This is a genomic window from Paraburkholderia acidisoli (assembly GCF_009789675.1).
Taxonomy (GTDB): domain Bacteria; phylum Pseudomonadota; class Gammaproteobacteria; order Burkholderiales; family Burkholderiaceae; genus Paraburkholderia; species Paraburkholderia acidisoli.
This window is the reverse complement of sequence record NZ_CP046914.1, coordinates 1207469-1320229: the sequence shown is the minus strand read 5'-3', so window position 1 is coordinate 1320229 and position 112761 is coordinate 1207469. Positions and strand designations below refer to the sequence as shown.

At 65.9% G+C, this 112761-nt stretch carries 106 protein-coding genes (1 of these 106 running past the window's edge); 53 read left to right on the top strand and 53 right to left on the bottom strand.

The features are described 5' to 3' along the window. From FAZ98_RS20025 to FAZ98_RS20015, 3 genes are all read left to right on the top strand, one after another. Nucleotides 1-17, top strand: partial view of a family 1 encapsulin nanocompartment shell protein gene (locus FAZ98_RS20025; protein ID WP_158953130.1) — the 3' end only. 784 nt of this gene lie to the left of the window's left edge; 17 of the gene's 801 nt are visible here — the last part of the coding sequence; its start codon lies off the left edge, out of view; it ends in the stop codon at nt 15-17. Nucleotides 18-153: 136 nt separating this feature from the next. Continuing rightward, nucleotides 154-474 carry a pyrimidine/purine nucleoside phosphorylase gene (ppnP, locus tag FAZ98_RS20020; RefSeq protein ID WP_158954087.1) on the top strand — a complete coding sequence of 107 codons (321 nt, stop codon included), beginning with the start codon at nt 154-156 and terminating at the stop codon, nt 472-474. 215 nt (nt 475-689) lie between these two features. Continuing rightward, nucleotides 690-2078: a chloride channel protein gene (locus FAZ98_RS20015; RefSeq protein ID WP_407672086.1), complete on the top strand. Its 1389-nt coding sequence runs from the start codon at nt 690-692 to the stop codon at nt 2076-2078. Between the two features lie 57 nt (nt 2079-2135). Here FAZ98_RS20015 and FAZ98_RS20010 read toward each other — a convergent pair whose 3' ends face one another. The 3 genes from FAZ98_RS20010 to FAZ98_RS20000 all read right to left on the bottom strand — a co-directional run bounded on the left by FAZ98_RS20010 (nt 2136) and on the right by FAZ98_RS20000 (nt 6271). Beyond that, nucleotides 2136-3317: an enoyl-CoA hydratase/isomerase family protein gene (locus tag FAZ98_RS20010; protein WP_158953129.1), complete on the bottom strand. Its 1182-nt coding sequence runs from the start codon at nt 3315-3317 to the stop codon at nt 2136-2138. A 33-nt stretch (nt 3318-3350) separates the two neighbouring features. Further along, complete coding sequence (locus FAZ98_RS20005) at nt 3351-5054, bottom strand: AMP-binding protein (protein ID WP_158953128.1); 1704 nt, start codon at nt 5052-5054, stop codon at nt 3351-3353. Between the two features lie 83 nt (nt 5055-5137). Continuing rightward, nucleotides 5138-6271 (bottom strand): acyl-CoA dehydrogenase family protein, encoded by a 1134-nt coding sequence (locus FAZ98_RS20000; RefSeq protein WP_158953127.1) that lies wholly within the window; start codon nt 6269-6271, stop codon nt 5138-5140. 194 nt (nt 6272-6465) lie between these two features. Between FAZ98_RS20000 and FAZ98_RS19995 the strand changes: the two genes are divergently transcribed. From FAZ98_RS19995 to FAZ98_RS19980, 4 genes are all read left to right on the top strand, one after another. Further along, the gene (locus tag FAZ98_RS19995; RefSeq protein WP_158953126.1) at nt 6466-7500 is read left to right on the top strand and encodes an AraC family transcriptional regulator; all 1035 of its coding nucleotides are present in this window, start codon (nt 6466-6468) and stop codon (nt 7498-7500) included. A 76-nt stretch (nt 7501-7576) separates the two neighbouring features. Continuing rightward, nucleotides 7577-7849 carry a DUF4148 domain-containing protein gene (locus tag FAZ98_RS19990; RefSeq protein WP_158953125.1) on the top strand — a complete coding sequence of 91 codons (273 nt, stop codon included), beginning with the start codon at nt 7577-7579 and terminating at the stop codon, nt 7847-7849. A 375-nt stretch (nt 7850-8224) separates the two neighbouring features. After that, the gene (locus FAZ98_RS19985; RefSeq protein ID WP_158953124.1) at nt 8225-9526 is read left to right on the top strand and encodes an NCS2 family permease; all 1302 of its coding nucleotides are present in this window, start codon (nt 8225-8227) and stop codon (nt 9524-9526) included. 173 nt (nt 9527-9699) lie between these two features. Further along, the gene (locus tag FAZ98_RS19980) at nt 9700-10233 is read left to right on the top strand and encodes a cytochrome b (protein ID WP_158953123.1); all 534 of its coding nucleotides are present in this window, start codon (nt 9700-9702) and stop codon (nt 10231-10233) included. 126 nt (nt 10234-10359) lie between these two features. Here the strand turns inward: FAZ98_RS19980 and FAZ98_RS19975 are convergent, their stop codons facing one another. After that, entirely contained in the window at nt 10360-10647 is a 288-nt protein-coding gene (locus FAZ98_RS19975) for a DUF1488 family protein (RefSeq protein WP_158953122.1), read from the bottom strand. Nucleotides 10648-11121: 474 nt separating this feature from the next. Here FAZ98_RS19975 and FAZ98_RS19970 point away from each other — a divergent pair, with 474 nt between their 5' ends. Together FAZ98_RS19970 and FAZ98_RS19965 are read left to right on the top strand one after the other, a co-directional pair. Next, nucleotides 11122-13080, top strand: a complete 1959-nt coding sequence (locus FAZ98_RS19970) for a sigma-54-dependent Fis family transcriptional regulator (RefSeq protein WP_158953121.1) — start codon at nt 11122-11124, stop codon at nt 13078-13080. Nucleotides 13081-13177: 97 nt separating this feature from the next. Continuing rightward, entirely contained in the window at nt 13178-13498 is a 321-nt protein-coding gene (locus tag FAZ98_RS19965; protein WP_158953120.1) for a 2Fe-2S iron-sulfur cluster-binding protein, read from the top strand. Nucleotides 13499-13597: 99 nt separating this feature from the next. Here FAZ98_RS19965 and FAZ98_RS19960 read toward each other — a convergent pair whose 3' ends face one another. Further along, nucleotides 13598-13885 carry a DUF4148 domain-containing protein gene (locus tag FAZ98_RS19960; RefSeq protein WP_158953119.1) on the bottom strand — a complete coding sequence of 96 codons (288 nt, stop codon included), beginning with the start codon at nt 13883-13885 and terminating at the stop codon, nt 13598-13600. Nucleotides 13886-14286: 401 nt separating this feature from the next. On the opposite strand from FAZ98_RS19960, the gene FAZ98_RS19955 reads away from it, so the two are divergent. Next, the gene (locus tag FAZ98_RS19955; protein WP_158953118.1) at nt 14287-14550 is read left to right on the top strand and encodes a DUF4148 domain-containing protein; all 264 of its coding nucleotides are present in this window, start codon (nt 14287-14289) and stop codon (nt 14548-14550) included. Between the two features lie 177 nt (nt 14551-14727). Here FAZ98_RS19955 and FAZ98_RS19950 read toward each other — a convergent pair whose 3' ends face one another. The 4 genes from FAZ98_RS19950 to FAZ98_RS19935 all read right to left on the bottom strand — a co-directional run bounded on the left by FAZ98_RS19950 (nt 14728) and on the right by FAZ98_RS19935 (nt 16415). Further along, nucleotides 14728-15078: a hypothetical protein gene (locus FAZ98_RS19950; RefSeq protein ID WP_158953117.1), complete on the bottom strand. Its 351-nt coding sequence runs from the start codon at nt 15076-15078 to the stop codon at nt 14728-14730. A 185-nt stretch (nt 15079-15263) separates the two neighbouring features. After that, on the bottom strand, nt 15264-15458 hold the full coding sequence (locus FAZ98_RS19945; RefSeq protein WP_158953116.1) for a YqaE/Pmp3 family membrane protein: 195 nt from the start codon (nt 15456-15458) through the stop codon (nt 15264-15266). 31 nt (nt 15459-15489) lie between these two features. After that, nucleotides 15490-15684: a DUF1653 domain-containing protein gene (locus FAZ98_RS19940; protein WP_158953115.1), complete on the bottom strand. Its 195-nt coding sequence runs from the start codon at nt 15682-15684 to the stop codon at nt 15490-15492. A 77-nt stretch (nt 15685-15761) separates the two neighbouring features. Further along, nucleotides 15762-16415, bottom strand: coding sequence for a TetR/AcrR family transcriptional regulator (locus FAZ98_RS19935; RefSeq protein WP_158953114.1), 654 nt, complete (start codon nt 16413-16415; stop codon nt 15762-15764). 88 nt (nt 16416-16503) lie between these two features. Here FAZ98_RS19935 and FAZ98_RS19930 point away from each other — a divergent pair, with 88 nt between their 5' ends. Continuing rightward, nucleotides 16504-17154, top strand: coding sequence for a glutathione binding-like protein (locus tag FAZ98_RS19930; RefSeq protein ID WP_158953113.1), 651 nt, complete (start codon nt 16504-16506; stop codon nt 17152-17154). 137 nt (nt 17155-17291) lie between these two features. After that, nucleotides 17292-17510: a hypothetical protein gene (locus FAZ98_RS19925; protein WP_158953112.1), complete on the top strand. Its 219-nt coding sequence runs from the start codon at nt 17292-17294 to the stop codon at nt 17508-17510. A gap of 48 nt (nt 17511-17558) precedes the next feature. On the opposite strand, the gene FAZ98_RS19920 is transcribed toward FAZ98_RS19925, so the two are convergent. Continuing rightward, the gene (locus FAZ98_RS19920; protein WP_158953111.1) at nt 17559-18284 is read right to left on the bottom strand and encodes a GntR family transcriptional regulator; all 726 of its coding nucleotides are present in this window, start codon (nt 18282-18284) and stop codon (nt 17559-17561) included. 168 nt (nt 18285-18452) lie between these two features. On the opposite strand from FAZ98_RS19920, the gene FAZ98_RS19915 reads away from it, so the two are divergent. The 10 genes from FAZ98_RS19915 (at nt 18453) to FAZ98_RS19870 (ending at nt 28092) form a co-directional block, all read left to right on the top strand. Next, entirely contained in the window at nt 18453-19721 is a 1269-nt protein-coding gene (locus FAZ98_RS19915; RefSeq protein ID WP_407672119.1) for a cyanate transporter, read from the top strand. A gap of 197 nt (nt 19722-19918) precedes the next feature. Then, nucleotides 19919-20266 carry a hypothetical protein gene (locus FAZ98_RS19910; protein WP_158953109.1) on the top strand — a complete coding sequence of 116 codons (348 nt, stop codon included), beginning with the start codon at nt 19919-19921 and terminating at the stop codon, nt 20264-20266. A gap of 462 nt (nt 20267-20728) precedes the next feature. After that, on the top strand, nt 20729-21412 hold the full coding sequence (locus tag FAZ98_RS19905) for an NADPH-dependent FMN reductase (RefSeq protein WP_233272749.1): 684 nt from the start codon (nt 20729-20731) through the stop codon (nt 21410-21412). Between the two features lie 379 nt (nt 21413-21791). Continuing rightward, nucleotides 21792-22055, top strand: coding sequence for a transcriptional regulator (locus FAZ98_RS19900; protein ID WP_158953108.1), 264 nt, complete (start codon nt 21792-21794; stop codon nt 22053-22055). A 64-nt stretch (nt 22056-22119) separates the two neighbouring features. Beyond that, complete coding sequence (locus FAZ98_RS19895) at nt 22120-23040, top strand: ferritin-like domain-containing protein (RefSeq protein WP_158953106.1); 921 nt, start codon at nt 22120-22122, stop codon at nt 23038-23040. Between the two features lie 95 nt (nt 23041-23135). Beyond that, nucleotides 23136-24593: an indoleacetamide hydrolase gene (iaaH, locus tag FAZ98_RS19890; protein WP_158953104.1), complete on the top strand. Its 1458-nt coding sequence runs from the start codon at nt 23136-23138 to the stop codon at nt 24591-24593. Between the two features lie 172 nt (nt 24594-24765). Further along, nucleotides 24766-25017 (top strand): FeoA family protein, encoded by a 252-nt coding sequence (locus tag FAZ98_RS19885; protein ID WP_158953102.1) that lies wholly within the window; start codon nt 24766-24768, stop codon nt 25015-25017. Continuing rightward, entirely contained in the window at nt 25014-26921 is a 1908-nt protein-coding gene (feoB, locus tag FAZ98_RS19880; RefSeq protein WP_233272748.1) for a ferrous iron transporter B, read from the top strand. Before FAZ98_RS19885 ends, feoB begins: the two co-directional genes overlap by 4 nt. Then, entirely contained in the window at nt 26918-27223 is a 306-nt protein-coding gene (locus tag FAZ98_RS19875; RefSeq protein WP_158953101.1) for a DUF6587 family protein, read from the top strand. Before feoB ends, FAZ98_RS19875 begins: the two co-directional genes overlap by 4 nt. Nucleotides 27224-27318: 95 nt before the next feature. Next, nucleotides 27319-28092 carry a CDP-diacylglycerol diphosphatase gene (locus FAZ98_RS19870; protein WP_158953099.1) on the top strand — a complete coding sequence of 258 codons (774 nt, stop codon included), beginning with the start codon at nt 27319-27321 and terminating at the stop codon, nt 28090-28092. Nucleotides 28093-28171: 79 nt separating this feature from the next. On the opposite strand, the gene FAZ98_RS19865 is transcribed toward FAZ98_RS19870, so the two are convergent. Genes FAZ98_RS19865 through FAZ98_RS19850 form a run of 4 tightly spaced genes read right to left on the bottom strand, consistent with a single transcriptional unit; the run spans nt 28172 to nt 33852 of the window. Continuing rightward, nucleotides 28172-30166, bottom strand: a complete 1995-nt coding sequence (locus FAZ98_RS19865; RefSeq protein ID WP_158953097.1) for an acetyl/propionyl/methylcrotonyl-CoA carboxylase subunit alpha — start codon at nt 30164-30166, stop codon at nt 28172-28174. A 47-nt stretch (nt 30167-30213) separates the two neighbouring features. Further along, entirely contained in the window at nt 30214-31002 is a 789-nt protein-coding gene (locus FAZ98_RS19860; RefSeq protein WP_158953096.1) for an enoyl-CoA hydratase/isomerase family protein, read from the bottom strand. Between the two features lie 27 nt (nt 31003-31029). Beyond that, on the bottom strand, nt 31030-32637 hold the full coding sequence (locus tag FAZ98_RS19855) for a carboxyl transferase domain-containing protein (protein ID WP_158953095.1): 1608 nt from the start codon (nt 32635-32637) through the stop codon (nt 31030-31032). A 33-nt stretch (nt 32638-32670) separates the two neighbouring features. Next, entirely contained in the window at nt 32671-33852 is a 1182-nt protein-coding gene (locus FAZ98_RS19850) for an isovaleryl-CoA dehydrogenase (RefSeq protein WP_158953093.1), read from the bottom strand. Between the two features lie 193 nt (nt 33853-34045). On the opposite strand from FAZ98_RS19850, the gene FAZ98_RS19845 reads away from it, so the two are divergent. Continuing rightward, on the top strand, nt 34046-34783 hold the full coding sequence (locus tag FAZ98_RS19845) for a TetR/AcrR family transcriptional regulator (RefSeq protein WP_158953091.1): 738 nt from the start codon (nt 34046-34048) through the stop codon (nt 34781-34783). On the opposite strand, the gene FAZ98_RS19840 is transcribed toward FAZ98_RS19845, so the two are convergent. The 6 genes from FAZ98_RS19840 to FAZ98_RS19815 form a co-directional block, all read right to left on the bottom strand. After that, on the bottom strand, nt 34780-36303 hold the full coding sequence (locus tag FAZ98_RS19840; RefSeq protein ID WP_158953089.1) for a chemotaxis protein CheW: 1524 nt from the start codon (nt 36301-36303) through the stop codon (nt 34780-34782). The genes FAZ98_RS19845 and FAZ98_RS19840 overlap by 4 nt on opposite strands. 12 nt (nt 36304-36315) lie before the next feature. Further along, on the bottom strand, nt 36316-36864 hold the full coding sequence (locus tag FAZ98_RS19835) for a chemotaxis protein CheD (RefSeq protein WP_158953087.1): 549 nt from the start codon (nt 36862-36864) through the stop codon (nt 36316-36318). Further along, complete coding sequence (locus FAZ98_RS19830; protein ID WP_158953086.1) at nt 36848-37690, bottom strand: CheR family methyltransferase; 843 nt, start codon at nt 37688-37690, stop codon at nt 36848-36850. Before FAZ98_RS19830 ends, FAZ98_RS19835 begins: the two co-directional genes overlap by 17 nt. Before the next feature lie 16 nt (nt 37691-37706). Continuing rightward, nucleotides 37707-39404 carry a methyl-accepting chemotaxis protein gene (locus tag FAZ98_RS19825; RefSeq protein WP_158953084.1) on the bottom strand — a complete coding sequence of 566 codons (1698 nt, stop codon included), beginning with the start codon at nt 39402-39404 and terminating at the stop codon, nt 37707-37709. A 461-nt stretch (nt 39405-39865) separates the two neighbouring features. Next, entirely contained in the window at nt 39866-41386 is a 1521-nt protein-coding gene (locus FAZ98_RS19820; protein ID WP_158953083.1) for a DUF3443 family protein, read from the bottom strand. Between the two features lie 16 nt (nt 41387-41402). Beyond that, entirely contained in the window at nt 41403-41867 is a 465-nt protein-coding gene (locus FAZ98_RS19815; protein WP_158953082.1) for a DUF2844 domain-containing protein, read from the bottom strand. 426 nt (nt 41868-42293) lie between these two features. Between FAZ98_RS19815 and FAZ98_RS19810 the strand changes: the two genes are divergently transcribed. Together FAZ98_RS19810 and FAZ98_RS19805 are read left to right on the top strand one after the other, a co-directional pair. After that, on the top strand, nt 42294-42713 hold the full coding sequence (locus FAZ98_RS19810; protein WP_158953081.1) for a hypothetical protein: 420 nt from the start codon (nt 42294-42296) through the stop codon (nt 42711-42713). 25 nt (nt 42714-42738) lie between these two features. Further along, nucleotides 42739-43272, top strand: a complete 534-nt coding sequence (locus FAZ98_RS19805) for a YMGG-like glycine zipper-containing protein (protein WP_158953080.1) — start codon at nt 42739-42741, stop codon at nt 43270-43272. Between the two features lie 103 nt (nt 43273-43375). Here FAZ98_RS19805 and FAZ98_RS19800 read toward each other — a convergent pair whose 3' ends face one another. Continuing rightward, nucleotides 43376-46507, bottom strand: coding sequence for a transglycosylase domain-containing protein (locus FAZ98_RS19800; protein ID WP_158953078.1), 3132 nt, complete (start codon nt 46505-46507; stop codon nt 43376-43378). A gap of 330 nt (nt 46508-46837) precedes the next feature. Between FAZ98_RS19800 and FAZ98_RS19795 the strand changes: the two genes are divergently transcribed. After that, nucleotides 46838-47170 carry a hypothetical protein gene (locus tag FAZ98_RS19795; RefSeq protein ID WP_158953076.1) on the top strand — a complete coding sequence of 111 codons (333 nt, stop codon included), beginning with the start codon at nt 46838-46840 and terminating at the stop codon, nt 47168-47170. Between the two features lie 284 nt (nt 47171-47454). Then, nucleotides 47455-47721: a hypothetical protein gene (locus tag FAZ98_RS19790; protein WP_158954081.1), complete on the top strand. Its 267-nt coding sequence runs from the start codon at nt 47455-47457 to the stop codon at nt 47719-47721. 146 nt (nt 47722-47867) lie between these two features. On the opposite strand, the gene FAZ98_RS19785 is transcribed toward FAZ98_RS19790, so the two are convergent. After that, a complete protein-coding gene (locus tag FAZ98_RS19785; protein WP_158953074.1) occupies nt 47868-48635 on the bottom strand; it encodes a response regulator transcription factor in 768 nt (255 codons plus the stop codon). 336 nt (nt 48636-48971) lie between these two features. Between FAZ98_RS19785 and FAZ98_RS19780 the strand changes: the two genes are divergently transcribed. Continuing rightward, nucleotides 48972-50273, top strand: coding sequence for an MFS transporter (locus FAZ98_RS19780; RefSeq protein ID WP_158953072.1), 1302 nt, complete (start codon nt 48972-48974; stop codon nt 50271-50273). A gap of 93 nt (nt 50274-50366) precedes the next feature. Next, nucleotides 50367-51848 carry an MFS transporter gene (locus FAZ98_RS19775; RefSeq protein ID WP_158953070.1) on the top strand — a complete coding sequence of 494 codons (1482 nt, stop codon included), beginning with the start codon at nt 50367-50369 and terminating at the stop codon, nt 51846-51848. 261 nt (nt 51849-52109) lie between these two features. Here the strand turns inward: FAZ98_RS19775 and FAZ98_RS19770 are convergent, their stop codons facing one another. From FAZ98_RS19770 to FAZ98_RS19760, 3 genes are all read right to left on the bottom strand, one after another. Then, nucleotides 52110-52379 (bottom strand): hypothetical protein, encoded by a 270-nt coding sequence (locus FAZ98_RS19770; RefSeq protein WP_158953069.1) that lies wholly within the window; start codon nt 52377-52379, stop codon nt 52110-52112. Between the two features lie 87 nt (nt 52380-52466). Then, a complete protein-coding gene (locus FAZ98_RS19765; protein ID WP_158953067.1) occupies nt 52467-52901 on the bottom strand; it encodes a DoxX family protein in 435 nt (144 codons plus the stop codon). 269 nt (nt 52902-53170) lie between these two features. Further along, entirely contained in the window at nt 53171-53332 is a 162-nt protein-coding gene (locus FAZ98_RS19760; RefSeq protein ID WP_158953065.1) for a hypothetical protein, read from the bottom strand. Between the two features lie 181 nt (nt 53333-53513). On the opposite strand from FAZ98_RS19760, the gene FAZ98_RS19755 reads away from it, so the two are divergent. Then, the gene (locus FAZ98_RS19755; protein ID WP_158953063.1) at nt 53514-54362 is read left to right on the top strand and encodes a helix-turn-helix domain-containing protein; all 849 of its coding nucleotides are present in this window, start codon (nt 53514-53516) and stop codon (nt 54360-54362) included. Between the two features lie 28 nt (nt 54363-54390). Here FAZ98_RS19755 and otnI read toward each other — a convergent pair whose 3' ends face one another. Beyond that, complete coding sequence (gene otnI, locus FAZ98_RS19750) at nt 54391-55179, bottom strand: 2-oxo-tetronate isomerase (RefSeq protein WP_158953062.1); 789 nt, start codon at nt 55177-55179, stop codon at nt 54391-54393. Nucleotides 55180-55281: 102 nt separating this feature from the next. Further along, the gene (locus FAZ98_RS19745) at nt 55282-55737 is read right to left on the bottom strand and encodes a universal stress protein (protein ID WP_158953061.1); all 456 of its coding nucleotides are present in this window, start codon (nt 55735-55737) and stop codon (nt 55282-55284) included. 820 nt (nt 55738-56557) lie between these two features. Between FAZ98_RS19745 and flhD the strand changes: the two genes are divergently transcribed. Together flhD and flhC are read left to right on the top strand one after the other, a co-directional pair. Continuing rightward, nucleotides 56558-56878, top strand: a complete 321-nt coding sequence (gene flhD, locus FAZ98_RS19740) for a flagellar transcriptional regulator FlhD (protein ID WP_158953059.1) — start codon at nt 56558-56560, stop codon at nt 56876-56878. A gap of 11 nt (nt 56879-56889) precedes the next feature. Further along, the gene (gene flhC / locus FAZ98_RS19735) at nt 56890-57495 is read left to right on the top strand and encodes a flagellar transcriptional regulator FlhC (protein ID WP_158953057.1); all 606 of its coding nucleotides are present in this window, start codon (nt 56890-56892) and stop codon (nt 57493-57495) included. Nucleotides 57496-57708: 213 nt separating this feature from the next. Here the strand turns inward: flhC and FAZ98_RS19730 are convergent, their stop codons facing one another. The 9 genes from FAZ98_RS19730 to FAZ98_RS19690 form a co-directional block, all read right to left on the bottom strand. Beyond that, nucleotides 57709-59034: an Nramp family divalent metal transporter gene (locus FAZ98_RS19730; protein WP_158953056.1), complete on the bottom strand. Its 1326-nt coding sequence runs from the start codon at nt 59032-59034 to the stop codon at nt 57709-57711. A 49-nt stretch (nt 59035-59083) separates the two neighbouring features. Beyond that, the gene (locus FAZ98_RS19725) at nt 59084-60265 is read right to left on the bottom strand and encodes an acyl-CoA dehydrogenase family protein (RefSeq protein WP_233272747.1); all 1182 of its coding nucleotides are present in this window, start codon (nt 60263-60265) and stop codon (nt 59084-59086) included. 78 nt (nt 60266-60343) lie between these two features. Next, nucleotides 60344-61000: a methionine ABC transporter permease gene (locus FAZ98_RS19720; RefSeq protein WP_158953052.1), complete on the bottom strand. Its 657-nt coding sequence runs from the start codon at nt 60998-61000 to the stop codon at nt 60344-60346. Further along, entirely contained in the window at nt 60993-62108 is a 1116-nt protein-coding gene (locus tag FAZ98_RS19715) for a methionine ABC transporter ATP-binding protein (RefSeq protein ID WP_158953051.1), read from the bottom strand. The genes FAZ98_RS19720 and FAZ98_RS19715 overlap by 8 nt, the downstream gene beginning before the upstream one ends. A gap of 50 nt (nt 62109-62158) precedes the next feature. Further along, on the bottom strand, nt 62159-62995 hold the full coding sequence (locus tag FAZ98_RS19710) for a MetQ/NlpA family ABC transporter substrate-binding protein (RefSeq protein WP_158953050.1): 837 nt from the start codon (nt 62993-62995) through the stop codon (nt 62159-62161). A gap of 243 nt (nt 62996-63238) precedes the next feature. Then, on the bottom strand, nt 63239-64780 hold the full coding sequence (locus FAZ98_RS19705; RefSeq protein ID WP_407672083.1) for an efflux transporter outer membrane subunit: 1542 nt from the start codon (nt 64778-64780) through the stop codon (nt 63239-63241). A gap of 12 nt (nt 64781-64792) precedes the next feature. Next, entirely contained in the window at nt 64793-67978 is a 3186-nt protein-coding gene (locus tag FAZ98_RS19700) for an efflux RND transporter permease subunit (RefSeq protein WP_158953048.1), read from the bottom strand. Nucleotides 67979-68058: 80 nt separating this feature from the next. Continuing rightward, nucleotides 68059-69270, bottom strand: a complete 1212-nt coding sequence (locus tag FAZ98_RS19695) for an efflux RND transporter periplasmic adaptor subunit (RefSeq protein WP_158953046.1) — start codon at nt 69268-69270, stop codon at nt 68059-68061. Between the two features lie 58 nt (nt 69271-69328). Next, entirely contained in the window at nt 69329-70222 is an 894-nt protein-coding gene (locus FAZ98_RS19690) for an alpha/beta hydrolase (protein WP_158953044.1), read from the bottom strand. 186 nt (nt 70223-70408) lie between these two features. On the opposite strand from FAZ98_RS19690, the gene FAZ98_RS19685 reads away from it, so the two are divergent. After that, on the top strand, nt 70409-71413 hold the full coding sequence (locus FAZ98_RS19685) for a LysR family transcriptional regulator (protein ID WP_158953042.1): 1005 nt from the start codon (nt 70409-70411) through the stop codon (nt 71411-71413). 275 nt (nt 71414-71688) lie between these two features. Further along, nucleotides 71689-71964 (top strand): DUF4148 domain-containing protein, encoded by a 276-nt coding sequence (locus tag FAZ98_RS19680; protein ID WP_158953040.1) that lies wholly within the window; start codon nt 71689-71691, stop codon nt 71962-71964. Nucleotides 71965-72185: 221 nt separating this feature from the next. Here the strand turns inward: FAZ98_RS19680 and FAZ98_RS19675 are convergent, their stop codons facing one another. The 4 genes from FAZ98_RS19675 to FAZ98_RS19660 form a co-directional block, all read right to left on the bottom strand. Beyond that, entirely contained in the window at nt 72186-73091 is a 906-nt protein-coding gene (locus tag FAZ98_RS19675) for a cation diffusion facilitator family transporter (protein WP_158953038.1), read from the bottom strand. Continuing rightward, a complete protein-coding gene (gene selD, locus FAZ98_RS19670) occupies nt 73088-74155 on the bottom strand; it encodes a selenide, water dikinase SelD (RefSeq protein ID WP_158953036.1) in 1068 nt (355 codons plus the stop codon). The genes FAZ98_RS19675 and selD overlap by 4 nt, the downstream gene beginning before the upstream one ends. A gap of 74 nt (nt 74156-74229) precedes the next feature. Then, nucleotides 74230-75012: an alpha/beta fold hydrolase gene (locus FAZ98_RS19665; RefSeq protein ID WP_158953034.1), complete on the bottom strand. Its 783-nt coding sequence runs from the start codon at nt 75010-75012 to the stop codon at nt 74230-74232. Then, the gene (locus FAZ98_RS19660) at nt 75012-76049 is read right to left on the bottom strand and encodes a M14 family zinc carboxypeptidase (RefSeq protein ID WP_158953032.1); all 1038 of its coding nucleotides are present in this window, start codon (nt 76047-76049) and stop codon (nt 75012-75014) included. Before FAZ98_RS19660 ends, FAZ98_RS19665 begins: the two co-directional genes overlap by 1 nt. Nucleotides 76050-76347: 298 nt before the next feature. Here FAZ98_RS19660 and phnC point away from each other — a divergent pair, with 298 nt between their 5' ends. From phnC to FAZ98_RS19640, 4 genes are all read left to right on the top strand, one after another. Then, the gene (gene phnC, locus FAZ98_RS19655; protein WP_199272352.1) at nt 76348-77187 is read left to right on the top strand and encodes a phosphonate ABC transporter ATP-binding protein; all 840 of its coding nucleotides are present in this window, start codon (nt 76348-76350) and stop codon (nt 77185-77187) included. A 45-nt stretch (nt 77188-77232) separates the two neighbouring features. Next, on the top strand, nt 77233-78219 hold the full coding sequence (gene phnD, locus FAZ98_RS19650) for a phosphonate ABC transporter substrate-binding protein (RefSeq protein WP_158953028.1): 987 nt from the start codon (nt 77233-77235) through the stop codon (nt 78217-78219). A 236-nt stretch (nt 78220-78455) separates the two neighbouring features. After that, nucleotides 78456-79163, top strand: a complete 708-nt coding sequence (phnE, locus tag FAZ98_RS19645; protein ID WP_233272834.1) for a phosphonate ABC transporter, permease protein PhnE — start codon at nt 78456-78458, stop codon at nt 79161-79163. Nucleotides 79164-79307: 144 nt separating this feature from the next. Further along, entirely contained in the window at nt 79308-80144 is an 837-nt protein-coding gene (locus FAZ98_RS19640) for an EamA family transporter (RefSeq protein ID WP_158953026.1), read from the top strand. A gap of 15 nt (nt 80145-80159) precedes the next feature. Here FAZ98_RS19640 and pdxR read toward each other — a convergent pair whose 3' ends face one another. After that, nucleotides 80160-81881 carry a MocR-like pyridoxine biosynthesis transcription factor PdxR gene (pdxR, locus tag FAZ98_RS19635; protein WP_158953024.1) on the bottom strand — a complete coding sequence of 574 codons (1722 nt, stop codon included), beginning with the start codon at nt 81879-81881 and terminating at the stop codon, nt 80160-80162. Between the two features lie 120 nt (nt 81882-82001). On the opposite strand from pdxR, the gene gabT reads away from it, so the two are divergent. Together gabT and gabD are read left to right on the top strand one after the other, a co-directional pair. After that, on the top strand, nt 82002-83294 hold the full coding sequence (gene gabT, locus FAZ98_RS19630) for a 4-aminobutyrate--2-oxoglutarate transaminase (RefSeq protein ID WP_407672118.1): 1293 nt from the start codon (nt 82002-82004) through the stop codon (nt 83292-83294). A 104-nt stretch (nt 83295-83398) separates the two neighbouring features. Beyond that, nucleotides 83399-84847: an NADP-dependent succinate-semialdehyde dehydrogenase gene (gabD, locus tag FAZ98_RS19625; RefSeq protein WP_158953020.1), complete on the top strand. Its 1449-nt coding sequence runs from the start codon at nt 83399-83401 to the stop codon at nt 84845-84847. 114 nt (nt 84848-84961) lie between these two features. Here the strand turns inward: gabD and FAZ98_RS19620 are convergent, their stop codons facing one another. The 6 genes from FAZ98_RS19620 to cyoA form a co-directional block, all read right to left on the bottom strand. Then, complete coding sequence (locus tag FAZ98_RS19620; RefSeq protein ID WP_158953018.1) at nt 84962-85591, bottom strand: hypothetical protein; 630 nt, start codon at nt 85589-85591, stop codon at nt 84962-84964. Between the two features lie 255 nt (nt 85592-85846). Continuing rightward, a complete protein-coding gene (gene pcaF / locus FAZ98_RS19615) occupies nt 85847-87049 on the bottom strand; it encodes a 3-oxoadipyl-CoA thiolase (RefSeq protein WP_158953016.1) in 1203 nt (400 codons plus the stop codon). A 379-nt stretch (nt 87050-87428) separates the two neighbouring features. Beyond that, nucleotides 87429-87746 (bottom strand): cytochrome o ubiquinol oxidase subunit IV, encoded by a 318-nt coding sequence (gene cyoD / locus FAZ98_RS19610; protein ID WP_158953014.1) that lies wholly within the window; start codon nt 87744-87746, stop codon nt 87429-87431. Beyond that, entirely contained in the window at nt 87747-88355 is a 609-nt protein-coding gene (gene cyoC / locus FAZ98_RS19605) for a cytochrome o ubiquinol oxidase subunit III (protein WP_158953013.1), read from the bottom strand. It abuts the gene before it with no gap. Then, nucleotides 88355-90364 (bottom strand): cytochrome o ubiquinol oxidase subunit I, encoded by a 2010-nt coding sequence (cyoB, locus tag FAZ98_RS19600; protein ID WP_158953012.1) that lies wholly within the window; start codon nt 90362-90364, stop codon nt 88355-88357. Before cyoB ends, cyoC begins: the two co-directional genes overlap by 1 nt. A gap of 3 nt (nt 90365-90367) precedes the next feature. Next, nucleotides 90368-91261, bottom strand: a complete 894-nt coding sequence (cyoA, locus tag FAZ98_RS19595; RefSeq protein ID WP_158953010.1) for a ubiquinol oxidase subunit II — start codon at nt 91259-91261, stop codon at nt 90368-90370. Between the two features lie 620 nt (nt 91262-91881). Between cyoA and FAZ98_RS19590 the strand changes: the two genes are divergently transcribed. Continuing rightward, complete coding sequence (locus tag FAZ98_RS19590; RefSeq protein ID WP_158953008.1) at nt 91882-92706, top strand: IclR family transcriptional regulator; 825 nt, start codon at nt 91882-91884, stop codon at nt 92704-92706. 53 nt (nt 92707-92759) lie between these two features. Here the strand turns inward: FAZ98_RS19590 and FAZ98_RS19585 are convergent, their stop codons facing one another. The 4 genes from FAZ98_RS19585 to phnF form a co-directional block, all read right to left on the bottom strand. After that, nucleotides 92760-93680: a LysR family transcriptional regulator gene (locus FAZ98_RS19585; RefSeq protein WP_158953006.1), complete on the bottom strand. Its 921-nt coding sequence runs from the start codon at nt 93678-93680 to the stop codon at nt 92760-92762. Nucleotides 93681-93804: 124 nt separating this feature from the next. After that, nucleotides 93805-94356 carry a phosphonate metabolism protein/1,5-bisphosphokinase (PRPP-forming) PhnN gene (phnN, locus tag FAZ98_RS19580; protein ID WP_158953005.1) on the bottom strand — a complete coding sequence of 184 codons (552 nt, stop codon included), beginning with the start codon at nt 94354-94356 and terminating at the stop codon, nt 93805-93807. Next, the gene (locus FAZ98_RS19575; protein ID WP_158953003.1) at nt 94353-95078 is read right to left on the bottom strand and encodes a DUF1045 domain-containing protein; all 726 of its coding nucleotides are present in this window, start codon (nt 95076-95078) and stop codon (nt 94353-94355) included. The genes phnN and FAZ98_RS19575 overlap by 4 nt, the downstream gene beginning before the upstream one ends. After that, complete coding sequence (phnF, locus tag FAZ98_RS19570) at nt 95075-95830, bottom strand: phosphonate metabolism transcriptional regulator PhnF (protein WP_158953001.1); 756 nt, start codon at nt 95828-95830, stop codon at nt 95075-95077. The genes FAZ98_RS19575 and phnF overlap by 4 nt, the downstream gene beginning before the upstream one ends. 204 nt (nt 95831-96034) lie before the next feature. Between phnF and phnG the strand changes: the two genes are divergently transcribed. From phnG to FAZ98_RS19515, 11 genes are all read left to right on the top strand, one after another. Beyond that, nucleotides 96035-96550: a phosphonate C-P lyase system protein PhnG gene (phnG, locus tag FAZ98_RS19565; protein WP_158952999.1), complete on the top strand. Its 516-nt coding sequence runs from the start codon at nt 96035-96037 to the stop codon at nt 96548-96550. Further along, a complete protein-coding gene (phnH, locus tag FAZ98_RS19560) occupies nt 96547-97218 on the top strand; it encodes a phosphonate C-P lyase system protein PhnH (protein WP_158952997.1) in 672 nt (223 codons plus the stop codon). Before phnG ends, phnH begins: the two co-directional genes overlap by 4 nt. Continuing rightward, nucleotides 97218-98333, top strand: coding sequence for a carbon-phosphorus lyase complex subunit PhnI (locus FAZ98_RS19555; RefSeq protein ID WP_158952995.1), 1116 nt, complete (start codon nt 97218-97220; stop codon nt 98331-98333). The genes phnH and FAZ98_RS19555 overlap by 1 nt, the downstream gene beginning before the upstream one ends. Continuing rightward, on the top strand, nt 98330-99271 hold the full coding sequence (locus FAZ98_RS19550) for an alpha-D-ribose 1-methylphosphonate 5-phosphate C-P-lyase PhnJ (RefSeq protein ID WP_158952993.1): 942 nt from the start codon (nt 98330-98332) through the stop codon (nt 99269-99271). Before FAZ98_RS19555 ends, FAZ98_RS19550 begins: the two co-directional genes overlap by 4 nt. Continuing rightward, nucleotides 99268-100038 carry a phosphonate C-P lyase system protein PhnK gene (phnK, locus tag FAZ98_RS19545; protein ID WP_158952991.1) on the top strand — a complete coding sequence of 257 codons (771 nt, stop codon included), beginning with the start codon at nt 99268-99270 and terminating at the stop codon, nt 100036-100038. The genes FAZ98_RS19550 and phnK overlap by 4 nt, the downstream gene beginning before the upstream one ends. Nucleotides 100039-100048: 10 nt before the next feature. Then, nucleotides 100049-100819 (top strand): phosphonate C-P lyase system protein PhnL, encoded by a 771-nt coding sequence (gene phnL / locus FAZ98_RS19540; protein ID WP_158952989.1) that lies wholly within the window; start codon nt 100049-100051, stop codon nt 100817-100819. A 61-nt stretch (nt 100820-100880) separates the two neighbouring features. Beyond that, nucleotides 100881-102014, top strand: coding sequence for an alpha-D-ribose 1-methylphosphonate 5-triphosphate diphosphatase (locus tag FAZ98_RS19535; protein ID WP_158952988.1), 1134 nt, complete (start codon nt 100881-100883; stop codon nt 102012-102014). Between the two features lie 429 nt (nt 102015-102443). Beyond that, nucleotides 102444-103214: an ABC transporter substrate-binding protein gene (locus tag FAZ98_RS19530; RefSeq protein WP_158952987.1), complete on the top strand. Its 771-nt coding sequence runs from the start codon at nt 102444-102446 to the stop codon at nt 103212-103214. A 194-nt stretch (nt 103215-103408) separates the two neighbouring features. Next, entirely contained in the window at nt 103409-104527 is a 1119-nt protein-coding gene (locus FAZ98_RS19525; protein ID WP_158952986.1) for a succinylglutamate desuccinylase/aspartoacylase family protein, read from the top strand. A gap of 507 nt (nt 104528-105034) precedes the next feature. Continuing rightward, nucleotides 105035-106198: a porin gene (locus tag FAZ98_RS19520; protein ID WP_158952985.1), complete on the top strand. Its 1164-nt coding sequence runs from the start codon at nt 105035-105037 to the stop codon at nt 106196-106198. 332 nt (nt 106199-106530) lie between these two features. Then, nucleotides 106531-106977 carry a DUF6232 family protein gene (locus FAZ98_RS19515; protein WP_233272746.1) on the top strand — a complete coding sequence of 149 codons (447 nt, stop codon included), beginning with the start codon at nt 106531-106533 and terminating at the stop codon, nt 106975-106977. A 54-nt stretch (nt 106978-107031) separates the two neighbouring features. Here FAZ98_RS19515 and FAZ98_RS19510 read toward each other — a convergent pair whose 3' ends face one another. Continuing rightward, a complete protein-coding gene (locus tag FAZ98_RS19510; RefSeq protein WP_158952984.1) occupies nt 107032-109485 on the bottom strand; it encodes a glycogen/starch/alpha-glucan phosphorylase in 2454 nt (817 codons plus the stop codon). A 723-nt stretch (nt 109486-110208) separates the two neighbouring features. Here FAZ98_RS19510 and FAZ98_RS19505 point away from each other — a divergent pair. Beyond that, a complete protein-coding gene (locus FAZ98_RS19505; RefSeq protein ID WP_233272833.1) occupies nt 110209-111558 on the top strand; it encodes an MFS transporter in 1350 nt (449 codons plus the stop codon). Between the two features lie 174 nt (nt 111559-111732). On the opposite strand, the gene ltaE is transcribed toward FAZ98_RS19505, so the two are convergent. Further along, a complete protein-coding gene (gene ltaE / locus FAZ98_RS19500; RefSeq protein ID WP_158952983.1) occupies nt 111733-112737 on the bottom strand; it encodes a low-specificity L-threonine aldolase in 1005 nt (334 codons plus the stop codon). Nucleotides 112738-112761: the final 24 nt, after the last annotated feature.

Below are 112761 nucleotides of genomic sequence, written 5' to 3'. Positions count from 1 at the left end.
CGGTGAAGGCGGAGTAAGCTCGCGCGGAACCGTGCGCGCCTTGGGGAAATGGCGCGCACGGCCGCCACTGCCGGTATCATGGCGACCTCGCCCCGCGTGCCGCACCCGCCGGGCGCGACCGATTTCATTCACGACGAGCAGAGGAAGACCGCCATGACGGCCGCAACGCAATTCGATCAGGTATCCGTAATCAAACGCGCCAACGTCTATTTCGACGGCAAGTGCGTTTCGCACACCGTGCTGTTCGCCGACGGCTCGCGCAAGACGCTCGGCGTGATCCTGCCCGGCACGCTCAACTTCGGCACCGACGCGCCGGAACTCATGGAAGTGCAAGCCGGCCAGTGCCGCATCCGCCTCGCGGGCAGCGACGAATGGCAGACCTACGGCGCGGGCGACTCGTTCTCGGTGCCGGGCAACAGCCGCTTCGACATCGACGTGGTCGAAACGCTCGACTACGTGTGCAGCTACCTGTAAGCGTCGGGCGCGCCGCATAGCGCGTCTCGCTTCGCGCATCGCCCCGCCTCTAACGATTGCAAACGCCCGCCGCTCATGGCGGGCGTTGTCTTTCAGAGCGCCGCCCGCGACGCAGCGCCCCCCGGCGCTCGCTACAATGGGCGCCAGCGATTTCCTCCGTGTCCCTCCACGTCGACTCCCGTCGATTTCCGCCGATCCACGCAGATTCCCGCGCCGTGTCCTCCCTTCCGCCGCTTACGCCGCCGCCCGTCCCGCGCTCCCGTTCCGCCGACGACCGCCCGCCGCCGCGCAGCCCGCTCGCCACGCTCGCCGTGGTCACGATCCTCACCGGCATCGGCGCCGGGCTCGGCGGCATGCTGCTCGCGCTGCTATTGCACGAAATCCAGCATCTCGCGTACGGCTACAGCGCGAGCCACGTGATCGGCAACGAGAGCTTTCTGCAAGGCGTGACGGGTACCTCGCCCGCGCGGCGCGTGGCCGTGCTGGTGGCGTGCGGCGTGATCGGCGGCGGCGGCTGGTGGGCGCTGTATCGCTACGGGCGGCCGCTCGTGAGCATCGCCGCGGCGATCAAGCCGGGCGGCGCGCGCATGCCGCTCGCCGCAACCACCGTGCACGCGCTGCTGCAGATCGTGACCGTCGCGCTCGGCTCGCCGCTCGGCCGCGAAGTCGCCCCGCGCGAGATCGGCGCCGTGGTCGCGAGCTGGCTGGCGAAACGCACCGGCCTCACCGGCCCGGAGCGCCGCGTGATGATCGCGTGCGGCGCGGGCGCGGGCCTCGCGGCCGTCTACAACGTACCGCTCGGCGGCGCCGTGTTCGTGCTCGAAGTCCTGCTCGGCACGTTCGGCTGGTCGGCGGTCGTGCCCGCGATCACGACTTCGGCCATTGCCGCCGTGGTCGCGTGGATCGGTCTCGGCGACGAGCAGCAATACCACGTGCCCGCCTACGCCATCAACGCGCAGCTCGTGGTGTGGTCGGTGCTGTGCGGGCCGCTCTTCGGCGCCGCCGCGCACGGCTTCGCGCGCCTCACGAGCCGCGCGCGCAGCGCGTCGCCGAAAGACTGGCGGCTGCCGCTCTACTCGCTCGTGAACTTCGCAGGCATCGGCGTGCTGGCGATCGGGTTTCCGCAATTGCTGGGCAACGGCAAAGGCCCGGCAGGCCTGAGTTTCGACGACGATCTCGGCATCGGCCTGGCGGCCACGCTGCTGGTGCTGCGCGTGCTCATCACGACCACCACGCTGCGCGCGGGCGCGAAAGGCGGGCTACTTACGCCGGGACTCGCGAACGGCGCGTTGCTCGCGATCGTGCTCGGCGGCCTCGCCAATCACGTGTGGCCGGGCATGGCGCCGGGCGCGTTCGCGATCGTGGGCGCAGCGGCATTTCTCGCATCGTCGATGCAAATGCCCGTGACGGCCACCGTGCTCGTGCTCGAATTCACGCACGCGAATCACGATCTCGCGATCCCGATGCTGCTCGCGGTGGCTGGCTCGATCGCCACGCTGCGCCTGCTCGAACGCCCGCCGCCAACCGCCGCCGCGCCCATGGGCGAACGCGAGCGGCGCCTCGCCGCGCTGCGCGAGCCCACCACGCGGGCGTCGGCTGACTAAGCGGCGGACTGAGCGGCGAACCGGGCTTCGGATCGATTGCGGGAGAACCTGATTCGATCAGGATGCCGAAGCACCGAGATCCGCGAGCGGATGCGCCTCGTCGCGCCACGGCGAGGCGAGAAAATGCTGCACGCGTTGCGCCGTGACGGCGTCGAGCGTCGCGGGCGACCAGCGCGGCGAGCGATCTTTGTCGACGAGATGCGCGCGTACGCCTTCGCAGAAGTCGCCTTCCTCGATCGATTGGCTCACGATGCCCAGTTCCATGCGGAAGCTCTCGGCGAGCGTGATCTCGCGCCCGCGCAGCAGGGCTTCGCGCGTGACTTCGAGCATAGTTGGCGAAAAATGCGCGAACGCGTCGAGCGTGGCTTCGAACCATGCGCGTTCGCTTTCGCTGTGCGAGTTGCGGGCGAGGTCGGCGCGCAATGAGGCAACGATCTCGATCACGCGTTTGTCGCGCGTGAAGTGGCGCGCCACGAGCGGCTCGATTGCGGCGATGGCGCTGCGCGCTACGTGGTCGTCATCTGCGTTATCGCCCGATGCCGTGAAGACATCGCGCAGCGTTGCGAGCGTATCGCCGGACCATTGCGCCCGCGCGAGCCGCGCTTCGTAAGCGCCGAGCCATTCGGCGCCCACGCACGCATCGGCGAGACCGCAATGCACGGCGTCGGTGCCCGTGAGCATCGCGCCCGTGAGGCCCACGTACAGTTCCATTTCCACGGGCAGGCGCGCGAGAAAATGCGTGGCGCCCACGTCGGGCACGAGACCAATGCGCGTTTCCGGCATCGCGATCTTCGTGCGCGGGGTCGTTACGCGCAGCGCTGCCGCCTGGCCGAGCCCCATGCCGCCGCCCATCGTCACGCCGTCGAGCAGCGCCACGACCGGTTTGTCGAACGTATGCAGCGCGTAATCCAGCCGGTATTCGTCGACGAAAAACTGCCGCCAGCCTTGCGCGCCATCGCGCTGCTCCGCGCGCGCCAGTTGATACAGCGCCCGCACGTCGCCGCCCGCGCAAAAGCCCTTCGGACCCGCGCCTTCCAGCACGAGCGCGACGATGTTCGCGTCGCCGCGCACGCGTTCGAGCAGCACGGCGATCTCGCGCACCATCGCGTGCGAGAGCGCATTGAGCGCGGCCGGGCGATTGAGCGTGACGATGGCCACGCCGTTGACCACGCGATACAGCACGTGCGGCGCCTCGCCGGTTTCCGGTTGGGCGAGCGCCGCAGCGGTCGATGCATTCATGGATTCGAACTCCGTATTCATTTTCTATTTCGGTCAGCGCAATTCAGGGAAGTCGTCTTCCCAGTATTCGTCGGGTTCGCGCGCGAGTTCCGCGCCGCGCTCCATTTCGCGGCGGCGCAACTCCACCCGGCGAATCTTGCCCGAGATCGTTTTCGGCAGATCGCTGAACTGCAGGCGGCGAATGCGCTTGTACGGCGCGAGTTTTTCGCGCGAAAAGCGGAACACCTCGCGCGCGAGATCGGGGCCGGCCTCGTAACCCTGGCGCACGATCACGAACGCCTTCGGCACCGAAAGCCGCAGCGCGTCGGGGCTCGGCACCACGGCCGCCTCCGCGATCGCCTCGTGCTCGATCAGCACGCTCTCGAGTTCGAACGGGCTCAGCCGGTAGTCGGACGACTTGAACACGTCGTCGGCGCGGCCCACGTACACGAGATAGCCGTCGTCGCGGCGCATCGCGACATCAGAGGTGTGATAGTAGCCGTTGCGCATGGCGTACTCGCTGGCCTTCGCGTTGTTCGCGTAGCCCGTCATCAAGCCGAGCGGCCGGTGACTCAGCGGCAACGCAATTTCGCCCTCGCTCGCGGGCTGATCGTCGGCGTCCACGAGTTCCACGCGATACCCGGGCAGCGGCCGGCCCATCGAGCCGGGCACGACCGGCTGGCCCGGCGGGTTGCCGATCTGGCAGGTGGTTTCGGTTTGCCCGTAGCCGTCGCGGATCGTGATGCCCCACGCTTTGTGCACGCGCTCGATGATCTCGGGATTGAGCGGCTCGCCCGCGCCCACGATCTCGCGCAGCTTGACGTCATAGGTCGCGAGCGGCTCCTGCACGAGCATGCGCCACACCGTGGGCGGCGCGCAGAGCGTGGTCACGCCGTATTGCACGAGCGCGGCGAGCGTGTCCTTCGGCGTGAAGCGCGCGAAGTTGTAGACGAACACGCAGGCCTGCGCATTCCACGGCGCGAAGAAGCAACTCCACGCGTGCTTGGCCCAGCCGGGCGAGCTGATGTTCCAGTGAATGTCGCCGGGCATCAGGCCAACCCAATACAGGGTCGAGAGATGGCCGACCGGATAGCTCTCGTGCGTGTGTTCGACGAGCTTCGGCTTCGAGGTCGTGCCCGAGGTGAAATAGAGCAGCAGCGGATCGCTCGCGCGCGTGGGGGCGTCGGGCGTGAAGTCCGCGCTGGCTTCGTAAGCGCGTGACAGATCGATCCAGCCGTCGCGCTGCGCGCCCACGGCAATGCGCTGCACTGGCGCGTCGAGCGTGTCGAACTTGCCGAGTTCGGCGGCATCGACCACGACATAGCGCGCGCCGCCCGCTTCCACGCGCTCGCGCACGTCGTCGGGGGAAAGCTGCGTGGTGGCGGGCAGCACGATGGCGCCGAGTTTCATCGCCGCGAGCATGACGTCCCACAACTCCACGCGATTCGGCAGCATCAGCAGCAACCGGTCGCCGCGGCCCACGCCCTGCTCGCGCAGGAAATTCGCCATGCGCGACGAACGCTCCGACATCTGCGCGTACGAGTAGCGCGTACCGCCGTCGGCGAGATCGTCGACGATCCATAGCGCGGGCGCGGGGTTGTCGCGCGCCATCACGTCGAAGTAATCGAGCGCCCAGTTGAACGTGTCGAGTTGCGGCCACGCGAACGTCTCATAGGCGCGCGCGTAGTTGGTGCGATGACGCAGCAGCAGATCGCGTGCGTCGATGAAGGCCTGCGCGGAAGGGGTGAAACCGTTCATCGCTGTCTCCAATCCAGTAGAGCCTGGGTTGATCGAATGGCTCTGATTTTTATTGTGGATTCCGAATGATCCGCCGATAGCGTTTACAACTGCCGCGCGATCACCATGCGTTGTACCTCGCTCGTGCCTTCGTAGATTTGCGTGATGCGCGCGTCGCGGTAATGGCGCTCGACCGGGTAATCGTTGAGAAAACCATAGCCGCCATGAATCTGAATGGCGTGCGAGCACACTTCCTCGGCCATTTCCGAAGCATAGAGCTTCGCCTGCGAAGCCTCTGACAAACACGGCTTGCCCGCCGAGCGCAGGCGCGCCGCGTGATGCACGAGATGGCGCGCGGCGTTGATGCGCGTATGCATGTCCGCCAGCATGTTGGCCACGCTTTGATGCTTGACGATGGGTTCGCCGAACTGCACGCGCTCGTGCGCGTAGGCGCGCGCCGCGTCGAAGGCCGCGCGCGCGATGCCGAGCGCCTGCGCCGCAATGCCGATGCGGCCGCCTTCGAGATTCGCGAGCGCGATCTTGAGCCCCTCGCCGCGCTGGCCGAGCAGATTGGCCTCGGGAATCGTGCAATCGACGAGCGAAATCGGGCAGGTGTCCGACGCGCGAATGCCCATCTTCTTCTCGGCCGGGCCCACATTGAAGCCCGGCGTGTCGGCGGGCACGACGAATGCCGAAATGCCGCGCTTGCCCGCTTCCGGGTCGGTCACCGCGAACACGATGGCGACACCCGCGCGCGAAGCGTTGGTCACGAACTGCTTGTTGCCATTGAGCACCCACTGGCCGTCGCGCAATTCCGCGCGCGTGCGCAGATTGTTCGCCTCGGAGCCCGCCTGCGGCTCGGTCAGGCAGAACGCGCCAATCAGCTCGCCGCTGGCGAGCTTGCCCAGCCAGCGGTCTTTTTGCGCGTCGGTGCCGAATTGCAGGATCGGGCCGCAGCCCACGGAGTTGTGCACGCTCACGAGCGTCGCGCACGAGGCGCAGCCCGCGGCGATCTCTTCCATCGCGAGCGCATAGGCGATGTAGTCGGTGTACGAGCCGCCCTGTTCAGCCGGCACGATCATGCCGAGAAAGCCCAGCTCGCCCAGTTGCGCGACCACGTCGTCGGGCAATTTGCCTTCACGGTCCCATTGCGCCGCGTTGGGCGCGAGCCGTTCGCTCGAGAAGTCACGCGCGGCGTCGCGGATCATCCGCTGATCGTCGGTCAAGAAATCGTCCATTGGTGTCTCCTTCCGGTGTCTTGCCCATGCACTGTGGCGTGCCGCAGCCCGGGCTGCAAGGCTTGCGAAAAGTTTAGGCATGGCCGCCGCCGCATTCGATGCCCGACTCGATCAAACCGGCTGATCGGATTTACCATACCGTTCATGGAAACCCTTAGCAGAGCGCCAGCGTGCAATCTCCAAAATCCGCTGAGATGAGCGAAAAAGGCACGATCGCGATAAGCCTCGTCAACGAGACGCTGGCCCGCGCCCGCGACGGCGGCCTGAAAGTGACCGCGCTCGCGCAGGCGGCCGGCATCGCGCCCGACCTGCTCGACGCGCCCGAGGCCCGTGTGAGCGCCGCGCAGTACGGCGCGCTGTGGTCGGGCATCGCGCGCGCACTCGACGACGAATTCCTCGGCCAGGATTCGCACGCGATGAAATCCGGCAGCTTCATCGCCATGACGCACGCGGCGCTCGGCGCGCGCAGCGGCCGCCAGGCGCTGCAACGCGCGGTGCATTTCATGCGGCTCGTGCTCGACGACCTGGCCGCCCAGATCGACGTCGATACCCAGCGCGTGCGCGTCACGCTCGTGCATCGTCCCGGCACGGCCACGCCCACGCTGTTCGCCTATGCCACGTGGTTCATCCTCGTCTACGGCTTGCTGTGCTGGCTCGTCGGGCGGCGCATTCCGCTGATCGCGGCGCGCTTTCGCTGCCGCGCGCCAGCCGCCGCCGCCGAGTATCAGCTGATGTTTTGCGACGACATGGTGTTCGATCAGCCGGAGTCGTGGTTCGAACTCGCGCCCGCCTTTCTCGACCTGCCCGTGATCCAGACGAGCGACACCGCGCGCGCGTTCCTGCGCAACGCGCCCGGCAACTTCGTCGTGAAGTACCGTCACGCGGGCTCGTTCGCGGCGCGCGTGCGGCGCACGCTGCGCGCGCTGCCCGCCACCGCGTGGCCCGACGCGGACGCCATCGCGCAACGCCTGCACGTCGCGCCCGCCACGCTGCGCCGCCGCCTGCGCCAGGAGGGTCATAGCTGCCAGTCGATCAAGGACGAACTGCGCCGCGATCTGGCGGTGGCGGCCCTGCGCGACACCGGCCGTTCCGTCGCCGATATCGCGGCTTCCGTCGGGTTCGCGGAGCCGAGCGCGTTTCATCGCGCATTCCGCAAATGGACCGGCCAGCGCCCCGCCGAATGCCGCGCCGCGCAGAGCCGCGCCGAGGCGCACGCGGACGCCCGCTGACATGGCGAGATGCCTTTCGAATATCGAGATGCGACCTATACTTTTTAGGGTTACCCCTGACAGGAAAGGCCTTGCCATGAACACCCTATCGCGTGTCGTGCTCGGCGGCCTCGCCGCGGCGTGCTGTTTCACGTCGGCCGCGGCGCTGGCGCAACCGTACAACGCCCAGGGACCGCTCACGCGCGCCCAGGTGCGCGCCGAGCTGATCGAATGGCTGCAGGCGGGCTACGATCCGCTCGACTGGATCGACTACCCGCAGAACGCGCAGCAAGCCGGCGCCATCGTCGCGCAGCGGCGCGCCGCGCGGGCGGCGGCCGGCGCGCCCGGCGCCATGGCTCCCGCGCAGTGATCCGGGCGTAATTCGCGCGTGATCGCAGCGTGACGCGGTTTTCACCCGGCATCGGAACATGAGGTATGCCGCTGCCGGGCGGCGCCGTGCCCGGCGTTTCCCGCGCCACGTTCCGCGCGTTTTCACCGCCGTTTTTAGCACGCCTTTCACCGACGATTCGCGCTGCCCGCGCCGCCAGACCGCGCGCGCCACGCCTTGCGCCGCGCCCGCCGCCCCGCCGCTCACCCTGTTGTTCCCCTTCCACGCTCGGGCCCGCTTGTCGGCGCGCGGCGGACAATTGTTTACAATCGCGCCCGTAGCCACGCGCCCCGCCGCGCCGATTACAAACAACAAACCACCAAGCACAACCGCTCGACTCTCAAGGGCCCGATCTACATGGACGCGATCAAACGCTATTTCGGTTTCGAAGAAGCAGGCACCAACCTGCGCACCGAACTGCTCGCCGGTTTCACCACCTTCCTCACGATGGCCTACATCATCTTCGTGAACCCGGCCATTCTCGGCGATGCCGGCATGCCGAAGGAGAGCGTGTTCGTCGCGACCTGCCTCGTGGCGGCGATCGCCTCGATCATCATGGGTCTCTACGCGAATTACCCGATCGCGCTCGCGCCCGGCATGGGCCTGAACGCGTACTTCGCGTACGCCGTGGTCAAGGGCATGGGCTTCACGTGGCAGGCCGCGCTCGGCGCCGTGTTCATTTCCGGCTGCCTGTTCTTCATCGTCACGTTGCTGCGCGTGCGCGAGGCGATCATCACGGGCATTCCGCATTCGCTGCGCGTGTCGATCACGGCGGGTATCGGCCTCTTTCTCGGCATCATCTCGCTCAAGACCTCGGGCGTGATCGTCGGCAGCCCGGCCACGCTCGTCGAGCTCGGCAATCTGCACGATCCGCACACGATCCTGTCGATCATCGGCTTCTTCGCGATCGTCACGCTCGACGTGCTGCGCGTGCGCGGCGCGATCCTGATCGGCATCGTGCTGGTCACCGTGCTGTCGTTCTTCTTCGGCGGCAACCAGTTCCACGGCATTTTCTCGGCGCCGCCGTCGATCGCGCCGACCTTCCTGCAACTCGACATCAAGGGCGCGCTGTCCACGGGCGTGCTCAACGTGATCCTCGTGTTCTTCCTCGTCGAACTGTTCGATGCGACCGGCACGCTGATGGGCGTCGCGAACCGCGCGGGGCTGCTCGTGCACGGCAAGATGCACCGCCTGAACCGCGCGCTGCTCGCGGACAGCACCGCGATTCTCGCGGGTTCGGTACTCGGCACCTCGTCGACGACGGCGTACATCGAAAGCGCCTCGGGCGTGCAAGCGGGCGGCCGCACCGGCCTGACCGCCGTCACCGTGGCCGTGCTGTTCCTCGCCTGCCTGTTCGTCGCGCCGCTCGCGGGCGTGGTGCCCGGCTACGCCACGGCACCGGCGCTGCTCTACGTCTCCTGCCTGATGCTGCGCGAACTCGCCGACCTGCCCTGGGACGACGCCACCGAAGTCGTGCCCGCCGCGCTCACGGCGCTGGCCATGCCGTTCACCTATTCGATCGCCAATGGCGTGGCGTTCGGGTTCATCTCGTACGCGGGCCTCAAGCTGCTGACGGGCCGCTTCCGCCAGGTCAAGCTGATCGTATGGGTGATCGCCGCCGTGTTCCTGTTCCGGTTCTTCTATCTCGGGAACGCGTAAGCGCGCAGGAAAAAGGGTGGCCTCGCGCCACCCTTTTTTTGTTGAGCGCCGGTCGGGCGCCGCGGCGCAAAACCCCCGCTGCGTCAACGGTTGCAGCCGTGAAACTGCGTGCGCGCCCGCGACCTCCTTATCATTAGAAAAACATCGCCAGATTCCCCCAGAGGAGCCGTCCCGTGGCCACATTCCCCGCCGCATCGGAACGCTATACCCGCCCTGCCGTTTTCTTTCACTGGATCATCGTCGTACTCATCGCGCTCGCGTATCTCGCGATCGAGATTCGCGGGCCGCGCGGCTCGGCCAACCGCGAGCTGTGGTCCAACGTGCACTTCTGGTGCGGCACGCTCGTGCTCTCGCTGGCCGTGCTGCGCCTGCTGTGGCGCCTGTGGCACGGCGCGCCCGCCGAAGTCGATTCGAACCGCGTGCTGCGGTTTCTCGCGCGCCTCGTGCATCTCGCGCTCTATCTGTTCATCTTCGTGCAGCCGTTGATGGGCATTCTGATGATCAACACGGGCGGCCATCCCGTCACGCTCGCCGGGCTCGGCTGGGACATCACGCTGGTCGGCCCCGACCCGGCCGCGCGCAAGTTTTTCCACAACGCGCACGTGCTGATCGGCAACGCGTTCTACTGGGTGATCGGCATTCACGCGCTCGCCGCCATCGGCCACCACGTGGTGATGCGCGACAACACGCTGCGCCGCATGATGTGAGGCGCACAAACGCAAGCCGCGCCTGAAAGGCGCGGCATGAGTCATCGAGGTGATACGCGTGGCCCGCCGGCAAAAATGGCGCGGGCGGGCGTTTAGCGTGGCTGGAACGGCGCGTTCAACGCGATGTCAGGCGGCGTGAGCCTGCACGAAACGCACGTAACCGCTGCGCAGCACGAGACACTGCGCACGCGTGTCCGAGAGCAGCCGGCGCGCGCAGGCTTCGATACGATCGCGATGATGATCGAAGGCGGTCAGCATGTCCTCGGCGCGCGTGGATTCCGCGCCGAAGTGATCCTCCAGCGCGGCTGCCGTGATCGTACATTCCACCCTTTCTCCATCGATCATGGCCGGGAACGCCAAGGTCAGTGCGCCGCCCAGGTATGCGGGCGCCTCATTCGGAAACAGGATCTGCATAGGAGTAGCCTCAGGTGGAAGGTGAACGGGCCGCGTTATCGCGTTCGCGTGCCCCAACTTCGTGCAGGACGAGCAGTGCGAGTCGTGCGGATCGACATCGGCCAATGCGCAACGTCATACGTTTGCGACAGCTGATTGGATTCACTTTAGACGAGTTCACGCGACCCGCAAGCCCGTCTTTGTCACACCCGTGAAATCACGGGGGCGTAGGAACCCCGCCCTTATTTTTTATCGCATTCGTGCGGCAGCGAACGGAACCCGCGCGGGCTTTGCCATCACGGCATGGCGGTCTCAGCGACGATTGAAGCGAGCTTTGGCTCGGCTTTGGCTCGGCTTCAACCCGGCTTCGACCCGGCTTCAACCCGAATAGTCACGCGCGCCCGATTCGGTACGATGCAGGAATGCGCGCGCGCACATCGCCCCTTCGGGCCGAATGTTGCGCCGCAGCGGCTTCATCATGGACTGGAGACACGAGTGACCCGACGCCCCGTCACGCCGCCCGACGCGGCCCGCGCGGACGCGATCGCGCAAGCGCACGCGCGTTCGCGCGCGCTCGGGCTGCGCACCGGCGAAGCGCCCGAATTCGACGCGCTCGCGGCCGTGGACCTGCGCGAACTCATCGACACCAACCGCACGCTCTATCACCAGGCGCGCCCCGTGATGGACGCGCTGCACGCGCAGATCGTCGATACGCAAAGCATGGTGCTGCTCACCGACCGCAACGGCGTGATCCTGCACAGTCTCGGCGACAGCGACTTCGACGAGAAAGCGCGCCGCGTCGCGCTGCGGCCCGGCGTGTCGTGGTCGGAACAACATCGCGGCACCAATGCGATCGGCACGGCGCTCGCGGCGGGCACGCCAACCACGGTGCATGCCGGCGAGCACTTTCTGCGCGCCAATCACAGTCTCACGTGCTCGTGCGCGCCCATCGCCGACCCGTACGGCCGCACGCTCGGCGCACTCGACGTGAGCGGCGAATCGCTGGGCGTTCACAAGCACACGCTCGCGCTCGTGCGCATGTCGGCGCAAATGATCGAGAACCATCTGTTCAACATCGAATTCGCCAACGCGGTACGCCTGCAATTCCATGCGCGCCCGGAATTCATCGGTACGTTGTACGAAGGATTGGCCGCTTTTTGCGCCGATGGCACCCTGCTCTGCGCGAACCGCAGCGCGCTGTTCCAGTTCGGCGCGCCGCTCGCCGACTTGCAGCAGCGCGAGTTCGCCGCGCTGTTCGGCCAGCCGTTCGCGGCGTTCATGCAGCAGGCCGTGCGCGCGCCCGGCGAACCGCTCACGCTCACCTTGCCGAGCGGCGTGCGCGTGATTGCGCGCGCCACGCCCACGGCGGCCATGCTGGCGCGTTCGCGCTCGTCGGGGGTATCGGCGGTATCGGCGCTAGCCGCGCTGCCGTCCACACTTGCCGATAAACCCGCACGCAGCGCCGCGCTCCCGCTACCGACGCTCGCCGATCTCGATACCGGCGACGCGCGCCTCGCCGCCGTGCTCGAGCGCGTCGCGCGCGTGCGCGGCCGCGACATTCCCGTGCTCGTGCTCGGCCGCACGGGCACCGGCAAGGAATGGCTCGCGCGCGCCCTGCACCGGGATTCGCCGCGCCGCGACGCGCCGTTCATCGCGCTCAACTGCGCCGCCTTGCCCGACACGCTGATCGAAGCGGAGTTGTTCGGCTACGAGGACGGCGCCTTCACGGGCGCGAAGCGGCGCGGCAGTGCGGGCAAGATCGCGCAGGCCGAAGGCGGCACGCTATTTCTCGACGAGATCGGCGACATGCCGCTCGCGCAGCAAGTGCGCCTCATGCGCGTGCTGCAGGATCGCGCCGTGGTGCCGCTCGGCGGTACGCGCGCGATGCCCGTGGATGTGCGCATCGTGTGCGCGACGCATCGCGATTTGCGCGCGATGATCGCCGAAGGCACATTCCGCGAAGACCTCTATTACCGCATCAACGGGCTGGTGGTGACCTTGCCGCCGCTCGCCGAACGCACCGATCTCGACGCGCTGGTCGAACGCGTGCTCGCGCTCGTGCGCCGGGACGTGCCGGGTGCGCCCGCGCAACTCGCGCCCGCCGTGCATGCATGTTTCGCGCGCTGCCGCTGGCCGGGCAATCTGCGGCAATTGTCGAGCGTGCTGCGCACGGCGGCGATCATGGCTGAAGGCGAGCGCGTGATCGACATGACGCATCTGCCCGAGGACTTCCTCCACGACTGCGATATGGCCAATGCCAACGCGCTGCCCGCGCTCGCGGAGTCCGCCACGGCGGACGCCGCTCGAACCGAAACGCCCACGCGTCTCGACGTCTGGCAATCGCGTCTCATCGAGGAAACGCTCGCGCGGCACGACGGCAACGTCTCGGCGGCGGCGCGCGAACTCGGCCTCGCGCGCAACACGGTGTATCGGCACATGCGGCAACGGCGCTGAGGTCGGCGTGCATCACCGTGCGTCGGGGCCTGCCGCGTGAATTACCCGTGCGACGCAAGGTAAACTGGGCGCTTCGCTTTTTTTGCCGCGCCCGCTCATGGCCCCCGCCTCGTCTTCACCGGAAACCGGATCTCCCGTGCCGCTCGTGCGCGTGGAACCGCTCGGCCGCACCTTCGACGCGCCACCCGAGCTCACGCTGCTCGAAGCGGCGGCGTTCGCGGGCATCCGGCTGCCGCGCTCGTGCCGCAACGGCACCTGCCGCACCTGCCAATGCCGCGTGCTGAGCGGCGAGATTCGCTTCACGATCGAATGGCCCGGACTGAGCCGCGAGGAAAAGGCGGAAGGCTACGTGCTGACCTGCGTGGCCGTCGCACTCACCGATCTCGTGCTCGATGTGCCCGAAGCCGAACTGATCTAACGCCCGGCTAAGCCTTGCCTGCATGCAAAACGGCCCGCGATATCGCATCGCGGGCCGTTTTGTTGTTGCATGAGGGTGCCGTCTAGCGACGACAGCGGCTTACTGGCCGCCGAAGTACACCGACTGCGGACCCGTGCGCGCCGCTTCCGACACGTAACGGCCACCCGACGCCGACGAGTTGCTCACGCCGCCGAACGAGCCGTCGTTGCGCGTGACCACGGGCGCGCTGTCTTGCGCACCGGCCGCCTGGTTGTGGCTCGTTTGCTGGAATTCGACGAGTTGCGCGCGCACCTGATCGCGCGTCAGACCCTGGTCGGCTTGAGCGAAAGCGGCCAGCGGCGCAGCGAAGGCAACGGTAAGAGCAGCAGCTTTGATGATCGACTTCATGATGAAAACCTCCGATTTATTCGACTTCGATGCGCAACGACGGTGCGCAGCCTTGACTGCCCGGCCTGCCTCCCGGCCACGTGGCGGGAGTCAAGCTGTGAGGCGATTCTAGGCAAGTCGTCAAAGCGGATACAGGCTGTTTCGGACGAATTGTAATTACCGAATTCGCAACAATGCCTTGCGGGATATTCCGCTAATGAGGGCCCGAAGGCAGAGGATAGACGCACTTGATTGGTATCGTGCGCTGCAACGCCAAAAATCGAGTTTTGTCGATTGTTGCTGCCAGAGAAACACTGAATTTGCTTTCTAAGTATTTACCCTAGGTCAAGGGAAGCCTACATTAGCGACATGGACGACGCTACGACGTCGGACCAATCAACAAAATATCGGAGGTTGTCATCATGAAGTCGCTCATCAAGGCAGTTGCCATCGCGGCCCTCGTCGCCGTGCCCGCCGTGTCGTTTGCACAAGCCCAAACCCAGCAGCCCGTGACGCGCGCCCAGGTTCGCGCCGAACTCGCGCAACTGCGCGCTGCCGGCTACGACCCGAGCGACTGGATGCACTATCCGGACAACATCCAGGCTGCCGAAGCCCGCGTCCAGGCCGAGAAGGCGAATTCGGCCTACGGCCCCTCGACGAGCGGCACGTCGCAGTCGGGACAGTAAGTCGTGAACTGGCGCTGAACCTGGCGCCGGTCGCTAAAAAGCATCAGGCCCGCCCTCGAAAGAGAGGCGGGCCTGATGCTTTTGAGGCTTGTGAATTCTTGGGTCGATGTGGGGGACTTGCGCCGTGCGAGGTCGGGCGGCGCACCTAAAACGCCGCGCCGCGTTCATCGACATCGCTCAATGGCCGTGACCGCCGCCGCCGTGGCCACCGCCATGACCGCCACCGCCGCCATGGCCACCCGGCCCCCACGGGCCGCCACCACCGCCATGCCAGCCGCCGCCGTGGTCGCCGTGCCAACCGCCGCCGCCGTGCCAGTCGTGATGATCGTGGTCGTGCCAGCCACCGCCGCCACCGCCATACACGCCGATCGCCACGCCGCCATAAGCCGGCGCCGCGTAGCCCGGCGCATAACCGCCATCGTAGTAGCCGGGCGCGTACGCCTGGTCGTAGCCATAACCGTAGCCGGGGGCCACGGCACACCCGGCAAGGAGCGCCAACGCGCTCGCCGCAAGAATCGATTTGAACATAGCGAACTCCCCTTTCTTATTCGTAAGAAAAGGGAAGCCGCGTTAAGTTCTTGCCGAATTGTGAGCGCGGGTTACGTCTGTAACCGCGCAACACACAGATCGCCGATGGGGGTGTCGTGTCGATGTCGATCGCGCCGCGCATTGCGCCAGGAACGCGCCAACGCCGCGCGAGGCGCGAGCGCCATTCAGCCGCGACGGCCCATCGCCTCGGTGATTTTCTGATCCGTTTTGTATTGGCTCAACGAATACACCGCCCAGATCGCGGCCGGAATCCAGCCGATCAGCGTGATTTGCAGAATCAGGCAGATGATGCCCGCGATGGGGCGCCCGATGGTGAAGAACAGGAGCCAGGGAAGGATGAGCGCAATCAGCAGACGCATCGTGGGCGTGACCTCGCAAGTGGAAAGTGGATCAGTTGACGGGCGCGAATCGCGGCACGAGCGCGCCTTCGAATTCGACGAGTTCGAAGAAGACCGAGGCGGGCCGCGTCCAGATCGTGCCGTTCGCGGAACGATAAACGATCATCGTGACAGTCGGATCCGATTCGAGCGTTGCCTCGCAGACCAGCTCGTAAATACCGCCCTTGTAGTGCCTGTAGCGCACCATCGCGTTCTCCCAGCAAGTGCGCAAACGTTTTGCGCGACTCGTTAGTGTAGCAACGGATCGGGGGCGCGTGGACTCGCTTACTTCGCGCGCGAGCGGCGCACGGGCGGCGCGGCGCCGCAAATGAGCGCGACGCCGGCTGCGGCCGTGGCCCGCAGCGTCGCGCGGGCGTCGCCGGCGCGCGCGCGCAACGCCGTGCTCTGCAACAGCGCCGACGCAAGCCGCGCGAGCACGGGCACGCTGGCATCGGCGGGCAATTCGCCCTGCTCGACGGCCAGGCGCAAGCGCCGCTCGAATGCCTTGTCGAAACTGCGCAAACCGGCGGCCAGCTGTTCGCGCACGGCGGGATCGTTGACGGCTTCCACCGCCGCCGTGCCGACCAGAAAGCAGCCGCGCGGCGCTTCATTGGCCGGGAAATACCAGGCGAGCGCGCCGTCGAATACCCGCATGAGCGCGTCGCGCAGCGGCAAGGCGCCGTCGAGCGAGCGCTCCATCGCCGCGCGGCCCGTGGCCACGTAACGTTCGACCGCTTGCAGATACAGCGCGTGCTTGTCGCCGAACGCGCCGTACAGGCTCGGCCGGTTCATGCCCGTGGCGGCGCTCAGGTCGTCGAGCGAAGTGCCCGCATAGCCGTTGCGCCAGAACGTGTCGCGCGCGCGGGCGAGCGCTTCGGCCGGATCGTAAGCACGCGGGCGCCCGCGCGGGCGGCTATCCTTTTTTGTACTGGATTGCATAGAAATATTGGTTGAGCTGATTTTTGTTCAATATAGTACAAAAAACAAAACCCCAACCGGCGATACGTCAACCCTCCGGAGGACGACAATGGATCTTTACTTCGCGCCGCTCGCCTGCTCGCTCGCCACACGCATCGCGCTCTACGAAGCCGATGCCGATGCCGACACGCCCATCAATTACATTCAGGTGGATACGTCGAAGAAAACCGTGGTCACGGGCAACGCCGCGGGCAGCGACTTCTTCGGCATCAACGCCATGGGCCAGGTGCCGGTGCTGCGCGAAGACGACGGGTGGACGCTCACCGAAAACGCCGCCGTGCTGCCCTACGTTGCCGACCGCTTTCCCGCCGCGCGGCTCGCGCCGCCCGCGGGTACGCGCGAGCGCGCCCGGCTGCATCAATGGCTCGGCTTTATCGGCACGGAATTGCACAAGGGCGTGTTCGTGCCGCTGCTCGCACGCGAGACGGACGAGGCCGTGAAAGCGTACGCCCGCGCGAAAGTGCCGCGCCGCTTCAATCTGCTGGAACACCATCTGGACACGCGCCTGCATCTGCTCGACACCTTCAGCGTGGCCGACGCGTATCTCGTGGTCGTGCTCAACTGGGCGCCGTTCGTGGGCGTCGACCTTTCGCAGTGGGAAGTGCTCGCGGACTACGCGCGGCGCGTGCGCGAACGGCCCGCCGTGGCGCGGGCTTTCGCCGACGAATACGAGCTGTTCCGGCGCGCGCGAGCCTCATGACACGGCGCGTGACAGCCGTATGACGACACGCGTGACGCGTTGACACCACACCGGTGCCACGCGATTTTTGGCCAGATGCGTGGGTAATTTTGTCGTGCGATAACACCACGATCGTCACACCTTTGCCGGAGCCGCGCATGGCCACGCTCGAAGCGTTTCGTATCGTCCTCGACGATCCGCATACGCCTGAAATCATCCGCAATCACGTCATCGATTCGCTGCAGTACGCGCTGCGCAATCACGGCGACGTGTTCGCCTCGAAAGAAGTCGAATGGCTGGCCACGTGGGACGACGCGCGCATTCCGCTCGCCGCCTCGAAGGAACTGCAAAAGCGCGTCGAGCAAACCACGCGTTGATCGACCTTCGGTCGATTCGACATCGTTCACCCGCTCGCCACCGAGCCCTTATTTGGCGCTCGCAAACACCGCCTTGAGATCGCGTCCCGCGCGCGCACGCGCCTGCTGCACCACCCGCTCTTCGAGTTCGGCGAGATGCGCGCGCATGGTGTCGAGCGCCGTAGTCAGATCGCCCGCTTCGAGTGCCGCGATGATCTGCTCGTGCTCCTCGGGCGCGCACATGGACGCCTTCGACGGATCGAACAACGCCTTGTAAAGCTCCGTTTTCGCCACGAGTTGCGCGAGCGCGTCCACGAGCGGCGCGCCGCCCGCCTGCCCCGTCAAGAGTAGATGGAACTGGCCCGCGAGGCGCACCGCGTCGTCCACGCGGCCTTCGCGCAGCGCCTTCTTTTCGCTGCGCACGTGCGCCGCCAGCGCGCGCTTCTTCGCAGCGCCGAGCACGCCGCACAGGCTCACCATCACGCCCGCTTCCGCCACCTGTCTCGCGCGATACACCGCGCGAATATCCGCTTCCGAAGGCGACGGCACGAACGCCCCGCGGTTCGGTTCGAGCACGAGCTTGCCCTCGAAGCCAAGCCGCGCCAGCACTTTGCGCAACGCGCCGCGCGTGCAGCCGAACGCCGCCGCCAGCTCGCGCTCGACCAGTTGCTGCCCCGGCGCGAGCTTGCCTTCGAGCAACGCCGAAGAGATCGACGCATAAACGAGCGCTTCGACCTGCGAGGTGTCTTCGTCGAGAGTTGGCGCGGCGGCGGCAGTGCGGGAAGTTTTGGCCATGGAGCGACAGGCGAGCGGGATCAGGCAGGCATTGTAGCGAGCCGCCGCGCCGCGTGGGTGCCGTATTCATATGCCCGCGCGCATGCTGGCGATAGCGCGAGTCACCCGAATTGTTGACAATTTTATCTTACAATGGTTAACCAAAATGGCACATAAAGGTTGACCGAATTGAACCCTGAAAGCGCAACTTCTCCCACCGCGCAGCCGCCGGATCACGCAGCCGGCGCGCTCGTCTGGTACGCGACCATCGTCGCGATCGGCATCAATCTGCGGCCGCTGCTCACGTCCATCAGCCCGCTCATGACGACGATCCGCGACGCCACCGGCCTCAGTTTTTACGGCGCCTCGCTGCTCACGAGCCTGCCCGTCGTGGCGATGGGTCTGGGCGCGTTCGGCACCGGCTGGCTCGCGCGCCAGCTCGGCGAAACGCGCGGCGTCGCGCTCGGGCTCGTCGCCATCGCACTGGCCTGCGCCGCGCGCGCGTTCGCCGCCAGCGGCGCGGCGCTCATGCTCACGGCCACCGCCGCGGGCGCGGGCGTCGCGGCCATTCAGGCGCTGCTGCCCGCCGTCATGAAGCAGCGCTTCGCGGCGCGCGTGCCGCTCGCCATGGGCCTGTTTTCGGCGTCGATCATGGGCGGCGGCGGCCTGGGCGCGAGCTTGAGCCCGCTCGTGGCGCGCGTGAGCGGGTCGTGGCACGCGGGCCTCGCGGTGTGGGCGCTGCCCGCGCTCGTCGCGCTGGTGCTGTGGATCGCGCTGAACCGGCGCGCGGCGGCCGGCGCTTCGACATCGGCGACCATCACGGACACGCATGCGCACGTGCCCGTGTGGCGCAAGCGCCGCGCGTGGACGCTCGGCCTGCATTTCGGCCTCGTGAACGGCGGCTATACGAGCCTCGTCGCGTGGCTGCCCGCCTACTACCAGCAGCACGGCGCGAGCGTGGCAGCCAGCGGCTCGCTGCTCGCCGCGATGACCGTGTTCCAGGCCGCGTGCGCACTACTGCTGCCGCTCGCGGCCGCGGCGTTCACCGACCGCCGGCCATGGCTCGTCGCGGGCCTGTGCGCGCAGTGGATCGGCGTGGTCGGTCTGACGATGTGGCCCGAGGCCGCGCCTCTGCTGTGGGTCGCGGCGGCGGGCGCAGGTCTCGGCGGCACGTTCTCCGTCACGCTCGTCACGGCGCTCGATCATTCGGGCGATCACCGCGTGGCGGCACGGCTCGTGGCGTTCGTGCAGGGGCTCGGCTTCGTGATCGCGGCGCTCGCGCCGGTGATCGCCGGGCGCGTGCGCGATCTCACGGGCAGCTTCACGGCCGCGTGGATCATGCTGGCCGTTTCGATCACGGCGATGATCGCGCTCACGCTCGCCTTCTCGCCGCGCAGTTACGGGCGCTGGCTCGGCGCGCACGCGAATGCGCATACGCGCGGCGCGCTGGACGCGTGACCCAACAGGCATCGCACGGTCGTGCGCGATCGTACGACTCGTTCGCACGACGCGTGGAGCGGCGCACATACACAACAGAATTGGCGTTGCATACTGTCAAACGTTTGCATAAGCGCCTGTATGAATGTACAGTGCGTGCAGCCCGAGTTGCGTGCTCAGCGCGAGCCGGGTCTGTTCATCGAAACGGAGAACACGACGTGCGATTCTTCATCACGGGGGCGGTGTTGTGCGTCCTCGCGTCCACCGCGCTCGCCGGGGAACACTACATCGAAATCTGGAATCCGCCCGAGGCGCGCACGCCCGGCGTGCATGCGAACGGTGCGAAAAAACACGCGCATCACGGCACGAAGCGCAAGCTCGCTTCCGCCGACCGCCTGACGCCGCGCAAGGTGGCCGACCCGGCGCTCCGCGCCTCCGCGCCCAGCTTGCCGCTCACGCCCACGGTCGGTCCGAACGCCGCGCCCGCGCCCGCCGCGCCGGGCAATAAGGCGCTGCCCGCTATCCCACCGCAAATCGGCCCGGACGGCAACGTACTCCAGGTGTGACCCCGCCGCGCGCCGTCGTGCGCGCGCATCCGCTTTTCCTCCGGCGTCCTTCGCGCCCCGCTTTTTCCGCGTTTCCATCGTGCAAAAAAAGCAGCCCCGTCACCGGAGAGATGCGGGGCCGAATCCCATGTCAAGGAGATGTCATGGTGGAGACGGTTTCATCTTAGCCACGCTGGCGCGCGCACCCAACCAATGGTTTCGCATATGGTTATCGCGGCGCCGAGGTCGTGCCGCTTGGGCTGCCACGCCGCCGCATCGGCATATGGTTAGAACAAAAAGTCGTTTCGCGCGGCGCGGCGCGCTCTCTATGATGACGGTTCCAGATTCGATTTTTCGCGCGCCGCGCTCGCCGCGCTTCGTCGCGAATATCGCTGCACATCCTGTCGCGATTTGCGCCGCGCAACCGTCGTTCATGTCGATGACCCCGTCGCCGCGCATTTCGCCCCATCGCCGGGAGCCCTCTTGAGCATTCCAGATTCGCAACGCCGCCCGCTCGTGGTCGGTATCGGCGGAACGACACGCGCCGCCTCCTCCACCGAGCGCGCGCTCGCCTTCGCCCTGCGCGGTGCCGAACAGGCCGGCGCGCAAACGCAGTTGTTCGGCGGCACGTTCCTGCACACGCTGCCGCACTACGCGCCCGAACTCGCCACGCGCACCGACGCGCAACTCGAACTGATCGAAGCCGTGCGCGCCGCCGACGCCGTTATCATCGCGACGCCCGGCTATCACGGCGGGGTTTCCGGCCTCGTGAAGAACGCGCTCGACACGCTCGAGGAACTGCGCGCCGACGAGCGCCCGTACCTCGACGGCCGCGCCGTGGGCTGCATCGTCACCGCATACGGCTGGCAGGCCGCCGGTTCGGTACTCACCTCGCTGCGCTCGATCGTGCACGCGCTGCGCGGCTGGCCAACCCCGTTCGGCGCGGGCATCAACACGCTCGAAACGCGCTTCGAGAGCGCGCACGACTGTTCCGACGCCAAAGTCGCCGAACAACTCGCGACGGTGGGCCGCCAGGCCGCGCAATTCGCGCTGGCGTTCGGCGCGCAGCCCGCCGCGGTGCTCGCCGACGGCACGCATGGCACGAGCGGCACCGGCGGCGCGGCCCGTCCCGCGCGCGGCGAAAAGCGTTTGAGCCTCGCAGTCTGACGCGCTCGCGTCGGCCTGTCTCCTCCCGACTCACGCCGATCCATCGAACCCCGCCGCGCTGCACGGCGCCCGCGGGGCGTCGATGTGGTTTCGCGCACACTTTCCGCGCGAAGGCGCGCGCGCCCGCGTGCGCCATCCCACAGACGGCCTTTTTCTGCGGTCGCACATTGAAGCCGGATTCGCGCAGCGCTTATCGCATCCGGCGTGCAAATCGTTGTCACGCCCGTGTGATTTGCTTGCGAAAAATGATTGTTTCCCTCGGCATGCGGCGGCCCTTAGGCTGATCCGTGACGGCGCGGTGCATCGGCCCATTGCGCGGAAAAATCGCGCCGCAACCGATGCGCGGCGCCACCGAAAGATCACAGCAGGACACGCGGCCATGAACGCACCTCTACGCTACAAAGGCTACGAAGTCGCGCCGAGCGCGCAGCAGCTTCCGAACGGCCTCTACGCCGCCAATCTCACGATCGGCGCGCTGCCCGACACCGGCACGGACACGCGCGCGGGCGAGCATTCCGAGGCGCGGCGCGGCGCGCAACACTCGTTCGACGCGCTCGATTATTTCTTCGACGAACGCCACGCGCTCGCCTACGCATGCCGCTGGGCGCGCATGTGGATCGACAACCGGCGGCGTTGTGCGTGACGAAGCAGTGCCCCTTACGGTTGTGACAGAATAGGAGTCATATCCCTGTCATTTTCTACGCGCCATGTCCGAAACCCTGACGCATCCGGAGGAAGACGCTGACTTCATCTCCGACCAGGACGCCGCACTGCGACGCTGGACGCATGACACGCCAGGGCCCATCAGGATCGGATCGGACGAACACCGGACGATGTTCTGCCGGATGCTGCTCGACACGCACGATCCCTACCGCCCCGCCGTTCTCGACTGGCCGAAGCTCGAACCCGACGCGCTGAGGCGCCTCACCTCGCTCCCGATCTGGGACATCGCCGTGCAGACCGAAGGCCGCGCGTCGATCCGCGTGCAGACGTACGCGAACACCCTGAAACATCCGCTGCTGCGCGAAGCCATCGAAATGGACGCGGGCGAAGAAGCGCGCCACAAGGTCGTGCTCTCGCATCTCGTGCGCGCGTACGGCATCGAACTCGCGCCGGAGCCGCCGTATCCGCCGCCGAAGCACGCCGAATGGGCGTGGATGTTCACGGGCTACAGCGAGTGCATCGACAGCTTCTTCGCCTTCGGCTTGTTTCGCTCGGCGCAGCGCTCGGGTTACTTTCCGCCGGAACTCGTGGAGACCTTCGAGCCCGTGATCCAGGAAGAGGCGCGCCACATTCTCTTTTTCGTGAACTGGGTCGCGTGGTATCGCAAGACCCTGCCGTGGTGGCGACGACCGTGGCACTCGCTGCGCGTGGGCGCGATCTGGGTCAAGCTCGTGTGGGACCGGCTCGCGATCGCGCGCGGTATCGACGCGAACGGCGTGGCGCACGATTCCAACTTTCTGCCCGAAAGCCGCGAGGCGCTTGGCGACGCGCTCAAGCCGCGCGACATGATCGAACTGTGCCTCGACGAAAACGAAGCACGCATGAGCGGTTACGACGCGCGCCTGCTGCGGCCCACGGTCGTGCCCGCGCTCGCGCGTCTCGCGCTGCGCTTCATGAAGTCATAGTTCACACTGCCCGTATTCACGCCGATACCCCGAACACACGCAAGCGCGCACGCCCACGCCACACGCGCGGCAAGCCGCACGAGGAGGACCTCAGCATGACCGCATGGACTGTCGACCGGCAACTCGAACTGACCGCTTGCGAGGCCGTGGAGGCCATACGCTCGGGGCGCCTCAAAGCGGCCGATTACGTGGCCACGCTGATCGCGCGCGCCGAGGCGCTGGAGAATCTCAACGCGCTCACCGTGCTCGACGTGGAAGGCGCGCTCGCGGCGGCGCAACGCATCGACGCGCTCAGTGCGAGCGAGCGCGAACGCTTGCCGCTGGCGGGTCTGCCCGTGGTCGTCAAGGACAACATCAACACGCGCGGCATGCAGACCTCGGCCGGCACGCCCGCGCTCGAAGGCTTCGTGCCTGCGCGCCACGCGCCTTCGGTGCAACGTCTCGTGGACGCGGGCGCGGTCCTGCTCGGCAAGGCCAACATGCACGAACTCGCGTTCGGCATCACGAGCACGAATCTCGCGCCGCACTGCGGTCCCGTGCGCAACCCGTACGACCCCGAGCGCATTCCCGGCGGCTCGTCGGGAGGCACCGCGGCGGCCGTGGCCGCGCGCATCGTGCCCGCGGGTCTCGGCAGCGACACGGGCGGCTCCACGCGCATTCCGGCCGCGCTGTGCGGCATCGTCGGCTTGCGGCCCTCGGTGGGCGACGGCGGCACGCAGCGCCGCTATCACGACCCGAACGCCGTCGTGCCGATCAGCCACACGCGCGACACGGTCGGGCCGATGGCGCGCACGGTCGCCGACGTCGCGCTGCTCGACGCCGTCATCACGGGGCACGGGCCGCTCGCGGCGGCGTCCGTCACGAACCTGCGCATCGGTTTGCCGAAGCCGCTCTGGGAAGGCCTCGAGGCCGCGCTCGAAGCCGTCGCGCGGCTCGCGCTCGCCAGGCTCGAAGCGGCGGGCGTGACCTTCGTGCCCGTCGAGATGCCCGAACTGCTCGCGCTCAACGACCGCGTGAGCTTCGCACTCGCGCTGCACGAACCCATCGACGACCTGAAGGCATGGCTCACGGCGAACCAGGCGCCCGCTCACACCGTGGCCGACGTGGCGGCGCGCATCGCCAGCCCGGACGTGCGCGCGGCCTACGACGCGGTGCTCGCCGACGTGCGCGGCCCCGATTACCAGACCGCGCTCACCGTCTGGCGCCCGCGCCTCCAGCAGCTCTACGCGCAGACCTTCGCGGCGAACGGCCTCGACGCGCTGCTGTTCCCCACCACGCGCCTCGCCGCCGTGCCGCTCGACGAACTCAACGGCTCGTCGCGCGTGTCGATCGACGGCGCCGCGCCCATCGACGAAATGGAAGCGTATTTGCGCAACACCGATCCGGCCAGCAACGCGGGCATTCCCGGCCTCGCACTGCCCGCCGGTTTGATCGACGCGCGGTGGCCCGTGGGTCTCGAACTCGACGGGCCGGCCGGTAGCGACCGGCGTTTGCTCGCCATCGGCCTCGCGTTCGAGCAGATTCTGGGCAGCCTGCCCGCGCCGCTCATCTGAACCTGCCGTTTCGCGCTTATCTACAAAATCTGCCTGCGACAAAAGCGCGCAGGGGCGCGCTGTAACGCCCGGTCATAGGGCGCGATCTCGCAACTTTGCGTTGCAATGCCGCATTCCGGCGTCATCACCGGTACAATGAGAACAGTTCTCATTTGATGTCAAGCCTGTCCCCATGCGTCTGACCGAACTCACCCAAGGTGCGACCGCGCTCGTCGAGCGCGTCGAAGATACTCAAGCGCCCGATCCGATCGCGCAGCGTCTGCGCGACCTCGGCTTCGTGCCCGGCGAACCCGTGCGCGTGGTTGCGCGCGCGCCGTGGGGCGCCGACCCGCTGCTCGTGCAGATCGGCTCGACGCGCTTCGCCCTGCGGCGCGCCGAGGCGCAACGCGTGAGCGTCAATACCAGCGAGGAGCACGCGCAATGAGCCAGGTACCGCTGCAATCTTCGTCCTTGCGGATCGCCCTCGTCGGCAATCCCAACTGCGGCAAGACCGCGCTCTTCAACCTGCTGACGGGCGCGCGCCAGAAAGTCGCCAATTACGCGGGCGTGACCGTCGAGCGCAAGGAAGGCCGCTTCGCCACGCCTTCGGGCCGCAACGTGCGGCTGCTCGACTTGCCGGGCGCGTACAGCCTCGCCTCGACCAGCCCCGACGAGCGCGTCACGCAAGACGTGCTGCTCGGCCGCTATCCGGGCGAAGCCGCGCCCGACCTGATCGTGTGCGTGGCCGACGCGACCAACCTGCGCCTGCATCTGCGCTTCGTGCTGGAAGTCCAGCGCATGGGCCGCCCGATGGTGCTCGCGCTCAACATGATGGACGCCGCCAAACGGCGCGGCATCGTGGTGGATGTGGCCGAACTGTCGCGCCGCCTCGGCATGCCCGTGGTCGAAACCGTGGCCGTGCGGCGCGGCGGCGCTCAGGAACTGGTCGAGCTGATCGACCGCCTGCATGCCACGAACACGACCAGCGCCACGGCGGCCGCCAGCAATGCCGAAATCGCCGATACCGCCGGCACGCCCGGCGCCGCGCACGCCCCCGCCGACGACCTGCACGCCACCGTGCGCGGCATCCTCGCGAGCGCCGTGACGATGCCGCGCGCCACCGACGCCCGCGACGACGCCATCGACCGCTTCGCGCTGCATCCCGTGCTCGGCCCGGCGATTCTCGCCTTCGTGATGTTCCTCGTGTTTCAGGCGGTGTATTCGCTCGGCAAACCGATGACGGACGCGATCGGCGACGGCTTCGGCTGGCTCGGCACCTACGCGGGCGCCGTGTTGCCCGACGGCCCGCTGCGCAGCCTCGTCACCGACGCGCTGTTCGGCGGCGTGGGCACCGTGCTCGGCTTCCTGCCCGAGATTCTCGTGCTGTTCTTCTTCATCCTCGTGCTCGAAGAGTCGGGCTATCTGCCGCGCGCCGCCTTCCTGCTCGACCGCATGATGGTGGCCGTGGGGCTCACGGGGCGCTCGTTCATTCCGCTGCTCTCGAGCTTCGCCTGCGCGATTCCGGGCGTGATGGGCACGCGCAGCATCACCGACCCGCGCGACCGTCTCGCCACCATTCTCGTCGCGCCGCTCATGACATGTTCGGCGCGCCTGCCGGTGTACGCGCTGCTGATCGGCGCGTTCATTCCGCAGCGCCTGATCCTCGGCGTGTTCAACCTGCAAGGGCTCGTGCTGTTCGCGCTCTACGCGGCCGGCATTCTCGGCGCGATGGCGGTGGGCTATGTCATGAAGCTGCTGCGCCGCGACCGCCGCGAACACGCGCTGCTGATGGAGTTGCCCTCGTACCGCATGCCGAAGGCGCGCGACGTGGCCATCGGGTTGTGGGAGCGCGGCTCGATCTTCCTCAAGCGCCTCACGGGCATCATCCTCGCGCTGACCGTGCTGATGTGGTTCGTCTCCACGTTCCCCTCGCCGCCCGCGGGCGCGACGCAGCCGGCCATCGACTACACCATTGCAGGCTATCTCGGCCGCGTGTTGCAGTGGCCGTTCGCGCCGCTCGGCTTCAACTGGCAGATGAGCCTTTCGCTGATCCCCGCGTTCGCCGCGCGCGAAACGGCCGTGGCCGCGCTCGCCACGGTCTACGCGGTCTCGGGCGGCGACGGCGACATTGCCGCGCTCGGCCACGCGCTCGCGCAGAACTTCTCGCTCGCGAGCGCGCTCTCGCTGATGGTGTGGTTTGCGTTCGCGCCGCAGTGCATGTCCACGCTCGCCGTGATCCGCCGCGAAACGCGCTCGTGGCGCGCCGTGACGGTCTCGTTCGGCTACATGTTCGTGGTCGCGTATGCGGCCTCGTTCGTCACGTACCAGATCGCGAGGCACTTCGTATGAGCGCCGGTCTCGTCGTCCAATACACGGTGATCGCGCTGCTCGTGATCGCCAGCCTGATCCAGACCACGCGCAAGCTCGCGCCCAAGTCCGCGCAGCGCGCACAGGCCGCGATGGCCGCGCCGCTGCTGCGTCCGCAACGCGGTGCGCTCGCGCAACGCATCGGCCGCTTCCTGCAACCGAAGGGCGCGCCCGCCGGCCATTGCGGCGACAGCGGCGGCTGCAATACCTGCGGCACGTGCGGGCCTTCCTCGCCCGAAGCGTCGAACGAGCAACCCGTGGCGTTTCATCCGCCGCGCAAGTAACGCGCATCGTTGAAACGCCCGGCGTTGCCGGAGCGCGACTGTCACGGGCCTTGCGCTACACTGCGCAGCGTCTCCACGACTCTCTTCCCGCGCCGATGCTTTCTTTTCTTTCTCCCGCACGCTGGTTCCGTTTCGCGACGCTGGCCGCCGCGTTGATCGCGCTCTGCGGCACCGGCGCCTGCGTGCGCCTGTCCGCCGTCGACTCGGACGGCCTCTGGAAAGTCGTGGGCGGCCAATGCGTGCCGAACATGCGCGACAAAGGCCAGCCCGGCCCGTGCACGACCGTCGACTTCCAGAAACGCGACGCCGTGCTGAAGGACATCGCGGGCCGCGCGCAATATCTGCTGATTCCCACCGACCGCGTGAGCGGCATCGAAAGCGACGACATTCTCTACGCCGGTTCGCCCGAATACTGGGTCGACGCGTGGGCCGCGACGCACGATGTCGAAACGAAACTCGGCACGACGCTCACCGCGAATCAGCTCGGCACGGAAATCAATTCGTCGAAACGGCGCACCCAGAATCAACTGCACATTCACGTCGATTGCATGCGCACCGACATCACCCAGGCGCTCGCGCCCTTCAACACGATGCCGCCCAACACGTGGCGCTGGACCACGCTCGACGGCAACCGCTACCGCGTGATGCGCGTGACGAGCCTGCGCGACCGCAGCAATCCGTTCCGCGTGGTCGCGCGCGATCTCGGGCCGAAGCAGAGCATGGCGCTGCAAACGATCCTCGTGACGGGCGCGGGCCCGAACGCGCAGCGCGACGGCTGGCTTATCGTCAATAGCGGGCTCGACGTGGACAACGGTTCGGGCTCGGCGGAAGGCTTGCTCGATCATCAGTGCGCGGTGGCGGCACACTGAATCGTTGTGTCGATGTCGACGTAAAAAAGGCGTTCCGCAATGCGCGGAACGCCTTTTTCATTGGCCGCCGACGATAACGTTATGCCGCTTCCAGCACGAGCAGTTGCGCGCCGTCGGCCACCTGATCGCCCACGCCGTAGAGCACTTCGGTGACCTTGCCCGCCGTGGGCGCGCCGATCGTGTGTTCCATCTTCATCGCTTCCATGACGATGAGCGGCGCGCCCTTCTCCACCATCGCGCCCGGCTCGACCAGCACCGCGATCACCTTGCCCGGCATCGGCGCGGTGAGACGGCCCTCGCCGTGTTCGGCGTCGGCGGCATGCGCGAGCAGGTTCTGCCACTCGAAGGCCATGGCCGTGCCAAGACAGAACACATGGAATACGTCGCCGTCGATGAACACACGGCCCGTGACGCGCGTATCGCCGAGTGTCGCGCCGAACTCGCCCGCGTGCGCGCCACGCCACCACGTATAGCGTTCGGCACGGCCCTCGAATGCGAGCGTTTGCTCGCCTTTATCCTGCGCGAACGCCGATACCAACGCGGTGTCCGTGGCCACGTCGCGCCAGTTGAAAGTTTGCGCGAAACCGCTGTTGAGGCGCCACTGCGCCAACGCCTGCCACGGCGAAGCACCTGCCGCCGTGGCACCTTCGCGCGCGAGCAGCGCCGCGCAAGCGAGCGCGAGCGCTTCGCGCAACGGTTGCGGCTGTGGCGCGAACAAGGCTTCGTGATGGCGCTCGATCAGGCCTGTGTCGAGATCGGCGCTCGCGAACGGCTCGCACGTCACAAGCCGATGCAGAAACTCGACGTTGGTGTGCGGCCCGACCACTTCGCATTGTTCGAGCGCGCGCGTCATGCGCGCGAGCGCGTCCGTGCGCGTCGCGCCGTGCACGATCAGCTTGGCGATCATGGGATCGTAGAACGGCGTGATGGTGTCGCCTTCGCGCACGCCGCTGTCGATGCGTACGTTCGCGCCAAGGCGAAACTCCACGCCCTCGGGCATGCGCACATGCTTGAGCGTGCCCGTGGACGGCAGGAAGCCGCGCGCCGGGTTTTCCGCGTAAATGCGCGCTTCGAGCGCATGCCCCGTAACGCTCAGTTGCGACTGTTCGAGCGGCAGCGGTTCGCCCGCCGCCACGCGCAATTGCCATTCGACGAGATCGAGGCCCGTGATCATTTCCGTGACCGGATGCTCGACCTGCAGGCGCGTGTTCATCTCCATGAAGTAGAAGTCGCCGCCCGTCATGATGAACTCGACGGTGCCCGCGCCCACGTATTGCACGGCGCGCGCGGCGGCCACGGCGGCTTCGCCCATCGCGCGGCGCACGTCGTCGGCGAGGCCCGGCGCAGGGGCTTCTTCCAGCACTTTCTGGTGACGGCGCTGCACCGAACAGTCGCGATCGAACAGGTACACGGCGCCGCCGTGTTGATCGGCGAACACCTGCACTTCCACATGGCGCGGGCGCGTGAGGTACTTCTCGATCAGCACGCGGTCGTTGCCAAAGCTGCTCGCGGCTTCGCGCTTGCACGACGCGAGCGCCGCCGCGAAATCCTCGCTGCGCTCGACCACGCGCATGCCCTTGCCGCCGCCGCCCGCGCTCGCCTTCAGCAATACGGGGTAACCCATGGCGTCGGCTTCGCGTTGCAGAAGCGCGGCGTCCTGGTCGTCGCCGTGATAGCCGGGCACGAGCGGCACCGCAGCCGCATGCATGAGCGCCTTCGCGGCGGCTTTCGAGCCCATCGCGGCAATCGCGCCCACCGGCGGTCCGATGAAGACGATGCCAGCGGCTTCGCACGCGCGCGCGAAGTCTTCGTTCTCCGAAAGAAAGCCGTAGCCCGGATGAATGGCCTGTGCGCCCGTGGCGCGCGCGGCTTCGATGATGCGTTCGACGCGCAAATAACTCTGCGCGGCGGCGGCCTCGCCGATATGCACGGCTTCGTCGCAGGCGGCAACGTGCTTCGCGTTGGCGTCGGCGTCCGAATACACCGCGACGCTGCGTATGCCCAGGCGCCTGCACGTGGCCGCCACGCGGCACGCGATTTCGCCGCGATTGGCGATGAGAATCTTGTCGAACATGAGCGGTCTCGCTATGCGTGAGTTGGCGCGAATGACGCGGCGTGGCGTTATTGCGCGCGCCAGTTCGGCGTGCGTTTTTCGAGGAACGACGAAACGCCTTCGCGTCCTTCCTCGCTAGCGCGGATGCGCGCGATGCGCACGGCCGTATCTTCGATCAGCGCGGTGTCGATCGTTTCGCTCGCGATGTCCTGCACCAGTTGCTTGCATTCGCGCACGGCGTTCGGGCTGTTCGCGCACAGCGTATTGGCAATGCGTTGCACGGTGGCGTCGAGTTCGCTGGCTTCCACCGCTTCGCTCACCAGACCGAGACGCAGCGCCGTGGCGCAATCGAACGCTTCCGCCGTGACGAAGTAGCGGCGCGACGCCTGCTCGCCGAGCGCGCGAATCACATACGGCGCGATGGTCGCGGGCATCAGGCCGAGCCGCGCTTCGGAGAGGCAAAAGTTCACGGTGTTCGCGGCCACGACAATATCGGCCGTACACACGAGGCCCATGCCGCCCGCGTAGGCGTCGCCGTGCACGCGCGCGATCACCGGTTTCGGGCAGCGATAGATGGCCGCGAGCATGTTCGCGAGACGCAGCGCGTCGGCACGGTTTTCGTCGTCGGAATAGCCCGCCATCTTGCGCATCCAGTTCAGGTCCGCGCCCGCGCAGAATGCCTTGCCGTTGCCCGCGAGCACAATGGCGCGCACGTCGCCGTGGGTGCCGAGCGTGGTGAACGCCGCGGTGATCTCGGCGATCATGGTTTCGTTGAACGCGTTGCGCACGTCGGGCCGATTGAGCGTGACCGTGGCCACGTGTCCCGCCATGTCGACGGTGAGCGTTTCGTAGGGCATCGAGAGTCCTTTTATCGTGACGCGCACTTACATGCGGAACACGCCGAAGCGTGTGTCTTCGATCGGCGCGTTCATGGCCGCGGATAAACCCAGGCCGAGCACGTCGCGCGTTTGCGCGGGATCGATTACGCCGTCGTCCCAGAGGCGTGCGCTCGCATAGTACGGGTGGCCCTGGCGTTCGTATTGATCGCGGATAGGCTGCTTGAACGCGTCTTCTTCCTGCGCGCTCCACGTGCCGCCCTTCGCCTCGATCCCGTCACGGCGCACCGTGGCGAGCACCGAAGCGGCCTGCTCGCCGCCCATCACCGAAATGCGCGCATTGGGCCACATCCACAGGAAGCGCGGCGAATACGCGCGGCCGCACATGCCGTAGTTGCCCGCGCCGAACGACCCGCCGATGATGACCGTGAACTTGGGCACCTTCGCCGTGGCCACGGCCGTGACCATCTTCGCGCCATTGCGCGCGATGCCTTCGTTCTCGTACTTGCGTCCCACCATGAAACCCGTGATGTTCTGCAGGAACACGAGCGGAATCTTGCGTTGCGCGCACAGTTCGATGAAGTGCGCGCCCTTCAACGCCGACTCGGAAAACAGAATGCCGTTGTTCGCGACGATCCCCACGGGGTGACCCCAGATATGCGCGAAACCCGTGACGAGCGTGGTGCCGTAGCGCGCCTTGAATTCGTCGAAAGCCGAGTCGTCGACAAGGCGCGCGATGACTTCGCGCACGTCGAAGGGCTTGCGCGTATCCACCGGAATCACGCCGTAGAGACTCTGCGCGTCGTAGCGCGGCGGCAGCGGTTCTTTCAACGCAAGCGGCGGCGTCTTCGTGCGATTGAGATTGCCGACGATCGAACGCGCAATGGCAAGCGCATGCGCGTCGTTTTGCGCGAGGTGATCGGCCACGCCGGACAAGCGCGTATGCACGTCGCCGCCGCCGAGGTCTTCGGCGCTCACTTCCTCGCCCGTGGCCGCTTTCACGAGCGGCGGTCCGCCGAGAAAGATCGTGCCTTGATTCTTCACGATGATCGATTCGTCGCTCATGGCGGGCACATACGCGCCGCCCGCCGTGCAAGAACCCATGACCACGGCGATCTGCGGAATGCCTTGCGCCGAGAGATTCGCCTGGTTGTAGAAGATGCGGCCGAAGTGATCGCGGTCGGGGAAGACCTCGTCCTGATTCGGCAGATTCGCGCCGCCCGAGTCGACGAGATACACGCACGGCAACTGGTTTTCCTGCGCGATTTCCTGCGCGCGCACGTGCTTCTTGACCGTGACCGGATAATACGTGCCGCCCTTCACGGTGGCGTCGTTGCACACGATCACGCACTCCTGGCCCGCAATGCGCCCGATGCCGGTGATGATGCCCGAGCCCGGCGCGTCGTCGTTGTACATGCCGTACGCGGCGAGTTGCGACAACTCCAGGAACGGCGTGCCGGGATCGAGCAGCTGCGCAATGCGATCGCGCGGCAGCAGCTTGCCGCGCGAGAGATGCTTGTCGCGCGCCGCCTCGCCGCCGCCGAGCGACAGCTTCTGGATCTTCTCGCGCAGGTCGGCAACGAGCGCGTCGAGCGCCGCCGCATTCGCCTTGAATTCTTCCGAGCGCGGGTTGAGCTTCGATTCGATGATCGGCATCCTGACCTCTCCTTGAAACGGGAATCGTTAGGATTACATCGTTTCCGCGAACAGCTCGCGGCCGATCAGCATGCGCCGAATCTCGCTCGTGCCCGCGCCAATTTCATAGAGCTTGGCGTCGCGCCACAAGCGGCCCACCGGATACTCGTTGATATAACCGTTGCCGCCCAGAATCTGAATGGCTTCGCCCGCCATCCACGTGGCTTTTTCGGCGGTATAGAGAATCACGCCCGCGCAGTCCTTGCGCACCTGGCGCACATGGCCAGCACCGAGCGTGTCTAGCTGGCGGCCCACCGCGTAGAGATACGCGCGGCACGCCTGGAAGGTGGTGTAGAGGTCGGCGACCTTGCCTTGAATGAGCTGGAATTCGCCAATAGCCTGCCCGAACTGCTTGCGGTCGTGAATATAGGGCACGACGTTGTCCATGACCGCGGCCATGATGCCCGTGGGACCGCCCGCGAGCACGGCGCGCTCGTAGTCGAGACCGCTCATCAGCACCTTCACGCCGCCGTTGAGCTGGCCGAGGATGTTTTCCTCGGGCACTTCCACGTCCTGAAACACGAGTTCGCCGGTGTGCGAGCCGCGCATGCCGAGCTTGTCGAGCTTCTGCGCCACCGAGAAACCCTTCATGCCCTTTTCGACGATGAACGCCGTCATGCCGCGCGCGCCGGCTTCGGGGTCGGTCTTAGCGTAGACCACCAGCGTGTCGCAATCCGGGCCGTTGGTAATCCACATTTTCGTGCCGTTGAGCACGTAGCGGTCGCCTTGCTTCTGCGCGCGCAGTTTCATGCTGACGACGTCCGAGCCCGCGTTGGGCTCGCTCATGGCGAGCGCGCCCACATGTTCGCCGGAAAGCAGCTTCGGGAGATATTTTTGCTTCTGCGCTTCCGTGCCGTTGCGGTGGATCTGGTTCACGCAGAGATTGGAGTGCGCGCCGTACGAGAGCCCCACGGAGGCCGACGCGCGCGAGATCTCTTCCATCGCGACCATGTGCGCCGTGTAGCCCATGTTGGCGCCGCCGTATTCCTCGGAGACCGTCATACCGAGCACGCCCAGTTCGCCGAACTTGCGCCACAGGTCCATGGGGAACTGGTCGGTGCGGTCGATTTCCGCCGCGCGCGGTGCGATCTCTTTGGCGGCGAAGCTCGCGATGCTGTCGCGCAGCATTTCGACTTCCTCGCCGAGCGGGAACTGCAAGCCGGGTACGTTGCTCATTCTTGTCTCCGTAGAATCTGCCGCGCTCGTGGCGCTCGATGAACGCCCATTTCACGCCAGATTAACGTTAACGTCAATAGGGAATTCTGAGCACGACTCAATTTCAGCTATTCGCCCGTAAACGCCTTGTACCCGTGACACTTTCGCGACCATAATTCGACCTCGACTGTCAGAAAGTTGATTCAAGCTCAAAATGTCCACGATCGCCGCCCAGAAAGCCGTCCTGCCCGCGTCGCGCCGCCAGCCCGCGGGCCGCAAGTCGCAACAGCGCGTGCGCGAGATTCTCGAAGCGGGGCGCGAGGTGTTCTCCGAAAAGGGCTACGCGCGCGCGACCACGGCCGAAATCGCACAGCGGCTCGGCGTGTCCGAGGCCACGGTGTTCAGCTACTTTCGGGGCAAGCGGGAGTTGTGCGCGCGCGTGATCGGCGACTGGTACGACGAATCGATCGCCGCGATCGAAGGCGGTCTGCCGCGCGACGGCAGCGTGCGCCAGCAGTTCGCCTTCATCGTGCGGATGCATCTGCAACTGATGCTGGAGAGCGGCACCGGCATCTGCGAGCTGGTGCTATCGGAAGGCCGCACGCGGCATCATGAATTGAGCGAGGCGCTCATCGAAATGCAGCGCCGTTACACGGCGCCGCTCATGCGCGTGCTCGCGCGCGGGCAGGACACGGGGCAGATTCGCAAGGACCTGCCGCTGCGGCTGTTGCGCTCGCTCGTGTTCGGGCCCATGGAGCACGTGCTCTGGGACGCCACGCTCGCGAATCGCCGCACGGACATCGAGGCGACGGCGGAACGGCTTGTCGACGCGTTGTGGTCGGCGCTGCAACCGCCGCAACTCGAACTCGCGGCGCTCGCGCAATTCAGCCAGGACGTGAGCGAGGCCGTGCGCCGGCTCGAACGCGAGCGCGGCGCGGCGCACAAGCGCTAGGACACGGCCGACTCCTCGGCCACGCGCGCGCAGACCGCGGCGGGTTCGAACAGCATCACCGTACCCTGCCCCGGCAATTCCACCGCTTCGCGCATGTCGTTGCGCACGTGCAGGCCTTCGCCGCGCGTGAGCATGGACGGCACGGTCATCTGCGCCGCGTTGTTGAGCGTGACGATGTCCTCGACGGAATCCACGAGGAGTCCGTACTTTTCGCCTTCGTATTCGACGATGAGGATCTTCGCGCGCGCGAGGTCTTCGTAAGGCGGCATGGCGTACATCGCGCGCACGTCGATCACCGTGACGAGCACGCCGCGCAGGTTCAGCACGCCGCGCACGAAAGCGGGCAAGCCTGGCGTATGCACGATGTCGTCGCGATACTCGATCACCTCGCGCAACTGCGCGATGCGCACGCCCACCAACTGACCAATGCGGAATGTCACGAGCGTTTGCCGCGTGCGCGCGCCGCGCTGCTGCGCCGCGTCCGCCTGCGCGAGCTTGCCGCGATACAACGCGTGATGCCCCTTGGCCACGGCCGCGATGCGCTCGTTGCCGAACAATGCCTCGGCGTTCAGCAGCAGTACGCCCGCGCGCGTGTCGGAGGCGAGATAGCCCGAGAACAGCGCGCGCTGCGCGTTGCCGCCGTAAGTAGGCATGGGCAGCAGATCCTCATCGCGATACGCCACGATGCTCGCGACCTCATCGACGAGCAAACCGAAATGCACTTCGTCGCGATGCAGGATCACCACGCGCCGGTCTTCCACGCGCGCTTCCGGTTCGTTCGCGCCGTTCGCGTCGCTCGCGCCATTGCCGCGCGCGAAGCCGAGAAACTTGCCGAAGTCGAGCACGGGCACCGTCACGCCGCGCAGATTCAACATGCCGATACACACGTCGTCGGCGAGCGGCGACTGCTGCAACGGCGGCACGCGGATGATCTCCTTGATCGCGCCCATGGGCAGCGCGAGCGCCGTCGCGCCTACCTTGAACGAGACGTTCTTGTGCTGCTGGCCTTGCTGCGCGCGGCGCTCGGCAACCCGCGGCGCCGCTTGCGCGAGCTGCGGCATGTCACGCAGATTGAGTAGCACCGCGGGCGCGAGCACCTGCAGGATGCGCTCGCCGCCTTCGAGCTTGAGCACCGCACCGATCACCGAAGGCGTGCCGCCTTCCGGCACCTCGAGCGTGATGACCTGCTCGCGCGGCACGCGCAGAATTTCGCCGGTCGCGTCGAACTGCAAGCCAATGCGCAGGCCACCGGTTTCGACGATCGCCACCTTGCGCGAGGTGCTCGCGGCCGCCGCTTCGAGCCGCAGCAATTGCCGCAGATCGACTACCGGAATCAAGGTGCCGCGCAAGTTGAAGAGGCCGAGCAGATACGCCGGCGCGAGCGGCACCGGCGTGAGCGCTTCGGGATGATTGACCACTTCCTGCAACGCGGTCACGGGCAGCGCCAGTTCCGTATCGGCCAGATGAAACGATCCATACAGCTCGACGTTCGCGCCGGCTGCCGAGGTACGCAGACTCATCTCGTGCTCTCCTCAGGACGAACGCAGCGAAGCGCGCGGCGCCGCGGACGGCGGTTCCGCCGCGCGGGAAAAGTGGCGCACGGCGTAGTGATGCTGTTCGCAGTCGATGGTCAACTGCCGCCCGCATTCGCCGCCCACGTCCACGTGCACGACCTTCACGCGCGAGTCGGCGAGCAATTGCTTAGCCATCCGAACATTCAATTCGCCGATCGGCTCGTGCAGCGTCGTACGGTGGTGCATCATGTTGGCGCCGCCCGCGAGCACGGCTTCGATCTCGCCCTCGGGCGCGTCGCTGGCGTGCATCATCGCGAGCAGTTTGGGCAGCGCCTCGATCACGTATTTCGCGCCATTGCCCGCCTGCGGCACGGCCGCGCCAGCGCCGCGCGCGGGACCGGTCGGCTCGGGCAGCAGGCAATGCGCGAGACCGTAGGTGCCGCGCGAACGCCACAGCAGGCCGATCCCCACGCACGAGCCCAGCGTGGCGCGCAGAATTTTCGCTTCGTCGCCGCGGCTCACCGCGATCTCGCACATCCGCACTTGCACGTCACGCAGGTTGCTCATGCTTGCGCTCCTCGTTGCGATAGATGAGCGGCTGCTCGAACGCGAGGCCGTCCGCCACGCGGCTCAACGACTCCGACTCGCCGACGATCAGCACCGCGCCCGGCCGCATTGCGCGGCGCACGTTGGCGAGCACGGCTTTCTGGCCATCGACATCGAAATAGATCAGCACGTTGCGCAACAGCACGAGATCGAACGGACCCAGATCGCGCGGCACGTCGTAGAGATTGTGCCGGCGGAACGACACGTGCGCACGCAGCGCGTCGCTCACCCCAATGCCGGTGGCGTCGCTGCGAAAGTACTTCTGCACGAGTTCAGGACGCTGCTGGCGCAGGCTTTCCATGCTGCGGCCCGCATAATGCCCGACGCGCGCGTTCGCGAGAATGCCGTCCGAAATGTCGGTGCCGACGATCGCGTAACGCATGGCCGGATGCTGCGCGCGATGCTCCTCGCACAGCATGGCCGTGGTCCACGCTTCCTCGCCGCTCGACGCCGCCGCCGACCACACGCGCAGCGTGTCGCCCGCGCGGCTCGCGGTCCAGTTGGGCAAGAATTCGCGCACGAGGTAATCCCAGATGCGCGGCGTGCGAAAGAACGAGGTTTCGTTGGTCGTGACGAGATCGATGAAATCGCGCACTTCGTCGGCGCTCGTGTCGAGCACCCGCAAATAGTCGCTGTAATCGGGCAGGCCCAGCGTCATGATGCGGCGGCGCAAGCGGCCCTTGAGCATGACCCACTTGCGCTCGTTCATGGCGATGCCGGTATGCCGGCGCACCTGTTCGAACAACGCCTGACGTACCGTCAAATCGGCATCGTGATCGATATCCACTGCAGTTCTCCGGGCATCACACTACGAAGCGCGCCACCGTGGTGTCGAGCCCTTCCGCGCCGCCCTTGAGCACTGCTGCCGCGCGCGCGATCGTGTCGCACGCGCCGGCCGATTTTTCGGTTTCCTCAGCAATTTGCTGGATCGCCGCGGCCACTTCGCGTGCCGCGATCAATTGCTCGTCGGCGCCGCAGGAGATCTCGGAGATCGCTTGCGTCGTGCGGCTCACGCCCGTGAGAATGCGCTCGAACGCCTCGCCCGCCTGCTTCGAGATTTCGCTGCCTTGCGCGACGCGCTTGACCGACTCGTTGATGAGCTTCGAAATTTCCTTGGTCGCCTGCGAGGAGCGCTCGGCCAGCTTGCGCACTTCGTCGGCGACCACGGAGAAGCCCAGGCCGTGTTCGCCCGCGCGAGCCGCTTCGATGGCCGCGTTGAACGCGAGCAGATTGGTCTGGCTCGCGATCTCGCCGATCACCTTGATGATCTCGCCGATGTCTTCCGACGACCGGTTGATGAGTTCCATCGATTCGATCGAGCGCGTCACGGCTTTGGCGCCGCGTTCGGCTTCGACCTGCGTGTCTTTCGCGAGCTGGTCGGCGCCGCGCGAGTTATCGGCGATCGAATTGATCGAGGCCGTGAGTTCTTCGATCGACGCGTTCATTTCCTCGACCGTCGCGCCCAGCAGTTGTGCGCCGCTCGCCACGGTGTCCGCGCGCGCGGCGATGTCCTGCGACGAATCCTTGAAGGTGCCCGCCGAATCCACGACCTTGCCGATCACGCTCGCGAGGTCGCTCATCATGCCCTTGATGCCGGCCGCGAGCTGATCGATGGGATCGTCGCCCGGCACTTCGACTTGCCCCGTGAGATTGCCCGCCGCCGCCTGGCTCACCACCGCCAGCAGCTTTTCGACCTTGCGCTGGTCGTCTTCGGCGCGGCGCTTCACGCTTTCCTCGAGCTCGACCTGCGCGGTGACGTCGTTGGCGAACTTGATGACTTTGTAGAGTCGCCCGTTCATGTCGAAGATCGGGTTGTAAGTTGCCTGAATCCACACCACGCGGCCGCCCTTGCCAAGGCGCTTGTAGCGCCCCGCGTCGAATTCGCCGCGATTGAGCTTGGCCCAGAACGCCTGATATTCGATGCTCGACGAATAGCTTTCTTCGCAGAACATGCGGTGATGCTTGCCGAGGATTTCTTCGAGCCGATAACCGAGCGTGTCGAGGAAGTTCTGGTTCGCGTGCAGCACGATGCCGCCCGTGTCGAACTCGATCACGGCCTGCGCCTTGTCGATCGCGCGCAAACGCCCTTCGTATTCGGCGTGCTGCGCCTTGATCGCGGTGATGTCGGTGGCGAACTTGATGATCTTGTACGGGCGGCCGTCCGCGCCGAGCACGGGGTTGTACGACGCGTTGATCCAGATCTCGCGGCCGTTGCGGCCCACGCGGCGGTATTCGCCGCGATCGTACTCGCCGCGGCCGAGGCGTTCCCAGAAGTTGCGATAGGCGTCGGTCTGCACGTAATCGGGATCGCAGAACATTCGATGATGCTTGCCGCGCACTTCCTCGAGCGTATAGCCGACGGTGGCGAGGAAATTCTCGTTGGCGTGAAGAATAATGCCTTGCAGATCGAATTCGATGACCGCTTGAACGCGGTTCAACGCTGCGCTAATGGCGCTCAATTCGTCCAGGTCTTGCGGACTTACCAGCGTCGAATGTTCCATTGTGTTTGCCCTCGCTTCGTTTGCGCGTGCGGAATGGCCGCGAATGCGGCTTGCCGCCAGCCATGCGCCGGCGGTTTCTCTCAGAGTTATATGAGGTGTTCCCTGACACCTTCTTGACGCGATCTCCGAAGCGCAAACCCGGTATTTCGGGGCTTCCGGCGACGAGATCGCGGGGTCCTACTGGCGATATAACGGCGCATGAACTGGCGACTTGAGCACGGGTTTTTACCTAGGCAAACGTTTGCATAGAGACCTATTTTTGCTCGCTCAACTGGCATTTGCCCGCGCGCCCGGAAATGAGGCAATGGGATTTCATTGCGCGCGAATTAACCAGAATTAAATCGCGCCTAATGCAATGATGGATTGATTGCGATTCAAAAAGCATTGAAAAATACCAATAAGAAAAAAGCGCCCGTTTTCAGGGCGCTTTATGCAACGTGGGTTAATAACGACTTACGGAACTACTGACTGACATACGCTACGAATGGCGGATTGCCGTTTCCAGCCGCCCCGCGCAGGTCGATGCCGTGGTACACGCGGCGCCCGAAATAAAACGGCAAGCCGAGGTCGACGGTTTGCGCCATGAAGCCCGCAAGGTTGTTGAACGCGGTGAAGCGCGTGGCAAGCAGTGCGGCCGCATTGCCGATGTCGATCGTGACCATGGCGTTCGTGCCGTTGAGGTCGCTGAGCGCGACGTCGCGCTGCCACGCGCTGGCCGGCGCGTAGAAGCCGTTCCATCGCGGGATCGAACCGTCGTCGAAGTTGCTGGAGTTGGACCCCGAGTCGATGAACGCCGTCACGCGGCTCGTGCCGTTATAGGCGCCGAGGAAATCGCCCCAGCCGTCGGTCATCAACTGGGTCGCGCCCGCGCCCTTCAACGTGTTGTTCGTCTGCGTGTCGATGCCGAACGTCAGCGTGCCGGTGGCGGTCGGCGCGCCCTTGGCGGAAACGGCGGGCATTTCCACGATCACGCCGTTGTTATCGACAGGAAACAGCGCGACCGGATTGGCGACCTGCTTCGCGAGCGGCACGGCCACGGGCGTGGCCGGGTTGGCGTCGGCGTAATACACGCCGTCGAACGCGTTGGCGGCGCACAGCGAACCGCAGTCGTAGCGCGCCGCGCCCACGCCGAGAATCCCGTTCGCCCCGAGCATGGCGGCCGTGGTGAACGCCGTGTTGTATGCGCAGCTTTGCGGCTTGGCCGAAGCAATGGCCGGGTCGCTCATCACATGGATGGGCACGGCGGCGGCAACTTCGCGCGCGAGCTTGACGTCGGCGTTACGCACGCTGCCCCACATGTGGCCGGAGGCGAACGAAGCGCAAGCCGCGAGGTTGTTGCCGCTCGCGGTGTCGGTCTGGATGGGCAATGCGGCGAGCGTGGCCGAGGGAATCGCCGAAGCGTAGAGACGCAAGCCGAACGAGCCGGTGTCGAGCAACACGTTGTCGATGGTTGCGCAGCTGGCTTGCGCACTGCTGTTCGGCTGGCAGACCGTCACGCTCACGAGCGGGAAGTTGCGCACTTTCGACGCCGCCGAAACGATCACCGGAACCGTGTTGCCGAGATCGGCCGCGGCGCCGCCGTTATCGGAGCCTGAATCGGAGCCGCCGCCCGAGCCGCCCGATCCCCCACCGCCCGGGTCCGTTCCGGACGAGCCGCCGCTTCCGCCGCTCCCGCCACTTCCCCCATTGCCGCCGCTGCCGCTTCCGCCATTCGGCGTACCGCTTGAACCGCCGCCCGATGTACCACCCGACGTACCGCCGGATCCACCGCCCGACCCGCCGCTCGATCCCCCGTTCGCAGCGCCGCCCGATCCGCCCTCGCCGCCATTCCCGTTGGCGCCCGAGTTCGTCTGGCCGCCGTTGTTCTCGACATTCGCGCCGCCGTTCGATGCCGCAGGAGCACCGCCGCCATCGCCGCCACCGCCGCACGCGGCCAGCACCAGACTCAGCGCCAGCGCCGAAATCACCGTGATTCTTTTCATCGCGTTCCCCGTTGGCTTAGTGAATCTGATCGGCGCTCACGCCTTGCGGCAACGCGCGGGGCAGCCACGCCCGCCCGACCAGCGCGCCCATGTGACCGCCCGACTCGACCACGAGATCGTCCTCGCGCACCGCCACCGGTCCGTAGCCGCCGCCGCGTGCCGCCTGCGCGCTCGCGAGCCCCTTCTGCCACGCCGGGAAGTAGTTGCCCAGCAGCGCCTCGAGCGACCCCATGCGCGGACCGCTCCAGGCCACGCCGAACACGGCGCCATGCGCGTCGACGTATTCGCGGATCACGGTGCCGTTGGCGAGGGTTGCCGTGCTCACGGTGTAGGAAGCGGCGGCGCTCTTGCCCGCGGCCATCGCCCGCGCTTCGGGCGCGGTGCGTACGCCGTGGTAGGTCGGCGCGCCGCCCAGCGCCGCCCACGCCGGCGTCGCGGCCAGCCAGGCGACAGCGAGCACGCATATCAGATTTTTCTTCATGTTGTAGTCCTAACTATTTTGATAAACCGGCGAACGAATGTCGCCAGCGGTGTGGCTCGACGAGTCTATGTCAGGCTGACGAACGCCCTACGGCGAGAAATTCGAAATGACTTTTCGAGCGATGACGTGTCAAACCCGGCATAGCCCCGCCACGACGCGCCGCAACGATGTCCAATTGTTACAAGCCACGGCGCGCAATTTCCGGCCGTTCGCGCGTACTTCATGAGGAATGCAGGCCAGAAGCGCGCCGTTAACGTCGAATAGAACCGGGAAACGCGCCGGGCGCGCGGGGTGGGCAACGTGGCTGTAACAACTCGAAAAAACGCTGCGAATCGCGTAATTGCAATGATTCGCGCGATGTCATAGCGTTCGATAATCCGCTGGCATGCGACGTCGCCGCCAGCCATTCCGTCTCTGGAGAGTGTTGTGAGAAGGTCGAAACTGTTCCTCGGGGCCGCGGCGGCCGCCATCGTCTGCGCAAGCGGCGCGGCGCATGCGGCGCACGTCGGCGTGTTTATCGGCGGCGGTGTGCCGTACTACTACCCGGTCGCGCCCGTGCCTTATTACTACGGACCGCCCGTGATCGTCGCGCCGCCGCCGCCCGAGCCACCCGAATACATCGAACAGGGCCAGCAAGCCCCGGCGCCCGCTTATCAAGACCAGTCGCAGGGCCAGCCCTACGATCAACCCGACGCGCAATCCAGCGTGCCGCCCGGCGTTGCAGCAGGCAACGACAACGGCGACACCTGGTATTACTGCAACGCGTCGAAAACCTACTACCCCTACGCGAAAAGCTGCGCGTCGGGCTGGCGCGCGGTGCCGGCCCAGGCCGCGCCTTCGAACTGAACATTTTGACGATATCGAGTCGCACATGAAATCCACTTATCTCGCGCTGCTCGCCACGGCCGGCCTGTTGAGCGCGTGCGCGGTCGTCCCGCAAGGTCCGAGCGTGATGGCGCTGCCGGGCACAGGCAAGACCTTCGACCAGTTCCGCAACGACGACTACAACTGCCGCCAGTTCGCCTTCCAGCAGACCGGCGGTGTGGACACCAACCAGGCCGCGACCAACGCGGGCGTAGGCAGCGCCATCGTGGGCACGGCGCTCGGCGCGGCGGCGGGCGCGGCGTTCGGCGGCGGCCAGGGCGCGGCCATCGGTGCGGGCGCGGGTCTGCTCGCGGGCAGCGCCGTCGGCATGGGCAACGCGCAGGGCTCCGCCTACGACGTGCAACGCCGTTACGACTACGCGTATCTCCAGTGCATGTACGCGAACGGCAACCGCGTGCCGTCGCCGGGCCGCATGGCCACGCAGCAGCCGTACCAGACGTATCAGACCGCGCCGCAACCGCAGCCGCGTTATCTGCCACCGCCTCCGCCGGGATCGCCGCCGCCTCCGGGCACGTACTGATCGCGCGGCCCGAACGGCCGCCCAAATGCAACGAGGCGGGCTACACAGCCCGCCTCGTTTTTTTCATGCCGATTTCCTGGTGATCCGAACGATTACCGCCAGTTCAGCGCGATGCGGTGTTCAACGCCACCTCGCGCACCGCGCCGGTTTCCGTGTCGATCAGCGTGACCTTCTGGCTGGCGCCGGGCGCAGCGGGTTTCGCTTCGAGCAGCGGTTGCAGCACCGGCGCGAGCGACTTCAGCAATTGCACTGAAAGCGCGCTCGTGAACGAATAACGCGCCGCATACGGCTCATGCACCCATGCGGTAAGCGTGCCGTAGAAACGATCGCCGATCACGAACACGAAGGTCGCGCTGCGATTCACCTTGCGCGACTCGATCAGCCGCGCGCCCGGCGCATAGACGTTGAAGCGCTGGTCGCCCGTGCCGGTCTTGCCGTACACCGGCAGCGTCTTGCCGTCGGGGAACGTCATGCCGTCGGCAAGACGCTTGGCCGTGCCGCCTTCCACCACCGAAGTCAGCAACTCGCGCACGACCTGCGAAATCTCCGGCGAGATCAGCGCCTGCGGCGGCGTATCCGCATGCACGAAGCGTGTTTCGTAGGGCGTGCCACGAGCGAAGTCGAGCGATTCGAAGCTATGCGTCGGCAGCTTTTCGCCATGGCTCGAAATCAGCCCGATGAGCTGCGCGAGCGCCGCCGGCCGGTCGCCCGACGCACCGATCGCCGCGCCGTACGACGGCGTGATGCTATCGAACGGATAACCCAGCGCGCGCCACGACTTGCCGATCGCGTCGTACGCGCGCAACTCGATCATGTGGCGGATGCGGCGGTCTTGCGTGGCGTGATACTTCGTCTTGAACAGCCACTGGTAGGTGTACAGGCGCGTGTCGCGGCTCGCCTGCTGGACTTGCGCGAGCGTGGCGTCGGGGTGCGAACGCAGATAATTGAGCAGCCAGAGTTCGAGCGGATGAATGCCCGCGATATAGCCGCGATCGTTGAGATTGAAATTGTCGATGGCGTACTTGTCGTAGTACTTCGCGAGATCGTCGCTGTCGAGCCACTCGAATTTCGTGTTCTTCAGTTGCGCGCGCATCTGCGCATCGAACCACGGCCGCGCGCCGTGCGGATCCACGCTGCGCAGCACCGTCGCGATGCGCGCCGGCCCCTTCCGCGTGTGCGCGAGCAGCGTGGCGAGCGCGTCGGCGTTGCTCTTGCCTTGATAGCGCTGATAAAAGCGCTTCATGTAGACCTGGCTCTCGCCATCGGCGAACTGCGTGAGGAAGCGGTTGCGCACCGCCGGGTCGTCGAGCCATTGATCGGGCGTACCCGACGTCTGGATCATTTCGTAATGGACGATGTCGCGCATCAGGCGCACGAACACGAGGTTCACCGAATGCTGGAACGCGCGGTGCACGGTGAGAATCTGCCCGTTGTCGCTCGACTCGAAGTTGTTGAAGCTTTGCGCGCCGCCGCCGGTGTAGAACGTTTCGCCCGGGCTCGCCGAATACTTGCGCTCCACGGCCGCCTCGAGCATCGCGCCCAGCGAGCGGTCGGGCGTCTTGGCGAGATAGTCGAGCGCCCAGCGCGAGAGCGCGTCGCTCGGGTCGGTTTGCGCGAGCGTCGCGCGCAACGTCTTCGCGTCTTCGCCGGCATATTTGGCGTGCAAGGCGCTCATGATCTGCAGATACGTCACCACCGTGCGCAGCTTCGCCGTGGAGCCGAGGTTCAGCCGTGCGCCCGAGTTGATGTCGAACGGCTGATTCACGCTGTCGGTCTGTACGCGCACGAGGTTTTCGCCGTTGCGGCGCTCGAACAGCGTGAAGCTGTAGGCAATTTTCGAGGGATCGTCGGCGGGCTTGAGCATTTCGAAGCCCACGAGGCCGGCCGCGCGCGCGCCGTCTTTGGTCGCGGCATCGGCGAGTCGATCGCCCACGGCTTGCTGCACGCTGTCGTCGAGCGTTGCCGTGGCGCTCAGGTCGAGCCGGTCGAGGTCGTAAAGCGTCTTGAGGCCGAGCACCTGCATCAGCTGCGTGCGCAAGGTCAGCACCGCCTTGCGTTCCACGTAGGACGCGGGCGCGGCGGGCGCGGGCTTCGAGCGGTCCAGCGTGAGTTGCGTCGCGAGCGCGGCGTCGCGCAGCGCGGGCGTGATCATGCCGCCGGAACCGAGCAGGCGCAGATAGCTGTCGGTGAGTTTCGCGAGCGCGTCATTGTTTTTTTGCAGGAAGTACGACGGCGCGCGCTGCGCGATCAGCAACGACAGCACCTGGCGGAACGCGAGCGCCTGTTCGTCGAGCGTGGCGGACGAAAGCGGCGCGCGCAAGATACGGTTCACGTCGCGAAAGTCGCGCCCGTACCAGGCCGCGAGGCCGTCGCCGAGACCGTTCACCTCGCCCACGCCCGGCTTCGCCGCGAGCGGCACGGAGTTGAGGTAGTGCACCAGAATCTGCTGACGCGCGGGCATCGTCTGCGGCCCGTCGAGATACGCACGCACCGATGCCGACGCGATTTGCCGCAACTTCTCCGGCGGCGTGGAGGTGCGGCCGCCCGCCGAGTGGCGGAACTTTTCGATCTGGGTGGCGAGCGTGCTGCCGCCGGGCGTTTGCTGATGCCGGTTCACGAGGCGCAAGCCCTGGTCGGCGAGCGCGCGGCTGAAGCGGCCCCAGTCGATGGCGGGATTGCGGTTCGGTTGGTCGTCGGCGAGCAGATATTTATCTTCGATGAACAGCAGCGAGTTGCGCACGAGCGGCGGCACCGCGTCGAAGCTTTCGTAGGCGCGCTGCGGATACCGCGTGTGAAAGAGCGTCGCGCCCGAGGCGTCGCGCAGCACGATGCCGGCCTGATCTTTCTCTTCGTAAGGCAGAAAGAGGCCTTCGTCGGCGAGTTGCAACATGCGGTCCGAATCGCGCGCCTGCGCCGCGACCGTGAAGCCGCGCTGCGCCAGACGGCTCTGGAACTCGGGCAGTTGCGCGTAGCCGAGACGCACGTCGTACGGGCCGTTGGTGGTGGGAAAGCGAATGCTGTGACTCGGCCCGGTTTCGACAGTGAAGCCGATGTCGCGGGTGAGTTCGGAGAGATAGCGCGCCTGCAGACGCGACGTGTCGATTTCGATCTGGACGATGCGCGCCGCGATGAGGAGTGCGGCCAGCACCGCGACGAGGAGTCCCCACTTGATCCACCGCAAAAGCGAGGCGGCGCCAGTGGCGCGAGGAGGAAAGCGTACCGATGGCCGGCTCATGCGCATTCTCCTGACGTCTACGTCAGATCACGGAACAGCGTCTGTCAAACAGTCTATCTCTCTCTGTAGGTAATTGTGTGGCCGCCTGAGAGGCGTTCGAGCGGCGTCGTAAGGCCGCAACAGCGATGCGCACGGCGTCACACAGCGCGCCGCCGCGTGGCGTCCGCGGCTCGCCCGGCACCGCGCGGCGCACCGAGGCACAGCACATGCTGCCGATATAATGATCGGCTGGCTGCCGCCGCGGTTTTGGCGTGCTCGCCGTCCTCTTACACGTACGTACCTAGTTTGTACCTATTGAAAGCCGCCGCTTTACGGCTTACCAGGAGAAATATGAAGAAGCTCGCCGTGCCACTTGCCCTTTCGCTCACGCTCGGCGCGTGCGCGTGGTTCCAGAGCAACCCGGATGCGGGCCAGCCCAACATCGATTCCACGACTAACCGGTCGGTTCAGGACGTCGTGTCGTGCCTGACCGTGGAGGCGCAGCGCCACAACGCCAGCTTCTCCACCACGCCGCTGCCGCAAGGCCAGATGCTCGAATTCGCCGACGACAACGTCATCAAGATTCGCCACGACAACGGCACGACCGAATACCGCTATTACGCGGGCAAGCGTCATCCCTCGAACATGTGGATCGAAGGCGCGAGCAAGACCTGCGCGCCTTGATCGTGACGGCGTGACGGCGTGACGGCGCAAGTCGGCTGCCGTAGCGTCGATCGCGGTAAAGACACACTTCAACCCGCATCCGCGGCGCGTTTTCGCCAGACGAACGCGCGCGGATCGCACCGATTGCGCCCCCGAATTACATCCACTTACGTCACGTAACGCGCTGTAGCGCGGCGACACATTTTCGCGAACGGTTTTAAGAATCGTTTAAGTGTTGGTCCGCATCATCGCGTCACTGAAAAAGAAACGCAGCAGGAGGTCCCGTGAACACGCAACATTCGCAGATTGAGGCAAACCGCGCCAAGGGCGCCGCAGAGCCGGCCGCGAAGCCCGCGCGCCGCACGATCCTGCGCCGTCTGTTGAGCCATCACGAGCTTGCCACGCTGTTGCTGCTGCTGCATGCGCCCATCGACGCGCACGCCAAGCCCGAAATCCCCATGCTCCAGGAAGCGGGCCTCGTCGAGCAGGTCTCCGACGACGCGGGCGCGGCGCGCATCCGGCTCACGTCGCACGGCAACGCCGTCTTGCAGGGACTCGGGCTCGCGCGCTGAGCGCGGCGGGTGGAGCGCGGCGGCATCGGCAACATCGCCGGCGAACTATCGGCAAGCTCATCGGCAGAACGATCCGCAACACGCAATAACGAAGGCGGCGGCACGCTCGAACGTGCCGCCGCCTTTCATGCGCCCGGAATTCGCGCTCACGCCACCGCGAGCGCGCCACCTGCCGCGTGCTCGTGACCGTACGCTTCATCCTGAGCGTCCAGCGCCGCGAGCGGATCGTCCTGCAAACGCAGCAAACGGTAGCCGCTCTTGTACACCGGCTGCAGCCGGAAGCCGTTCGGCTGCTCGATGTCGAGCAACAGGCGCAGGCGCGAAACATGGCTGTCGATGGTGCGCGTGAGCGTATGCAGTTCGCGGCCCCAGACCATCGCGTAAATATGATCGCGCGACAACACACGGCCGATGTTCGAGAAGAACAACGTGGCCAGCCGATACTGCGTGCCCGAGAGCAGCACCGCTTGACCGTTCACCGTAGCCAATTGGCGGCGCATGTCGAAGTGATACGGTGCAGCGTCGATGGTCATGGTTTCGTAGCGGTCGGGATAGGCGCGGCGCAGCAGCGCATTCACGCGCGCGCGCAGCACCGAAGGACACACGGGCAAGCTCACGTAGTCGTCGGCGCCCACTGAAAACGCGCGCACCACGCTGTCGTCCGACGCCTCTTCCGAGGCGAACAGCACAGGGATCTGGCTGCCGTTGACGGCCCGCAGCGTGCGCAGCAATTCCGCGCCCGAGAGCCGCGAGCCTTGCCAGTCGAGCACCAGCATGTCGACGGTCGATGCCGCGAGCGCTTTGGCCAGCGCGAGGCCGTCGCCGAACGGCAGGCAGGCGTGGCCGCACTGCGTCAGCACGCGCTCGATTTGCTGCCGATACTCGACATCCCGCTGAAGAATCGCAATGCGCATGGGAAGCTCTCCTCGATTGTTATAAAGCCGCGCAATTTTGTTGAGAATTGCAAAGGCTGCCCATCGGACGAGTCCGAAATCGGTGGCGAACCCGGCAGAATTTCGGCCGCTTCAGGTCGCCCGGCCGCTTCCTGTAAAATCGCGGGCTGGCCTGAAGTCGTCGGCGCGTCCGCCTATCCGCACGGACGCGTCGTTTCGTGCCCCACCCTCGCGCCCACTTTCCGACGACCGCCGCTTTCCGCGCCACGCGCGCACCAGGCGATCTGGCCCTGGCGGATGCCCCATGCCGGCGCCGCCGCCCTTCTCGCACATAACAAACACCCTGGTTTTCCGGAAATGCAAGCAACAGACATCGGCGTTCGCGCGCCCGCCGCCGCGCGCGCGCTCAACCGCAGCGACTACAAGACGCTCGCGCTCGCCGCACTCGGCGGCGCCCTCGAGTTCTACGACTTCATCATCTTCGTGTTCTTCGCCCCGGCGATCGGACAACTGTTCTTCCCGGCCGCGATTCCCGACTGGCTGCGTCAGCTGCAGACCTTCGGCATCTTCGCGGCGGGCTATCTCGCGCGGCCGCTCGGCGGCATCGTCATGGCGCACTTCGGCGACCTGCTGGGCCGCAAGCGCATGTTCACGCTGTCCGTGCTCATGATGGCGCTGCCCACGCTCGCGATGGGCTGCCTGCCCACCTACGCGTCCATCGGCGTCTTCGCGCCCGTGCTGCTGCTTACGCTGCGCGTGCTGCAAGGCGCGGCCGTGGGCGGCGAGGTGCCGGGCGCGTGGGTGTTCGTCTCCGAGCACGTGCCGCGCCGCCATATCGGCTACGCGTGCGGCACGCTCACGGCGGGCCTCACGTTCGGCATCCTGCTCGGCTCGCTGATCGCCGCGGCCGTGAACCACCATTTCGCGCCTGCGGAGATTTCCGCCTGGGCGTGGCGCGTGCCGTTCCTGATCGGCGGCGTGTTCGGCCTGTTCTCGGTGTATCTGCGTCAATGGCTGCACGAAACGCCCGTGTTCGCGGAGATGCAGGCGCGCAAGTCGCTCGCCGACGAAATCCCGCTCAAGGCCGTGCTGCGCGACCACGGCGGCGCCGTGATCGTGTCGATGCTGCTCACGTGGATGCTTTCGGCGGCGATCGTCGTCGTGATCCTGATGACGCCGCCGCTCATGCAGAAGCAGTTCCATCTCGACGCCACCACCTCGCTGCTGGCGAACTGCGTGGCGACGCTGTTCCTCACGGTGGGCTGCGTGAGCGCGGGCGCGCTCGCGGACCGCTTCGGCGCGCGCCGCGTGCTGTCGATCGGCGGCATCGCGCTCGCCGTGGCCTATTACGCGCTGTTCCGCCAGATGGCCGTCGACCCCTCGCTGCTCGTGCCGCTCTACGCGGTGGCCGGTTTGCTGGTCGGCACGATCGGCGCGGTGCCGTTCGTGCTTGTCAACGCGTTCCCGGCCGTCGTACGCTTCTCGGGCATCTCGTTCTCGTACAACGTCGCCTATGCGGTGTTCGGCGGTCTCACGCCGATCGTCGTCGCGCTGATGATGAAGTCGGCGCCGCTCGCGCCCACCTATTACGTGGCCGCGATCTGCGTGCTGGGTGCGCTCACGACGCTGTTCTTCAAGGACCCGCCGCGCGAAAGCTGATGCCGGCCTGAGCCCGGCGCATGCGCTCGCCGCCTTCGACACTTCACCTCGCGCTGAAACGTCGAAGGCGGCAACGGTCCTACCATGGAGCGCATGACTTCCTCACACTCTTCCCCCGCCCCGCTCCCTGTTCACTTCACGCCCGCGCTCGCGCGCGTCGTCGCGACCGTGAGCGTGGGCTTCGTCGTCACGCAACTCGACGTCACCATCGTCAACATCGCACTCGCGCGCATCGCGACCGACCTGCACGCGAGCGTGGCGCGGCTGCAATGGATCGTCGATGCCTATACGCTCGCCTTCGCGGTGCTCATGCTCTCGGGCGGCGTGCTCGGCGACCGCTATGGCGCGCGGCGCCTTTACGCGGCCGGGCTGGTCGTGTTCGCGCTGGCTTCGCTGGCGTGCGGTCTCGCCGCCGACCCCAATCTCCTGATCGCCGCCCGCGCGCTGCAAGGCGCGGGCGCGGCCGCCATGCTGCCGAACTCGCTCGCGCTGCTCAACGCGGCGTGCCGCCACGACCGCGCGCTGCGGGCGCGTGCCGTGGGCTTCTGGACCGCCGCGGGCGCCATCTCGATTGCGGCGGGCCCGGTGGCGGGCGGCCTGCTGATCGCCGCGTTCGGCTGGCGCAGCATCTTCCTCGTGAATCTGCCGCTGTGCGCGGCGGGGCTCGTGGCCACCCTGCGCTGGATTCCGGCGCCGCGCGAAGCGCCGGCGACGCAGAAACCCGCGCGCAGCCTCGACGTACCCGGCCAGCTGCTCGCGGTGATCGCGCTCACGGCGTTCACGGGCGCGGTGATCGAATGGCGGCCGCTCGGCTTCGCGCATTGGGCCGTGGCGGGCGGCTTCGCGCTGGCTTTCGCAGCGGGCGTGGCGTTCGTCGCGCTGGAAGCGCGCGTGCGGGAGCCGATGGTGCCGCTCGCGATGCTGCGCAACCGCACCTTCAGCGCGGCGGTGCTGTTCGGCCTCTGCGTGAATCTCACCTACTACGGCACGGTGTTCGTGCTCGCGCTCTATCTCCAGCATGCGCGCGGCCAGACGCCGCTACAGGCCGGTCTCGCCTTCGTCCCGCTAACGGGCGGCTTCCTGCTTTCGAATCTCGCGAGCGGCCACGTGGTCGCGCGTTACGGCACGCGGCGGCCGATGATCGTTGGCGCGTTGATCGCGGGCGCGGGCTACGCTCTGCTGATCGGTGTGGACGCGACGACGCCGCTCGCCTTCGTGCTGATCGCGTTTCTGCTGATTCCCTCGGGCATGGGCCTCGCCGTTCCCGCGATGACGACGGCCGTGCTTTCCTCGGTCGAGCCGGCGCGCGCGGGCACGGCTTCCGCCCTGCTCAACACCGCGCGGCAGGCGGGCGGTGCGGTGGGCGTGGCGGCGTTCGGCGCGCTCACGGGCGGCGCGCAGGCGGCACAGGTGGTGTTCGGGTTGCGCGCGGAAGCGTCGATTTCCACGGCGATCCTGCTCGCGGCTGCGTTGCTCGCGGGGCTGGTCAAAAACGATCCGGCGGGGAAGGATCCCGTGCCTGCGGGCGGCGAACGACGGGCTGCGTCGCAGCGTGGAGTCGAGACGTCGCGCTGAAGGCCGTAAGCGCTGGCGAGAGGCGCGGAGGTGCGCTGACATCCCTTCAGGGGCACTGCGGGCCGCCGGGCTGGCCAGCCCGCCCAGCCAATGCTGCACGCGCAGTGCACAAGTAGGGGCGGCTAAAGTTGCCTTAAGACCATCAAGGCCAATCGGGCGCATCTGGAACGCGCGAAGCCGCGATGCGATGACCCAGCCCAGCACGTAACAACACGCAACACGCGCGCGAGCCTCGGCAAAACGCCCGCGCGCACGTGGTGATTACAGCGACGTTTCCTGAATCTCGCCGGACTGAATGGCGCGTTCGATCAGGCCTTCGTTCTGCGCCTTCTTGATCGCGTGCGCGATCAGCTGGTCGGGCTCTTCCAGTTCGGCTTTGAGCGCGCCGAGCAAGCCCGACGCGTCGAGGATCACGAGCGTCTTGGCCGTATCCGCGTAACTGATCAGCACGCGCCGCGTGCCGTCCTCGGCGAGGCTCGCGCAAAACTGGCCGGTTTGCCCCGCGACGTTGAAATCGAAATTTTGAATCAAGGCCTGCTCCCTTGTGGGTCTTTGGGTCTTCCCTGACGGGACGGTGGTTATGACTGCGTTCAGGCAGTTGCGCGATGCCGGCGCGGCTCAGCCGAGCAGGCCGCTGCTACGCGGCGCGCGCAACGCATCCACTGAAGCACGTCCCGCGCCCGTTACCGTCAGCAGCAGGAAACCGCCCGCGATCGCGATGTTCTTCCAGAAGTGGACAACCGCGTCCTGCTGCAACGAGGCCTGGGTCATGTTCCAGAAATCGTGCCCGAGTACCGCCGTGACGACAGCGTACACGGCCAGCAGGAAAGCCACCGCGCGGGTGCGCACGCCCAGCACGAGCGCGAGACCGCCGATCAGCTCGATCGCGGCCGCCAGCGGCGCCGCATAGGCCGCATACGGCACGCCCTTGTTGTGCAGATAACCGACGAACCCCGCGTAGCTCAGCAGCTTCATGGCGCCGCCCCACAAAAACAGAATGGCGAGAGCCAGCCTGGCGATGAAGATGATGAGGGAATCGGCGGGACGGGTCATGAAGGGCTCCGGTATGCAATCTCGGAGTGACCGCTGAGCGGGCGCTCAGTTCCCCTTCGATGAAATAACGATGACGGTTGCGTGTCGATATGGTGCGGAGATTGCGCGCGCGAATACTCAATTTCGCTCAACTCCGCTTCGAGAGCGAGGTCGATAAAGGGTTATCGATTTGCAATCGTTTAATGCGAATTATCGCAAACGATTCGGATACCCAACTAATTGAAGCACATTAAAAACGTGGGTTTCCGGCGCAAATACCATTGGCACACTCAATGCTTGTGCCGCAAGCCATGCGGACGATGCGCGTCCAGCCAGTGCGTGATGCGCGCCTCGATCGCCCCGCTGCTGCGCCGCGACACGGCCCACATCGCCGCGCAGACGAGCAACATCACACCCGGACCGAGCAGATAAGCAACAATGGTTTCCCTCATGACAGTCTCCATGCAGCGGGACTTTTCATTCTAGGCGATGCAAGCGCCCATGACTCAACCGTATTGCTGATAATGGCCCATGGAATTCCCCCGGCTTCGCATATGAACAGAGGAATGCAACGCGCGGTTTCTTTACGTCCGACGTAATCGACATACCCGCGTGTTTCGCTAGAATCGCGGCATGAATACGCTCGCGACTCCGCCCGATTTGCCCTCCGCGGCCGCGGCCGCTTCCGGCGCGCGGCGCGGCGTGGGCGAGATGCTGCGCGACTGGCGCGTGCGGCGGCGCATGAGCCAGTTGTTGCTCGCCACCGAAGCGGAAATCTCCACGCGCCACCTGAGCTTCGTCGAATCGGGCCGCGCCACGCCGAGCCGCGAGATGGTCATGCATCTGGCCGAACAGCTCGACGTGCCGCTGCGCGAGCGCAACGCGCTGCTGGTCGCGGCAGGCTACGCGCCGCTCTATCGCGAACGCGCGCTCGACGATCCGCAGCTGGCCGCCGCGCGCGAAGCCGTCGACCTCGTGTTACGCGGCCACGAGCCGCATCCCGCCGTGGCGATCGACCGGCACTGGAACATCGTCGCGGCGAATCGCGCGATCGCGCCGCTTATCGGCGAAGCGTCGCCCGCCTTGCTCGCGGCGCCCATCAACGCGCTGCGGCTCTCGCTGCATCCCGAGGGCATGGCGCCGCGCATCGTCAACTGGCACGCGTGGCGCGCGCATCTGCTCGCGCGCCTGCAACGCCAGATCGACGCGAGCGGCGACGCGCACCTGCTCGCGCTGCACGCGGAACTCGCCGCTTATCCCGCGCCCGCGCATGCCCGTGCCGGGCACGAGGAAGCCACGCCGCCAGCGCATCACATTGCCGTGCCGTTGCGCCTGCGCACCGCGATCGGCGAACTCGCGCTGCTGAGCACGACCACGGTGTTCGGCACGCCCGTCGACATCACGCTCTCCGAACTCGCTATCGAAGGGTTCTTTCCCGCCGACCCGCAAACCGCCCAGGCGTTGCGCGATCACGCGCCCTGATGCGCGTCGCGCGATTTCGCCGCCGCCATCACGCGCGCGGCGCGAGCCACTTCCGCGCCCAGTCCAGGCCCGCCGAGGTGCCCGCGCGCGGCCGGTACTCGCAACCGACCCAGCCCTCGTAACCGAGTTCGTCGATCACGTCGAGCAGCCACGCGGTGTTCAGTTCGCCGCGATCGGGTTCATGCCGCTCGGGCACCCCCGCGACCTGGATGTGGCCGACGCGCGCGATGTCGCGTTTGAGCTTCGTCGTGACGTCGCCTTCCACGATCTGGCAGTGATAGCAGTCGAATTGCACCTGCAGATTCGGCGCGCCCACCTGCGCGCAGATCGCCTGCGCGTCGTCCTGCCGATTGAGCAGATAGCCGGGAATGTCGCGCGGGTTGATCGGCTCGATCAGCACGGTGATGCCATCGGCCGCCGCGGTGCGCGCCGCATAGGCAAGCTGCTCGACGTACTGCGCGCGCTGCGCCTCGCGGGCTGCCTCGTTCGCGACGAGTCCCGCCATGACGTGAATCTTGCGGTTGCCGAGCACGCGCGCGTAGTCGAGCGCGGTGTCGATGCTGCGGCGGAATTCGTCGTCGCGGCCAGGCACCGAGGCGATGCCGCGCTCGCCCTTCGCCCAGTCGCCGGGCGGCGCGTTGAAGAGCGCCTGCGTGAGCGCGGCGTCGTCGAGTCGCGACTTGATGTCGACGGCGGCGTGCTCGTACGGAAACAAAAACTCGACGCCCGCGAAACCGTCGCGCGCGGCGGCGGCGAAGCGGTCGAGAAATGCGTGCTCGTGGTACATCATCGAAAGGTTGGCGGCGAGGCGCGGCATCGGAACAACTCCTGTGTCGAACGATGCCCGTATTGTCGGTGAAAAGCGCCGGGTGAAAGGCGGACCATTCACGGCGCCTGTGAAAAGCCGGCGCCGCCCCGCTCACGCCGCCGTTTCCTCCGGCTCGGGCGCGGTCACAACCAGCACGCTGCACGAGACGCGGTCGAGCAACTGGCGGTCGTCGCGTCCTTCCCACCAGCGCGCGAACGGCCCGCGCTTGTGGTGCCCGAGCACCACGAGGTCGGGCTTCAGCTCGGCGCAATACCGCGCGATCACGTCGACGGGGCGGCCCACCACGAAATGACCGCTCGCGGCGAGCCCCTTCTCCGTGAGGCACGCCACGCCATCGCGCAGGATCTCGCGCGCCGCCGCCTCGGCCGCTTCGAACGGCACGGTGGAGGCAACGTCCGCGCCCCATTGCAACGGCGACTGATCGAGCACCGCGAGCAGATGCGTTTGCGCGCGGCACTCGCGCGCCAGATCGGCGCCCTCGCGCAACGCGCGCCGCCCTTCCCGCGACGCGTCGTAACACAGCAGAATCCGGCTGAACGACGCCATGACGTTTCTCCCGCGCGAGTTTCCGGGCGGCATCCTCAGCGCGGCGAATACCGCGCGGCGCGCCAAGAGACGCCGGATGCCTGTTTCATTATGGCACTTACCTCACAACATGATATAAAGCCACGATTCTGTAGATAATCGAAATTCGGCTAATCACTATATAGATAGGCGCCTGGCCGCCGAACGCCCTGCCAAGGCCCAACGGCACCGATTCCCGCCCTCGCAAACGTTACCGTCCCCACTTCTTCGCGCTTCGACCCAATACGCATTTTTCATCTGCAATTGTGTGTCTTTTAGCCGCGCATGGCCGTTACAACTCTAGTTACAAATACGGCAGTTACCGTGACCCGGGGTCGAAACACCTGTTACAGATTAATCCTCATACTTATTAATCACATACGGGGTATTTTTTACCTGTCAACGCAAATCCTTTCAAAACGTTTATTCATTCGAAACAGCAGCATGGGGAGGGACAGTTCGTCGCGCAAGCTGCGGATTTTTCTACCGAATCCCCATGGATAAAGGCTTTGCGCCTGATCCGATCTGGCACTGACAGGTCATATCGATGTGTCATGCATGTGTCTGCAAATCCCAGCAAGATTTACCGAAATTTATTTACAACACTCGATTTATTTTTTATCGGAAGTGTTGATTTCTGAGATAAGTCCTCATACAATTCGCTTCAAGGTTGTTACGAGATGTAACACCTTGTATCAAAGAGCCAGATCCCACCGATGAGTGAGGGTCGGCCAAACGACCAAAAAAGATACAACGGCGAAAAAGCCGGGGGGTTAAATTCGGGGCTTCGGAATATAGAGAAATGGACCGTAGCAGCGAGACGCTGGAATCTATCCGCGAAATTAATTTGTCGTATCTGATGCTTGCGCAGCGCATGCTGCGTGAGGACAAGCCGGTCGGCATGTTCCGACTGGGACTGTCGTCGGAATTGGCCGATCTGCTTGGCGGTCTGTCGCTCGCGCAGATCGTCAGGCTGGCCTCTTCCGACCAGCTCCTTTGTTTTTTCCGCTTCGACGACCATGCGATGCTGTCCGCGCTTACGCAGACGACCAAGCATGCCGACGTGGCGGCAACTCATGCGGCCATCCTGCTTGCAGGGCAGCCGGCTGGGCAATTCGCCTGAGGATGACGTCCATGACCACGACGCGACGCAGCCTCACCGAAGACGCTCAGGAAGTGTTCCGTGCGATCGCATTGATCGAGCTGGGCGCACGCATGCAGGTGCTCGAAAGCGAACTGACGCTCTCGCGCGACCGCATGATCCGCCTGTATCGCGAGATCCGTGGCGTATCGCCGCCCAAGGGCATGCTGCCGTTCTCGGCGGACTGGTACATGACGTGGCTGGCCAACATCCACGCCTCGCTGTTCTATAACACGTACCTGTTCCTCAAGAACGAAGCGCGTTGTTCGCATCTCGACGCGCTCACCAAGGGGTTCCGCCTGTATCTGGAACATTGCAAGCACAGCGGAGCCGAGCCGGTGCTCGACTTGACGCGTGCCTGGACCCTGGTGCGCTTTTTCGATGCCGATATTCTGCAGTTGACGCCTTGCTGCCGTTGCGGCGGTAAGTTCGTCGCGCATCGCCACGACCTTCAGCACAACGTCGTGTGTGGTGCATGCCAACCGCCTTCGCGCGCTGGCAAGACGAAAAAGGCGGCTGCAGCGCGACGGGGCGCCGAGCAGACCGAGAGCGACCAACCGGTGGAAGTGACGCCGGATGGCATTGCCGAGGCTGCGTAAGCGTAGGAGAGCAGATCCGGCTCAACCGGACTCGAGACCAAGACGCGAAGCCGTCCGGAGCCTGAGGGCGCCGGACGGCGAAGCGCTTTTCAACGGTCTCTTTCGCTTTATCTTTCCAGTTTCATTGATACCGATTTCCGCACCGCGCCCCGGATCGCTCCGGCGCGCGGCCGTCGTGCTTTGTTTTGCCAATGGCCGAGTGGGTTCGCCGATCTAGTTTCCGGCGAACGTCTGCCACACGAGCCAGAGATTCGCGGCCGTAATCACGGCGAACAATAACCACGCAATCACGCGCGTGTGCATACGGTTCGCGAATTCGCCCATCAGCGCGCGGTCGTTCGTCATGCGGATGAGCGGCCACAGCGCGAACGGCAGTTGCAGGCTCAACACGACCTGGCTCAGCACCAGCAGTTTGCCCACCGCGCCGTTGCCGAGCAGCGCCACGCCCGCGAACGCGGGAATCAGCGCGAGCACGCGCGTGATAAGACGCCGCTGGTAACACGGAATCTTCATGCGCAGGAAACCTTCCATCACCACCTGCCCCGCCACCGTGCCGGTGAACGTCGAGCTTTGCCCCGAGGCGAGCAGCGTGACCGCGAACAGGACCGCCGCCGCGCCCGTGCCGACGATCGGCGCGAGCAGCTTGTAGGCGTCCTCGATTTCGGTCACCTGATTATGGCCGGTCGCATGAAACGCGGCGCCTGCGAGAATCAGGATCGCCGCGTTGATGAGCAGCGCGAGCACGAGCGAAACGATGGTGTCGAGCCGCGACAAACCGATCGCCTGCGCGATTCCCGCGCGGTCGCGTTTGACGGCGCGCGTCTGCACGATCGACGAATGCAGATAAAGGTTGTGCGGCATGACCGTGGCGCCGAGTATGCCGATGGCGAGATACAGCGGCTCGCTCGAGTTGATGGCGTGCCACGACGGCACCGCGCCCGCGAACACCGCGGGCCAGTGCGGCTTCACGAGCGCAAGTTCGATCACGTAACCCAGGCCGATGGTGGCGATCAGCGCGGCCATGATCGCTTCGAGCGTGCGAAAGTTCTTGCCCTTGAGGCCGAGCACGAGAATCGTGTCGAACGCGGTGAGCACGACGCCCACCATCAGCGAACACCCCAGCAGCAAGTGAAACGCGAGCGCGCCGCCCAGCACTTCGGCGAGATCGCACGCGATGATCGAGATTTCGGCGAGTCCCCACTGGAACAGCGCGACGGGTTTCGAATAGCGTTCGCGCGAGAGTTCGGCGAGATCACGCCCGGTGACGATGCCGAGCCGCATGGAGAGACATTGCAGCGCGATGGCCGCGAGACTCGAAAGCACCACGACGAACAGCAGGTTGTAGCCGTAGCGCGAGCCCGCTTCGATGTCGGTGGCCCAGTTGCCGGGGTCCATATAGCCGATCGAAATCAGCAGACCGGGGCCCGCGAATTGCAGAAACTTCTTCCAGAACGGTGCGCGCGGCGAAACCTCGACGCTGCCCTGCACTTCGGACGGACAAAACGGCGCCGTCGCCGTGGTCGGTAGTCGGAACTCCAACGTGAATCCTCGAAGGTTGAGCGACGCGACAAGCGCCGCGTTCGGTCCCTCAAGTGTACAGCGTCGGCTCCGGCAGTTCCTGCGTGAGCGCGTGACGGCCCACGTCGCGAAGGCGGTAGTCGAGTGGATCGTGCAGCGTATGCACGCGCGCGTTGCGCCAGAAGCGGTCGAGCGCGAGCGCCGCGTTGGTCGCACGCGCGCCGCACGCGTCGAACAATTGCTGGCCGGTTTCGAGCGCCGCGCGATGCGCACCGATCTTGGCTTCGGAAATCGCAATGGACACTTCCGCGCGCGTGCCGGCCGCGAGCGCTTCGCCTTGCTGCCAGGCGGCGTCGAGCTGCGCGGCCGCGCGGTCGGCGAGCAAGGCGGCCGCGAGCGACTGCACGCGCATCTCGCCGAAACGCTGCTGCAAATAGGGATCGTCGATGGCCTGCTTCACGCCCGAGTTGACCCACGGGCGGCCATTCGCGAGCACGTACTGGCGCGCTTCCTCGAGCGCGCCTTCCGCGAGCCCGACGAACAGATTGGTGAGCACGAGTTGCGACACGAGCGTGCGCAGCGAGGCGCGCGGCGTATTGGGCCGCGCGAGCACCTCGTGCGCCTGCACCTGCACGTTATCGAACGACACGGTGCCGCTATCGGTTTGACGCTGGCCGATGGGGTCCCAGTCGTCGTGCACGGTAATGCCCGCGCGCGTGGTGGGCACGACCGCGAACACGGGGTTGCCTGTGGCGGGATCGTGTGCGCTCACGGTCATCATCTGCGAACCATAGGTGCCCGAACAAAAGCCTTTTTTGCCGTGCAAGCGCCAGCCGCCTTCGTTGTCGGCCTGAGCGACCAGCCGCGTGTCGATGGGGTTCACCGCGTTGCCCCACCACCAGCGATGCTCGACCGTGCCTTGCAGCCAGTTCGCACGCTGCGCGGCGTTGCCCCACAAATCGACGCTCACGATTTGCAAACACTGAAAACCGAGCAGATGCGCGAGCGCGCTGTCCACGCGCGCGATCGTGCGGATGATGGCGTAGACGTCGCGCCAGTGCAAACCGCCGTCGCCCGGCACTTGCGTGAATTGGCCGCCGAATTCGCGCGGCACCGCGATCGTGAGCAAGCCCGCCTCGGCAATAAGCCGCTTTTCCGCCGCCGCGTGACCGCCCGCGAGATCGCGTTGCGCCGCGTTCGCGCGCAGCGCACCGAGCAAACCGTCCGGCACCGCGCCGTGAGCTTCGTTCATACCCATAGTCCCGAATGAAAACCGACAACGCGCAGCCTGGGCCGCGCGTGTCGTGTCGTATCGATCAACACCCGTATTTCAGGTTCGCCGCAACAAGCGCCGCACGAGCCAGTCGCCGACAAATTGCACGATCGCGACGATGGCGATCAGCAACACGATCACGGTCACCATGACCGTGGTGTCGAAACGCTGATACCCGTAGCGTATCGCGAGATCGCCGAGACCGCCCGCCCCCACGGCGCCCGCCATCGCGGAGGAACCGATCATCGCCACCACGGTAATCGTGAAGCCGCCGAGCATGCCGGGCAGCGCCTCGGGCAACAGCACATGCCAGATGATATGCCGGCGCTGCGCGCCCATGGCCTGCGCCGCCTCGATCAAGCCGCGATCCACTTCGCGCAGACTCACCTCGGCCACGCGCGCGAGAAACGGAATGGCGGCGATGGAAAGCGGCACCACGGCCGCCCAAACGCCGATGGTCGTGCCCACGAGAAAACGCGTAAGCGGCAGCAACGCGACAAGCAGGATGATAAATGGCGTCGAGCGAAAGGCATTGACGACCGCGCCCACCGACGAATTGAGCGCGGGCCGCTCGAAGATGCCGCCGCGCGCCGTGGTCACGAGCAGCAACGCGAGCGGCACGCCCGCGAGCAGCGCGAAAAACGCGGAAACCCCCACCATCAGCAAGGTATCGCGAATGCCGCCGAGCAGCTCCGAAATCCATAGATCAGACATAACCGAGCACCTCCACGCGGCTCGCGTACTGGCGCGCATTGACCGCGAGCGCGGCCGCCTGATCGACGCTCTGCACCGGCGCGGCAACCACGAGCCGCCCTTGCGCGCGCCCTTGAATGCGCTCGATGCCGCCGTGCACGAAACGCACGCCCTGCGTGCCGAACGATTGCGCGAGCGTGATTAGTTCGGGTTCCTCATGACTTTCTCCCGTGAAGCGCACGTCGAACAGCGCGTGCGCGTTCGCTTCGGGCGCGGCACGCAAACGCGCGGCGAGATCGTCGGGTAAATCGTGGCCCGGCGTGTGCAGCAGCGCACGCGTCGCGTCGTGCCGCGGATTGCCGAACACGCGCCAGACCGGCCCCTGCTCGACCACCTCGCCACGCTCGATCACGGCGACCGTATCGCACACGTCGCGAATCGCTTCCATCTCGTGCGTGATGAGCACGATGGTCACGCCCAGACGCCGGTTGATATCGCGCAGCAACGCGAGAATCGCGCGTGTGGTTTCCGGGTCGAGTGCCGAGGTCGCTTCGTCGCACAGCAGGATGCCGGGCTCGTGCACGAGCGCGCGCGCAATGCCCACACGCTGCTTTTGTCCGCCCGACAAACGTGCGGGCCACGCATTGCGGTGCGCGCTCAGGCCCACCAGATCGAGTAGCGCGTCCACACGTGCCTCGATCGCCGCCTTCGGCACGCCCGCGATCTTGAGCGGCAACGCGATGTTGTCGTGCACCGTTTTCGCGGAGAGCAGATTGAAGTGCTGAAACACCATGCCGATACGGCGACGCAGCGCCACGAGCCCGCGTTCGTCGAGCGCGCCCACGTCCACGCCGTTCACGCGCACGGCGCCGCTAGTGGGCTTTTCAAGGCCGTTCACGAGCCGCAGCAAGGTGGACTTGCCCGCGCCGCTGCGCCCGATGATGCCAAACACCTCGCCGCGCTTCACTTCGAGATTCACGTTGGCGAGCGCCGCCTGCGCGCTGCCCGCAAAGACCTTGCCGATGCCGTCGAACACCACGGCATGCTCTGGCGCGCTCGCGTCGCGCGACGCCTCGCCCGCCGCCGGCCCCGCTTCGATGAAGCGTGACGTGCCGAACCATTTCATCATCGCCGCTCCTCGATCCAGTCAATTTATTCGGATGCCAAACAATTCGCGCGTTACCACGCGACCGCGTAGAGGTTGCCGAACGCCTTGTCTAGCTCCTTGCGCACGGCCGGCGAATGCTGATAGATCTCGATGAACTTGCGGATGCGCGGATCGTTCACGCTGTCCGGGCGCACCACGAATTGCAGCGCGAACGCCTTGTTTTCCACGCCGTCGAACAGCAGCGCGCTATTCGGGTCCGCCGTGCCCGCGAGCTTGATGAAGCTCGGGTAGCCTTGCGCGAGATCGACGTCGTCGAGCGAACGCGCGAGTTGCGACGCTTCGAGCTGCACGATCTTCAGATGTTTCGGATTCGACACGATATCGAGCGTGGTCGCGCGATAATCCACGCCCGGCTTGAGCTTGATGAGACCCGCGCGTTGCAGCAGCAAGAGCCCGCGGCCGCCGTTCACGGGGTCGTTCGCAATGGCCACGGTGGCGCCGTCTTTCAGGTCTTCGAAACGTTTAACCTTCTTCGAATACAGACCGATCTTCATGATCGTGCCCGGCGCAATGGCGACGAACTTATAGCCGCCCTGCTTTTCCGCGTTTTCCAGAAACGGCGTGTGCTGAAAATAATTGACGTCGATGTCTTTGTTCGCGAGCGCGGCGTTCGGCGTATTCCAGTCGGTGAATTCGATGATCTTGACGTCCACGCCCTGCGCCTTCGCCTCGCGCGCTGCTTCTTGCAGCGCGGGCGTTTGCGGCGTGGTCGCAATGCCGACCTTGAGCGTGGGCGTATCCGCATGGGCCGAGAGCGCGCCCGTCGCGAGCGAAACCGCCACGGCGGCAATGGCGCTCACGCGCTGAATGAAAGAACGGCGCCCCTCGGCGCGCACGGCACGATGCATCGCTTTCCCCGAATGAATGGAATGTCAGTGAGGAGCGGCGCGACGATGCCGACGATGAGAGCGTCCGCGCGCGGGCGGTGCCGCGCTGCCCATCGCGTTGCTCCAGATGGGTCCAGACGATGATAGAGACGCGTTCGCAGGCGGTCTACGAACGGATTGAGCAAAGGAAATCGCAGTCTGCGATATGCGCGCGCCGGCTGCTGGAGCCGGCGCGCGAGGTGCTGCCAGGATGAAATTGCCTGATTAACGCGCGGCCAGCGGCGCGGGCGGCGGTGCGCCGTCGGCCGGCTTCGCGTCGCCCCAACCGCCACCCAGCGCGCGAATCAGGTTGACGGTCGCCACGGCCTGCGACCCTTGCAGATGGCTCGCCTGCAACTGCGCCACGAGCACCGAACGTTCGCTATCGATCACGTTCAGGTAGCTCACTTCGCCTTCGTCGTACTGCGTGCGCGAGAGATGCGCGGAGCGTTGCGAAGCGGTCACGGCGTCGCCCTGCTCGCGAATCTGGTCGTCGAGCAAATGCAGGTCGGAGAGATTGTCTTCCACCTCACGGAACGCGACGAGCACCTGTTGACGATACTGCGCGACATCCTCGTCGTACTTGCCTCGCGCCTGCGCGAGATTGGCCTTGCGGCGGCCGCCGTCGAACAGCGGCACCGTGAGCGCCGTGCCCGCGAGCGGCCCGAGCAGGAACGCGCGGCTCGACCACATGAAGAGATCGCCGAGCGAAGCCGACTCATAGCCGAACGCGCCGGTGATATCGAGCTTCGGGAAGAACGCCGACTTCGCGAGGCCCACGCGCGCGTTCGCAGCGGCCATCGCGCGCTCGGCGGCGGCGATGTCGGGGCGGCGTTCGAGCAGCGTGGAAGGCAAACCGGCCGGTACGCGTACCAGCACCGGCGCCAGCGGCGTTTCCGGGAACGTGAAGTCGGCGGGCGCCTCGCCGAGCAGGATCGCCAGACTGTGCTCCGAAGCCGCGCGCTGACGCGCCACGCCCACGGCGTCGGCGCGCGCGCTCGCGAGTTCGTTGCGCGCCTGCGCCACGTCCAGCTCGCTGATGTCGCCTTCCTTGAAGCGGCGGTCCACGAGCTTGAGCGCATCCTCGCGCAACGTCACCGTGCGGCGATACAGATCGACGTCGCTATCGAACTGACGCAGCTGGAAGTAGTTCTGCGCAACGTCGGCCTGCAACGCGAGTTGCACCGAGCGGAACAGCGCTTCGCTCTGCTGCGCGTCGGCGCGCGCGGCGTTCACGTTCGAACTCACGCGGCCGAACAGGTCCGCCTCGTAGCTCGCCGAGGCCTGCGCGCGCCACAACGTTTGCGTGGGCACATGCGTGTCCTGCGGCAGATACTGCGAAGCGGGCGACGGGCGCTCGTAGGTCGGGCTGAAGCCCGCGTCCAGCGAGGGGAACCACGACGCACGCGCGGCCTGGGTGACGGCACGCGCCTGCTGCACGCGCGCGGCGGCTGCCTTCAGGTCCTGATTCGCGGCCAGTGCCTGATCTTCGAGCTGGTTCAGCGTGGCGTCGCCGAACACCGTCCACCATTGACCGCGATGCGCGTCGTCGGCGGGTTGCGCGGTCGCCCAGCTACCCACGTCGTGCGGGTCGTTGGCGGTGGGCTGCGCTTCCTTGTAGGCGGCGGGCACCGCAGCGTCCGGCGCCTTGTAGGTGGGCTCGACCGAGCACGCCGCGAGCCACGCGAACAACGCCACGCTCGCCGCGACGCGCGCCATGCGCCAGCCGGCTGGCATCGACAGGTTAGATACGAATTGATTCGTCATGCTCATCATCCTTTAAGCATCCGCCATCGAGCGCGGATTGCGCGCGCTGTCCTTCTGCGCGACGTGAATCTTGCCGCCTGCGAGCGTGCGCAGCACCACGTAGAACACCGGCGTGAGCAACAGGCCGAACGCGGTCACACCGAGCATGCCGAAGAACACGGCGATCCCCATGGCGTGGCGCATTTCCGAACCCGCGCCCGTGGAGAGCACGAGCGGCACCACACCCATGATGAACGCGATGGACGTCATCAGGATCGGTCGCAGACGCAGGCGGCTCGCCTCGATCGCGGCGGAGAGCGGCGTATGGCCGTCATGCTCCAGTTCGCGCGCGAATTCCACGATCAGAATCGCGTTCTTCGAAGCCAGCCCCACGAGCACCATCAAGCCGATCTGCGTGAAGATGTTGTTGTCGCCCTGCGTGAGATACACACCCGTGAGCGCACAGAGCACGCTCATCGGCACGATCAGGATCACGGCCAGCGGCAGCGTGAGGCTTTCGTACAGCGCGGCCAGCACGAGGAACACGAGCAGCACGCTGATCGGGAACACCCAGATGCCCGCATTGCCCGCCAGCACCTGCTGATACGTGAGGTCGGTCCACTCGAACTTCACACCGCGCGGCAGGGTTTCCGCCGCGATGCGTTCGGCCGCGGCCTGCGCCTGACCCGACGAGAATCCGGGTGCCGGGCCGCCGTTGATGTCCGCCGCGGTGTAGCCGTTGTAGCGCACCACCATTTCCGGACCATACGTGGGCGTAACCGTGACCAGCGAGGAGAGCGGCACCATGTCGCCCGCGGCGTTACGCGTTTTCAGTTGCAGGATGTCGTCGGCTTTCTGGCGGAACGGCGCGTCCGCCTGCACGCGCACCTGGTACACGCGGCCGAAGCGGTTGAAGTCGTTCACGTAGAGCGAGCCGAGATAGATCTGCATGGTGTCGAACACGTCCGTGACCGGCACGCCAAGCTGCTTTGCCTTGGTGCGGTCGAGATCGACATTCAGTTGCGGAACGTTGATCTGATAGTTCGTGAACGTGGGGCCCAGCTCCGGCGTTTGCGACGCGCGCTTGACGAAGTCCTGCGTCGCGCGGTTGAGTGCCTCGTAACCCAGTGCACCGTGATCCTCCAGTTGCATCTTGAAGCCGCCGAGCGTACCCAGCCCCAGCACCGGCGGCGGCGGGAACACCGCCACGAACGAGTCTTTGATGGCCGCGTACTGCTGATTCAACGCGCCCGCAATGGCACCAGCCGAAAGCGCCTTGCCCTTGCGCTCCTTGAACGGCTTGAGCGTGACGAACACAATGCCGGCGCTCGAGCTGTTCGTGAAGCCGTTCACCGAAAGACCCGGGAACGCCACGGCGCTTTCCACGCCGGGCTGCTTCAGCGCGATCGCGCTCATGTCGCGAATGACGCCTTCGGTGCGATCGAGCGAGGCGCCGTTCGGCAACTGCGCGAACGCAATCAGGTACTCCTTGTCCTGCGCGGGCACGAAGCCGCCCGGCACGATGCGCGCCATCAGCACGGTGGCGGCGATCAGCACGACGTACACGCCGAGCATCACGCCCTTGCGGCGCAGCACGCCGTTCACGCCACGGCCATAGCTTTCCGAGCCGCGATGGAACACCTTGTTGAAGCGCTTGAAGAAGCCGCCGAGCACGCGATTCATGCCGCGCGTGAGCCAGTCTTCCTTCGCACCGTGACCGCGCAGCAGCAGCGCGGAAAGCGCGGGCGACAGCGTGAGCGAGTTGAACGCCGAGATCACCGTGGAAATGGCGATGGTCATGGCGAACTGCTTGTAGAACTGGCCCGTGAGACCGCTCATGAACGCGAGCGGCACGAACACGGCCACCAGCGTGAGCGCGATGGCGATGATCGGCCCGCTCACTTCCTGCATGGCTTTATACGTGGCGTCTCGCGCCGACAACCCGCTCTCGATGTTGCGCTCGACGTTTTCCACGACCACGATCGCGTCGTCGACCACGATACCGATCGCGAGCACCATCCCGAACAAGGACAGCGCGTTGATCGAAAAACCGAACGCGAGCAGCAGCGAGAACGTCCCGACGATCGACACCGGCACGGCGATCAGCGGAATGATCGACGCACGCCAGGTCTGCAGGAACACGATCACGACGATCACGACCAGCGCGATGGCTTCGAGCAGCGTGTGAATCACGGCTTCGATACTCGAACGCACGAACTGCGTCGGGTCGTAGACGATCTTGTAGTCCACGCCGGCGGGCATGTCGGCCTTCAGGTCCTTCATCGCCGCGCGCACCTGGTCGGAAATCGCGAGCGAGTTCGCGCCCGGCGCCTGGTTGATCGCGAGCGCCACGGCCGGCTTGTTGTCGAGCAGCGAACGCAGGCCGTACTCCGAGGCCGCGAGTTCGATCCGCGCGATGTCGCGCAGATACGTCACGCCGCCGTCGGGATTCGTCTTGACGATGATGTTGCCGAATTCGCCTTCCGTGCGCAGACGGCCGCGCGCGTTCACATTCAGCTGCAACGGCGTGCCCGGCACGCTCGGCGAGGCGCCGATCACGCCCGCCGCGACCTGCACGTTCTGCTCGCGAATCGCGTTGACCACGTCCTGCGCGGTGAGATTGCGCTGCGCGACCTTCTGCGGGTCGAGCCAGATACGCATGGCGTAGTCGCCCGAACCCCACAGCTGCACTTCGCCCACGCCGCGAATATTCGACAAGCGGTCCTTGACGTTGAGCAGCGCGTAGTTGCGCAGATACGTCATGTCGTACTGGTTGTTCGGCGAGATCAGGTGCACCACCATCGTGAGCGTGGGCGAGCTTTTGATCGTGGTGATGCCGAGCCGCTGCACGTCTTCCGGCAGGCGCGGCAGCGCCTGGTTCACGCGGTTCTGCACGAGCTGCGTGGCCTTGTCCGGGTCGGTGCCCAGACGGAACGTGACCGTGAGCGTGAGATTGCCGTCGCTATTGGCTTGCGACTGCATGTACAGCATGTTCTCGACGCCGTTGATCTGCTCTTCCAGCGGCGCCGCCACCGTTTCGGCGATCACCTTCGGGTTTGCGCCCGGGTACTGCGCGTGCACCACCACCGAAGGCGGCACCACTTCCGGATATTCGGAGATCGGCAACTGGAACAGCGCGATCACGCCGGCCAGCAGGACCAGCACGGACAACACGCCCGCGAAGATCGGCCGGTCGATGAAGAATTTCGAAATGTTCATGGGTTGCTCACAGACTTTGACACTTAGGGTTCCTTAGCGATGACGGGACGCATCGCGCTCTGCAATGCGTCGTGCGATCGTCAGGACGTCTTCGTGCCGGCGTTGTCCTTCGCGACCGAAGCCGCGTCGGCATCGGGATCGCCGTTCATCGGCACCATATGCGAGCGCACCGCTTCGCCCGGTCGCACGCGCTGCGTGCCGTTCACGACCACGTTTTCGCCCGCCTTCAGGCCGCCCACGATCACGCGCAGGTTGCCCTGCTGGCCGCCCGTCTGCACGATGCGATAACCGACCTTGCCCGCGCCGTCCACGACATAGACGTACTTCTTGTCCTGGTCCGTGCCGATGGCGGCTTCGTCCACGAGCAGCGCCGGATGCGGAGCGCTGCCGCTCACCTTGATGCGTGCATAGAGGCCCGGCACCAGCGCGCCGTCGGTGTTGTCGAAGCGCGCACGCACGCGGATCGTGCCCGACGAGGTGTCGAGACGGTTGTCCACCGACTCGATCGTGCCCGTGCGCGAGTAACCGCTTTCGTTCGCGAGACCGAGTTCCACCGGCACCTTCGAGCCCACCTTCATGCGGCTGATATAGTCGAGATAGGTTTGCTCGTCGGCGTCGAATTCGGCGTAGATCGGCGATACGGAAACCAGCGTCGTGAGCGGCGCCGAACTCGCGCCCGCGCTCACCACGTTGCCCACCGTGATCTCCGCACGCGAAACGCGGCCCGCGACCGGCGCGACGACACGCGTGTAGCCGAGGTTGATCTGCGCGGTTTCCAGCGCGGCTTGCGCGGCCTTCAGGTTCGCGCTCGCTTCGCGCGCGCCGTTCTGCTTCTCGTCGTAATCGCGTTTGGCGATGGCGTTATCGCCGATCAAACGTTGCGCGCGTTCCCAGTCGCTTTGCGCGTAACCCGAGCGCGCCTGCGCAGCGGCCACTTGCGCGGCGGCCTGATCGACGGCGGCCTGATACGGGCGCGGGTCGATCACGAACAGCGTGTCGCCCTTCTTCACGAGCGCACCGTCGCGGAAATTGACGGAGACGATCGTGCCCGACACCTGAGGACGAATCTCCACCTTCTCGACCGCGGCCATGCGGCCGGAGTAGCTTTGCCAGTCGGTGATCGTGCGATTCGCCACGGTGGCGACGTCGACTTCCGGCGCGGGCGGCGCCTCGGCGGCCACGGCCGGATGCGAGTCGAGGCGGATCGCGCCAAACGTGCCGAGCCCCGCGACAACGAGCACGCCTAGCACCGCGAGCGCGATACGTGAGCGGTTTTGCGAAAAAAGTGACATGTCGAACTCCAGAAAATAATGGTTGATTGTTCTTGACTGGTTCGGTCGCGCTACGGCGTCAGCACGATGTGCCGGCGTCGAAGCAACATTGGAAAAAGCGCACGGCTTCGTTCAGGGAACTCGTGTGCGTGGCAAGGTCCGCGTGCGAGACGCTCGGATACCGCATCACCTGCGTGCGCACGCCCGCATCGATGAGTCGGCTCGCGTACTTCTCCGCTTCGATATGCAGCACGTCGTTCTGCGCGGTCACGATGAGCGTGGGCGGCAGGCCCGCGAGACGCCGCGATTCGAGCGGTGCCGCGTACGGATGCATGCGCTGCGCGGCTTCGGGCAGATACGCGCGATAACAGGCCGCGCATTCGCTCGCGGTGATGTCGGAGCCGAGCCGCGCGGCGTCGCCGAGGCGCGTGAGGCTCGGGTCGAGCATCGGCGCGAACAGGGCCTGCGCCGCGAGCTTCACGTCGCCGCGATCGCGACCCATGAACGCGAGCACGTTGGCGATCTGACCGCCCGCGTCGTGGCCCGCCGCGATCAGGCGCTTTGCATTGCCGCCGAAGGCGCGCGCCCGCGCAATGGCCCACAGCGCCGCGCGATGCGCGTCTTCGGGCGCGGCGGGAAACGGATACTGCGGCGCGAGCGAATAGCCCACGCTCACCACGAGCGCAGGTAAGCGTTCTGCGAGAAAGCGGCCCGCGGGCTCCGCTTCCTCGATCGAGCCGCGCACGAAACCGCCGCCGTGGAAATACAGCAACACGGGCAAGCCGCTCACGCCTTCCGGGCGATACACGCGCAACTGGATCTGTTTCGCGTGGCCTTCGATCAGCACGTCGGTGGTGATCAGGCCGCTGGCGCGCGGCACGCCGGTGGCGGCCGGGGGCGTACTGGCATTGCCAGCGGCGTGCGCCACTTCCTCGGCGGAAATCGCGGACAACGGGCGTTTAAAGACATCCATGTCAAATCGGCGCAATGCGCGAGAGTAGATTCGAATGGAGCGAATTGTGGGTTCGGCAGACTTGCAAATAAATGCCTATAATCCGGCAACACAATTCGGCGCGCCTGAACAATCTGTCTCTTCTCGCGTGAGTACGCTGTGTTTCAGCGTGCGCACCAGGCGCCGAATTCCTTTTGGAGAGTGGCAATGGACCGCCTTCAGGCCATGCAGGTGTTCACCCGCGTCGTGGATACCAACAGCTTCACGCGCGCCGCCGAAACGCTCGACATGCCGCGCGCTTCGGTCACGACGATCATTCAGAACCTCGAAGCATTTCTCGGCGTGCGCCTCATGCATCGCACGACGCGCCGCCTTTCGCTCACGCCGGACGGCGCCGCGTATTACGAGCGCTGCATACGCATCCTCGCCGACGTCGAGGAAACCGAACAGACGTTCCAGGACCGCAACCGCAAGCCGCACGGCAAGCTGCGCATCGACATGCCCGGCTCCATCGGGCGGCTCATCGTGATTCCGTCGCTGTGCGAATTTCACACGCGCTACCCGGATATCGACCTGCAACTCGGCCTGACCGATCGTCCGGTCGACCTCTTGCAGGAAGGCGTGGATTGCGTGGTGCGCGTGGGCGCGCTGCAGGATTCGTCGCTCGTGGCGCGCAGAATCGGCCTGTTCGAAGGGGTTTCGTGCGCGTCGCCCACGTATCTGGAGCATCACGGCACGCCGCAAACGCTCGAGGATCTCGAGAATCACCGCGCGGTGAATTATTTTTCGAGCCGCACGGGCCGCGTGATCGACTGGGCTTTTCTGCTCGACAACAAGGAGGTCGAGGTCAAGCTCAAGAGCGTGGTGTCGGTGAACGATGCGGATGCTTATGTCACCTGCGGGCTCGAAGGTTTCGGCCTGATTCAGGCGCCGCGCTACATGGTGTTGCCGCATTTGCGCTCGGGCCAGCTCGTGGAAGTGCTGCCCGATTTCAAGCCGCTGCCCATGCCGATTTCGGCCGTGTATCCGCACAGCCGTCATCTGTCACCCAAAGTGCGCGTGTTCGTGGACTGGATCGCCGAAGTGTTCGACCGCTGCCCGCTGCTGAGCGGCCGCGCGTCGCTCGACAAGGCCTGCACGCTGCGCACGCTCGAGGAACGCGAACAGGCACCGGCACTCGAAACGCCGGTGATTTCGGAATGGGCCGCATAGGCCGGGCCGCATAGGCCGGGCCGCATAGGCCGGGCCGCGTAGGCTGGGCCGCGCAGGCCGGGCCGCATAAAACGAGCGGCGCGAGCAACGCGTCAATCGTCTGAAAGCCGCATCCAGCAAGACTTTGCCCGGATGCGGCTTTGTCGTTTTTGGGAATTGTTCTGGAATTTCGACAATTCCTTTCGCGATTGCGCGGTTTATCGCGAACTCACTCGCGACTACATTTCCTCCTGTCGCAGCGCCACACACGTGGCGACCCATAACAGGAGCAAATCATGAAACGCACTCTCGCAACCGCCATTGGCGCCACGCTGGTCCTCTCGCTCGCCGCCAGCGCATCGGCATTCGCGCAATCCACCGACAACGGCGCACCGAAAACGCGCGCTGAAGTGAAGGCCGAACTCGTCGCCGCATACCGCGACGGCACGCTGCCTTCGCTCAACAAGACGAGCTACCCCGAGCAAAGCCTGATTGGCCGCACGCAGGCGCAACGCATCGCGCGGCAAGAGCGGCATGCGCAGGCCACGAGCGTGGCGCGCGCCGGCGACTGAGTCTCCCAGGCTATCGGTTCGATTGAATTTATCGATTATTCAGGAGTCCATCATGAAATCTTCGGAACTCGATCACTGGGACACGACCACGCCGGTGTGGACGCCGTTCCGGCATTGAAGCACGACCCGCAGAAGCAAAAAGCCCGACGGTGCGGAACGCCGTCGGGCTTTTTGCGGATGCCGCCTGCGTGACACAGCCGCATTGGCGCGCGTTATCGACTTTATCGATTCACGAAGTCCGGCTCGAAGAACACCCAGCGCACCACGGGAAAGTGGGCCTGCAAATCGGCTTCGATCACGTTGATCGCTTCGACCATCGTGCGGCTATGGTCGTAATCGATCATCTCGCACTGCACCGCCACCATCACTTCCTTGCCCCATTGCAGCGTGATCAGGCTGATGATGCTGCGAATCTCGGGACGCGCGCGCAGGAAAGCGTCGATCTCGCGGCGCATCTCCGGGCTCGCAGATTCGCCCACGATCATCGACTTCACTTCGCGCGCAACCAGCAGCGCGATCAGCATCAGCAAGATGCCGATGGCGATCGAACCGCACGCGTCCCACACGGGATTGCCCGTGATCACGGTGAGCAGCACGGCAACGAACGCAATGGCCAAACCGGCGAGCGCCGCGATGTCTTCGCCCGCCACAACGAGCAGGTCGGAGTCGCGCGTTTCGCGAAACCAGCGCCACAGCGATTTGTTCGGCGTCCCCGCACGAATCTCGCGCATCGCGCCGTACAAAGAGAGCGCTTCGAGCACGACCGAAATGCCGAGCACGCCCAACGCGATATAAACGTATTGCAGCGGCTCGCGCGCGATCAGCCGGTGAATGCCCTCGTACACCGAGAACGCGCCGCCCACGAAAAACAGCAGCAGCGCCACCAGCAGCGAGTAGAAGTTGATCGCGCGTCCCGTGCCCATTGGGTGCAGCGGCGTGGGCGGTTCGCGGGACTGACGCAAGCCGAGCAGCAGCAACAGCTGATTGCCGCAGTCGGCCGTGGAGTGAATGGCCTCGGCGAACATCGACCCCGAGCCCGTGAACGCGGCCGCCGCGAACTTGATGATCGCGATGCCCAGGTTCGCGGCGAGCGCGTAGAAAATGGCTTTCGGCGACTCCGCGCTCATAGCACGTCGACGCGCGCGGCGCCTTCGGCCAGCTCGCCAATCACACGTGCCTCAGCGAAGCCTTCGGTGCGGAAGATCGCCAGCACGTCGTTCACGCTTTCGGGCGCGCACGCCACGAGCAGACCGCCCGAGGTTTGCGGGTCGGTGAGCAAGGTGCGCGCGCTTTCTGGCAGCGTGGGCGCGAGCTGGACGGCCTCGCCATACGAGGTCCAGTTGCGGCCCGAGGCGCCTGTGTACACGCCTTCGTCCACGAACTTCTGCACGCCCGGCAGCCACGGCAGATCGGCGTAACGCACCCGTGCGGTGAGATTCGCGCCGCGCGCGATTTCGAGCGTGTGGCCGAGCAGGCCGAAACCGGTGACGTCGGTCATCGCGTGCACGCCGGGCAGTTCGCCGAGCGCCGCGCCCGGCGTGTTGAGCAAGGTTGCGGCCGCAACCATCGCCTGGTAACCCGCGTCGCCGAGTAGCTCTTTCTTGAGCGCCGCCGAGAGCACGCCCACACCAAGCGGCTTGCCGAGCACGAGCACGTCGCCCGCACGCGCGGAGGCATTGCGCTTCACGCGCTCGGGATGCACGATGCCGATGGCCGCGAGCCCGTAGATCGGTTCGACCGAATCGATCGAATGGCCGCCCGCGACCGGAATGCCCGCCGCCGCGCACACGTCCTCGCCGCCGCGCAACACCTGCGCGATCACGTCGTGCGGCAATACGTTGATGGGCATGCCCACGAGCGCGAGCGCGAGAATCGGCTTGCCGCCCATGGCGTAGACGTCGGAGAGCGCGTTGGTCGCGGCGATACGGCCAAAGTCGTACGGGTCGTCGACGATCGGCATGAAGAAGTCGGTGGTCGCGACGATCGCCTGCTCGTCGTTGAGCTTGTAGACCGCGGCGTCGTCGGCGGTTTCGGTACCGACCAGCAGGTTCGGGAACGCGGCGGTCAGCGGCGTGGCGCGCGCGAGCAGCGTGGAGAGCACGCCCGGCGCGATCTTGCAGCCGCAACCGCCCCCGTGCGAAAGGCTCGTGAGACGCGGAACGGCCGCGCCAATGGCGGGAATGTCGTTCATGTTCGGAAACGTCCTGAAAGTGCCGGATTGATGCGTATTATGGGGCAATCGTGCCCCAAACGACAGGCGCGCGCTCAGGCGCGGCGGGTCGTATCGGCATCCACGCCGAGCGCCGCCGCGAGCCACTGCGGGTCGTCGTGCGGCAGGTCGTGCCCCGCCCATGGATGCTCGACGTGCGACGCGTTCCAGGCGCGCGCGAGCCGTGCCGAACAGACCGGATTCACGAGCCGGTCCGATTTCGACGAGACGATCAGCACGTCGCATGCCGGCACGCCGCGCGCGGCGTAACGCGCGGCCGCCGCCAACTGGCGCAACGCGTTCGCGCGGCTCACGGGCGCGCTCGCGCGTATCTCGCGCCACGCGTCGAGGTCGGCGGCGAGCGTGTCGCGGCGCGCGCAGGTAAGGCCGTGGATCAGCGTTTCGGCAAGGTCGTCGCCGTCTCGCGCCGGCCAATGCCGCGCGACGCGCAACAACGCGCGCCATGCCGAAGGCCGCAAGCGCTCCGGCGCACGGCTATACGGGCGCAGGCTCGTATTCACCAGCACGAGTCGCGCGATGTCGTGCGGATAGCGCAACGCCCACGCCGTGGCCACCATGCCGCCCAACGACATCGCGAGCACGCGATACGGCGCGCGCACGTTTTGACGCAGCGCTTCGGCACGGATCGCATCGACGTAATCCTCCACGTTTAGCGGCGAAGGCGAGTGCGCCTGCGTGCCGTTGCCCGGCAAATCGATCGGCACCACACCATCGCGCGCCGCCAGCAACGCGGCGAATGCGCCCCAGTGACGCGATTCGCGCGTCAAGCCGCGCAACAGGATCCATGGCGATGATGTGTGGTCGCGCGTCTCGTTCATCACGCGCCTGCGCTGCGATACCAATGCCCGATCGCGCTTTGCAGCACCTGGTCACGCGTCACGCCTTCGGGTAGCCAGCGCGGCGCGGAGTACGCGGCGCGCGTGAGGAATTCGAACAGGTTCGCGTGACGGCGCAGCACGCGCGCGGTGCGATGCTGCATCACCGGATTGAACATGCCCTGGCGTGAAAACAGTTGACGCGGGTTCTTCTTGATCCACAACCACGAACCGAGTTCGAGCGTGAGCGGCAAAAAGATATGACCCGGCGGCGCGCGATCGTACGCGCAATCCCACAGATCGCCGTGCAACAAATATTGATGACTCTGCGGCTCGAACGTATAGCCGTGATGCGGATGCGCGCGCTCGAACATTGTCTTGAGCACGTACATTTCCGGCAGGTGACGCATCAGGCGCCGCGTGCGCGCATACGGAAACCAGATGCTGTCGCTCCAGCCGTAACCCGAGTGACAGTCGAGCGCGAACGAAAGCGGGCGCGGCGCGAGTTCTTCGGCGACGATATCGAGCAGCGCATTCGCTTCCACTTCCATGGCCGCGCCGCGTTGTCCGCGATACCACGGCAACCACGATCCCACGCGCTGGCCGCCCGCGAGAAATGGCACGCGTTCGTCGGCGTCTTGCGGCGCGTTGCGCATGAGGTCCACGCCGTTCGGATTCGCGCGCGTGGCCAGCCACATGCCGCCGGGATTGAGAATGGGCGCGAGCACGATACGCACGCTTTCGAGCTGACGCATCAGCATTTCGTCCCACGCGAGCCGGCCCACGAGCGCGCGCATGTAATCGAGCACGAGTTGCGAGCCGATACGTTCGAGCCCGTGTATGCCGCCGAAGAAACCGATTGCCGGCGCGGCCGGATCGCGCGAACCGATCGCCGCCACGTAGAGCGAGAACGCGCGCCCGCGCACTTCGACTTCGCCCGCGCTGCGGATGTCGAACCAGCGCGCGCCGGCGTCGAGGATCGACTTGAGGTCCTCGTATTCGGCAAAGCTGTCGGGCAGGAAGCTCAGTGCCTGGCGCATGCGTCTCATTGTGATGGACTCGGCGTACTCGGGGCGCGGCTGTCGACAATAAGTCAGCAATAAGTCAGTGAAACCAGGGACAGCACGCGCAATGTTCATCAATATATCCGCTTCCCATGACGTTGCGCATGACACGTATTTTTCGTCACGCGCCTGTCATATCGCGAAGCGTTGCGTGCACCGTTATCGTCAACTTTATTGCCGACCAAAACATATAGTCGTCTAGACGTCGCTACCTTCACTCAAACGTCACAGTCGCTTTCTAGAATGACTTCGACTTCAACCGCGACGGATTGTTATGAACGCTGTCATGGACGCCATTCGCATCGAACGTTTGTCGAAGAGTTTCGACGGCGGACGCAAGGCACTCGACGAAATCAACCTGCGTGTCGGCACCGGCGAGATGGTCGCGCTGATCGGCGCGTCGGGCTCGGGCAAGTCGACGCTGCTGCGTCATATCGCGGGCTTCACGCCTTCCGACCCGCAGCCTTCGCGCATCGAGATTCTCGGCCGCCCGATCCAGCAGGACGGCCGTATCGTGCGCGAAGTGCGGCGCATTCGCCGCGACATCGGCTTCGTGTTTCAGCAGTTCAATCTCGTGCATCGGCTCACGGTGGAAACCAATGTGCTGATTGGCGCACTCTCGCGCATGCCGTTGTGGCGCCGCTTGATTGGCCGCTTTCCGCAGGCGGAGCGCGAACTCGCGGTGGCCGCGCTCGGCGAAGTGGGCATCGCCCATAAAGCCGCGATGCGCGCCGCGAATCTCTCGGGCGGCCAGCAGCAGCGCGCCGCGCTGGCGCGTGCGCTCGTGCAGCGCGCGCGCCTGATTCTCGCCGACGAACCGATCGCGTCGCTCGACCCCGAGTCGTCGCGCCGCGTGATGGACATGCTGCGCATGCTCAATCGCGAGCACGGCATGACGGTCGTGGTGTCGCTGCATCAAGTGGATATCGCCATGCAGTATTGCCCGCGCACGGTCGCGCTGCGCGACGGGCGCGTGGTGTACGACGGCGCCTCCGCCGCGCTCACGCCCACGCTCCTGCAACAGCTTTACGGCAGCACCGCGCGCGAACTGCTCGAACCCAACGCGAAGGCTGCCTCGTCGCAACGGTTCGGCGCCCAGCCGCGCGCAGCCTGAGTTATTCCGTAGTTCTAACGTTCATCTCACCACGGACCGCCTCACATGAAACTGCTTCGTTCCATGCTTTCCTGGTGCGCCGCCGGCGCCGTCGCGTTCGCAGCGCTCGGCACCTCGGCCGCGCACGCGGAAGACATCAACTTCGGCATCATTTCGACGGATACGTCGGCGGTGCTCAAACAACGCTGGCAACCGTTCATCGACGATATGAACCGCCAGACCGGCCTGAGCGTGAAGGCATTCTTCGCCACCGACTATGCCGGCATTATCGAAGCGATGCGCTTCAACAAGGTGCAGATCGGCTATTTCGGCAATGCCTCGGCCATGGAAGCCGTGGACCGCTCGAACGGCGAAGTGTTCGCGAAGGTGCTCTACGCGAACGGCGACGCGGGCTACAAGTCGGTGCTCATCACCAACGTCAACAGCCCGGTGAAAACGCTCGACGACGTGTTCAAGCATCCCAAGGATCTCACGCTCGGCTGGGGCGATCCGAACTCGACCTCTGGCACGCTGATTCCGGGCTACTACCTGTTCGCGCAACACGGTATGTCGGTGAACGCTTCCACGTTCAAGACCGTGCTGCCGTCGAGCCACGAAGCGAATCTGCTCGCCGTGGTCAACAACAAGGTCGATATCGCGACCAACAACACCATCGAGCTTGCCACGCTCAAGCAGAAGCATCCGGACAAGTTCGCGCAGGTGCGCGTGCTCTGGACCTCGCCGTTGATTCCGTCCGATCCGCTCGTGTGGCGCAAGGATCTGCCTGCTGCGACGAAGCAGAAGCTGCTCGACTTCTTCACGCACTACGCGAAGACCGACCCGAAGGAAAAAGCGGTGATGGCGAACATCACGGGTTACGCGGGCTTCGCCGCGTCCAGCGACGCACAGTTGCTGCCGATCCGTCAGGTCGCACTGTTCCAGCAAAAAGAAAAGATCGCCGCGGACACGCATCTCTCCGACGACGACCGCAAGAGCCAGATCGCGGCCATCGACGCGAAGATCGGTGCGCTCGGCGCGCCCGCGAAACCGTAATGGGCGCAATGGACTTCGACAGCACACGCGTTGTGGCGCACGGCGAAGGCTCGGGGCAGCCTGTGCCGGACGCGCACGTGACGCCCGCTGCGGTCACTCCTGCGGCTGCGGTCACGGCATCTGCCGCGACGAGTGCGCCGGTGGCCGCGAGCGCACCGTCAGCCGCACCGAAGCCGCTGGAAGCCGGGCCGAAGCGCAGCTGGTCTTCGCTGCTGCTCTGGGCGATCGTGTTCGCGATGCTCGGCTTTGCCTGGCACGGCGCGGACATGCGGCCGCTCGATCTGTTCTCCGACTCCGCGAACATGGGCACGTTCGCGCGCGGCTTCTTCCCGCCCGACTTCAGCGAGTGGCGCACCTACGTGCATGAAATGTGGGTGACGCTCGCGGTGGCGATGTGGGGCACGGCGCTGGCCATCGTCTGCGCGGTGCCGTTCGGCTTGATGTCGGCGCACAATCTCGCGCCCGCGTGGGTGCTGCATCCCGTGCGCCGCTTGATGGACGCGTGCCGCGCCATCAACGAAATGGTGTTCGCGATGCTGTTCATCGTGGCCGTGGGACTCGGGCCGTTCGCGGGTGTGCTGGCGCTCTGGGTGCACACCACGGGCGTGCTCGCGAAGCTCTTTGCCGAAGCCGTGGAAGCCATCGACCCGCGGCCCGTGGAAGGCGTGCGCGCCACCGGCGCCTCGCCGCTCGACGAGATCGTCTATGGCGTGCTGCCGCAAGTCTTGCCGCTGTGGATCTCGTTCGCGCTCTATCGTTTCGAGTCGAACGTGCGCTCGGCGATGGTGGTGGGCATGGTGGGCGCGGGCGGGATCGGCGTGGTGCTGTACGAAGAGATCCGCTCGTTCGACTATCAGCAAACCTGCGCGGTGCTCATCATGGTGATCGTCGTGGTCACGGCTATCGACCTCGTCTCCGCGAGACTGCGTGCACGCGTGATCTAACGCGCCATACTCACTCCGTCACTCCGCGCGAGCCGGTTAGAAAAAAGTTAGAAAAACTCACTCCGGCTCGCGCGAAATCCTTCGCTTCCCGAAGCATTCGCTGGAATAATCGAACGCTTTCCATCTCTACCCTCAGCAATCCCGATGGCAAGCTTCGTCGTTTCGCTGGTCCTGCTCTCGGCGCTCATGCACGCGAGCTGGAACGCCTTTCTGCATCTCTCCGGCGACCGTCTCTGGCTGCTCGGCATGTTCTCCATTCCGTACCTTGCCGTGAGCGCGGTCGGCGTGTGCGTGCTGCCGCTGCCCGCGCCCGAAAGCTGGCCGTATATCGCGGCTTCAGCGGTACTGGAACTGGCTTATTGCTTCACGCTGATACGCGCGTACCGCAGCGGCGACTTCGGGCAAATCTACCCGATCGCGCGCGGGCTTTCGCCGCTCCTCGTGTTCGCAGGCGCATTCGCGTTCGCGCACGAAGCGATGCGCCCGCTCGCGGCTTCGGGCGTCGCGCTGGTCTCGCTCGGCATCATGTCGCTGGCGTTCCGGCGCGGCATGCGCTTTTCCGGCGAAAGCGTGCCGTATGCGCTCCTCACGGGCTTGTTCATCGCCGTGTACTCGGTCATCGACGGACTCGGTGCGCGCCTCGCGGGCAACGCGCTGAGTTACATCATGTGGGTGTATCTGCTCTGGAACGTGCCGCAATTCATCATCGTGTGCAAGCTGCGCGGCGGCGTGGCGCAGATGTTCGCCTCGAAGTCGAACGCCGCGCGCGGCATGATCGCGGGCCTGCTCGCGCTGAGCGCGTATTGCCTCGTGATCGAAGCGTTCCGTTATTTGCCGATCGCGACGGTGTCCGCATTGCGCGAGCTTTCGTCGATTTTCGCGGTGCTGATCGGCTGGCTCTTCATGCACGAAAAACTCACGGCGCGCCGCATGATCGCGTGCGCGCTCGTGACGTGCGGCGCGGTGTTGATCCGGCTTTGAACTTACCTGGTTGCACTAAGCAAATTCCGGCAACGTTGCGTCGATGGCGTCGGCGAGCGTGTTGAACGCGGGCGCGATCTCCTCGTCGGGCACGCACGCATAGCCGATCAGCAAACCCGGTTCGGCCCGCTCGCGCGAGGCGTAATAGCCGGAGAGCGGCCGCACGACGATATTGCGCGCGAGCGCTGCTTCAGCCACGGCGCGGTCGTCGGCGCCCTCGGGCAACTGCATGACCACGTGCAGGCCCGCGTCGCCGCCCATCGCGGGCAACGCGTCGCCGTACCGGCGCGTTGCCGCGTCGAGCAACGCCAGACGCCGCTGGCCGTACAACGCGCGCATCTTGCGGATATGCGAGGTGAAATGCCCTTCGGCGATGAACTCCGCGAGCACCGCTTGCTGGAGCAATTGCCCTTCGCGATACAGCTCGGCGCTCGCCGTCGCGAAACTTTCCGCGAGCGCTTCTGGCGCCACGAGATACCCCACGCGCAAACCCGGAAACAGCGTCTTGCCGAAGCTGCCCACGTAGATCACCTGCCCCGCCGTGTCGAGCCCTTGCAGCGAAGCGAGCGGGCGGCTGCCGTAGCGAAACTCGCTGTCGTAATCGTCCTCGATGATCCAGCACCGGTGCTGACGCGCGTATTCGAGCAGCATGCGGCGGCGCGCGAGGCTCATCACCATGCCGAGCGGGTATTGATGCGACGGCGTGACGAGCATGAGCTTCGGCGGCGGCGCGGCGAAGTCGGCGGCGGACGGCGCGAGGCCTTCGCTATCGACGGCAATGGGCCGCGTGCTGAGCCCCGATACGTGCAGCACGCTGCGCACGCCCCAGTAACACGGGTCTTCGGTCCACATCGTATCGCCGGGATCGGAGAGCAGGCGCACGGCCAGGTCGATGGACTGGTGGATGCCGGTCGTGATGATGATCTGCTCGGGCGAACAGCGCACCGAACGCGAGGTGCGCAAGTAATCGGCGAGCACGTGGCGCAGCAGCGAGAGACCGCCGCCGGGCGCATAGGTCAGCAGATCGGGGCGCAGGCTGCGCCAGTACTTGTTGTGCAGACGGGTCCAGACGCGCGCGGGGAAGCGCGAGACGTCGGGCACGCCGGGCATGAACGCGCCGCCCTGGCGTTTGGAGACGCCCGCGCTGGACACGAGACGCGTGCCGCGCGCGGAGAGTGCGCGCGGGGTCGGGCGCGGAGTTTCGGCGATGCCGGCGGTCTCGGCGATCTCGGCGCTCGAGCCAATTGAGGCGATTTCGGCGTTCGTAGCGAAACCAGCGCGGCTGCCAATGCCAGCGCCTGCAACACGAACGCCCTTCGCGACGCCATCGGCCGCGCCAGCGCCCAACCCGAGCGGCGCGCGCACCGAATTGGCAGTTAGTTGCGAAGTCGCGCCCGGCATCGACACATTGCTTTTCGCTTTCGGCGCCAGGGCCACGCCCGTTTCCAACGCGCCCACGATCTCGTCCGGCGAAGTATCGGCGACATAGGTGCCGCGCCCGGTCGCCGAGGTCACATAGCCCTCGAGCACGAGTTGCTCGTACACCTGCGTGACCGTATTGCGCGCGATACCCAATTCCGCCGCCAGCAACCGCGACGACGGCACGCGCGTGCCCGCCGGCAATTCGCGCGACAGGATCGCCTGCTGCAACAGCCGGTGCAGCTGCCGATACACGGGCTGACCGCTGCCGCGGTCGAGCCGCTGGGCCAGCCAGTCGGAAAGCACGCTCGCACGCATCGAAATTGGCTCCTAAAGATTGCACCGAATGGCTCTGAAATTTAGAGCCAAACGTGAGTATAGTCGCCACATGGACCGAACGCCGGTCCGACCGACAATCTGCATATGACCCTCAAGGAGATGAACGTGTCGAATAACGCCGATCTGCAAAGCCGCAAGAACGCCATTACGCCGCGCGGCGTGGGCGTGATGTGCGACTTCTACGCCGAGCGCGCCGAAAACGCCGAGCTGTGGGACGTCGAGGGCCGCCGCTTTATCGACTTCGCCGCCGGTATCGCCGTCTGCAACACGGGCCACCGTCATCCGAAGATCGTTGCCGCCATCAAGGCGCAGCTCGACCACTTCACGCACACTGCCTACCAGATCGTGCCGTACGAGTCGTACGTCTCGCTCGCCGAAAAGATCGTCGCGCGCGCGCCGGGCAGCTTCGCCAAGAAGGCCGCTTTCTTCACGACGGGCGCCGAAGCCGTCGAAAACGCCGTGAAGATCGCGCGCGCCTCCACGGGCCGCCCCGGCGTGATCGCCTTCGCGGGCGGCTTCCACGGCCGCACGATGATGGGCATGGCGCTCACGGGCAAGGTCGCGCCGTACAAGCTCGCGTTCGGTCCGTTCCCGGCCGACGTCTACCACGCGCCGTATCCGAACGCGGTGCACGGCATCAGCACGGCCGACTCGCTCAAGCACATCGAGATGCTGTTCAAGGCCGACATCGATCCGAAGCGCGTTGCCGCGATCATCTTCGAACCGGTTCAGGGCGAAGGCGGCTTCTACCAGGCGCCGGCCGACTTCGTGCGCGGTCTGCGCAAGATCTGCGACACGCACGGCATCCTGCTGATCGCCGACGAAGTGCAAACGGGCTTCGCGCGCACCGGCAAGCTGTTCGCGATGGAACATTACGACGTCACGCCGGACCTCATGACGATCGCCAAGAGTCTGGCGGGCGGCATGCCGCTCTCGGGCGTGGTCGGCCGCGCGGAAGTCATGGACGCGGCCGCGCCCGGCGGTCTCGGCGGCACGTATGCGGGCAACCCGCTCGCCGTGGCGTCGGCGCACGCGGTGCTCGACATCATCGACGAAGAAAAGCTCTGCGAACGCGCGAACCGGCTCGGCGACAAGCTCAAGGCCAAGCTCGCCTCGCTCAAGGCCGACGTGCCGCAGATCGCCGACATTCGCGGCCCCGGCGCGATGAACGCCGTGGAGTTCTGCCAGCCCGGCACGAGCGACGCCGACGCCGACTTCACGAAGCGCGTGCAAGCCGCCGCGCTGAGCCGCGGCCTGCTGCTGCTCGTGTGCGGCGTGTACTCGAACGTCGTGCGCTTCCTGTTCCCGCTCACGATTCAGGACGCCGTGTTCGACGAAGCGCTCGCGATCCTCGAAGAGTCGATCAAGGAAGCCGTGGGCGTGCCCGCGTAAGCCGCGCGCGACATCCGCGAAACGGCACACCGGCACCCGGCCGCTGTGCCGTTTTGCATTCCAAATCCTTTCGCATCCCATTTGAATTCAGTCGGAGCACAAGCATGAATCTGAAAGACGCATCGCTGCTGAAGCACCACGCTTATCTCGATGGCGAATGGCAAGGCGCCGAAGACGGCACCACGCTCGACGTGATCAACCCGGCTACCGGCGCGCTGATCGGCACCGTGCCGCGCATGGGCGCCGCCGAAACCCGCCGCGCGATTTCCGCCGCCAACGCCGCGTGGCCCGCGTGGCGCGCGAAGACGGCCAAGGAACGCAGCGTCATCCTGCGCAAATGGCACGACCTGATGATGGAGAACGCCGACGACCTCGCGCTCATTCTCACGACCGAGCAGGGCAAACCGCTCGCCGAAGCGAAGGGCGAGATCGCCTACGCGGCGTCGTTTCTCGAATGGTTCGCCGAAGAGGGCAAGCGCGTGTACGGCGACACAATCCCCACGCCCGCGAGCGACAAGCGCATTGTCGTGGTCAAGGAGCCGGTGGGCGTGTGCGCCGCCATCACGCCGTGGAATTTCCCCGCGGCGATGATCACCCGCAAGGTCGGACCCGCGCTCGCGGCGGGCTGCACGATCGTCGTCAAACCCGCGGAAGCCACGCCGTTTTCCGCGCTCGCCATGGCCGTGCTGGCGGAACGCGCGGGCGTGCCGCGCGGCGTGTTCAGCGTGGTGACGGGCGACCCGAAGGCGATTGGCGGCGAACTCACGTCGAATCCCATCGTGCGCAAGCTCTCGTTCACGGGCTCGACGCCGGTGGGCCGTTTGCTCATGAGCCAGTGCGCGGCGACCGTGAAGAAGGTCTCGCTCGAACTGGGCGGCAACGCGCCGTTCATCGTGTTCGACGACGCCGATCTGGACGCCGCCGTGCAAGGCGCCATCGCCTCGAAGTATCGCAACAGCGGCCAGACCTGCGTGTGCACGAACCGCTTCTACGTGCACGACGCCGTGTACGACGCGTTCGCCGCGAAGCTGAAAGAGGCCGTCGAAAAGCTGAAGGTGGGTCTGGGCACCGAAGCGGGCGTGACGCAAGGTCCGCTCATCAACGAAGCGGCCGTGCTCAAGGTGGAATCGCACATCGAAGACGCGCTCGCGAAGGGTGCGCAAGTCATTACGGGCGGCAAGCGTCATGCGCTCGGCCATGGCTTTTTCGAACCGACGATCGTCACGAACGTCACGCCCGCGATGAAGGTCGCGCGCGACGAAACCTTCGGCCCGCTCGCGCCGCTGTTCCGCTTCTCCTCCGACGACGAAGTGATCCGGATGGCCAACGACACCGAGTTCGGCCTGGCCGCTTACTTCTACAGCCGCGACATCGGCCGCGTGTGGAAGGTGGCGGAAGCGCTCGAATACGGCATGGTGGGCATCAACACCGGCCTGATCTCGAACGAAGTGGCGCCGTTCGGCGGCGTGAAGCAATCGGGCCTGGGCCGCGAAGGCTCGCACTACGGTATCGACGACTACGTGGTCATCAAATATCTCTGCATGGGGCTGTAAAGCGCAGCTAACGCATTGCCGCTTTTCCATGCAAAACGCGCCGCGAGTTTTCGCGGCGCGTTTTTTTATGGCGGCTTTTATGACGTACGGCGTACGAAGCGCGATTGCCAGAGGTTACTGCGAAGCCCCGACCGGCGTGACCTGGGTGGCGTACGCGGAAACGAATACGGCGTGAATGGTATCGCCGACCTTGAGGGTCTTGAGGTCGACGTCGGGCGTGGCTTCGACCGTGACCGTCTGATACGCGCCGCGCAGCGTGACTTCGCGCTTCTTCGCGTTGATGTGCTGCACGGTGGCCTGCACCTCGACCTGACGCGCGGCGTCGTAACCCGACGACGCCGGCAGATACACGCTGGTATCCACGCGCTTGCGAATCCCCTTGTCCTTGCCCGTGACTTTCTCGGCCGTGACGAGCAGCGCGTTCTTGTAGAGCACGTCGACAGTATCGCCCACGTTGAGTTGATCGAAATTCGCCACCTGCTGGCTCAGCGCGATGTCGAGATCGTTGCCGCGCGGACCGCGCAGCGTGACGATGCGCGAGGCACGGTCGATACCCACGATCTTCGCCTGCACATGAACAGGCTGCACATTGGCGATCACGGCTTGCGCCGCGCTGGATAGCTCGGATTGACCTTGCGGCTGCGCGGCCGGTTGATTGGAAGATTGATCGTTTTGCGCGAAGGCGGGCAGCGCGACGCATGCGCTCAAAGTCCATACGGCTGCCAGAAACGAAGCTTTTTTCATTTGCAATTCTCCTTTGGCAAAAGCGCGCTCAGGTGCGCAGATGGACTGAGGATTCTACTCGCCCGCTTTGTTGGACGATGTTGAGGTGTGCCAAGGAAAATTGAAATGATCGAGGGAATTATTTCTGTCAGCGAAAAGAAGAATTCATCACCATTCGCAGACGGCCGGCCCGCGACGAAATCCGGCCACAAAAAAGCAAAAGCCGCGAACCTCAACGAGATTCGCGGCTCGATCACTCGTTCGAACGAACGGCGCTTACACCCGCTCGATCGCGATCGCGATCCCCTGCCCCACGCCAATGCACATCGTGCACAGCGCGAAACGGCCCTTCGTGCGATGCAACTGATACATGGCCGTCGTCACGAGGCGCGCGCCGCTCATGCCCAGCGGATGACCCAGCGCGATCGCGCCGCCGTTCGGGTTCACGCGCGCGTCGTCGTCGGCCACGCCCAGCATGCGCAGCACCGCGAGACCTTGCGACGCGAACGCTTCGTTCAGCTCGATCACGTCGAACTGGTCGATCGTCATGTTCAGGCGCGCCAGCAGCTTCTGCGTGGCCGGGCCCGGGCCGATACCCATCACGCGCGGCGCAACGCCCGCCGTTGCCATGCCGACAATGCGCGCGCGCGGCGTGAGGCCGAAGCGCTTCGCATTTTCTTCGTTCGCGAGCAGCAGCGCGCATGCGCCGTCGTTCACGCCCGAAGCATTGCCGGCCGTCACCGAGCCGTCCGGGCGCACGACGCCCTTGAGCTTCGCGAGCGCTTCCAGGCTCGTTTCACGCGGATGTTCGTCGCGCGAAACCACGAGCGGATCGCCCTTCTTCTGCGCGATCGTGACCGCGACGATTTCCTCGGCGAGCGTGCCGTCGGCTTGCGCGCGCGCCGCCTTCTGCTGGCTGCGCAGCGCGAACGCGTCCTGATCGGCGCGGCTCACGTGATAGTCGTCGGCCACGTTCTCGGCCGTTTCCGGCATCGAATCGACGCCATATTGTTTCTTCATCAGCGGATTGACGAAGCGCCAGCCGATGGTCGTGTCGTAGATCGCCGCGTCGCGCGCGAAGGCGCTCGCCGACTTGCCCATGACGAACGGCGCGCGGCTCATGCTTTCCACGCCGCCCGCGATCATCAGACCGGTTTCGCCCGACTTGAGCGCGCGCGCGGCAATGCCCACGGCGTCCATGCCCGAGCCGCACAGGCGGTTGACCGTCGAGCCCGGCACGCCTTCCGGCAGGCCCGCGAGCAGCGACGACATGCGCGCCACATTGCGGTTATCTTCGCCGGCCTGGTTTGCGCAGCCGTAGATGACGTCGTCGATGGCGGTCCAGTCCACTTCCTTGTTGCGCTCCATGAGCGCCTTCAGCGGCACGGCGCCGAGGTCGTCCGCGCGAACCTGGGCGAGCGAGCCCGCGTAGCGGCCGATCGGGGTGCGAATCGCGTCGCAGATGAATGCTTCCGTCATGTAAGTCTCCTTTTCGATCGCGGCGGACGCGCGAGCGCCGTGCGATCCCATGCCAATGGGTTGAGATGACGGACTGCGCGGGCGAAAAGAGCTTCGTTCGCGCTCGTCCTCGAAGTGTGTTGTTCGCCTAAAGAACTAATGATCGTTTATCGAACACTTTGGCGCCCATGATAGGCGTCGCGCGGGGCGAGGTCAAGTTAGGCGCTCCCGGGCTAACCGCGTCATGCGGGCGAATTGCCGACCCCGAAGCGTGCCCTAAAAACCACGAGAAACCAATGAAAAAAGGCCGCACGGACGTAAGTCCGTACGGCCTTTGGGGCGAGCGGGCGGCCAGACCGGCCGAAACTTCCCGCGAATGCCCTAAATGCGCCTCAAACGCTCAGCGCGACATCATGTTCATGCCGACGTTATGCATGACCCAAATAGTGCCGAAGATCAGGAACGCCGCCGCCAGCACCGTATAAGCCAGCGAGAGCTTATTCCAGCCCTGCCCCGGCGAATTCAGATGCAGGAAGAACACCAGATGCACAACGACCTGCACGAACGCGAGCACTGCCAGCGCGATCATGCCCGTGGATTCGCCGAGCGAACCGTGCAGCACGACGCCGAACGCACCCGCCGTGAGCAGCACGGAAAGAACGAAGCCCGCCACATAGCTGCCGAGACTGCCGTGGGCCTCCGAATGAGAATGCGCCATTTAGATCACGCTCCCGAGATAGACAAAAGTAAACACGCAGATCCACACGACGTCCAGGAAGTGCCAGAAGAGGCTCAGGCACGTGAGGCGGCGAATTTCCTGCTCGCCGAGTTGCGGCTTGCGCACCACCTGGATCATCAGCACGAGCATCCACAGCAGGCCGAAGAACACGTGGATTCCGTGCGTGCTGACGAGCGTGAAGAACGACGAGAGGAACGCGCTGCGCTGCGGGCCCGCGCCTTCGGCGATCAGGTGCGAGAACTCGCGCAGTTCGAACACGAGGAACAGCGCGCCGAGCACGAACGTAACGGCCAGCCAGCCGAGCACGACACCGTTCTTGCGGCGCTGCGCGCCGAGCATCGCGAACCCGTACGTGATGCTCGACAACAGCAGGATGGCCGTTTCGAGCGCCACGCCCGGAATGTCGAACAGATCCTTGCCCGAAGGCCCGCCCGCGAACTGATGGCCCAGCACACCGAAGGTGGCGAACAGCGCCGCGAACAGCACGCAGTCCGTCATCAGGTAGATCCAGAAGCCGAACACCGAATGGGCCGGCGGATGATCGTGATCGTGTGCGGCAAGGGGCGCCGCATGAGTGTTCTGTAACATCAATTCACCTCCAGGGCGACCATGTCGCGCTCATCCACGGTCACGGCGGCGCCAAAGCGCTGCTCTTCGATCTCGCGAACCTTCGCGGCCGGGATGAAGTAACCGTCGTTGTTGCCGAAGCTGCGGATCACGATCGTCAGCACCGCGCCGACGAAACCGATCACGCCGAGCCACGTGATGTGCCAGATGCCCGCAAAGCCGAGCACCAGGCTGAACATGCCGACGATGAAGCCCGCCGCCGTGTTCGAGGGCATATGGATGTCCGTGTATTTCGCCGCGAGGCCGGGCACGCGGCCCGTTTCCTTCATGTGCGCGAAGGCGTCGATATCGTCCACGTGCGGGATGACGGCGAAGTTATAGATGGCGGGCGGCGACGAGGTGGCCCATTCGAGCGTGCGGCCGTCCCACGGATCGCCCGTCACGTCCTGGCATTCCGCCTTGTTGCGGTTCACGAACGCCATCACCCACAGCACGACCTGGAACACGATGCCGAGCGCGATGATCGCGGCGCCAATGGCGGCAACGACGAAGTACGGCTGCCATTCGGCCACGTCGTAGTGGTTCAGGCGGCGGGTTGCGCCCATGAAGCCCAGCACGTAAATAGGCACGAACGCCACGTAGAAGCCGATGAACCAGCACCAGAACGACGCCTTGCCGAGCTTTTCGCTGGGCTTGAGACCGAACACCTTCGGGAACCAGTAGTGCAGGCCCGCGAGGTAGCCGAACACCACGCCGCCAATAATGGCGTTGTGGAAGTGGGCGATCAGGAACAGCGAGTTATGCAGCACGAAGTCGGCGCCCGGAATGGCCATCATCACGCCCGTCATGCCGCCGATCGAGAACGTGACCATGAAGCCGATGGTCCAGAGCACCGGTGCGGTGAACTGCACGCGGCCGCGGTACATCGTGAACAGCCAGTTGAAGATCTTCACGCCCGTGGGAATGGCGATGATCATGGTCGCGATGCCGAAGAACGCGTTGACGTCGGCGCCCGAACCCATCGTGAAGAAGTGGTGCGCCCACACGAGGAACGCCAGCACCATGATCGCGCACGACGCATAGACCATCGTCTTGTAGCCGAACAACGGCTTCTTGCAGAACGTGGCCATCACTTCCGAATAGATGCCGAATGCGGGCAGCACGAGGATATACACCTCGGGATGGCCCCACGCCCAGATCAGGTTCAGATACAGCATGGCGTTGCCGCCCAGCTCGTTCGTGAAGAAGTGCATGCCGAGGTAACGGTCGAGGCCGAGCAGCGCCACGGCGACCGTGAGGATCGGGAACGTGGCCATGATCAGCACGTTCGAGCACAGCGCGGTCCACGTGAACACCGGCATCTTCATGAGCGACATGCCCGGCGCGCGCATCTTGAGGATCGTGACGAAGAAGTTCACGCCCGTGATCAAGGTGCCCACACCCGAGAGCTGGATCGCCCAGATGTAGTAGTCGACGCCCACGCCCGGACTGAACTGCAATTCGGAGAGCGGCGGATACGCGAGCCAGCCGGCCTGCGCGAACTCGCCGATCACGAGCGACACGTTCATGAGGATCATGCTGATGGCCGTCATCCAGAACGAGAGCGAGTTCAGGAACGGGAAGGCCACGTCGCGCGCGCCGATCTGCAGGGGCACGACGAGGTTGAACAGGCCCACCATGATCGCCATCGCCATGAAGAAGATCATGATGACGCCGTGCGCCGTGAAGATCTGGTCATAGTGATGCGGCGGCAGATAGCCGGGCGAATCGAACGCGATGGCCTGCTGGATGCGCATCATGACGGCATCCGCGAAACCGCGCACGAGCATGAGCACGGCCACGATCATGTACATCACGCCGATGCGCTTGTGGTCCACGCTCGTGATCCATTCGGACCACAGGTACTTCCATTTGCCCATCACGGTCACGAGACCGAGCACGGCAAGGACGATCAGCCCCATGAACGCCGCGGCGCCCATGATGATCGGCTGATCGAACGGGATCGCCTCTAAAGTAAGTTTGCCTAACATGCGTTACCCCTTCGTACCGCAGGCAGCGTCCCGGAAATCCGTAACGTGGCCGTTGTTGTACTTCGCAATGATGTTGTTGAAGAGCTTCGGATCGACCGCCGAGAAGTACTGCACCGGCGCTTTCTCCTGCGGCTTCGACACCGAGGCGTACTGGTCCATCGAGAGCTGCGTGGAAGACGCCTTGACCTTCTGCACCCACGCGTCGAAGTCCTGCTGGCTCGTGGCGAGCGTGCGGAACTTCATGTCGGAGAAGCCCTTGCCGCTGTAGTTGGACGAGATGCCGGCGTAGTTGCCCGCTTCGTCGGCGATCAGGTGCAGACGCGTTTGCATGCCCGCCATGGCGTAGACCTGGGTGCCCAGCTGCGGGATGAAGAACGAGTTCATCACCGAATCCGAGGTGATGCGGAAGTTCACCGGCGTGCCGACCGGCACCGCCAGCTGGTTCACCGAGGCAATGCCGAGGTCCGGGTAGATGAAGAGCCATTTCCAGTCGAGCGCGACAACCTCGACGTTGATGGGCTTCACGTTCGACTCCAGCGGCTTGTAGGGGTCGAGCTCGTGGGACGTGCGGTACGTGAGGATGGCGAGGAAGAGAATGATGACGGCCGGAATGGCCCAGACCACCACTTCGATCGCCGTGGAATGCGACCACTTGGGCGCATAGGTGGCGTTACGGTTGGAGGCGCGATAGCGCCATGCGAACACCAGTGTGAGGATGATCACGGGCACCACCACGAGCAGCATGGCCCATGTGGCCGTGGCGATGAGCGATTTTTCGGCCACGCCGACGCTGCCCTTCGGGTCGAGCACGGCGAAATTGCCGCTGCATCCCGCAAGAGAAACGAGCAGCCCGCTGCCGAGGGGGATTAACCACCTTTTAAAGGCTTTTCTGTCCATGTTTGCCTGATTTCTGTTGACCACCAAAACACCACCACATTCGCATCGCAAAATCGCCACGCAAAATGCACCCGTATCGTATTCAGGGCGATTTTACGGAAAGGGATAATCCCGAAATTTGATCTTTGCCAAGTTTTAGCGCGCACCGGCAGCTTGTTCAGGCGAACGCGACGGTTCGCCGCGCTTATCTTTCTAAAACCTTACGTTTTACGCAAAGCCCCGTGTGGCGGGCGAACAACGGCTTTCAAAGGGCGTGAACGGACGATGAAAACGGCGTGACACGGCACCTGTCGCGCGAGAAACCTGTAACGCCGCACTGGATAGTGTCTGGCGAAAGGCTCAATTTTTATCCCGCTAAATAAATTTAGATAAAGCGAGTGAAATAACGATGATTAAAATCGCCGTCAATCTTCTGATCGCCCAATAAATTGACTTTTCGCAAATGAAGTACAAGGCAAACGATAAGCTGCGCGCATTCGCCGCAGCCTTCGTTTGTCGACCAGACGGATTGCTTTTAAAACGGCCGAAGCACGCCGCCGCGATGCGTATCGTGTTGGCGAATAGCCGCGCTTGCGCTATCTTGACTGGTTGTTCCCGCGCCGCAGCAAATCCAGCCGCCCATGACCTCTGCTTCCCGAGCCTCGACCGACCGTTCCGCCGAACCGGCGGAGACCCCCGAAAAGCCGGGCGACTCCTATGTGCAGTCATTCGCGCGCGGGCTCTCGGTGATCCGCGCGTTCAACGCCGAGCATCCCGAGCAGACGCTCACCGACGTCGCGGCGGCCACGGGTCTCACGCGCGCGGGCGCGCGCCGCATCCTGCTCACGCTGCAAACGCTCGGCTACGTGGAAGCCGAAGGCCGCCTGTTCCGGCTCACGCCGCGCATTCTCGACCTCGGCTTCGCGTACCTCACGTCCATGCCGTTCTGGAATCTCGCCGAACCGGTCATGGAGGAGCTGTCGCAGGAAGTGCACGAAAGCTGCTCGGCGGCCGTGCTCGACCGCACCGAGATCGTCTACGTGCTGCGCGTGCCCACGCACAAGATCATGACGATCAACCTCTCCATCGGCAGCCGCCTGCCCGCGTATTGCACGTCGATGGGCCGCGTGCTGCTGGCTTCGCTCGACGACGCCGCGCTCGACGAGGCACTCAACTCGTCACCGCTCTATGCGCACACGCCGCGTACCGTGACCGACATCGGCGAACTGAAGAAGATTATCGGCCAGGTGCGCGCGCAGGGCTGGGCCATCGTCGATCAGGAACTGGAAGGCGGCCTCATTTCGATCTCCGCGCCCATCCGCAACCGCCAGGGCCGCGTGATCGCCGCGATGAACATCAGCGGCAACGCGCAGCGCACTTCCGCGAAGCAGATGGCGAAGACCTTTCTCGAGCCGCTTCAGCAAGCGGCCGAGCGCGTGTCGAGCATGGTCGCGCGGCGCACCTGACGCTTTGGCGTGCTTTCACGCTTTCCGCCGACGCCAGCCAATGCCCGCCCGTATCAGTTGACGTCGGCGAATACCTGCACGAGCCAGTCGGCGAACGTGCGCACGCGCAGCGACAGCTGGCGATTCTGCGGATACAGCACCGAAACCGGCATGGGCGGCGGCGGCGTCGCGGCCAGCACCACACATAAGTCGCCCGCAGCCAGTTGCTCGCGCACACGATAGCGCGGCACCTGCACGATGCCGAGCCCCGCGAGCGCGCCGGCCGTGTAGAGATCGGCGCCGTTCACGGCCAGCGGCCCCGGCAGCGTGACGCGCTGGATGCCCTCGGGCGTGACGAATTCGAGCGGATGCGCGCGGCCCGAAGCCGGCGAAAGATAGTTGACGGCGCGATGCCCCGGCTTGCCCGCGCGGGCATCCGCCGGTGCGGCCAGCGCTTCCAGCGTGGCCGGGTCGCCGTGCCGTTCGAGATACGCGGGGCTCGCGCAGGTGACCTGTTCGAGCAGCGCCACACGCCGCGCGATCATCGACGAATCGGCCAGTTCGCCCGCGCGCAGCACGCAATCCACGCCTTCGCGCACGAGGTCCACGAACTGGTCGCCCGAGCCGATGAAGAACTCCACGCGCGGATACCGCTCGATGAATTCCGGCAAACGCGGCACCACGAAATACTGCGCGAGCGTGCCTTGCAGGTTCACGCGCAGGCGGCCTTGCGGGTCGGGGTCGCGAAACGCTTCTTCGGTTTCCTCGAGATCGGCGAGCAGGCGCATGCAGCGCTGGTAATAGATGTCGCCGTCTTGAGTGGGCTTGACCTGGCGCGTCGTGCGTTCGAGCAGGCGCACGCCAAGCCGCGCCTCGAGGCGTTTGATGGAATTGGTGACCGTCGCGCGCGGCAGGTTCAGGTCTTCGGCGGCCTGCGTGAAGCTGCGCCGGTCGACGATGCGCGTGAAGATCTGCATCTCCTGGAAGCGGTCCAAGGGCAATCTCTGTGTGATTCGCGGGAGAGTTGCATCTTAGCGTGGCGCCGCGCGTTGCCGAAGCGGTTGCAAAAATCGGCATGCCGATGCCAACCGCACACTCAAGGGCGTGCGCGCACTCGCGCTAGCCCGCCGCCACCCGCCTCACGACATCGACGAACGCCTCGCCCGCCACTTCCAGCCGCCCCGAATTGTCGATGCGCGCGAACGCCGCGCCCGCCGGCACTTCGAACGGCGCGCGCCGCGCGAGCCGCGCCGCGACCTGCTCGGGCGTCTCCCGCGCACGCGAGGCGAGCCGCGCGGCCAGCACGTGCTGCGCGGCTTCCACGTGCACCAGCGTCATCTGCGGATAGCGCGCGAGCGCTTCGCCCGCGTAGGCGCGCGAGCCGTTCACGACCACCGTGCAGCCCAGCGCGAGCCACTGGTCGATCTCCACGCCCACGCCGTAGCGCAGCGCGTGGCTGCCCCATTGCAGCGCGAACAGACCGCGTTGCGCGCGCGCTTCGAATTCGGCGTCGGAGAGCGAAATGTGATTCTCGCCGCCGCCGTCTTCGCGCGTGATGTAGCGATGCGCGAACACCACGCCCTCGCCCGCGAGCCGCTCGCGCGCGTAATGCAGCAGCGTGTCCTTGCCCGCGCCCGAGGGGCCCATCACGTAGATCAGGCCGCCCTTCATGCGTGCGCCCTCGCGAACGGCAAGCGGCGCCAGAGCACGAACGGCGCGCCCGGTTCCGGTTCGACGTAGAGCGCCGCGCCCGCCACGGGCAGCGCGCCCGCGTCGTGCATGCGCGCGTTCCAGCCCGCAACGAGTTGCGTGCAAAGGTTGGGATCGGCAAGCGAATCGGAGAGCGTCATGTGGAAGCGAAATTCGTCGAACACATACGGGTAGCCCCATTCGGTCACGTACTCGCGCTGGCGCGGCGTGAGCGGCGCGTCGAGCCGTTTGGCGATTTCCGAGGCGGTTTGGGTGGCGCGCAGCGAACCGAGCGTACGCAGCGCGTTGGCGGCGAGATCGCGCAAGGCGGCGTCGCTGGCTTCATCGGCCGGACGCAGCGCGACGAAGCGGCCCAGCGTGGCGGCTTCCACCTGCGCCTCGAATGCCGTGCGCTCCAGCGCCCACGCTTGCGCGGCGGCGAACAGCGCCGCGGGCGTCACGTCGGCGGCCAGGCGGAACGGCGGCACCAGCGTGGCGTGCCAGCCGTAGCGGCGCGGCGACTGCGTGAGCGTATGCAACGGCGTGCCGATCCCGTCGATGTCGGGTTGCAGCAGCGTTTCGCCGCTTTCGGCGTCGCGGCCGAGCCATGCGCTGCCCGCGCGCCACCAGGCCGATTCACGCGGCGGCGCATAGTAGAGCGCGAAGCGCGCGAGCGGGCTCCAGTCTTCGTCCGGCGCGCTCATACGTCGTGCTCCACCATCAGTTGCACGCGGTCGGCCGCGAAATGCGTGACGCCGTACTTGATGGGCACGCCGTCCAGGTCGACGTCGACGTTTTCCACCCACAGCACCGGCTGCTGGCGATTGATGTTCAGGCGCCGCGCAACCTCCGCCTCGGGCAGCACGCTGCCGATACGGCTCCACTTGCGCAAGTAGTCGCCCACGCCGAATTCGGCGAGCGCCTTCGAGGTGCTGTCCACGCGTTCCATCACCGCGGGCAGGTCGGCGAAACGCGCGGCCGGATAGTAGCTGCGCGCATACGTGAGCGGCACGCCTTCGGACTCGTGCAGCGTTTCGAGCCGATACACCAGCGCGCCCGCGCGCAGGCCCAGCGCCTTGGCGACCGTGGGGTCGGCCTTCACGCGCGAGGAAGCGAGCAGTTTGCCCACCGCCGAATGCTGATGCCGCTTGAGGTTTTCCGTGAAGCGCGTGCGCTTGCCGATCGAATAGTCAATAGCGCCCGGCTGCACGAAAGTGCCGCGCCCCTGCTCGACGCTCACGAGCCCGAGCGCCGCGAGGCCCAGCATGGCGCGGCGCACGGTATGGCGATTCACGTCGAAGCGGCGCGCGAGTTCGCCTTCGCTCGGCAGGCGGCCGTCTTCACCGAAGCCCTTCGCGGCGATCTCGGCAGCGAGAATCTGCTCGATCTGGCGCCACACCGCCACGCCCGCGCCGCGCTCGAGCGTGCTGGCCGCTGCCTCGTCGTTCGATGTCATGGTGCTGTCATTCCTCTCGGTTTCAATGGCGTTTTGTGCATTGTAGTGCGCACGGCGTGATGGAAATATGAAAACGTCGATCGCGCCTCGTTGGGACAACTGTACCACTAAACGTCTAGACGTTTAGACGAATAGATGCTTCAATGACGCAGTTCGCCGGGCGCGGTCAAGCGGCCCGAAATCGTCCACGAAACAGGAACTCCGATGAACGCTTCCCCCAGCCCATCTCCCGCTCCCGAGGCCCGGCGCGCCTGGATGGCCGTGCTCGCCCGCACGCCGCGCGCCGACCTCGAAGCGGCGCTCGACGCCGCGCTCGAAGGCGCCCCGGCACCGGCCTTCGACTGGCTGCGCGCGCCGCAAACCGGTCTGGCGATGGTGCGCGGGCGCGTTGGCGGCACCGGCGACGCTTTCAATCTAGGCGAAGCCACGGTCACGCGCGCGACGCTGCGCCTGCGCCACGGCATCGCCACCCACGAAGACGGCGCCAGCGCTGGCGCGGCGACCGTGGGCGTGGCGTGCCATCTGGGCCGCGACAAGCGCCGCGCCGAACTCGCCGCGCTCGCCGACGCCCTGCTGCAAATCCCCGCGCATCACGCCCGTCTGCACGCCCGGTTGATCGCGCCGCTCGCCGCGCGCCAGGCCGCGCAACGCGAGGCGCAACGCGCCGACGCCGCCAGCACGCGCGTCGAATTCTTCACGATGGTTCGAGGTGACGCATGAACGACGAACGCTCCGCCAAAGCGGCCACGCAAGCCCTGCTCGCATCGCTCGCGCCCGGTTTCGGCGATCCGGTCCACGACACGCAGGCCGTGTTCCGCACGCTGCTCGACGCGCTCGCGCGGCCCGGCACGATCGGCGTGATCGAAACGCCGCTGCCTTGCGCCGATGCCGCGGCAGGTTCGCCTGCCGCAGGTTCGCCTGCCCCGGAAAATCGCGCCGGGCTTGCCGCCTTTGCCGCGCTGCTGGCGCTGGCCGACTACGCCACGCCCGTGTGGCTCGCGCAGCCCGACGCCGCGCTCGCCGCCGCGCTGCGCTTTCACGCGGGCGCGCCGCTCGCGCCCGCGCCGCACGCCGCCGCGTTCGCCTACGTGCACGACGCGCACACGCTGCCGCCGCTCGACGCGTTCACGAGCGGCTCGCCCGAATCGCCGGAACTCTCGGCCACCGTGTTCGTGCGCGTGGACGCGCTCACGGGCGGCGCGCCGCTCACGCTGCGCGGTCCCGGCATCGCGACGACGCGCAGCGTCGCGCCCGCCGGTCTCCCCGAACGTTTCTGGCGCGAACGCGCCGCGCTCGCGCCGCTGTTTCCGTGCGGTATCGACTTCTACCTCGTGTGCGGCGACAGCCTGATGGGCCTGCCGCGCACCACTTTCGTGGAGATGCACTGATGTACGTCGCCGTCAAAGGTGGAGAACGCGCGATCGAAGCGTCGTGGCGTTTGCTCGACGAGGCGCGCCGCGGCGACACGCGCGTGCCCGAGTTGAGCGTCGCGCAGATCCGCGAACAGATGCGCCTTGCCGTCGCGCGCGTGATGGCCGAGGGTTCCGTGTACGACGAAGAACTCGCGGCGCTGGCGATCAAGCAGGCCGCGGGCGACCTCGTGGAAGCGATCTTCCTGCTGCGCGCGTATCGCACGACGCTGCCGCGCTTCGGCTACACGCTGCCCGTGGCAACCGAAGACATGGTCGTGGCACGCCGCATTTCGGCCACGTTCAAGGACGTGCCCGGCGGTCAGGTGCTGGGCGCGACCTACGATTACACGCAGCGCCTGCTCGACTTCGCGCTGCTCGCCGAAGGCGACGACAGCGCGGCGCTAGCCGCGGCGCAGGCGGAAAAAGCCGCCCGCACCGCGCCGCCCGAAGAAGCGATGCCGCGCGTGCTCTCGCTGCTCGACAAGGAAGGCCTGATCGAACAGGAAACGCGCAGCGCCGAGCCGAAAGAGCCCGGCGACCTCTCGCGCGAACCGCTCGCGTTCCCCGCCGATCGCAGCGTGCGTTTGCAGAATCTCGCGCGCGGCGACGAAGGCTTTTTGCTCGCGATGGGTTACGCCACACAACGCGGCTATGCGAACTCGCATCCGTTCGCGGGCGAGATCCGCTTCGGTTCGGTGTCCGTGGAAATGGTGCTCGACGAACTGGACGAAGCCGTCGAGATCGGCGAGATCGAACTCACCGAATGCCAGATGATCAACCAGTTCGCGGGCGCGAAAGACGTGCCGCCCACTTTCACGCAAGGCTATGGTCTCGCGTTCGGCCACGCGGAGCGCAAGGCCATGGCGATGGCGCTCGTGGACCGCGCGCTGCGCGCCGAAGAACTGGGCGAAACGATCGAAGCACCCACCCAGGACATCGAATTCATGCTCTCGCATAGCGACAACGTGGAAGCGTCGGGTTTCGTCCAGCATCTGAAATTGCCGCATTACGTGGACTTCCAGGCGGAGCTGGAACTCGTGCGCAAGCTGCGCGCGCGCCACGCCGCGGACACGCAAGGAGAAGCCGCATGAACGCGCCCGAAACGATGCGAGGCGACCTGCACGACAGCGTGACGTCGCACGAAACCCAGGCCGCGCAGGGCTACAACTTCGCGTATCTCGACGAACAGACCAAGCGCATGCTGCGCCGCGCGTTGCTCAAGGCCGTGGCGGTGCCGGGCTATCAGGTGCCGTTCGCCTCGCGCGAAATGCCGCTGCCGTATGGCTGGGGCACGGGCGGCATTCAGGTCACGGCGGCTATCATCGGCGCGAACGACACGCTCAAGGTCATCGACCAGGGTTCCGACGACACCACCAACGCCGTGAACATCCGGCGCTTCTTTGCGCGCACCACGGGCGTGGCGACCACGCGCCGCACGCGCGAAGCGACCATCGTGCAGACGCGCCACCGCATTCCCGAAACGCCGCTCACCGAGCAGCAGATTCTCGTGTATCAGGTGCCCATGCCCGAGCCGCTGTTCCGGCTCGAACCGCGCGTGGCCGAGGCCAAAAAGCTGCATGCGCTCGCCGACTACGGCCTCATCAGCGTGAAGCTTTACGAAGACATCGTGCAGCACGGCAGCATCGCCACCACCTACGACTATCCGGTCACGGTGAACGGCCGCTATCTCACCTCGCCCTCGCCGATCCCCAAGTTCGACAATCCGAAGCTGCACATGAACGCCGCGCTGCAACTGTTCGGCGCGGGCCGCGAGCGGCGCATCTACGCGATTCCGCCTTATACGCCCGTACGCAGCCTCGATTTCGACGATCACCCGTTCGAAGTGCAGCGCTGGGAGCACGCGTGCGCGCTGTGCGGCTCGCGCGAAAGCTTCCTCGACGAAATGATCGTCGACGATGCGGGCAAGCGCATGTTCGTGTGCTCGGACAGCGACTACTGCCACGAACGCCGCGCGAATCAGGACGAGATCGATGCGCGCGCAACGAATGTCAAAGGAGAACCCGCATGACGCCGCTTTTGAGCGCGCGCGCGCTCACCAAACAATTCGACGGCCGCAACGGTTGCCGCGACGTGAGCTTCGACCTCTATCCGGGCGAGGTGCTGTGCATCGTCGGCGAATCGGGCTCGGGCAAGACCACGCTGCTCAACACGCTCGCGCTGCGCACCGAAGCCGATGCGGGCGAGCTGCATTACACGAATGCGAACGGCGAGACGCTCGACCTGCGCACGCTCTCCGAGCCGCGCCGCCGCCTGCTCGCGCGCACCGAATGGGGCTTCGTGCAGCAGAATCCGCGCGACGGCCTGCGCGCGGGCGTCTCCGCGGGCGCGAACATCGGCGAGCCGCTGATGGCCGTGGGCGCGCGTCACTACGGGCAAATCCGCAACGTTGCGCAACAGTGGATGCAGCGCGTCGAACTCGACGCCACGCGTATCGACGAGCTGCCTTCGAAGTTTTCCGGCGGCATGCAGCAGCGTTTGCAGATCGCGCGCAATCTCGTCACGGGGCCGCGCCTCGTATTCATGGACGAGCCCACGGCCGGCCTCGACGTGTCCGTGCAGGCGCGTCTGCTCGACCTGCTGCGCACGCTCACCGGCACGCTGCATCTTTCCGTGCTGATCGTCACGCACGACATCGGCGTGGCGCGTTTGCTCGCACACCGGCTCATGGTGATGCAAGGCGGCACCGTCGTCGAATCGGGGCTGACCGATCAGGTGCTCGACGACCCGCAGCATCCTTATACGCAGACCCTGGTGGCTTCGGTGCTGCCTGTCTAGGAGGATCGACATGACTCTCTCTTCTCAAGCGGCCACGCACGCGTTCGTCGAACGCCCCGCGCTCATGCTGCGCGCCGAAGACGTGCGCAAGACCTTCACGCTGCATGGCCAGGGCGGCATCGGCATCGAAGCGCTCGCGGGCGTCTCGCTCGACGTGGAGCGCGGCGAATGCGTCGTGCTGGTCGGGCCCTCGGGCGCGGGCAAGAGCACGCTGTTGCGTTGCCTCTACGGCAACTATCTGGCGAGCGGCGGCTCCATCGCCCTGCGCGACGAAGGCGCGCCGCTGCAACATCTGGCGATCACGGGCGCGGCGCCGCACGACATCCTGCGCCTGCGCCGCAACGTGATGGGTTACGTGAGCCAGTTTTTGCGCGTGATTCCGCGCGTATCCGCACTCGATATCGTCGCGGCGCCGCTCATGGCGCGTCATGTCGACGAAGACGAAGCGCGCGAGCGCGCCCAGACGCTGCTCGCGCGCCTGAACGTGCCGCGCCGTTTGTGGCCGCTCGCGCCCGCGACGTTTTCCGGCGGCGAACAGCAGCGCGTGAACATCGCGCGCGGGCTGATCGCGCGGCATCGCGTGCTGCTGCTCGACGAACCCACGGCCTCGCTCGACACCGAAAACCGCGCCGTGGTCGCGAGCCTCATCACCGAGGCGCGCGAGCGCGGCGCGGCGATCGTGGGCGTTTTTCATGACGAAGATACGCGCGAGCGCGTCGCCACGCGCGTGCTCACGCTGGAAGCACCCGGATCGCAAGCGCCGCTGAACGAAGCGGCGTGAACCTCACAGCGTTCGCGCTGCCCAAACACTGAACGTCGATACCTGATACTGGAGCCCGACGATGTTGATCAAGAACGCTCGCATCGTGACGCGAGACGAAGTTTTCACCGGCACGCTGCGCGTGGAAGACGGCGTGATCCGCGAACTGTCGCACGGCGCGACCAGCGCGCCCGACGCCGAAGACTGGGAAGGCGACTTCCTGCTGCCCGGCCTCGTCGAACTGCACACCGACAACCTGGAAAAGCATCTCGCGCCGCGCCCCGGCGTGCACTGGAACACCGACGCCGCGTTCGTGATCCACGACGCGCAGATCGCCGCCGCCGGCATCACCACGGTGTTCGACGCGCTCGCCATCGGCACGCGCCTCGCCGTGGGCGTGCGCGGCCGCGACGTGCAGCTCGCGAGCGCCGCCGCGCTCTCGCGCTTCTCCGAGCGCAAGCTGCTGCGCGCCGACCACTTCCTGCATCTGCGCTGCGAGATCGCCACGGAAGACGTGATCGAACTGTTCGACACGCTGAGCGAGCACCCGCTGCTGCGCCTCGCCTCGGTGATGGACCATACGCCCGGCCAGCGCCAGTGGCACGACCGCGCGCAGTGGCGCCGCTTTCAGGAGCGCCACGGCAAATGGACCGACGAGCAGGCCGAAACCATGCTCGCCGAAATGGCCACCGAACAGCAGCGTTACGCCGACGCACACCGCCAGCAGATCGTCGAGCGCTGCCGCGCGCGCGGCATCCCGCTCGCGAGCCACGACGACACGCTCGTCGAGCACGTGGAACAGGCGGCCGAGGAAGGCATCGTGCTCGCCGAATTCCCCACCACGCGCGTGGCCGCGGAGGAAGCGAAAAAGCGCGGTATCGCCACGATCATGGGCGCGCCGAACGTGGTGCGCGGCGGCTCGCACTCGGGCAACGTCTCCGCGCTCGAACTCGCGCAGGCCGGCCTGCTCGACATCCTCTCGTCCGACTACGTGCCGTCGAGCCTGCTCACGGCCGCGTTCGATCTCGTGACCAAGGCCGACTGGACGCTGCCGCGCGCGCTCGCGACCGTCTCGTGGGAACCGGCGCGCACCTCGGGCCTCACCGACCGCGGCGCGATCGAGCCGGGCCTGCGCGCCGACTTCGTGCGCGTGACGATGCTCGACACGCTGCCGGTGCCGCGCGCCACCTACCGCGCGGGCGTGCGGGTGGTGTAAGCGGCTGCCCGCTTTCGTCGATGGCGCACTGGCCAACGGTGCGCCATCGATTCGATTTCAATTGCCCTTCAGCGCATGACACCGCCGCCTTCGCGCGGCTTTGCATTCCTCAGACTGTTGCGGCCGAGCATCGCATCCGGTGCGTTTGCTCGCGCCGCGCCACGCACCGGCCTCCACGCGCAAATCCTTATCCGACAAGGGTTTACGTTAGATCCGACAATCGCACGAACGTACGATCGAGGGCGCGATCTTTCGCCATCCGGTATTACACTAGCGACGCCGCAATTTTGACCGGGTAAGCTTGGCGCGCTTCGCTGGCGCTGGCCGGCGGGTCAAACGAAAAATCCGGCGCGAGCCGCGCCGGAGCATGCGCTGCGGCGGCACGACCGCACGCGGCGCGTCCTGAACCATCTCCGAGGAGTACCCATAGTGAAGAAACTGCTTGCCGCCCTGTCGGTTGCCCTGCTGGCCGTCTCGGCCGGTGCCGCCCACGCGAAGGACTGGACCACCGTGCGTTTCGGTGTCGACGCCAGCTACGCGCCGTTCGAATCCAAAGCACCCGATGGCAAGCTGGTCGGCTTCGACATCGACCTCGGCAACGAAATCTGCAAGCGCTTGAACGCCAAGTGCGTGTGGGTCGAGCAGGACTTCGACGGCATGATCCCGGGCCTGAAGGCCAAGAAGTTCGACGGCGTGCTGTCGTCGATGACGATCACGCCGCAGCGCCAGGAACAGATCGCCTTCTCGGCGAAGCTGTTCGACACGCCCACGCGCCTCGTCGCCAAGAAGGGTTCGAGCTTCCAGCCGACGGCTGACTCGCTCAAGGGCAAGTCGGTTGGCGTGGAACAGGGCACGATCCAGGAAACCTACGCGAAGGAAAACTGGGCACCGAAGGGCGTGAACGTCGTTCCTTACCAGAACCAGGACCAGGTCTACGCCGACCTGATCTCGGGCCGCCTCGACGCAGCGCTGCAGGATGAAGTGCAAGCCGACCTCGGCTTCCTGAAGACGCCGCGCGGCGCCGGCTTCCAGTTCGCGGGCAAGGAAATCCCGACGGGCGCCGCCGCTATCGGCCTGCGCAAGGAAGACACGGACCTGAAGGCCAAGATCGACAAGGCCATCGCCGACATGCTCAAGGACGGCACGTACAAGAAGATCGAGAAGAAGTACTTCGACTTCGACGTGTACGGCGCGAAGTAATCTCGCGGCAGTCCGCAAGGCCCGGACTTCGGTCCGGGCTTTTTTTGCGCGCATTTGTTTCGGCATCCTGATGATTCGCGTGAGCCGATGATCGGACGAATGGGTTGCGCGCGCCGGTTCCGGCGCCAGGCCGTTTCCGCTAAGATCGTGATTTGGCCCGTTTGCGGGCGCATCTCGCGGCCCTCGCACCCATCATGCAAACCCGAAACCATTCGCTGATCGCGCCCGCCCTCGGCACCGCGCGGCAAGTCACCAGTTTTCATTACGGAAAGCCCGGCGGCGGCCCGAAGGTCTACATCCAGTCGTCGCTGCACGCCGACGAACTGCCGGGCATGCTCACCTCGTGGGTGCTGCGGCGCAAGCTCGCGGAACTCGAAACCGCCGGCCGCCTGCGCGGCGAAGTCGTGATCGTGCCGGTACCCAATCCCGTGGGGCTGAATCAGCACTGGCTCGGGCATCTGATCGGCCGCTTCGAGTCGAACACCGCGCAGAACTTCAACCGCAACTTCCACGAACTGACCGCGCTCGTGCTGCCCGACATCGAGCCGCGTCTGGGTGCCGACGAAGCCGCGAACCGCGCCGCCATCCGCACCGCCATGGGCGAAGCGCTCGCCGCGCAGCGTCCCACCAACGAACTGGAGTCGATGCGGCTCGCGCTGCAAAAGCTCTCGTACGACGCCGACATCGTGCTCGACCTGCATTGCGACTGGGAAGCCGCCATGCACATCTACACGAATCCCGACCTGTGGCCCGAGGTCGAGCCGCTCGCGCGTTACCTGGACGCCAAGGCCTCGCTGCTCGCGCTCAACTCCATCGGCAATCCGTTCGACGAGATTCACAGCTTTTGCTGGTCGGAACTGCGCGAGCGCTTCGGCACGCGCTACCCCATTCCTTACGGTTCGATTTCCGTGACGATCGAGTTGCGCAGCCAGCGCGACGTGTCGCACGAATACGCCGAGCACGACGCGCAGGCCATCGTCGAGTATCTGGTCACGCGCGGCGTGATCGAAGGCACGGCCGCGCCGCTGCCGCCGCTCGCGCACCCGGCCACGCCGCTCGCGGGCACGGAACCGATCGTCGCGCCGCACAGCGGCGTGCTGGTGTATCGCGTGGAGTGCGGCACGTGGGTCGAGCGCGGCGCGGCCATCGCCGACATCGTCGACCCGCTCGCCGACACGGTCACCACGCTGCACGCCAGCGTGAGCGGCGTGATGTACGCGCGGCACAGCGCGCGCTTCGCCACGGCCGGCATGGAAGTGGCGCGCGTCGCCGGCGACACGCCCATTCGCGGCGGCTCGCTGCTTTCGCTCTAAGTCACTGGCGCAAAAGGATAAAACGGGCTCGCTCCCAACTGGGGGCGAGCCCGTTTTAACGTTTGCGCAATTCCGCTTCAATTACTTTGGTATGCTAATTTTCATGGGCCGTAATTGTGCTTGAAAGCAGGGTCGAAAAAAGCGTTGAAGCGGCTTTAATGCGCCATTGAAATCAATCCAGTCCGCCATGAAAACGGACTCAAAAGACGGATTAATCCGTTTCTCACGAAAAAGCTTAGAACGAATATTTATATGGCCGATTGTCGCAATCGCGGCAATGAAAGTGATACGTAAATTTCCCGCAAAGCCAATACCCACGGGCTTCGCGGCGGATTCACGGTGCGCGCAAGACGGTTGTGGCATCTACACAACAGACAGGCGACATTTTCGTTGCCGACCCTTACTGTCACATTCGTTTCGTTGTGAGCCCTTAAATTTCAGCCCGTCACATATCAACCGGTCCATTCGAGACCGGAGTAGTCATCTATCCTTTACCCGGAGAAACAGTTGAAAAACAAAATCCTGACCACCGCTATTCTGGCCACGATCGCAGGCGCAGCCCACGCACAAAGCAGCGTTACCCTCTACGGCGTGATCGACGCTGGCGTGAGCTACATCAGCAACACGAAGAACGCAACGGGCGGCAGCTCGCACCAGTTCTCGTACGGTGACGGCGTTGCCCAAGGCAGCCGTTGGGGCCTGCGCGGCTCGGAAGACCTCGGCGGTGGCCTGAAGGCTATCTTCGTGCTCGAAAACGGCTTCAACAGCGGTAACGGCACGGCAGGTCAAGGCAGCGCCATGTTCGGCCGTCAAGCCTACGTCGGTCTGACGAAGGACGGCATGGGCTCGCTGACGCTCGGTCGTCAATACGCGTTCACGACGGACATCCTCGGTTCGCTGTACTCGACCGGTGGCAACACGGTTTCGGGCAACTGGGCCTACCACGTCAATGACGTCGACCAGCTGACGTCGAGCCGTATCAACAACGCGATCAAGTTCCAGAGCGCCAACCTGTCGGGCTTCACGTTCGGCGGCATGTACGGCTTCTCGAACACGACGTCGTTCGCCGGCGCACCGTCGACGAGCACGACGTCGTCGTCGCGCGCATACAGCTTCGGCGCGAACTACGCATACGGCCCGTTCAGCCTCGGCGCTGCTTACACGGACATCACGTACCCGGCATCGGCATCGCCGACGACGTTCTCGACGGCTCTCGCCAACATCGACACGAAGGGCACGAGCACGATTCGTGACCTGCGTTCGTTCGGTATCGGCGGCCGCTACATCTACGGCCCGGCAACGGCATGGCTGCTGTGGACGAACACGCGCTTCGAACCGATCACGGGTTCGTCGACGCTGTACAACGCGTACGAAGCAGGCGTCAAGTACGCCTTCACGCCGGCTATCACGGGCGGTCTGGGCTACACGTACTCGCGCGCTTCGGGCCTGTTCGCAGCGCACTGGAACCAGGTCAATGCATCGGCTGACTACGCTCTGAGCAAGCGCACGGACGTCTACGGCCTCGTGTCGTACGAAGACGCTTCGGGTTCGGTCGGCACGACGAAGGTCCAGGCACAGATCGGTGACTCGGCTTCGGGCATCTTCAACACGTCGGGCACGGGTTCGCAGACGCAAGTCGCCGTTCGCGTCGGTATCCGCCACAAGTTCTAAGCAGCACACAAGGCAACAGCGGCCGGTGGCGCAAGCCGCCGGTCCAGCTCGGCGCGCGGAATTCGTTCGGTGCGCCGCGCCTTCCCAAACGGGACATCCTCGAGGATGTCCCGTTTTTTTTGTTGGCCGCGTGGAAGCTGCTGCCTTGGGAACGAGCGTCGAACACGACTGCCGGCGAGCACGCCGATGACCGCCAGCCGCGCCGCACCCGCGCCGCACCGTCACCCGCCGTTACCCGCCGTTACCCGCCGCAACCCCGCGACGATGCGCTCGCTGCGGTTCCGGCCGCGCTTCTGGTACGCTGCGCTGTTTCCCCTTGCCGCTTTCGAACGATGGAACTCCCTTTTAACGAAGCCGCCGTCTCGGTCACGCGCAGTGCGCTCTCGGCCGCGGGCCAGGTCTTTCCGCTGCGCGAGATCGACGACGTGCGCATCGTCGCGGGCCGGCGCAATCGCGGCCTGCCAATCGCCATCAGCCTCGCGGGCGTCGTGCTCGCGGCCGTGGGCGGCGCGTTCGGCTCGGCGGCCGGGCTCGCGATCGGCGTGATGCTGGTGGTGGTGGGCTGGCTCGCGTGGATCTGGCAGGAGTCCGTGCATCGCCTCTACGTGGTGATGGGCGGCGAGCCGCGCGAGGCGGTCACGAGCGGCGACCGCGCGTTTCTCGACCGCGTGGAAGCGGCCGTGCGCGCGGCCAAGGCGGCGCAAAACGCGCAAGCCACGCCAGGCGCATCGGGCGCCTCGAATGAAAACGGCGGAGCATCGCGCCCCGCCGCTTCGTAAGTCCCTACCGGGCAACGCCAGCTCGCGCCAACCCGCGCGAACCGGCGCTAACGCTCACACGATCTCGACCGACTTCACGCCCCAGATGTCGCGTGCGTATTCCGCGATCGCGCGGTCGGACGAGAACTGCCCCATGCCCGCCACGTTCTCGATCGCGCTGCCCGTCCACGCGGGCACGTCCACGAAGCGCTCGTCGGCGGCCTCCTGCGCCGCGATGAACGCCGAGTAGTCGGCCAGCACGAGGTAGTGGTCGCCCCAATCCACGAGCGTGTGGAAGATGTCCGAATAGCGCGCCGGGTCCTCGGGCGAATAGAAGCCCGTGCGAATCTGGTCGAGCGCGCGGCGCAGCTCGGGGTTCTCTTCGTACACCTGACGCGGCCGATACCCCGACGCGCGCAGCTGATCGACCTGATCCGCCGTGTGGCCGAAGATGAAGATGTTGTCCTGCCCCACGGCGTCGCAGATCTCGATGTTCGCGCCGTCGAACGTACCCATCGTCAGCGCGCCGTTGAGCGCGAGCTTCATGTTGCCGGTGCCCGACGCCTCGGTGCCCGCCGTCGAAATCTGCTCGGAGAGATCGGCGGCCGGAATCATCGTTTCCGCCACGCTCACGCCGTAGTTCGGCACGAACACGACCTTGAGACGATCGCCCACCACGGGGTCGTTGTTGATCTTCGCGGCCACGTCGTTGATGAGGCGAATGATCATCTTCGCCATGCGATACGCTGACGCGGCCTTGCCCGCGAACAGCACCACGCGCGGCACCCAGTCGCTCGTGGGCGATTCGAGAATGCGGTTGTAGCGCGTGATCACGTGCAACACGTTGAGCAACTGGCGCTTGTACTCGTGTATGCGCTTGACCTGCATGTCGAACAGCGCGTCGGGGTTGATCGCAATGCCCGAGCGTTCCTGCACGCGCTGCGCGAGGCGAATCTTGTTGGCGCGCTTGGCCGCATGGAACGCGGCTTCGAACGCGGCGTCGCCGCGCAGCTTGCGCAACGCGCCCAGCTCGAACAGATCGCTGCGCCAGCGCGGCCCGATGGCTTCGTCGACGAGATGCGCCAGCGGCGGGCTCGCCTGCGCGAGCCAGCGGCGCGGCGTGATGCCGTTCGTGACGTTCGTAAACCGGTCGGGATAGAGGCGCGCGAAGTCGGCGAAGATGTCGCGCGTCATCAACTGCGAATGCAGCTTGGAGACGCCGTTGACCTTGTGGCTCGCCACGATCGCGAGATACGCCATGCGCACGCGGCGCTGGCCGTACTCGTCGACGAGCGAAATGCGGCGGATCAGATCGAGGTCGTGATCGCCGCGCTCGCTTGCCTCGCGCAGGAAAGCCGCGTTGATGTCGAAGATGATTTCGAGGTGGCGCGGCAGCAAGCGCGCAAGCAGCTCCACGTCCCACGTTTCGAGCGCTTCGGGCATCAGCGTGTGATTCGTGTACGAGAACACGCGGCGCACGTGGCCCATCGCTTCGTCCCACGGCAGATGATGGATGTCCACGAGCAGGCGGATCAGCTCGGGAATCGCGAGTACCGGGTGCGTGTCGTTCAGGTGCACCGCCACCTTGTCGGAGAAGCGGCCGAACGTGCTGTGCGTACGCAGATAGCGGCGAATCAGGTCCTGCATCGTCGCCGAAACGAAGAAGTATTCCTGGCGCAAGCGCAGCTCGCGGCCCGCCATCGTCGAATCGTCGGGATACAGCAGGCGCGAGACGTTCTCCGAGCGATTGCGCAATTCCACCGCGCGCTGATAGTCGCCCTGATTGAACGCGCCGAGATCGAGTTCCTCGTCGGCGCGCGCCGACCACAGCCGCAGCGTGTTGGTCGCGTTGGTGGCGTAGCCGGGAATGACCGTGTCGTACGCCATGGCGTTCACGTGCTGCGTATCGACCCATTCCGAATGGCCGTCGCGCTGGATCGTGCGCCCGCCGAAATGCACGGAATACTGCACCTCGGGCCGCGGAAACTCCCACGGATTGCCGGAGCGCAGCCAGTAGTCGGGCGCCTCGACCTGCTCGCCGTTGACGATTTGCTGACGGAACATGCCGTAGTCGTAACGGATGCCGTAGCCGAAGCCGGGAATGCCGAGCGTGGCCATCGAGTCGAGAAAGCACGCCGCCAGCCGGCCGAGACCGCCGTTGCCGAGCGCGGCGTCCGGCTCGTAATCGATCACGGCGTCCATGTCCACGCCGACGCTCGCGAGCGCCTCCTTCATCTCGTCGTGAATGCCGAGCGCGATGAGCGCGTTGGAAAAGGTCCGGCCGATGAGGAATTCCATCGACAGGTAATAGACGCGTTTGACGTCCTGCTCGTACTGGTTGCGCGTGGTGATCATCCAGCGCTCGACGAGACGGTCGCGCACGGCGAGCGCGGCGGCGTGCAGCCAGTCCTGCGGCCGCGCGGTGACGGCGTCCTTGCCGACGCCGTACATCAGGCGATTGGAAAGGGAACGGCGCAGCGCCTCGACGCTGCTCTTCAACTGGTCGAATTCAAGACCGACGGCTGTCATCAAATGCCTCCCGGAAAAAGCAGAGCGCCCGCGTATGGTGCACAGCGTAGGCACGGCGAGTTGCGCGGGCGCGCGTTGTTCTGGGGCTGCGTCGCGCAAGGGCGATGCCACCCGGCGGCACGACGCCTGGCGGCAACGAAGCGGATAGCGAGGCGGTAAAAGTCACATCGACGAGATAGCGACGACGCATCCGCGACGTGGCGCGATGACTTCGGCGATGAATTCGATGGGTCGATACCGCCCGCCAGCGAGCGCAGATCAGTTGTCAGAGTAGGACATTTTGAGATCTCGTGCGGCGACGCGGCAGAGGATCGGTCGCGATATCGGCTGCCGGGTGCGCGGGGCTGGCGTGGCGCGATGCCCCGCCGCGCGCCGGTTTTCGCGATACTGGGCTGGCCCGCGCCGCGCCCTTCCCGGCGGTCGCGCGAAATTGGCTGTTAGTTGCGATGTCGATGGCGGTGCGAACCCACGTGAGCGCCGGCGAATGCCGTTCGCATGCGCCGCGCGATCGTTATCGGCATGGCGGGGCGGCCTGCCTTACAAACGCCTCACGCTGTGAAGCGGCGCCTGCAAAACCGGGCGGCCTCTGTAACAATCTCGGGGTTCGTCCGTGCGGCCCGTGCGCGGCCGGTTCGTCGTTACCACCCGTCGTTCCAACCTTCCGGATCCGCCTTGTCCGAAACCCGCTCCGAGCCGCGCGAAAGCGAGCACGGCGACGCGCCGATGTCGGCGAAAAACCGTCGCGCGATGGCCGCCGTCATGCTGACCGTCGCGCTCGCCACGCTCGACACCGCCATCGCCAATACCGCGTTGCCCGCCATCGCCGCCGACCTGCACGCGGCGCCCGCCGCCTCGGTCTGGATCATCAACGCGTACCAGCTCGCGATGGTCGCCACGCTGCTGCCGCTCGCGGCGCTCGGCGACATCATCGGCCACCGCCGCATCTATCTTGCGGGCCTCGCGATCTTCACGGTGGCCTCGTTCGCCTGCGCCGTCGCGCCCACGCTCACGGCGCTGGCAGGCGCCCGCGTGCTGCAAGGCCTGGGCGCGAGCGCGATCATGAGCGTCAACACCGCGCTGATCCGTTTTCTCTATCCGCCGCACCGGCTCGGTCAGGGGCTCGGCATGAACGCCCTGGTCGTGGGCGTCTCGTTCGCCGTGGGCCCGACCATGGCCTCGCTGATCCTCTCCGCCGGCAGCTGGCCGTGGCTGTTTGCGATCAACGTGCCGCTCGGCCTGCTCGCTTTCGTGTTCGCGCTGCCCGCGCTGCCGCACACGGAGCGCGGCAAGCACGCGTTCGACCCGGTGGCGGCAGCGCTCAACGTGGTCACGTTCGCGGCGCTGATCTTCGCGCTCGGCGAGGCCGCGCAGCGCGCGCCGGGCGTGGAAGTGGGTATCGCGGCCGTCATTGCCGTGGGGTTCGGCTTCTTGCTGATGCGCCGCGAAGCCGGCCATCCCGCGCCGATGCTGCCGGTCGATCTGTTCAAGCGGCCCGTGTTCGCGCTCTCGTCGCTCACGGCCGTGTGCTCGTTCGCGGCGCAAGGGCTCGCCTTCGTCTCGCTGCCGTTCTACTTCGAAACCGTGCTGATGCGCAGCCAGGTCGAAACCGGCTTTCTCATGACGCCGTGGCCCGTGGTCGTGGCCGCCGCCGCGCCTATCGCGGGGCGGCTCTCCGACCGCTATCCGCCGGGTCTGCTCGGCGCGATCGGTCTGGCGGTGCTCTCGGCCGGCATGGTGTCGCTTGCGCTGTTGCCCGTGCACCCTTCGGTGCTCGATATCACGATCCGCATGACGATCTGCGGCGCGGGCTTCGGCTTTTTCCAGTCGCCGAACCTGCGCGCGATCATGACGAGCGCGCCGCCCGAGCGCAGTGGCGGCGCGAGCGGCACCATCGCCGTGTCGCGTCTGCTCGGGCAGACCACGGGCGCGGCGCTGGTCGCGCTGTGTTTCGGAATTGCCGGTACGCATGGCCCGACGCTCGCGCTTGCGCTCGGCGGCGCGTTCGCGGGCGTGGCGGCCGTGGCGAGCGGCCTGCGCCTGTTCGCGCCTTCGCACCGGGCGGTGGGCGGATGATCGGCGGTTGATCGGCGGTTGATCGGCGGTCGAGGGGCTGCTGATTGGCGGTTGATGCGCGGCGCGGGCGAATCGCGTCGTACGCCGGGTCACATCGACCCAAATTTCGATGCAAACAAAAAGCGCGCGGGTCGTGACGAACCCGCGCGCTTTCGCTTGCCGCTACAGGGCGCGTTAGCGCGCGAAATAGCGCTTCACGGCGCCGACGAACGTGTCGATATCGGCCTGAGTCACATCCAGATGCGTGACGAAACGCGATGCGTAAAGCATCTGCGTGAGAATCCCGCGCTCCTTCAGATACGCCTCCAGCGGCGCGCAATGCTCCTGCGGGAAATGCGCGAACACCATGTTGGTGGCCACCGAAGCGACCTTCACCCCGTCGATCTGCGCGAGACCTTCGGCGAGGCGCGCGGCGTTCGCGTGGTCGTCGGCGAGACGCGCGACGTTGTGATCGAGCGCGTACAGGCACGCGGCCGCGAGCACGCCCGACTGGCGCATGCCGCCGCCGAGCACCTTGCGCCAGCGATGCGCGACATCGATCAGCGCCTTGCTGCCGACCAGCACGGAGCCCACCGGCGCGCCCAGGCCCTTCGAGAAACAGATCGACACGCTCTCGAAGTTCGCGGCGAGCGCCTTGAGCGGCTGGCCCGATGCCACGACGGCGTTGAACACGCGCGCCCCATCGAGGTGCGTGGCGAGGCCGCGCTCGTGGGCGAGCTGCGTGGCTTGTTCGACGTACGCCGCGGGCAGCACCTTGCCGCCGATGGTGTTTTCGAGCGCGAGCAGACGCGTGCGCGCGAAGTGATCGTCGAGCGGCTTGATCGCGGCGGCAATGCGCTCGAGCGGGATCGAGCCGTCCGCGGCGTTATCGAGCGGCTGCGGCTGGATGCTGCCGAGCACCGCCGCGCCGCCGCCTTCGTATTTGTAGGTGTGCGCGGCCTGCCCGACGATGTATTCGTCGCCGCGACCGCAGTGCGCCATCAACGCGGCGAGGTTGCTCTGCGTGCCGCTCGGGAAGAACAGGCCCGCTTCCTTGCCCGCCTCTTCCGCCACGCGCGCCTGCAAACGCAGCACGGTGGGATCGTCGCCCCACACGTCGTCGCCGGTTTCGGCGCGGGTCATGGCGGCGAGCATGGCTTCGCTCGGACGGGTGACGGTGTCGCTGCGCAAATCGATCATTGCGATGAAGTCCTCGTTGAACTC

Bases quoted from the DNA above. Each gene is read 5' to 3' on its own strand.
- phnC (WP_199272352.1), top strand. From the start codon at position 76,348: ATGAACGCTGTCATGGACGCCATTCGCATCGAACGTTTGTCGAAGAGT.
- FAZ98_RS19900 (WP_158953108.1), top strand. From the start codon at position 21,792: ATGAACGCACCTCTACGCTACAAAGGCTACGAAGTCGCGCCGAGCGCG.
- FAZ98_RS19875 (WP_158953101.1), top strand. From the start codon at position 26,918: ATGAGCGCCGGTCTCGTCGTCCAATACACGGTGATCGCGCTGCTCGTG.
- FAZ98_RS19705 (WP_407672083.1), bottom strand. From the start codon at position 64,780: ATGACGAATCAATTCGTATCTAACCTGTCGATGCCAGCCGGCTGGCGC.
- FAZ98_RS19795 (WP_158953076.1), top strand. From the start codon at position 46,838: ATGAAGAAGCTCGCCGTGCCACTTGCCCTTTCGCTCACGCTCGGCGCG.
- FAZ98_RS19935 (WP_158953114.1), bottom strand. From the start codon at position 16,415: ATGCAATCCAGTACAAAAAAGGATAGCCGCCCGCGCGGGCGCCCGCGT.
- phnG (WP_158952999.1), top strand. From the start codon at position 96,035: ATGAACGCTTCCCCCAGCCCATCTCCCGCTCCCGAGGCCCGGCGCGCC.
- FAZ98_RS19840 (WP_158953089.1), bottom strand. From the start codon at position 36,303: ATGAGTCTGCGTACCTCGGCAGCCGGCGCGAACGTCGAGCTGTATGGA.
- FAZ98_RS19505 (WP_233272833.1), top strand. From the start codon at position 110,209: ATGTCGGCGAAAAACCGTCGCGCGATGGCCGCCGTCATGCTGACCGTC.
- FAZ98_RS19575 (WP_158953003.1), bottom strand. From the start codon at position 95,078: ATGAGCGCGCCGGACGAAGACTGGAGCCCGCTCGCGCGCTTCGCGCTC.
- FAZ98_RS19620 (WP_158953018.1), bottom strand. From the start codon at position 85,591: ATGAAAAAAGCTTCGTTTCTGGCAGCCGTATGGACTTTGAGCGCATGC.
- iaaH (WP_158953104.1), top strand. From the start codon at position 23,136: ATGACCGCATGGACTGTCGACCGGCAACTCGAACTGACCGCTTGCGAG.
- cyoA (WP_158953010.1), bottom strand. From the start codon at position 91,261: ATGGACAGAAAAGCCTTTAAAAGGTGGTTAATCCCCCTCGGCAGCGGG.
- FAZ98_RS20005 (WP_158953128.1), bottom strand. From the start codon at position 5,054: ATGAACGGTTTCACCCCTTCCGCGCAGGCCTTCATCGACGCACGCGAT.
- FAZ98_RS19805 (WP_158953080.1), top strand. From the start codon at position 42,739: ATGAAATCCACTTATCTCGCGCTGCTCGCCACGGCCGGCCTGTTGAGC.
- FAZ98_RS19820 (WP_158953083.1), bottom strand. From the start codon at position 41,386: ATGAAAAGAATCACGGTGATTTCGGCGCTGGCGCTGAGTCTGGTGCTG.
- flhC (WP_158953057.1), top strand. From the start codon at position 56,890: ATGACCACGACGCGACGCAGCCTCACCGAAGACGCTCAGGAAGTGTTC.
- FAZ98_RS19850 (WP_158953093.1), bottom strand. From the start codon at position 33,852: ATGAGCAACGTACCCGGCTTGCAGTTCCCGCTCGGCGAGGAAGTCGAA.
- FAZ98_RS19865 (WP_158953097.1), bottom strand. From the start codon at position 30,166: ATGTTCGACAAGATTCTCATCGCCAATCGCGGCGAAATCGCGTGCCGC.
- FAZ98_RS19835 (WP_158953087.1), bottom strand. From the start codon at position 36,864: ATGAGCAACCTGCGTGACGTGCAAGTGCGGATGTGCGAGATCGCGGTG.
- FAZ98_RS19995 (WP_158953126.1), top strand. From the start codon at position 6,466: ATGAGCGAAAAAGGCACGATCGCGATAAGCCTCGTCAACGAGACGCTG.
- FAZ98_RS19855 (WP_158953095.1), bottom strand. From the start codon at position 32,637: ATGCCGATCATCGAATCGAAGCTCAACCCGCGCTCGGAAGAATTCAAG.
- selD (WP_158953036.1), bottom strand. From the start codon at position 74,155: ATGAACGACATTCCCGCCATTGGCGCGGCCGTTCCGCGTCTCACGAGC.
- FAZ98_RS19725 (WP_233272747.1), bottom strand. From the start codon at position 60,265: ATGAACGAAGCTCACGGCGCGGTGCCGGACGGTTTGCTCGGTGCGCTG.
- ppnP (WP_158954087.1), top strand. From the start codon at position 154: ATGACGGCCGCAACGCAATTCGATCAGGTATCCGTAATCAAACGCGCC.
- FAZ98_RS19555 (WP_158952995.1), top strand. From the start codon at position 97,218: ATGTACGTCGCCGTCAAAGGTGGAGAACGCGCGATCGAAGCGTCGTGG.
- ltaE (WP_158952983.1), bottom strand. From the start codon at position 112,737: ATGATCGATTTGCGCAGCGACACCGTCACCCGTCCGAGCGAAGCCATG.
- FAZ98_RS19860 (WP_158953096.1), bottom strand. From the start codon at position 31,002: ATGCCCTACGAAACGCTCACCGTCGACATGGCGGGACACGTGGCCACG.
- flhD (WP_158953059.1), top strand. From the start codon at position 56,558: ATGGACCGTAGCAGCGAGACGCTGGAATCTATCCGCGAAATTAATTTG.
- FAZ98_RS19550 (WP_158952993.1), top strand. From the start codon at position 98,330: ATGAACGCGCCCGAAACGATGCGAGGCGACCTGCACGACAGCGTGACG.
- FAZ98_RS19825 (WP_158953084.1), bottom strand. From the start codon at position 39,404: ATGGAACATTCGACGCTGGTAAGTCCGCAAGACCTGGACGAATTGAGC.
- FAZ98_RS19955 (WP_158953118.1), top strand. From the start codon at position 14,287: ATGAAGTCGCTCATCAAGGCAGTTGCCATCGCGGCCCTCGTCGCCGTG.
- FAZ98_RS19510 (WP_158952984.1), bottom strand. From the start codon at position 109,485: ATGACAGCCGTCGGTCTTGAATTCGACCAGTTGAAGAGCAGCGTCGAG.
- FAZ98_RS20000 (WP_158953127.1), bottom strand. From the start codon at position 6,271: ATGGACGATTTCTTGACCGACGATCAGCGGATGATCCGCGACGCCGCG.
- FAZ98_RS19515 (WP_233272746.1), top strand. From the start codon at position 106,531: ATGGAACTCCCTTTTAACGAAGCCGCCGTCTCGGTCACGCGCAGTGCG.
- FAZ98_RS19785 (WP_158953074.1), bottom strand. From the start codon at position 48,635: ATGCGCATTGCGATTCTTCAGCGGGATGTCGAGTATCGGCAGCAAATC.
- FAZ98_RS19745 (WP_158953061.1), bottom strand. From the start codon at position 55,737: ATGGCGTCGTTCAGCCGGATTCTGCTGTGTTACGACGCGTCGCGGGAA.
- FAZ98_RS19665 (WP_158953034.1), bottom strand. From the start codon at position 75,012: ATGAACGAGACGCGCGACCACACATCATCGCCATGGATCCTGTTGCGC.
- FAZ98_RS19780 (WP_158953072.1), top strand. From the start codon at position 48,972: ATGCAAGCAACAGACATCGGCGTTCGCGCGCCCGCCGCCGCGCGCGCG.
- FAZ98_RS19590 (WP_158953008.1), top strand. From the start codon at position 91,882: ATGACCTCTGCTTCCCGAGCCTCGACCGACCGTTCCGCCGAACCGGCG.
- phnL (WP_158952989.1), top strand. From the start codon at position 100,049: ATGACTCTCTCTTCTCAAGCGGCCACGCACGCGTTCGTCGAACGCCCC.
- FAZ98_RS19845 (WP_158953091.1), top strand. From the start codon at position 34,046: ATGTCCACGATCGCCGCCCAGAAAGCCGTCCTGCCCGCGTCGCGCCGC.
- feoB (WP_233272748.1), top strand. From the start codon at position 25,014: ATGAGCCAGGTACCGCTGCAATCTTCGTCCTTGCGGATCGCCCTCGTC.
- FAZ98_RS19760 (WP_158953065.1), bottom strand. From the start codon at position 53,332: ATGAGGGAAACCATTGTTGCTTATCTGCTCGGTCCGGGTGTGATGTTG.
- FAZ98_RS19525 (WP_158952986.1), top strand. From the start codon at position 103,409: ATGCAAACCCGAAACCATTCGCTGATCGCGCCCGCCCTCGGCACCGCG.
- otnI (WP_158953062.1), bottom strand. From the start codon at position 55,179: ATGCCGCGCCTCGCCGCCAACCTTTCGATGATGTACCACGAGCACGCA.
- FAZ98_RS19815 (WP_158953082.1), bottom strand. From the start codon at position 41,867: ATGAAGAAAAATCTGATATGCGTGCTCGCTGTCGCCTGGCTGGCCGCG.
- FAZ98_RS19965 (WP_158953120.1), top strand. From the start codon at position 13,178: ATGGCCCCCGCCTCGTCTTCACCGGAAACCGGATCTCCCGTGCCGCTC.
- phnE (WP_233272834.1), top strand. From the start codon at position 78,456: ATGCTCGGCTTTGCCTGGCACGGCGCGGACATGCGGCCGCTCGATCTG.
- FAZ98_RS19870 (WP_158953099.1), top strand. From the start codon at position 27,319: ATGCTTTCTTTTCTTTCTCCCGCACGCTGGTTCCGTTTCGCGACGCTG.
- gabD (WP_158953020.1), top strand. From the start codon at position 83,399: ATGAATCTGAAAGACGCATCGCTGCTGAAGCACCACGCTTATCTCGAT.
- FAZ98_RS19925 (WP_158953112.1), top strand. From the start codon at position 17,292: ATGGCCACGCTCGAAGCGTTTCGTATCGTCCTCGACGATCCGCATACG.
- gabT (WP_407672118.1), top strand. From the start codon at position 82,002: ATGAACGTGTCGAATAACGCCGATCTGCAAAGCCGCAAGAACGCCATT.
- cyoC (WP_158953013.1), bottom strand. From the start codon at position 88,355: ATGTTACAGAACACTCATGCGGCGCCCCTTGCCGCACACGATCACGAT.
- FAZ98_RS19535 (WP_158952988.1), top strand. From the start codon at position 100,881: ATGTTGATCAAGAACGCTCGCATCGTGACGCGAGACGAAGTTTTCACC.
- FAZ98_RS19775 (WP_158953070.1), top strand. From the start codon at position 50,367: ATGACTTCCTCACACTCTTCCCCCGCCCCGCTCCCTGTTCACTTCACG.
- FAZ98_RS19640 (WP_158953026.1), top strand. From the start codon at position 79,308: ATGGCAAGCTTCGTCGTTTCGCTGGTCCTGCTCTCGGCGCTCATGCAC.
- FAZ98_RS19895 (WP_158953106.1), top strand. From the start codon at position 22,120: ATGTCCGAAACCCTGACGCATCCGGAGGAAGACGCTGACTTCATCTCC.
- pdxR (WP_158953024.1), bottom strand. From the start codon at position 81,881: ATGCGTGCGAGCGTGCTTTCCGACTGGCTGGCCCAGCGGCTCGACCGC.
- FAZ98_RS19710 (WP_158953050.1), bottom strand. From the start codon at position 62,995: ATGCATCGTGCCGTGCGCGCCGAGGGGCGCCGTTCTTTCATTCAGCGC.
- FAZ98_RS19675 (WP_158953038.1), bottom strand. From the start codon at position 73,091: ATGAGCGCGGAGTCGCCGAAAGCCATTTTCTACGCGCTCGCCGCGAAC.
- phnK (WP_158952991.1), top strand. From the start codon at position 99,268: ATGACGCCGCTTTTGAGCGCGCGCGCGCTCACCAAACAATTCGACGGC.
- FAZ98_RS19990 (WP_158953125.1), top strand. From the start codon at position 7,577: ATGAACACCCTATCGCGTGTCGTGCTCGGCGGCCTCGCCGCGGCGTGC.
- FAZ98_RS19695 (WP_158953046.1), bottom strand. From the start codon at position 69,270: ATGTCACTTTTTTCGCAAAACCGCTCACGTATCGCGCTCGCGGTGCTA.
- FAZ98_RS19920 (WP_158953111.1), bottom strand. From the start codon at position 18,284: ATGGCCAAAACTTCCCGCACTGCCGCCGCCGCGCCAACTCTCGACGAA.
- phnD (WP_158953028.1), top strand. From the start codon at position 77,233: ATGAAACTGCTTCGTTCCATGCTTTCCTGGTGCGCCGCCGGCGCCGTC.
- phnF (WP_158953001.1), bottom strand. From the start codon at position 95,830: ATGACATCGAACGACGAGGCAGCGGCCAGCACGCTCGAGCGCGGCGCG.
- FAZ98_RS19975 (WP_158953122.1), bottom strand. From the start codon at position 10,647: ATGCAGATCCTGTTTCCGAATGAGGCGCCCGCATACCTGGGCGGCGCA.
- FAZ98_RS19885 (WP_158953102.1), top strand. From the start codon at position 24,766: ATGCGTCTGACCGAACTCACCCAAGGTGCGACCGCGCTCGTCGAGCGC.
- FAZ98_RS19755 (WP_158953063.1), top strand. From the start codon at position 53,514: ATGAATACGCTCGCGACTCCGCCCGATTTGCCCTCCGCGGCCGCGGCC.
- FAZ98_RS19930 (WP_158953113.1), top strand. From the start codon at position 16,504: ATGGATCTTTACTTCGCGCCGCTCGCCTGCTCGCTCGCCACACGCATC.
- FAZ98_RS19960 (WP_158953119.1), bottom strand. From the start codon at position 13,885: ATGAAGTCGATCATCAAAGCTGCTGCTCTTACCGTTGCCTTCGCTGCG.
- FAZ98_RS19720 (WP_158953052.1), bottom strand. From the start codon at position 61,000: ATGTCTGATCTATGGATTTCGGAGCTGCTCGGCGGCATTCGCGATACC.
- FAZ98_RS19800 (WP_158953078.1), bottom strand. From the start codon at position 46,507: ATGAGCCGGCCATCGGTACGCTTTCCTCCTCGCGCCACTGGCGCCGCC.
- FAZ98_RS19950 (WP_158953117.1), bottom strand. From the start codon at position 15,078: ATGTTCAAATCGATTCTTGCGGCGAGCGCGTTGGCGCTCCTTGCCGGG.
- FAZ98_RS19660 (WP_158953032.1), bottom strand. From the start codon at position 76,049: ATGCGCCAGGCACTGAGCTTCCTGCCCGACAGCTTTGCCGAATACGAG.
- FAZ98_RS19945 (WP_158953116.1), bottom strand. From the start codon at position 15,458: ATGCGTCTGCTGATTGCGCTCATCCTTCCCTGGCTCCTGTTCTTCACC.
- pcaF (WP_158953016.1), bottom strand. From the start codon at position 87,049: ATGACGGAAGCATTCATCTGCGACGCGATTCGCACCCCGATCGGCCGC.
- phnN (WP_158953005.1), bottom strand. From the start codon at position 94,356: ATGAAGGGCGGCCTGATCTACGTGATGGGCCCCTCGGGCGCGGGCAAG.
- FAZ98_RS19690 (WP_158953044.1), bottom strand. From the start codon at position 70,222: ATGGATGTCTTTAAACGCCCGTTGTCCGCGATTTCCGCCGAGGAAGTG.
- FAZ98_RS19680 (WP_158953040.1), top strand. From the start codon at position 71,689: ATGAAACGCACTCTCGCAACCGCCATTGGCGCCACGCTGGTCCTCTCG.
- FAZ98_RS19715 (WP_158953051.1), bottom strand. From the start codon at position 62,108: ATGATGAAATGGTTCGGCACGTCACGCTTCATCGAAGCGGGGCCGGCG.
- FAZ98_RS19765 (WP_158953067.1), bottom strand. From the start codon at position 52,901: ATGACCCGTCCCGCCGATTCCCTCATCATCTTCATCGCCAGGCTGGCT.
- FAZ98_RS19685 (WP_158953042.1), top strand. From the start codon at position 70,409: ATGGACCGCCTTCAGGCCATGCAGGTGTTCACCCGCGTCGTGGATACC.
- cyoB (WP_158953012.1), bottom strand. From the start codon at position 90,364: ATGTTAGGCAAACTTACTTTAGAGGCGATCCCGTTCGATCAGCCGATC.
- FAZ98_RS19985 (WP_158953124.1), top strand. From the start codon at position 8,225: ATGGACGCGATCAAACGCTATTTCGGTTTCGAAGAAGCAGGCACCAAC.
- FAZ98_RS19700 (WP_158953048.1), bottom strand. From the start codon at position 67,978: ATGAACATTTCGAAATTCTTCATCGACCGGCCGATCTTCGCGGGCGTG.
- FAZ98_RS19940 (WP_158953115.1), bottom strand. From the start codon at position 15,684: ATGGTGCGCTACAGGCACTACAAGGGCGGTATTTACGAGCTGGTCTGC.
- cyoD (WP_158953014.1), bottom strand. From the start codon at position 87,746: ATGGCGCATTCTCATTCGGAGGCCCACGGCAGTCTCGGCAGCTATGTG.
- phnH (WP_158952997.1), top strand. From the start codon at position 96,547: ATGAACGACGAACGCTCCGCCAAAGCGGCCACGCAAGCCCTGCTCGCA.
- FAZ98_RS20010 (WP_158953129.1), bottom strand. From the start codon at position 3,317: ATGAATGCATCGACCGCTGCGGCGCTCGCCCAACCGGAAACCGGCGAG.